This window comes from Gordonia sp. LMA167 (assembly GCF_058130025.1).
The window spans coordinates 2116653-2231995 of sequence record NZ_CM176708.1; the positions used below are offsets into that span (position 1 = coordinate 2116653).

The 115343-nt window shown below is 66.3% G+C and carries 103 protein-coding genes and 1 pseudogene (1 of these 104 only partly in view); 47 read left to right on the plus strand and 57 right to left on the minus strand.

Translation table 11 applies throughout. The features are described from left to right. The 9 genes from ACVT6V_RS09520 to ACVT6V_RS09560 form a co-directional block, all read right to left on the minus strand. Window positions 1-701 carry the 5' portion of an NAD(P)-dependent oxidoreductase gene (locus ACVT6V_RS09520; protein WP_489899562.1) on the minus strand. Its footprint begins 100 nt before the window's first position, so the window shows 701 of its 801 coding nt (coding positions 1-701); it begins with the start codon at window positions 699-701; the stop codon falls past the left edge of the window. Beyond that, on the minus strand, window positions 698-1510 hold the full coding sequence (locus ACVT6V_RS09525; protein WP_489899563.1) for an NAD(P)-dependent oxidoreductase: 813 nt from the start codon (window positions 1508-1510) through the stop codon (window positions 698-700). Before ACVT6V_RS09525 ends, ACVT6V_RS09520 begins: the two co-directional genes overlap by 4 nt. Before the next feature lie 5 nt (window positions 1511-1515). Further along, on the minus strand, window positions 1516-2457 hold the full coding sequence (locus ACVT6V_RS09530; RefSeq protein ID WP_489899564.1) for an alpha/beta fold hydrolase: 942 nt from the start codon (window positions 2455-2457) through the stop codon (window positions 1516-1518). Continuing rightward, a complete protein-coding gene (locus ACVT6V_RS09535; protein WP_489899565.1) occupies window positions 2454-4115 on the minus strand; it encodes a thiolase C-terminal domain-containing protein in 1662 nt (553 codons plus the stop codon). The genes ACVT6V_RS09530 and ACVT6V_RS09535 overlap by 4 nt, the downstream gene beginning before the upstream one ends. Before the next feature lie 53 nt (window positions 4116-4168). Further along, window positions 4169-5533 carry a cytochrome P450 gene (locus tag ACVT6V_RS09540; protein ID WP_489899566.1) on the minus strand — a complete coding sequence of 455 codons (1365 nt, stop codon included), beginning with the start codon at window positions 5531-5533 and terminating at the stop codon, window positions 4169-4171. 25 nt (window positions 5534-5558) lie between these two features. Next, the gene (locus tag ACVT6V_RS09545; RefSeq protein ID WP_489899567.1) at window positions 5559-5774 is read right to left on the minus strand and encodes a ferredoxin; all 216 of its coding nucleotides are present in this window, start codon (window positions 5772-5774) and stop codon (window positions 5559-5561) included. 64 nt (window positions 5775-5838) lie between these two features. Next, a complete protein-coding gene (locus ACVT6V_RS09550) occupies window positions 5839-6699 on the minus strand; it encodes a mycofactocin-coupled SDR family oxidoreductase (RefSeq protein ID WP_489899568.1) in 861 nt (286 codons plus the stop codon). A gap of 73 nt (window positions 6700-6772) precedes the next feature. Further along, entirely contained in the window at window positions 6773-7480 is a 708-nt protein-coding gene (locus tag ACVT6V_RS09555; protein WP_489900765.1) for an SDR family NAD(P)-dependent oxidoreductase, read from the minus strand. Beyond that, window positions 7477-8283 (minus strand): TauD/TfdA dioxygenase family protein, encoded by an 807-nt coding sequence (locus ACVT6V_RS09560; RefSeq protein WP_489899569.1) that lies wholly within the window; start codon window positions 8281-8283, stop codon window positions 7477-7479. Before ACVT6V_RS09560 ends, ACVT6V_RS09555 begins: the two co-directional genes overlap by 4 nt. Window positions 8284-8465: 182 nt before the next feature. On the opposite strand from ACVT6V_RS09560, the gene ACVT6V_RS09565 reads away from it, so the two are divergent. From ACVT6V_RS09565 to ACVT6V_RS09585, 5 genes are all read left to right on the plus strand, one after another. Then, entirely contained in the window at window positions 8466-10007 is a 1542-nt protein-coding gene (locus ACVT6V_RS09565) for an aldehyde dehydrogenase family protein (RefSeq protein ID WP_489899570.1), read from the plus strand. Next, complete coding sequence (locus ACVT6V_RS09570; protein ID WP_489899571.1) at window positions 10004-11209, plus strand: CaiB/BaiF CoA transferase family protein; 1206 nt, start codon at window positions 10004-10006, stop codon at window positions 11207-11209. The genes ACVT6V_RS09565 and ACVT6V_RS09570 overlap by 4 nt, the downstream gene beginning before the upstream one ends. 503 nt (window positions 11210-11712) lie before the next feature. Beyond that, window positions 11713-12885, plus strand: a complete 1173-nt coding sequence (locus tag ACVT6V_RS09575) for a Zn-ribbon domain-containing OB-fold protein (protein ID WP_489899572.1) — start codon at window positions 11713-11715, stop codon at window positions 12883-12885. Continuing rightward, entirely contained in the window at window positions 12882-14036 is a 1155-nt protein-coding gene (locus ACVT6V_RS09580; protein WP_489899573.1) for a thiolase C-terminal domain-containing protein, read from the plus strand. The genes ACVT6V_RS09575 and ACVT6V_RS09580 overlap by 4 nt, the downstream gene beginning before the upstream one ends. Before the next feature lie 74 nt (window positions 14037-14110). After that, on the plus strand, window positions 14111-14968 hold the full coding sequence (locus ACVT6V_RS09585; RefSeq protein ID WP_489899574.1) for an SDR family oxidoreductase: 858 nt from the start codon (window positions 14111-14113) through the stop codon (window positions 14966-14968). A gap of 61 nt (window positions 14969-15029) precedes the next feature. On the opposite strand, the gene ACVT6V_RS09590 is transcribed toward ACVT6V_RS09585, so the two are convergent. The 6 genes from ACVT6V_RS09590 to ACVT6V_RS09615 all read right to left on the minus strand — a co-directional run bounded on the left by ACVT6V_RS09590 (window position 15030) and on the right by ACVT6V_RS09615 (window position 21491). Continuing rightward, on the minus strand, window positions 15030-15644 hold the full coding sequence (locus ACVT6V_RS09590; RefSeq protein WP_489899575.1) for a hypothetical protein: 615 nt from the start codon (window positions 15642-15644) through the stop codon (window positions 15030-15032). A gap of 15 nt (window positions 15645-15659) precedes the next feature. Continuing rightward, on the minus strand, window positions 15660-17120 hold the full coding sequence (locus ACVT6V_RS09595; RefSeq protein ID WP_489899576.1) for an aldehyde dehydrogenase family protein: 1461 nt from the start codon (window positions 17118-17120) through the stop codon (window positions 15660-15662). Window positions 17121-17122: 2 nt separating this feature from the next. Then, complete coding sequence (locus ACVT6V_RS09600) at window positions 17123-18403, minus strand: cytochrome P450 (RefSeq protein ID WP_489899577.1); 1281 nt, start codon at window positions 18401-18403, stop codon at window positions 17123-17125. An 82-nt stretch (window positions 18404-18485) separates the two neighbouring features. Further along, a complete protein-coding gene (locus tag ACVT6V_RS09605) occupies window positions 18486-19958 on the minus strand; it encodes an aldehyde dehydrogenase family protein (protein WP_489899578.1) in 1473 nt (490 codons plus the stop codon). A gap of 34 nt (window positions 19959-19992) precedes the next feature. Continuing rightward, window positions 19993-20826, minus strand: coding sequence for a mycofactocin-coupled SDR family oxidoreductase (locus tag ACVT6V_RS09610; RefSeq protein WP_489899579.1), 834 nt, complete (start codon window positions 20824-20826; stop codon window positions 19993-19995). A 68-nt stretch (window positions 20827-20894) separates the two neighbouring features. Beyond that, on the minus strand, window positions 20895-21491 hold the full coding sequence (locus ACVT6V_RS09615; RefSeq protein WP_489899580.1) for a carboxymuconolactone decarboxylase family protein: 597 nt from the start codon (window positions 21489-21491) through the stop codon (window positions 20895-20897). A 271-nt stretch (window positions 21492-21762) separates the two neighbouring features. Here ACVT6V_RS09615 and ACVT6V_RS09620 point away from each other — a divergent pair, with 271 nt between their 5' ends. The 3 genes from ACVT6V_RS09620 to ACVT6V_RS09630 all read left to right on the plus strand — a co-directional run bounded on the left by ACVT6V_RS09620 (window position 21763) and on the right by ACVT6V_RS09630 (window position 23725). Continuing rightward, window positions 21763-22371: a TetR/AcrR family transcriptional regulator gene (locus ACVT6V_RS09620; RefSeq protein ID WP_489899581.1), complete on the plus strand. Its 609-nt coding sequence runs from the start codon at window positions 21763-21765 to the stop codon at window positions 22369-22371. Between the two features lie 242 nt (window positions 22372-22613). Continuing rightward, a complete protein-coding gene (locus ACVT6V_RS09625) occupies window positions 22614-23450 on the plus strand; it encodes a mycofactocin-coupled SDR family oxidoreductase (protein WP_489899582.1) in 837 nt (278 codons plus the stop codon). A gap of 20 nt (window positions 23451-23470) precedes the next feature. Then, window positions 23471-23725, plus strand: a complete 255-nt coding sequence (locus tag ACVT6V_RS09630) for a ferredoxin (protein WP_489899583.1) — start codon at window positions 23471-23473, stop codon at window positions 23723-23725. Window positions 23726-24054: 329 nt separating this feature from the next. Here ACVT6V_RS09630 and ACVT6V_RS09635 read toward each other — a convergent pair whose 3' ends face one another. The 3 genes from ACVT6V_RS09635 to ACVT6V_RS09645 are packed head-to-tail and all read right to left on the minus strand — an operon-like array spanning window position 24055 to window position 28242. Next, complete coding sequence (locus ACVT6V_RS09635; RefSeq protein WP_489899584.1) at window positions 24055-25485, minus strand: FadD3 family acyl-CoA ligase; 1431 nt, start codon at window positions 25483-25485, stop codon at window positions 24055-24057. Further along, complete coding sequence (locus tag ACVT6V_RS09640) at window positions 25482-26663, minus strand: amidohydrolase family protein (RefSeq protein WP_489899585.1); 1182 nt, start codon at window positions 26661-26663, stop codon at window positions 25482-25484. The genes ACVT6V_RS09635 and ACVT6V_RS09640 overlap by 4 nt, the downstream gene beginning before the upstream one ends. Window positions 26664-26703: 40 nt before the next feature. After that, a complete protein-coding gene (locus ACVT6V_RS09645; protein ID WP_489899586.1) occupies window positions 26704-28242 on the minus strand; it encodes an AMP-binding protein in 1539 nt (512 codons plus the stop codon). A gap of 124 nt (window positions 28243-28366) precedes the next feature. Here ACVT6V_RS09645 and ACVT6V_RS09650 point away from each other — a divergent pair, with 124 nt between their 5' ends. The 3 genes from ACVT6V_RS09650 to ACVT6V_RS09660 are packed head-to-tail and all read left to right on the plus strand — an operon-like array spanning window position 28367 to window position 30602. Beyond that, complete coding sequence (locus ACVT6V_RS09650) at window positions 28367-29083, plus strand: enoyl-CoA hydratase/isomerase family protein (protein ID WP_489899587.1); 717 nt, start codon at window positions 28367-28369, stop codon at window positions 29081-29083. Window positions 29084-29087: 4 nt separating this feature from the next. Then, window positions 29088-30029: an NAD(P)-dependent oxidoreductase gene (locus ACVT6V_RS09655; protein WP_489899588.1), complete on the plus strand. Its 942-nt coding sequence runs from the start codon at window positions 29088-29090 to the stop codon at window positions 30027-30029. A gap of 51 nt (window positions 30030-30080) precedes the next feature. Further along, window positions 30081-30602, plus strand: a complete 522-nt coding sequence (locus tag ACVT6V_RS09660) for a DoxX family protein (RefSeq protein WP_489899589.1) — start codon at window positions 30081-30083, stop codon at window positions 30600-30602. A 145-nt stretch (window positions 30603-30747) separates the two neighbouring features. Here the strand turns inward: ACVT6V_RS09660 and ACVT6V_RS09665 are convergent, their stop codons facing one another. Beyond that, on the minus strand, window positions 30748-32256 hold the full coding sequence (locus ACVT6V_RS09665) for a glutamate-cysteine ligase family protein (protein WP_489899590.1): 1509 nt from the start codon (window positions 32254-32256) through the stop codon (window positions 30748-30750). Between the two features lie 16 nt (window positions 32257-32272). On the opposite strand from ACVT6V_RS09665, the gene ACVT6V_RS09670 reads away from it, so the two are divergent. The 4 genes from ACVT6V_RS09670 (at window position 32273) to ACVT6V_RS09685 (ending at window position 36427) form a co-directional block, all read left to right on the plus strand. Further along, complete coding sequence (locus ACVT6V_RS09670) at window positions 32273-32686, plus strand: sterol carrier family protein (protein WP_489900766.1); 414 nt, start codon at window positions 32273-32275, stop codon at window positions 32684-32686. 172 nt (window positions 32687-32858) lie between these two features. Then, on the plus strand, window positions 32859-34436 hold the full coding sequence (gene purF, locus ACVT6V_RS09675; protein ID WP_489899591.1) for an amidophosphoribosyltransferase: 1578 nt from the start codon (window positions 32859-32861) through the stop codon (window positions 34434-34436). 179 nt (window positions 34437-34615) lie between these two features. Beyond that, window positions 34616-35737, plus strand: coding sequence for a phosphoribosylformylglycinamidine cyclo-ligase (gene purM, locus ACVT6V_RS09680; protein ID WP_489899592.1), 1122 nt, complete (start codon window positions 34616-34618; stop codon window positions 35735-35737). Window positions 35738-35830: 93 nt separating this feature from the next. Next, complete coding sequence (locus ACVT6V_RS09685; RefSeq protein WP_489899593.1) at window positions 35831-36427, plus strand: hypothetical protein; 597 nt, start codon at window positions 35831-35833, stop codon at window positions 36425-36427. 211 nt (window positions 36428-36638) lie between these two features. Here ACVT6V_RS09685 and ACVT6V_RS09690 read toward each other — a convergent pair whose 3' ends face one another. From ACVT6V_RS09690 to ygfZ, 3 genes are all read right to left on the minus strand, one after another. Next, complete coding sequence (locus tag ACVT6V_RS09690; RefSeq protein ID WP_489899594.1) at window positions 36639-36815, minus strand: DUF3073 domain-containing protein; 177 nt, start codon at window positions 36813-36815, stop codon at window positions 36639-36641. A 167-nt stretch (window positions 36816-36982) separates the two neighbouring features. Then, window positions 36983-37633: an MOSC domain-containing protein gene (locus tag ACVT6V_RS09695; RefSeq protein WP_489899596.1), complete on the minus strand. Its 651-nt coding sequence runs from the start codon at window positions 37631-37633 to the stop codon at window positions 36983-36985. 207 nt (window positions 37634-37840) lie between these two features. Next, on the minus strand, window positions 37841-39025 hold the full coding sequence (gene ygfZ, locus ACVT6V_RS09700) for a CAF17-like 4Fe-4S cluster assembly/insertion protein YgfZ (protein WP_489899597.1): 1185 nt from the start codon (window positions 39023-39025) through the stop codon (window positions 37841-37843). Between the two features lie 229 nt (window positions 39026-39254). On the opposite strand from ygfZ, the gene ACVT6V_RS09705 reads away from it, so the two are divergent. The 5 genes from ACVT6V_RS09705 to cydC all read left to right on the plus strand — a co-directional run bounded on the left by ACVT6V_RS09705 (window position 39255) and on the right by cydC (window position 46519). Continuing rightward, window positions 39255-40121 (plus strand): aminodeoxychorismate lyase, encoded by an 867-nt coding sequence (locus ACVT6V_RS09705; RefSeq protein WP_489899598.1) that lies wholly within the window; start codon window positions 39255-39257, stop codon window positions 40119-40121. 255 nt (window positions 40122-40376) lie between these two features. After that, entirely contained in the window at window positions 40377-41933 is a 1557-nt protein-coding gene (locus ACVT6V_RS09710; RefSeq protein WP_489899599.1) for a cytochrome ubiquinol oxidase subunit I, read from the plus strand. Window positions 41934-41944: 11 nt separating this feature from the next. Further along, on the plus strand, window positions 41945-43027 hold the full coding sequence (gene cydB / locus ACVT6V_RS09715; protein ID WP_489899600.1) for a cytochrome d ubiquinol oxidase subunit II: 1083 nt from the start codon (window positions 41945-41947) through the stop codon (window positions 43025-43027). Then, window positions 43024-44766 (plus strand): thiol reductant ABC exporter subunit CydD, encoded by a 1743-nt coding sequence (gene cydD / locus ACVT6V_RS09720; RefSeq protein ID WP_489899601.1) that lies wholly within the window; start codon window positions 43024-43026, stop codon window positions 44764-44766. Before cydB ends, cydD begins: the two co-directional genes overlap by 4 nt. A 7-nt stretch (window positions 44767-44773) precedes the next feature. Then, a complete protein-coding gene (gene cydC / locus ACVT6V_RS09725) occupies window positions 44774-46519 on the plus strand; it encodes a thiol reductant ABC exporter subunit CydC (RefSeq protein ID WP_489899602.1) in 1746 nt (581 codons plus the stop codon). A gap of 602 nt (window positions 46520-47121) precedes the next feature. Here cydC and ACVT6V_RS09730 read toward each other — a convergent pair. After that, window positions 47122-47271 (minus strand): annotated as a pseudogene (locus ACVT6V_RS09730) (ATP-binding protein); the annotation flags it as partial. 142 nt (window positions 47272-47413) lie between these two features. On the opposite strand from ACVT6V_RS09730, the gene ACVT6V_RS09735 reads away from it, so the two are divergent. The 4 genes from ACVT6V_RS09735 to ACVT6V_RS09750 all read left to right on the plus strand — a co-directional run bounded on the left by ACVT6V_RS09735 (window position 47414) and on the right by ACVT6V_RS09750 (window position 50436). Then, window positions 47414-48481, plus strand: a complete 1068-nt coding sequence (locus tag ACVT6V_RS09735; protein ID WP_489899603.1) for a tyrosine-type recombinase/integrase — start codon at window positions 47414-47416, stop codon at window positions 48479-48481. Next, entirely contained in the window at window positions 48478-48789 is a 312-nt protein-coding gene (locus tag ACVT6V_RS09740; protein ID WP_489895640.1) for a helix-turn-helix domain-containing protein, read from the plus strand. The genes ACVT6V_RS09735 and ACVT6V_RS09740 overlap by 4 nt, the downstream gene beginning before the upstream one ends. Window positions 48790-48811: 22 nt before the next feature. Then, window positions 48812-49933 (plus strand): double zinc ribbon domain-containing protein, encoded by a 1122-nt coding sequence (locus ACVT6V_RS09745; RefSeq protein WP_489899604.1) that lies wholly within the window; start codon window positions 48812-48814, stop codon window positions 49931-49933. A 71-nt stretch (window positions 49934-50004) separates the two neighbouring features. Beyond that, window positions 50005-50436, plus strand: a complete 432-nt coding sequence (locus ACVT6V_RS09750) for a hypothetical protein (protein WP_489899605.1) — start codon at window positions 50005-50007, stop codon at window positions 50434-50436. Here the strand turns inward: ACVT6V_RS09750 and ACVT6V_RS09755 are convergent. Both ACVT6V_RS09755 and istA read right to left on the minus strand, forming a co-directional pair. Continuing rightward, on the minus strand, window positions 50388-51143 hold the full coding sequence (locus ACVT6V_RS09755; protein ID WP_489899606.1) for an ATP-binding protein: 756 nt from the start codon (window positions 51141-51143) through the stop codon (window positions 50388-50390). The two genes, ACVT6V_RS09750 and ACVT6V_RS09755, sit on opposite strands and share 49 nt — an antisense overlap. After that, complete coding sequence (gene istA, locus ACVT6V_RS09760) at window positions 51140-52666, minus strand: IS21 family transposase (RefSeq protein ID WP_489899607.1); 1527 nt, start codon at window positions 52664-52666, stop codon at window positions 51140-51142. The genes ACVT6V_RS09755 and istA overlap by 4 nt, the downstream gene beginning before the upstream one ends. Window positions 52667-53315: 649 nt before the next feature. Between istA and ACVT6V_RS09765 the strand changes: the two genes are divergently transcribed. Continuing rightward, window positions 53316-54635: a hypothetical protein gene (locus ACVT6V_RS09765; RefSeq protein ID WP_489899608.1), complete on the plus strand. Its 1320-nt coding sequence runs from the start codon at window positions 53316-53318 to the stop codon at window positions 54633-54635. A gap of 32 nt (window positions 54636-54667) precedes the next feature. Here the strand turns inward: ACVT6V_RS09765 and ACVT6V_RS09770 are convergent, their stop codons facing one another. Then, on the minus strand, window positions 54668-55261 hold the full coding sequence (locus ACVT6V_RS09770) for a heme-binding beta-barrel domain-containing protein (protein ID WP_489900768.1): 594 nt from the start codon (window positions 55259-55261) through the stop codon (window positions 54668-54670). A gap of 255 nt (window positions 55262-55516) precedes the next feature. On the opposite strand from ACVT6V_RS09770, the gene ACVT6V_RS09775 reads away from it, so the two are divergent. Continuing rightward, the gene (locus ACVT6V_RS09775; RefSeq protein ID WP_489899609.1) at window positions 55517-55966 is read left to right on the plus strand and encodes an SRPBCC family protein; all 450 of its coding nucleotides are present in this window, start codon (window positions 55517-55519) and stop codon (window positions 55964-55966) included. Between the two features lie 77 nt (window positions 55967-56043). Here the strand turns inward: ACVT6V_RS09775 and ACVT6V_RS09780 are convergent, their stop codons facing one another. The 3 genes from ACVT6V_RS09780 to ACVT6V_RS09790 form a co-directional block, all read right to left on the minus strand. Next, complete coding sequence (locus ACVT6V_RS09780) at window positions 56044-56349, minus strand: DUF1416 domain-containing protein (RefSeq protein WP_489899610.1); 306 nt, start codon at window positions 56347-56349, stop codon at window positions 56044-56046. A 2-nt stretch (window positions 56350-56351) separates the two neighbouring features. Continuing rightward, window positions 56352-57191 (minus strand): sulfurtransferase, encoded by an 840-nt coding sequence (locus ACVT6V_RS09785; protein ID WP_489899611.1) that lies wholly within the window; start codon window positions 57189-57191, stop codon window positions 56352-56354. A 514-nt stretch (window positions 57192-57705) separates the two neighbouring features. Next, window positions 57706-58626, minus strand: coding sequence for an LmeA family phospholipid-binding protein (locus ACVT6V_RS09790; RefSeq protein WP_489899612.1), 921 nt, complete (start codon window positions 58624-58626; stop codon window positions 57706-57708). A gap of 147 nt (window positions 58627-58773) precedes the next feature. On the opposite strand from ACVT6V_RS09790, the gene ACVT6V_RS09795 reads away from it, so the two are divergent. From ACVT6V_RS09795 to pstB, 6 genes are all read left to right on the plus strand, one after another. Then, entirely contained in the window at window positions 58774-59562 is a 789-nt protein-coding gene (locus ACVT6V_RS09795) for a winged helix-turn-helix transcriptional regulator (protein ID WP_489899613.1), read from the plus strand. Next, window positions 59543-60463 (plus strand): mycothiol synthase, encoded by a 921-nt coding sequence (gene mshD / locus ACVT6V_RS09800; protein ID WP_489899614.1) that lies wholly within the window; start codon window positions 59543-59545, stop codon window positions 60461-60463. The genes ACVT6V_RS09795 and mshD overlap by 20 nt, the downstream gene beginning before the upstream one ends. Window positions 60464-60696: 233 nt before the next feature. Next, complete coding sequence (pstS, locus tag ACVT6V_RS09805; protein ID WP_489899615.1) at window positions 60697-61818, plus strand: phosphate ABC transporter substrate-binding protein PstS; 1122 nt, start codon at window positions 60697-60699, stop codon at window positions 61816-61818. 41 nt (window positions 61819-61859) lie between these two features. Next, window positions 61860-62951, plus strand: coding sequence for a phosphate ABC transporter permease subunit PstC (pstC, locus tag ACVT6V_RS09810; RefSeq protein WP_489899616.1), 1092 nt, complete (start codon window positions 61860-61862; stop codon window positions 62949-62951). Continuing rightward, window positions 62948-63874, plus strand: coding sequence for a phosphate ABC transporter permease PstA (gene pstA, locus ACVT6V_RS09815; protein ID WP_489899617.1), 927 nt, complete (start codon window positions 62948-62950; stop codon window positions 63872-63874). Before pstC ends, pstA begins: the two co-directional genes overlap by 4 nt. Window positions 63875-63915: 41 nt before the next feature. Further along, entirely contained in the window at window positions 63916-64692 is a 777-nt protein-coding gene (pstB, locus tag ACVT6V_RS09820; RefSeq protein ID WP_489899618.1) for a phosphate ABC transporter ATP-binding protein PstB, read from the plus strand. 65 nt (window positions 64693-64757) lie between these two features. Here pstB and ACVT6V_RS09825 read toward each other — a convergent pair whose 3' ends face one another. The 7 genes from ACVT6V_RS09825 to gad form a co-directional block, all read right to left on the minus strand. Beyond that, on the minus strand, window positions 64758-64907 hold the full coding sequence (locus ACVT6V_RS09825; protein ID WP_489899619.1) for a hypothetical protein: 150 nt from the start codon (window positions 64905-64907) through the stop codon (window positions 64758-64760). 217 nt (window positions 64908-65124) lie between these two features. Continuing rightward, on the minus strand, window positions 65125-65787 hold the full coding sequence (phoU, locus tag ACVT6V_RS09830; protein ID WP_489899620.1) for a phosphate signaling complex protein PhoU: 663 nt from the start codon (window positions 65785-65787) through the stop codon (window positions 65125-65127). A gap of 100 nt (window positions 65788-65887) precedes the next feature. After that, window positions 65888-68020 carry an LCP family protein gene (locus ACVT6V_RS09835; protein ID WP_489899621.1) on the minus strand — a complete coding sequence of 711 codons (2133 nt, stop codon included), beginning with the start codon at window positions 68018-68020 and terminating at the stop codon, window positions 65888-65890. Window positions 68021-68176: 156 nt separating this feature from the next. Then, a complete protein-coding gene (gene dusB / locus ACVT6V_RS09840; protein WP_489899622.1) occupies window positions 68177-69262 on the minus strand; it encodes a tRNA dihydrouridine synthase DusB in 1086 nt (361 codons plus the stop codon). Between the two features lie 128 nt (window positions 69263-69390). Continuing rightward, a complete protein-coding gene (locus ACVT6V_RS09845) occupies window positions 69391-70383 on the minus strand; it encodes an acyl-ACP desaturase (RefSeq protein WP_489899623.1) in 993 nt (330 codons plus the stop codon). Window positions 70384-70689: 306 nt separating this feature from the next. Then, window positions 70690-71202, minus strand: a complete 513-nt coding sequence (locus ACVT6V_RS09850; protein ID WP_489899624.1) for a nuclear transport factor 2 family protein — start codon at window positions 71200-71202, stop codon at window positions 70690-70692. Between the two features lie 43 nt (window positions 71203-71245). Further along, a complete protein-coding gene (gad, locus tag ACVT6V_RS09855; protein WP_489899625.1) occupies window positions 71246-72649 on the minus strand; it encodes a glutamate decarboxylase in 1404 nt (467 codons plus the stop codon). A 144-nt stretch (window positions 72650-72793) separates the two neighbouring features. On the opposite strand from gad, the gene ACVT6V_RS09860 reads away from it, so the two are divergent. Continuing rightward, on the plus strand, window positions 72794-74194 hold the full coding sequence (locus ACVT6V_RS09860; protein WP_489899626.1) for a WS/DGAT/MGAT family O-acyltransferase: 1401 nt from the start codon (window positions 72794-72796) through the stop codon (window positions 74192-74194). Window positions 74195-74703: 509 nt separating this feature from the next. Here ACVT6V_RS09860 and ACVT6V_RS09865 read toward each other — a convergent pair. The 3 genes from ACVT6V_RS09865 to ACVT6V_RS09875 form a co-directional block, all read right to left on the minus strand. Further along, window positions 74704-76719, minus strand: a complete 2016-nt coding sequence (locus tag ACVT6V_RS09865) for an NAD(+) synthase (protein WP_489899627.1) — start codon at window positions 76717-76719, stop codon at window positions 74704-74706. 18 nt (window positions 76720-76737) lie between these two features. Continuing rightward, window positions 76738-77895, minus strand: coding sequence for an acyl-CoA dehydrogenase family protein (locus tag ACVT6V_RS09870; RefSeq protein WP_489899628.1), 1158 nt, complete (start codon window positions 77893-77895; stop codon window positions 76738-76740). 63 nt (window positions 77896-77958) lie between these two features. Next, window positions 77959-79155, minus strand: a complete 1197-nt coding sequence (locus ACVT6V_RS09875) for an acyl-CoA dehydrogenase family protein (protein WP_489899629.1) — start codon at window positions 79153-79155, stop codon at window positions 77959-77961. A 363-nt stretch (window positions 79156-79518) separates the two neighbouring features. Here ACVT6V_RS09875 and ACVT6V_RS09880 point away from each other — a divergent pair, with 363 nt between their 5' ends. The 4 genes from ACVT6V_RS09880 (at window position 79519) to ACVT6V_RS09895 (ending at window position 84977) form a co-directional block, all read left to right on the plus strand. Further along, window positions 79519-80889 (plus strand): MFS transporter, encoded by a 1371-nt coding sequence (locus tag ACVT6V_RS09880; protein ID WP_489899630.1) that lies wholly within the window; start codon window positions 79519-79521, stop codon window positions 80887-80889. A gap of 125 nt (window positions 80890-81014) precedes the next feature. Continuing rightward, on the plus strand, window positions 81015-82148 hold the full coding sequence (locus ACVT6V_RS09885) for a thiolase family protein (protein ID WP_489899631.1): 1134 nt from the start codon (window positions 81015-81017) through the stop codon (window positions 82146-82148). A gap of 421 nt (window positions 82149-82569) precedes the next feature. Continuing rightward, the gene (locus ACVT6V_RS09890) at window positions 82570-83334 is read left to right on the plus strand and encodes an SDR family NAD(P)-dependent oxidoreductase (RefSeq protein WP_489899632.1); all 765 of its coding nucleotides are present in this window, start codon (window positions 82570-82572) and stop codon (window positions 83332-83334) included. Window positions 83335-83342: 8 nt separating this feature from the next. After that, on the plus strand, window positions 83343-84977 hold the full coding sequence (locus ACVT6V_RS09895; protein ID WP_489899633.1) for a class I adenylate-forming enzyme family protein: 1635 nt from the start codon (window positions 83343-83345) through the stop codon (window positions 84975-84977). Between the two features lie 118 nt (window positions 84978-85095). Here ACVT6V_RS09895 and ACVT6V_RS09900 read toward each other — a convergent pair whose 3' ends face one another. Both ACVT6V_RS09900 and ACVT6V_RS09905 read right to left on the minus strand, forming a co-directional pair. Continuing rightward, window positions 85096-86280, minus strand: a complete 1185-nt coding sequence (locus ACVT6V_RS09900) for an acyl-CoA dehydrogenase family protein (protein ID WP_489899634.1) — start codon at window positions 86278-86280, stop codon at window positions 85096-85098. A gap of 93 nt (window positions 86281-86373) precedes the next feature. Beyond that, complete coding sequence (locus tag ACVT6V_RS09905; RefSeq protein ID WP_489899635.1) at window positions 86374-87540, minus strand: copper resistance D family protein; 1167 nt, start codon at window positions 87538-87540, stop codon at window positions 86374-86376. Window positions 87541-87728: 188 nt separating this feature from the next. Between ACVT6V_RS09905 and fabG the strand changes: the two genes are divergently transcribed. After that, window positions 87729-88487, plus strand: a complete 759-nt coding sequence (gene fabG, locus ACVT6V_RS09910; protein WP_489899636.1) for a 3-oxoacyl-ACP reductase FabG — start codon at window positions 87729-87731, stop codon at window positions 88485-88487. A gap of 43 nt (window positions 88488-88530) precedes the next feature. Then, window positions 88531-89754 (plus strand): acetyl-CoA C-acetyltransferase, encoded by a 1224-nt coding sequence (locus tag ACVT6V_RS09915; RefSeq protein WP_489899637.1) that lies wholly within the window; start codon window positions 88531-88533, stop codon window positions 89752-89754. A gap of 235 nt (window positions 89755-89989) precedes the next feature. Here ACVT6V_RS09915 and ACVT6V_RS09920 read toward each other — a convergent pair whose 3' ends face one another. From ACVT6V_RS09920 to ACVT6V_RS09935, 4 genes are read right to left on the minus strand one after another with little or no spacing between them, the layout of a single operon-like run. Further along, a complete protein-coding gene (locus ACVT6V_RS09920) occupies window positions 89990-90865 on the minus strand; it encodes a LysR family transcriptional regulator (protein ID WP_489899638.1) in 876 nt (291 codons plus the stop codon). A gap of 5 nt (window positions 90866-90870) precedes the next feature. Continuing rightward, window positions 90871-91788 (minus strand): LysR family transcriptional regulator, encoded by a 918-nt coding sequence (locus ACVT6V_RS09925; protein ID WP_489899639.1) that lies wholly within the window; start codon window positions 91786-91788, stop codon window positions 90871-90873. A 33-nt stretch (window positions 91789-91821) separates the two neighbouring features. Continuing rightward, window positions 91822-92583, minus strand: a complete 762-nt coding sequence (locus tag ACVT6V_RS09930) for a crotonase/enoyl-CoA hydratase family protein (RefSeq protein WP_489899640.1) — start codon at window positions 92581-92583, stop codon at window positions 91822-91824. After that, entirely contained in the window at window positions 92580-93689 is a 1110-nt protein-coding gene (locus tag ACVT6V_RS09935) for an MBL fold metallo-hydrolase (RefSeq protein ID WP_489899641.1), read from the minus strand. The genes ACVT6V_RS09930 and ACVT6V_RS09935 overlap by 4 nt, the downstream gene beginning before the upstream one ends. 188 nt (window positions 93690-93877) lie before the next feature. Here ACVT6V_RS09935 and ACVT6V_RS09940 point away from each other — a divergent pair, with 188 nt between their 5' ends. Continuing rightward, window positions 93878-95035: a CaiB/BaiF CoA transferase family protein gene (locus ACVT6V_RS09940; RefSeq protein ID WP_489899642.1), complete on the plus strand. Its 1158-nt coding sequence runs from the start codon at window positions 93878-93880 to the stop codon at window positions 95033-95035. 254 nt (window positions 95036-95289) lie between these two features. Here the strand turns inward: ACVT6V_RS09940 and ACVT6V_RS09945 are convergent, their stop codons facing one another. The 3 genes from ACVT6V_RS09945 to ACVT6V_RS09955 form a co-directional block, all read right to left on the minus strand. Beyond that, window positions 95290-96435, minus strand: a complete 1146-nt coding sequence (locus ACVT6V_RS09945; RefSeq protein WP_489899643.1) for a CoA transferase — start codon at window positions 96433-96435, stop codon at window positions 95290-95292. Window positions 96436-96496: 61 nt separating this feature from the next. After that, complete coding sequence (locus tag ACVT6V_RS09950; RefSeq protein WP_489899644.1) at window positions 96497-97501, minus strand: MaoC family dehydratase; 1005 nt, start codon at window positions 97499-97501, stop codon at window positions 96497-96499. After that, the gene (locus tag ACVT6V_RS09955; protein WP_489899645.1) at window positions 97498-98340 is read right to left on the minus strand and encodes an HpcH/HpaI aldolase/citrate lyase family protein; all 843 of its coding nucleotides are present in this window, start codon (window positions 98338-98340) and stop codon (window positions 97498-97500) included. Before ACVT6V_RS09955 ends, ACVT6V_RS09950 begins: the two co-directional genes overlap by 4 nt. Before the next feature lie 172 nt (window positions 98341-98512). Here ACVT6V_RS09955 and ACVT6V_RS09960 point away from each other — a divergent pair, with 172 nt between their 5' ends. Together ACVT6V_RS09960 and ACVT6V_RS09965 are read left to right on the plus strand one after the other, a co-directional pair. Next, complete coding sequence (locus ACVT6V_RS09960; RefSeq protein WP_489899646.1) at window positions 98513-99664, plus strand: acyl-CoA dehydrogenase family protein; 1152 nt, start codon at window positions 98513-98515, stop codon at window positions 99662-99664. Between the two features lie 21 nt (window positions 99665-99685). Beyond that, a complete protein-coding gene (locus tag ACVT6V_RS09965) occupies window positions 99686-100426 on the plus strand; it encodes a GntR family transcriptional regulator (protein ID WP_489899647.1) in 741 nt (246 codons plus the stop codon). Between the two features lie 37 nt (window positions 100427-100463). On the opposite strand, the gene menC is transcribed toward ACVT6V_RS09965, so the two are convergent. Further along, on the minus strand, window positions 100464-101564 hold the full coding sequence (gene menC, locus ACVT6V_RS09970) for an o-succinylbenzoate synthase (protein WP_489899648.1): 1101 nt from the start codon (window positions 101562-101564) through the stop codon (window positions 100464-100466). A gap of 28 nt (window positions 101565-101592) precedes the next feature. Further along, window positions 101593-102408 (minus strand): GNAT family N-acetyltransferase, encoded by an 816-nt coding sequence (locus tag ACVT6V_RS09975; protein WP_489899649.1) that lies wholly within the window; start codon window positions 102406-102408, stop codon window positions 101593-101595. Window positions 102409-102475: 67 nt separating this feature from the next. Between ACVT6V_RS09975 and ACVT6V_RS09980 the strand changes: the two genes are divergently transcribed. From ACVT6V_RS09980 to ACVT6V_RS09995, 4 genes are all read left to right on the plus strand, one after another. Next, complete coding sequence (locus ACVT6V_RS09980) at window positions 102476-103003, plus strand: YtxH domain-containing protein (protein ID WP_489899650.1); 528 nt, start codon at window positions 102476-102478, stop codon at window positions 103001-103003. Between the two features lie 132 nt (window positions 103004-103135). Then, complete coding sequence (locus ACVT6V_RS09985; protein ID WP_489899651.1) at window positions 103136-103882, plus strand: YcnI family protein; 747 nt, start codon at window positions 103136-103138, stop codon at window positions 103880-103882. Then, complete coding sequence (locus tag ACVT6V_RS09990) at window positions 103875-104420, plus strand: copper resistance CopC family protein (protein WP_489899652.1); 546 nt, start codon at window positions 103875-103877, stop codon at window positions 104418-104420. The genes ACVT6V_RS09985 and ACVT6V_RS09990 overlap by 8 nt, the downstream gene beginning before the upstream one ends. Before the next feature lie 15 nt (window positions 104421-104435). Then, window positions 104436-105374, plus strand: a complete 939-nt coding sequence (locus ACVT6V_RS09995) for a copper resistance D family protein (RefSeq protein WP_489899653.1) — start codon at window positions 104436-104438, stop codon at window positions 105372-105374. Between the two features lie 26 nt (window positions 105375-105400). On the opposite strand, the gene ACVT6V_RS10000 is transcribed toward ACVT6V_RS09995, so the two are convergent. The 5 genes from ACVT6V_RS10000 to ACVT6V_RS10020 form a co-directional block, all read right to left on the minus strand. Beyond that, window positions 105401-106897, minus strand: a complete 1497-nt coding sequence (locus ACVT6V_RS10000) for a wax ester/triacylglycerol synthase family O-acyltransferase (RefSeq protein ID WP_489899654.1) — start codon at window positions 106895-106897, stop codon at window positions 105401-105403. Next, window positions 106894-108363 (minus strand): WS/DGAT/MGAT family O-acyltransferase, encoded by a 1470-nt coding sequence (locus ACVT6V_RS10005; RefSeq protein WP_489899655.1) that lies wholly within the window; start codon window positions 108361-108363, stop codon window positions 106894-106896. The genes ACVT6V_RS10000 and ACVT6V_RS10005 overlap by 4 nt, the downstream gene beginning before the upstream one ends. Before the next feature lie 132 nt (window positions 108364-108495). After that, entirely contained in the window at window positions 108496-109578 is a 1083-nt protein-coding gene (locus tag ACVT6V_RS10010) for a zinc-binding dehydrogenase (protein WP_489899656.1), read from the minus strand. Continuing rightward, window positions 109578-110138: a 2,4'-dihydroxyacetophenone dioxygenase family protein gene (locus tag ACVT6V_RS10015; RefSeq protein ID WP_489899657.1), complete on the minus strand. Its 561-nt coding sequence runs from the start codon at window positions 110136-110138 to the stop codon at window positions 109578-109580. The genes ACVT6V_RS10010 and ACVT6V_RS10015 overlap by 1 nt, the downstream gene beginning before the upstream one ends. 175 nt (window positions 110139-110313) lie before the next feature. Further along, entirely contained in the window at window positions 110314-111333 is a 1020-nt protein-coding gene (locus tag ACVT6V_RS10020) for an AraC family transcriptional regulator (protein ID WP_489899658.1), read from the minus strand. A 98-nt stretch (window positions 111334-111431) separates the two neighbouring features. Between ACVT6V_RS10020 and ACVT6V_RS10025 the strand changes: the two genes are divergently transcribed. After that, window positions 111432-112451, plus strand: coding sequence for an NAD-dependent epimerase/dehydratase family protein (locus tag ACVT6V_RS10025; protein WP_489899659.1), 1020 nt, complete (start codon window positions 111432-111434; stop codon window positions 112449-112451). A 320-nt stretch (window positions 112452-112771) separates the two neighbouring features. Here the strand turns inward: ACVT6V_RS10025 and ACVT6V_RS10030 are convergent, their stop codons facing one another. Both ACVT6V_RS10030 and ACVT6V_RS10035 read right to left on the minus strand, forming a co-directional pair. Continuing rightward, window positions 112772-113842, minus strand: a complete 1071-nt coding sequence (locus ACVT6V_RS10030) for an IS110 family RNA-guided transposase (RefSeq protein ID WP_489899660.1) — start codon at window positions 113840-113842, stop codon at window positions 112772-112774. 495 nt (window positions 113843-114337) lie between these two features. Then, entirely contained in the window at window positions 114338-115246 is a 909-nt protein-coding gene (locus ACVT6V_RS10035; RefSeq protein ID WP_489899661.1) for an alpha/beta fold hydrolase, read from the minus strand. Window positions 115247-115343 lie beyond the last annotated feature (97 nt).

Below are 115343 nucleotides of genomic sequence, written 5' to 3' on the forward strand. Positions count from 1 at the left end.
TGCCGCACGCCCTCGGTGAATGCGTCGACCGAGCCATATCTCGCGATACTGCCCAATGCCCGGCTGTTCGCGCTGCCATTCGGCAACGCCGAGAGCAACTCTTTTTCGTCGAGTCCGAGGCGGGTGGCGAGTTCGACTCCCGCACTGACGAGTCCGATCTGCGCCGCGAACATCGCGTTGTTGACGAGCTTGACGCGCTGGCCCGAACCGAGGCCGCCGACGTGGAGGACCGGATCCGAATAGGCGCTCAGAACCGGGCGGACTCCGTCGACGGTGTCCTCGTCGCCTCCGGCGAATATGGTCAACGTACCCGCGGCGATATCGTGGGGGCCGCCGCTCACAGCGGCGTCGATCACCGAGATGCCCTGTGGTGCGCCCATCTTGGCAATACTTTCGGTCGTGCTGGGACTGCCGGTTGTATGGACGACAACTGTGCTGCCGGACTTCATCTGGTCGAGGAGGCCGCCGGTAAGGCAGACGTCGCGGACCTGTTGGTCGGTGAGGACGACGATGAGCACCACGTCGGTGTCGGCGGTGACGACCTCGGAGATGTCGGCGAATGCACGGGCACCTGCGGCGGTGAGTTGTTCATGCACCTCGGGACGCCGGGCGAGGGCAGACACCTTGTGCCCGGCCTCGATGAGGCGGGACACCATCGGCATACCCATGCGTCCGACACCGACGACGGCGACCTCGCTCATGAACTCAGCGCTCCGATCTTCTCGAGAGTTGCCTGGGCGGCTGTGAAAGTGGCGTTACCGGAAATCTTCTCGAGCCCCGCGATGTCTGCGACGAGGCCCACATCCTTGCGCAACAGGTTGCCGGCGTGTGCCGCGATCCGCTCGATCGTCCCGCCAGACGCCGCGATGGATTCCAGTGCAAAGCTGCGAGCGGTGCCCTTGAGGATCACATCGGCCAACCGGCCCGGCTCGACACCGAGGGATTTCCCGAGTTCGAGGGTGTCCACCACTGTGGCCATGTTGGCCGTGAACAGCAGGTTGTTCAACAACTTCGTGGTCTGACCCGCTCCGAGATCGCCGAGATGCACGACCGGTTCGCCGTAGATTCCGAACACCGGCAGGCACCGCGCCACATCGTCATCGGCACCGCCGACCATCACCAGTAATGTCCCGGCTTCGGCGCCGCGTCCGCCCCCGCTCACCGGTGCGTCGACGATCCGCACCCCGGTTTCCCGAGCTCGCTCGGCCAGCTCTCGGCAGGTGTCCGGGTGAACGGTGCTGTGCACGACGATGATCCCGCCCTCGGCCAGACCCTCCAGTACACCGCCGGCGACCTCGAGGACGTCATCGTCGGCGACGACGCACAGGCACACGATGTCGCTGGCCGCCCCGACCTCGGCCGGGCTGCCGACGATCTTTGCCCCGGATTGCGCGAAGGGCTCGAGGCTCTCGGGTCGCCGAGCCCAGAGCGTCACCTCTTCACCGGCGTCGATGATCCGCTGTGCCATGGGGCCACCTTGGCTGCCCAGGCCGATGAATCCGATGCGCATGGGTACTACTCCGTTCGATTGGGTCCGCTCGATGTGCGGTCCAGGGTGGGCAGGTCGGGGCGTGTGCGACGCACAAGGCAGTATTCGACGAACGAGAGGATGCCGAGATGATAAGAGCGGGCGGTATGTCCGAGACTCAGGTTGTGGCCGCCCCCGACGAACTGGTCGACCACCACCCGCGGCGATCCGGAGAACAGCGCCGCGATCTCGCCGAGCGCCTCGGGGTCTCGCCGCCAGACCCGCTCGTGTTCGGCGGCGGTGAAATGGACCGGCACGCGGACACCCGGAGCGAGCTCCGGAAACGTCTGCCGTGGCCAGGCCCGGACCGCAGAGCCTTCGAACGGCGGTGTCCGGGAGGCGATCATCGCGCCACCGATGACGTCTGCCGGGTACAGTGCGGCCGGCTCCCACAACAACTTCCGCACACCGGCTGCGGGAGCGTTGCGTTCATGATCGCCCAGGACCTCGTGCGCCCTCGCCTGATGCTCGAGTCCGGTACCAGACAACTCGAGACCCAGCAGATCAGGTCCGCGGTCGACGTCGGCGGCCATGCGAACCGCGAGTTCACATCCCACCGAATGAGCCCAGAGGAAGACGCCCGCTCCGTGCGCTCGGCCTGCCAGGAAAGCGTCGATCGCACCGTAGGCGAGGTCCACGCGACGCGACGCGTCCATCTCCTCGGCATGGGGCCTGGATGTGCCATAGCCGGGACGATCAATCGCCACCGCGGTATAGCCTGCCGAAGCAGCGATGCGCAGCAGTGAGTTCGCCGGGTGGCCCGGACAGTCGAAGTAGCCGGCTCGCGTTGCGCCGCCGTGGATGGCGACGATAACTCCGCGGGGATCAGGTGCCTCGGCGATGAGGCCGGACATGGGCACGCCGTCGACCTCGACGACGCGAGCGGTCACCGGATCGGGCCGTTCCTCGAGCCATGGATCGGCCGTCACGACGCGCTCCGGAGCAGCAACACACCGCTCGGGGTGAGGCCCCCGCTGCTCACGACGCCGACGCGGGCGTCGGCGACCTGTCGGTCGCCGGCATCTCCACGCAACTGCACGATCGCCTCGTGCAGGAGCCCCATGCCGTGCGTTCGACCGTGCGAGAGCTGCCCGCCGTGGGTGTTCAGCGGGATCTGGCCCTGCAGTGAGATGTTCTTGCCGCCATCGAGGAATTCCTTCGACTCGCCGATCCCGCAGAATCCGAGCCCCTCGATCCAGGAGAGGCAGTTCACCGTGAAGCCGTCGTAGAGTTCGGCAACGTCGACATCGTCCGGCCGCATCGAGGTGCGTGACCACAGATGCGCGGACTGACCGAGGACCTGCGGCTCGTGGGTCAACGTGCTCTGGTCCCAATCCATCCGTTCGATGATCTGCGTGCCGACCGCCTCCACCAGGACCGGTGGGTGTGCCAAATCGTCGGCGGTCTCGACCGCCGACACGATCATGGCGACCGCACCGTCACAGGGCACGTCGCAGTCGTAGAGCCCGAATGGGGTGGTGATCGGTCGGGCCGCGAGGTAGTCGTCCATCGTCATCGGCTCTCGATAGACCGCCGTCGGGTTGAGTCCGGCGTTGGCGCGCTGGTTCAGCGCGATCCAGCCCAGCGTCTCTTTGGTCGTGCCGTATCGGGCGAAGTGGCGCTGTGCGTTCTGCGCCAACGTATGTGCTGCCGACGTGGCACCGAACGGAACCATCCAGCTCGCCGTTCGTCCGGATGGCTGTACGATCGTACCGTTCTTGAGTAACTCGCCATACGTGGATTCCCACACGGTGCGGTAGCACAGTACATGGCGGGCCAAACCGCTCGCGACCGCCAGCATGGCCGCGATGACCGATCCGCCGGGCCCGAAGGTCTCGATGCCGCCGTTGTGCCACGTCGGCCGAATGCCGAGTGCTGCCTCCACCGGCGTGACGCCGCCCTCGCCGAACCCGCCGACGTTGCCGCCGCCCGGATAGGTGGCGATGCCGTCGATGTCGGCCATCGTCAGTCCTGCGTCGGCGACGGCGGCCTTGCAGGCCTCGACGGTCAGCGACAATGGCGGCCGCATCAGGCGCCGGCCGATCTGCGACATGCCGATGCCGGTGAGAGCGACGCGGTCCTCGAACTTGTGCGTCGTCACCATCGGCCGGACATGCTGGGCGAAGTCCGCCGGATCGATCTCGTCGGCGGGCAGTGCGGCGGGTTCGTCGGGTTGGTCGGCGATCGGACGGAAAAGCGGTAGCCAGACGTCTTCGACGGGCAGGAAACTGACCTCCACCGTCATGCCGAGAAAGACGTCCTCGGGATCACAGTCGATGATGTTGGTGGTCAGCCGGATTCGAGGATCCTCAGCGAGCGCCACCTGGGCCACCACATAGGGAGGTGTCAGGCCCGGGAGCGCGAAGCGGTGGTTGACGGTGAATCCTGCGACGACCCCGCGGCCCGACACGATCCGGTGTCCCATCTCGGTCCCGAGGCAGTACCGGCATGCCGGTTGCGGTGGGTGGATGAGTTCGGCGCAGTGGGTGCACTCCTGGATGCGTAGCTGATCATCTGCGCCCGAGGTCCAGTAGAACTCATTGGCCGCGGTCAGCTGCGGCAGCGGGCGTACCGGCCCTTCGGGCACGATGTCTCCTCACGTGGGTACGGGTGGCTTCCATCGGGTGGCGGGACCCGTTATCACCCTTGTTGTTTCGCCTTCGCCAGGGCAAGCGGTTCGGCCAGCTCCTCCTCGTCGACCATCCTCTGCACCTCCACCAGCGTGTCGGCCAGGCTCGCGTGCGTCCGAGGGCCGGGAGTGAAGGTCGCGGGCAGGTGCCGCATGCCCTGGATGACGCCGATCGAGTCGTAGTGCACCGTGCCCGCAGGGTCGCACCGGTAGTCCGGCATGCGGTCGAGCACCGCGACCAACATGCGCTTGAAGACGGTGCGGGCGACGTTAGAGCCGATGCACCGGTGCACACCGAGTCCGAAGCTGAAGTGTCGGTTGCCGGTTCGATCGAGGTGGATCGAGTTGGCGTCCTCGAAAAGCTCGGTGTCACGGTTGGCCATCGCCCAGGACAACCACAGCCGGTCGCCCTCGCGGAAGTCGGTTCCGTCCTCGGCCTCGAAGTCCTTGGCGATGGTGCGTCCGTCGCCGGCGGCCGGGGTGAAATACCGCAGGAACTCCTCGGTGGCTGCGTCGAGCAGGGTGTCGCGGTCCTCGCTGAGCCGTTCACGTTCGCTCGGATTCTCCGACAGCCATTCCAGGGCGTGCGCGGTGAGAGCGGTGGTCGTGTCGAAGCCGCCGCCGATCACCAGGCTGAGGATGCCGAGCAACTCCATGTCGTCGGGCGCGCCACCGTCGAAGCTCGCGTTGGCGACGGCGTTGATGATTCCCGGTCGCGGATTCTCCCGGATCTCGAAGAGATTCGTGATCAGGTCGATGCCGAGTTGGCGATGGAGCTCGGCGACGCGAGGTGCGTCGGGTGAGTCCGGTGGGGTGTACACCGCGGCATGCACGGGTTCGTTGTAGATCTCCCACTTCTCCACCGGGATGCCGAGCATCGCCAGCGTCAGGACGGCCGGTACGACGTTGGCGAGCTCGTCGACGAAATCGATGCGCCCGCTCTCGATCTTCTCGTCGATGCAGGCGTGGACGATCTTGTCGATGACCGGAATCCATCGCTTGACCGCTGCGGGCGACAGATACGGATTGAGGATCGAGCGGAAGAACTTGTGCTCGGACCCATCCATCTCCAGGATTCCGCCGCGCACGCCCGCCGCGCGCTCGGCGGTGGGGATGCTGATGCCCTTGTATCCGGTGCGCTGGTTGCGCACATCGTGATCGTTGGAAACGTATGGGCAGCGGGCTAGTTCGAAGACCGCCTCGCTGCTCGCGGCAACCCAGTGACCACCATAGGTGTCGCTCCACGCCACCGGACACTGCTCATGCATCTCCTGGGTGGTCTCGAGGAACTTCTCACGGTACTCGGTCGCGTGTCGTTCGAACTGGAATCGCTTCCGCTTCCGGGCGTCGTCGTCGGTCATGCTGTCAGGACTCATCGTCTCGTCTCCTGATGTCGTTCGATCACTCGGCGGCCGAATTGACGCGCTCGGACACCGAGATCGCCTGTTCCGGGCAAGAGCGAATGGCCTCGCGGACTTTGTCCTCGAATCCCTCCGGCACGTCCTCGGAGACCGGTGTGGCATGGCCGTCGATGTCGCTGAGCTCGAAGATCTCGGGCGCGATCATCGCGCACAGGGTGTGTCCCTGGCAGCGGTCGGGATCGATGTGAACCTTCACGATCGTCCTCCTTGGATTGTGTGAAAGATGTTGCTGGGCAGTCGATTGCGGTTTCGTTTGTCGGTCAGATGTGCCAGTCGTACCACTTGAGGTAGCCGCCGGCGTCCACGCGCATCTGCATGCCGGTGACATAGCGGGCTTCGTCGGACGCGAGGAACAGCACGGTGTTACTGATATCACCCGGCTCGACCCACGGGGTGGGCATGGCCTGTTGCACGTAGAACGCGGGAGTCGCATCTTCCTTCGTCGGCTTCTCCAGATCGGGCCGGAAGGAGCGGTACATCGGCTCACTTTGCAACATGTCGGTGTTGCAGTTGGTCGGATGGATCACGTTGGCGCGGATGCCGCGCGGTGCGAGATGCGTGGCCAGCTCGTGGATGAACTGGGACAGAGCGCGTTTGGAGAAGACATAGGCAACGCCGCCGAGATCCTTGCCGGGGACGTCGACCTTGGCGATGTCCATCAGTGCGGCGGTCGAGCCGGTGGCGATGATCGAGGCGCCCTCGCCGAGATGCGGCAGCGCGGCATTGACCGCATTCATGGTGCCGATCAGGTTGGTGTCGACGACCTCGCACCAGGCCTGGGTCTGTGGTTCACCTTTCATCCCGGCGACACCGGCCTGGGCGACCACGATGTCGAGTTTGCCGAACTCGTTGATGCCGCGCTCGAGTGCGCTGCGCATCTGCGACGCCTCGCGCACGTCGGCTTGGGCGGTGATGATCCGACGTCCGTGCTTCTCGACGAGCCGTGCGGTCTCCTCGAGGTCTTCGGGTGTGGCCATCGGGTAGCCGATGGTGTCGAGGTCCTTGCAGATGTCGACAGCGATGATGTCGGCACCTTCTTCGGCGAGCCGGACCGCGTGGCTACGGCCCTGTCCACGTGCCGCTCCGGTCACGAAAGCCACTTTTCCCTCTACGCGCCCCATGTCGGCGTCCTCCTTCTTGCGAACGTGCTCTGAATGATGGATGTGATTACTTGCGGTACAGCGGGTGTGGTGGTCAGGTGTTGCGTCCGCCGTTGACGCCCAGGATCTGTCCGGTGATGTAGCCCGCGTCCTCGGAGATGAGGAAGGCGCAGGCGGCGGCGATGTCCTCGGGGCGGCCGACCCGACGGACCGGGGTGCGTTGGATGTGTTCGTCGACGGTGCCTCCGAGTCGCTTGAGTCCCTCGGCGTTCCGCAACATCGGGGTGTCGACGAACCCAGGGGGCACCGCGTTCACGGTGATGCCTTCGGGGCCGAGCTCGAGCGCCAGCGACTTGGTCAGTCCGTTGACCGCGGACTTGGCCGACACGTAGTGCGCCATATAGGGCTGCCCAGAATGAGCGCTAGACGATGAGATGTTGACGATGCGGCCCCACTGCGCGTCGAGCATGTCCGGCAGGGCGGCCTGGATCGTGTGGAAGACTCCGTTGAGGTTGACGTCGATGACCTTGCGCCATTCGTCGAAGCTGAGCCTGGTGAACTTCTGGAATCCGTCGATGCCGGCGGCGTTGACCAGAATGGTGATGGGACCCAGGGCTTCTCGAATCGCCGAGAATGCTGACCCCACCTGCTCCGGGTCGGTCACATCGGCCGGCTGGGCGAGGGGATCGTCGGAGTTGGACGTCAGGTCGATGGTGCCGACGTGGTAGCCCTGACTGCGCAGGCGCTCGGCGACGGCGAGACCGATGCCGGAGGCTCCGCCGGTGACGATCGCGTTCTTCACATCCACGCCTCGTCTCCGGCGATCGTCGTGCGGTGCATCAGTCGTTCGGACTTCGGGTCGTAAGGCAGAGCCCGGTGCAGCATCCCGGTGTTGTCCCAGATGACGACGTCGTCCTTCTCCCACTCGTGGACATAGCTGAATCGTTCCTGGGTCGACCACGCGAGGAGTTCGTCGAGGAGTTCGCGGCTTTCCTCCGCGCGCATACCGACGATGTGGTCGGCGGTCGCGCCGATCACCAGTGACCTGCGGCCGTCACGACGCTGCCATACCAGCGAGGTCTCGTGAGTCGGCAGTTGACGCCATCCCGCCACCTGCTCCTCTGTCGGGTCGGGATTCACGAGACGTTGTGAGGCCTCGAAACTGTGGACCACACGCAACCCCTCGTAGCGCTTGCGGTCCTGCTCGGGAAGGTTCTCGTAGGCTGCATAGGTGCTCGCGAACTCGGTGCCGCCACCGACCATCGCGACGTGCCGCGCGGTGAGCATGGTGGCCTTCGCCGGAATGTCATTGGTGGTGTCGTCGATGTGCCAGTTGAACGTTCCCCGCAGATAGTCGGCCGACCGGGACTTGGCCGGGTCGAGCGAAACGACGAACACCTCCTTGCCGGCGGGGGCAAGCACCGGGCCGAGTTGCTTGCTGAACGCCACCTGGGCGTCGTCGTCGAGGTGCAGTCCGCGGATCAGCAGGACCCCGCGCCATTTCAGGGCTTCGAGGCAATGGCCGATAACCGCGGGATCACGCAGATCGTCGACGCCGGTGACCTTGACACCCATCGCGGGGGTGAGGGCTGAGGTTTCGATCACAAGAATCTCCCTTCCATGTGTGAGAACGGTACTCTCGTAAACCAGTAATCGGCAAGGGTTGCGGTGTAATACCTGGCTGCGGAAGCGGGATTTGCGCTCCGCTGCCACTGGAGTGGGGCGGCGGCTCGCAACCTTGCGTACTCGGCGATTCTATGCGAATGTGACGTTAGTCATATACGAGAATGACATTTCCAACAAGGACTGGAGGGCATGTGGTGGCCCAGGACACGATGACGAGCGGCACGTCGGCTGCGGTCGATGGGATCGGTGCTTCCGGCGTGAGTGGGAAGCGACTGCTGATCGACGGACACCTTCGCGATTCGGCAGCAACCTTCGAGTCGATCAACCCGGCGACCGGGGCGGTGCTGGGCTCGGCACCCGATGCCGGTGTGGATGAGGCGAACGCGGCGATCGCCGCGGCCCGCACGGCATTCGAGAAGTCCGGCTGGGCCACCGACGTCGAACTCCGAGCACGGTGCCTCGACCAGTTGCACAAGGCGCTCCTCGACAATGTCGAGGAACTTCGTGAGCTGACGATTGCCGAGGTCGGCGCCACCAGGATGTTGACCAAGGGCAATCAGCTCGAGGTCCCGATCGGAATCGTTCGCTACTACGCCGACCTGCTCGAGAACTACTCGCCCACCGAGGAACTCGGTTCGATCGAGATCCGCGGCCAGCAGCATCGACGCTGGACCGAACGGGAACCGGCCGGCGTGGTCGCGGCGATCGTCGCCTACAACTACCCGAATCAACTGGCGCTGGCGAAGATCGCGCCGGCTCTGGCCGCGGGTTGCACGGTGGTGTTGAAGGGAGCACCCGACACACCGTTGGTCACCCTGGCGCTCGGCGAGATCATCGCCGAGCACACCGACATTCCGGCTGGAGTCGTCAACGTGCTCGCGTCCTCGCAGGTCGAGGTCGGGCAAGCGATGGTCGCCCATCCCGACGTCGATGTCGTCACGTTCACCGGGTCCACGCCCGTCGGTAAGCAGATCATGGCCGACGCCGCGGGATCACTCAAGCGGGTGTTCCTCGAACTCGGAGGGAAGTCGGCACTGATCGTGCTCGACGACGCGGATCTGATGAAGGCCGCGCAGTTCGCGGCATTCACGATCTGTACCCATGCGGGTCAGGGTTGCGCGTTGACCACGCGGGTGATCGTGCCCCGGGACAAGCACGACCAACTCGCGCAGATGATCGGCGGAATGCTCGAGCACGTGACGGTCGGCGACCCATCCGATGACAAGACCTACATGGGTCCCCTCATCAGCGAGAAGCAGCGCGACAAGGTCGACGGCATGGTGCAGCGTGCCATCGAGGCGGGTGCCCGGCTGGTGCGCGGTGGAGAGCGGATCGATCCCGGGTTCTTCTATGCGGCAACGCTGCTCGCCGACGTCGACCCCGACAGCGAGATCGCCCAAGAGGAGGTCTTCGGTCCGGTTCTGGCGCTGATCCCACACGATGGCGACGAGCATGCCATCGAGATCGCCAACAACTCGAAGTACGGGCTCTCCGGGGGTGTCCTGACCGCCGACCGCGATCGTGGAATCGCCGTGGGTCGTGCCATCCGGACCGGCACGTTCAGCATCAACGGCGGCAATTACTTCAGCGCAGACGTGCCGTTCGGTGGCTACAAGGAATCCGGGATCGGTCGTGAGATGGGGATGGCCGGCCTGCACGAGTTCACCGAGATCAAGGCGTTCGCCGAGGCGGTGGAGTCGTGAAGCCGTTGGAGGGTATGACGATCCTCGAGGTTGCGATGTACGGGTTCGTCCCGTCGGCCGGCGCCGTGCTGCGTGAGTGGGGCGCCGAGGTCATCAAGGTCGAACACGCGGTGACCGGTGACCCGCAGCGTGGCCTGCGTCAGACCGGCCAGTTCCGCATCGAAGGCGATCTGAATCCCAATGTGGAACACGCCAACAGGGGCAAACGCAGCATCGGGCTGGACATGTCGCGACCCGAAGGTCGCGAGGTTCTCTACGAGTTGGTGCGCAAGGCCGACGTCTTCCTCACCAGCTTCCTGCCCGGACCGCGGGCGCGGTTCGGGATCGATGTCGACGACATCCGTGCGGTGAATCCATCGATCATCTACGCGCGGGGGAGTGCCCTGGGTCCGCGTGGCGCGGAGTCCGACAAAGGCGGCTACGACATGACGGCCTTCTGGTCCCGCGGTGGTATCGCGGCCACCCTCACCCCGCCGGACACCGAAGGTCTCATCAGCCCACCGGGACCCGCGTTCGGCGACACGATCTCGGGCACCAACCTGGCCGGTGGTATCGCCGCAGCATTGCTGAAGCGGGAACGCACGGGGGAGTCCTCGGTGGTCGACGTGTCGCTGTTGGGTAGCGGTCTGTGGTCGATGGGCCACACGGTTGCGTTGTCGCTGCACCTCGACAAGCCGATGGAGGCGCCACAGCAGGGCGGCCATGGTTCGCCGACCAATCCCCTGTCGGGCCTGTACAAGACCGCCGACGACCGCTACATCTCGTTCGTCATGCTGCAGGCCGGCAAGTTCTGGCCGGATGTGTGCAAGCACGTGGAGCGGCCTGAACTCGCCGAGGATCCGCGATTCTCCAGCGGGGAACTGTTGGCGGAGAACACCGCTGAGGCCGTCGCGGTCCTCCGCGAGATCATCGCCGAGCGCACTCTCGCCGAGTGGACCGAGCGGTTCGCCACCCTCGCCGGGCCCTGGGCGCCGGTGCAGGATTCGCGTCAGGTCGGCGACGATCCGCAGATCCGTGCCAACGACTACATCGTCCAGGCCGGCGACCTCGAATTGGTCGGCAACCCGGTGCAGTTCGATGTGGAGTCCGCAGCAGTCGGCGCGGCTCCGGGGTTCGCCGAACACACCGACGAGATCCTGCAGGAACTCGGGATGGACTGGGACCGCATCATTGAGCTGAAGACTGCGGGCGCGGTGACGTGACGAACTTCCGCGATCCGTGAGGAGGTGGAGGTGGCGGTCTTCCGCTACCACTCCGGGTGACGATCGGGAGGCGACAGTGGTCCGCTACAACTCCGGGTTTCGATCGGGAGGCGACGGTGGTCAGCTACTTACCCGGTCCCTGAGGAGCCTCGCGAGGAACGAGCGAAGCGTCACGAAGGGCCGCCCTTCGTGACGGTCCTCCGCTAGCGCTCCGGACCTCCTCAGGGATCGGGAGGTGACGGTCCTGCGCTCCGGACCTCCTCAGGGATCGGGAGGTGACGGTCCTCCGCTAGCGCTCCGGACCTCCTCAGGGATCGGGAGGTGACGGTCCTGCGCTCCGGACCTCCTCAGGGATCGGGAGGTGACGGTCCTCCGCTAGCGCTCCGGACCTCCTCAGGGATCGGGAGGTGACGGTCCTCCGCTAGCGCTCCGGACCTCCTCAGGGGTGGGTGACCGCTCCGCCCCACGACAACCGCCGAAGGCGGACAGGAAGGGAAAGTGCGATGCCGAACATCACCTCGATCGGAACATATCTCCCGTGCTGGGGCGCCGCCGACCGTCGCGTCACCGGCGAGGACGAGGATGCCATCACGCTCGCGGTGGAGGCCGGCCGAGCGGCGCTGAGCGGAGGCGGCGTGGCCGAGTCGGTGGTGTTGGTGAGTCGTGACCTTCCGTTGTGGGAGAGCAGCAACGCGGCGGTGCTACTGGCCGGTCTGGACCTCGACCCAGAACTCGAGGTCACCGAGCGAGTCGGCGGCGCACCCGCAGCTCTGGACGCCCTGAGCTCGGCACGGTCGCGCACGTTGATCATCGGCGTCGACCTCGAACCTGCCGGGGCCGCAGCGGTGTTGACCGCCGAGCGAGGTCTCGGCGTGCGAACCAATGCGCGGATCTCACGCAGTCTTCCGGTGCGCACCCGCAACATCGCGGGTGCCGTCCACGACTACGGGGACCCGCGGCTGCTGCACGACCGCGGGCTGGTGGCATCGCTGGCCGCATCGTGGCTTGAGAAACCGACGATCGTGGCCGGCGTCGACCGTAAGGAGGCGACTCGGCTCGCCGAGGTGGACGCGGCCCTCCCGACAACCGGTGCGAGTGCGGCCCTGTTCGCGCTGGCCGTCATGGCTGACCGGGAATTGACCGGGACCCTCGTGGCCGTGGAGCAGGGAAGCCTATCCGGGACCGCGGTCGCTGCCGGTGCTGCGATGGTGTACCGGCGGGAACCGTCGGCCCGGCCGAAGTCGGAGGAGCCGGTTGCGTCCGACGACGAGCTCCGGATCTCTCTGGCCGCCTACGAGCGGGCTTTCGAGGCCAAGGTGCGTTGGGAGGCAGGCAAGTTCGCCGGAAGTGACGTCCTCGACTTCCCACCGCGCTATCACGTGGACACCGACGGTGCGTTGCACACCGACTACGAACTCGTGCCGTTGCCGCGCGTGGGGGTGGTGTACTCCGAGGCCACCGTCCACGTCCCGGTACCCGGGCTGCCGTCGCCGTACTCTCTCGTACTGGTCGAACTGGACGAGGTGGGTGTACGTGCCCTGGTCAAGGTGGCTGGACCACACGTCGGATTGGTGGGGATCGGCGACCGTGGTCGCCTCGTTCTCCGGCGGCTGGCGCTGCGGTCGGGAGTACCCGACTACGGATACGCCTTCGAACCGGAAGGGGTGGCGGCATGAGGAGGGTTGCCGTCGTCGGTGCGGGAATGACGCCGTTCGCGGAGCATTTCGCGCTGGGCGTGCGGGATCTGGTGCCGATGGCATTCGCCGACTGCGCGGCATCGGTGGACAAGGGGATCGACAAGCACGACATCGAGGCCGCCTGGTTCGGGGCGGTCGGTCCGACCGACGGCTTCGCATCGGGTATCGTGGCCGACTCGCTCGGCATCGACGGAATCCCGGTCACACGCGTGGAGAACTCGTGCGCCACCGGCAATGACGCCGTCCGCAATGCGGTCTACGCGATCGCCTCGGGCGCCGTGGATGTGGCGTTGGTCGTCGGCGCCGACAAGTTGCGCGAAACGGCGTCGAAGAACGTCGTGTGGGAGTGGGAGGCCATCTCCCGGGACATGACGTGGGAGTATCCGTTGGGGTTGGTGGCCCCGGCAGGTGTCGCGCTCCACGTGAACCGCTATCTTCACGAATCCCCGGCCACTCGTGAGCATCTGGCCATGATCGCGGTCAAGAACCATCGCTACGGCGCCACCAACCCGAAGGCCAGGCTGCAATTCGAGATCACCGCCAAGCAGGCGCTGTCGGCGCCGACGGTGGTCGAACCGTTCAGCGTGTTCGACTGCGCGCCACTCAGCGATGGTGCCGCCGCGCTGATCCTGACGTCCGAGCACGTCGCCGACCGGTACACCAGTCGGCCGGTATGGGTCGCCGGGGTGGGTCTCGGGCTGGACTCGATGATGCACCAGCACAAGGCCGACCTCACAACTTTTCCGGCGTCGGTCCGGGCCGCGCAACGCGCGTTCGCGATGGCCGGCATATCGCCGGCCGATGTCGATGTCGCCGAGGTACACGACTTCTTCACCGGGATCGAGCTCATCAGCTATGAGGATCTGGGATTCGCCAACAGGTTCGAGGGGTACAAGTTGCTCGAGGCCGGCGAGACGACGATCGGGGGTTCGATCCCGGTGAACACCAGCGGCGGGCTCAAGTCAAAAGGTCACCCGCCCGGCGCAACCGGCGTCGGCCAGTGCGTCGAGCTGTTCGAGCAACTGCGCGGCACAGCGGCCAACCAGGTCGACGGCGCGCGAATCGGATTGGCGCACAACGTCGGGGGACCGACATCGGTTGCGGCCGTCACAATCCTGCGTGGCCCGTAAGCGTATCGGTACCGGTTCTTGTCAGCCAACGTCCCCGCGTGGACGGCCCAGTTCGCATGATCGAAGGAGTCCAGATGACCGGCAATGTGGTGGTGACAGTGGGTGTCGGCGGTATGGGCCAGGCGATCACCCGCCGCGTCGGTTCGGGCGCGAAGATTGTTCTCGCAGATCATGACCCGGAGCTGTTGGCCCGAACCCAGGACGCGTTGGCCGAAGATGGCTATGACGTCACACCGATGACGGTCGATGTGTCGTCGCATGATTCAGTCACCGAGCTCGCCCGCGCGGCGGCCGAGCTCGGTCCGATCATGCAGGTGATCCACACGGCGGGCGTGTCCGCGGCAAAGTCGGGCACCGCCGCGATTCTGGGCGTCGACCTCGCCGGTGTGGCCTTCAGCGTCGACGAGTTCGGTGAGGTCATCGCGCCAGGTGGGTCCGGTGTCGTGATCGCAAGTATGGCAGGTACGTTCGCTGCGCCGGGACTCACCGCAGACATGGAGCGGGCACTTCGCCTCACGCCCGCAGATGATCTGCTGTCACTCTCATTTCTCGATGTCGGGACATTCCCGTCGGCGGCTCATGCCTATGCCATCGCCAAGCGCGCCAACCAACTGCGCATGGCGGCGGCGGCCGTCCACTGGGGACGCCGAGGCGCTCGCATCAACTCCATCAGTCCCGGCATCATCTCCACGCGCCAGGGTCGGGACGAGCTCGCCGGTGACTCCGGTGCGTCGATGCGATCCATGCTCGAGGCCTCACCGTGCCGGCGAGCGGGGACGGCGGGCGATATCGCTGCGGCGGCCGCCTTCCTGCTCGGCCCGGACGCCGCTTTCATCACGGGTACCGATCTACTCGTCGACGGCGGCGTGGTTGCTGCGCGCGCTGTTCTCGATGTGGCATCCGCCGGCAGTGGACAGGTCGAGAGTCGATGACTTGTTCGGAGGGGTGGGTGATCTCGATACGCCGACTCGCTGTCGCTCGCGGGCTACTCGATCAGCGGGTGGGGTGAGTGATGGTCGATCGCGGCGGCGTATCGAGGTCGATCGAAGCAGGGCCGACACGACACAACTCCTCCACTGACTGTGCCAGGTCACCTGGCATGCCGGCGGCCTCGAGAGCGCGACGTTTGAATGCGCGCGCGGCATTACTGAGGTGATGTCGTGCCGGCACCGTCTGATGCTCGAGGTCGTCGGTGAATCCGTGGCCCCAGAGTCGAATATCTGCCTGGTTGCGGCCCATGGCCGCCGTGACCGTAGCCCGAATCCGTTGATCGGTGCGGAATAGGTTGGCCGATAGCACCCACGAGCGGGGTGGTCGTAGGTGATCGGACGGATCATCGCGCGACGAACGTGCGCTGATCACGCTTGCCCCCAGTATCGACAGCGGCAAGGTCGGTCCGTCCTCGAGCACGTGGACGCTGACGTCCCACCCGGCCATCGACTGGTCGAAAAGCCAACCACCGGAGTACACAACGGCCTCCAACTGGTCGGTCGCGATGACCGCCATCCGATATCGCAGAGGATGACGTCGCATGGAACGGGCTACGCGGGTGCCCTTGCTGGAGAGCAGCGCATCGGGACGCGCGAATTCTTCGCTCAGGATGCTCATATCGCCTCCGGATCCTCAGAGTTGGGTGTAAACAGTCTTTGTCTGGAGGTAGCTCTCGACGCCATCTCGGCCCCATTCATGGCCCCATCCGGATTGCTTGTAGCCGCCAAACGGCATGGATGGGTCGAACACCATCTGACAATTGACGGTGACGGTCCCGGCCTGCAGGCGCTTTGCCAATCGATGCGCCCGCCCGACGTCAGTGGTCCATGCTGTCGCGGCCAACCCGTAGTCGGAGTCGTTGGCCAGTTCGACGACCTGCTCGTCATCGTCGAAAGGCATGACGGCTACGACGGGTCCGAAGATTTCCTGTTGGTAGAGCGGCATCGCGGGTGCCACGTCGGTGACGACGGTGGGGTGAACGAAATAGCCGCGGCGGTCGAGGCGATGGCCTCCGGTCACCACTTCGACGCCATCGCCCTTACCGCCGTCGATGAATCCCATCACCCGATTCAGTTGCTTTTCACTGATCAGCGGACCGATGAGCGTGTCATCTTCCTCGGGGCCTCCGAGTTTGACCCCGTTGGCCACCATCGACAAGCCTTCGGCCACCTGGTCGTACACTCCCCGTTGGACAAAGATCCGTGATCCGCAGATGCAGCCCTGCCCGGAGTGGATGAAGATGCCCATCGCCGCCATCATGACGGCCTTCTCCAGATCGGCGTCATCGTAGATGAGAACTGGGGACTTCCCACCCAGTTCCAGCGTCACGCGCTTGAGGTTGCCGGACGATGCCGCGACGATCTGCTTGCCGACCTCGGTCGAACCGGTGAACGCGATCTTGTCGACGTCGGGGTGCTCGGTCAGTGCTTTACCGGCAGTGTGGCCGTATCCGGTGACAAGGTTCACGACGCCATCGGGCACACCGGCCTCGGCTAGGATGCGCTCCAGGAGCATCGCCGAAAGGGGAGTCTCTTCAGCGGGTTTGACGACCGAGTTGCAGCCGGCGGCGAGTGCCGGTGCAAGCTTGGCCGCGGCATTGAAGACAGGTCCGTTCCACGGGAAGATGAGACCCACGACCCCGTAAGGCTCTTTGAGGGTGTACGCGTGCATGTTCGAGTATGCGCCGGTGATACCACCGGTCATCTGAACGTCGTGCGCGATGCCGTTCAGCTTGGTGCACCAGCCTCCGTAGTACCGGAAGACCTCAGCACTCGTACCCATGATCGATTTGGCCTGTTCGAAGTTCATCCCGGTGTTCAGTGAGTCGAGCGCGGCGAGGTCACCGGCGTGCTGCTCCATCAGATCGGCGATCCGCCACATGATCTTGGCTCGCTCGTTTCCGGGCAGCCCATGCCAGACCGCGGATTCATACGAAGCGCGGGCGCGTGCAACCGCTTCGTCCACTGCTTTTGCGCCGCCGTCTATGAACTCGGCGATCGGCTCCTCGGTGACGGGGTTGATGATCGTGATGACATCGCCGTCACCGGGACGGCCGCGGAGCTCATCCAGAATGTTGTCCACGATGTTCGTCATGGTCAGTCCTTCTCGTCGAACTCGATGTGCAATTCGGTCAGGCCGCGCAACAGGAACGTGGGCTCATAGGTGAAGTTGCGTTGCCCGGCCGGGCCGTGCGCCGTCCCGTCGATCCTGATATCGGTCATGCGGTCGAGGAGCCGATTGATCGTCACCCGTCCCTCGACACGGGCGAGTGGGGCGCCGGCACAGGTGTGGATACCGCGACCGAACGTGATGTGTTCGCGCACGTTCTTCCGATCGAGTCGGAACTCGTTGGGATTGTCGAACTTTCGTGGGTCACGATTGGCAGCACCCAAGCAGAGCATGATCACGCTGCCTGCAGGGATGTCGACGTCGCCGAGTGTTGTCGACTTCCGCGCCAGCCGAAAATCGACCTTTGTGGGGCTTTCCATCCGGAGCGATTCCTCGATGAAAGGGACGATCAGACTTCGGTCGGCACGCAATTGCTCCTGCAGGTCTGGACGTTCACAGAGAACCAGCAGGGCCGAACTCAGGAGCTTGGTGACCGTCTCCTGACCTGCGGCGAACAAGAAGGTCGCCGGGTGCACAACCTCAATGACCGGGGGGATCGATCCGTCCGGGTAGGTGGCCGTGGCCAGACCGCCGAGGACGTCGTCGCGGGGCTCCTCACGCCGAGCATTGACGTACCCGGCGAAGAGATCGTCGAGGTACTGCAGAGGGTTGCTACCGACAGGTTCGTGATCAAGTGCCCCTACCCTGCTTCCGGGTGCGTTGCCCGCCCCCAGATTGCGGCGGACCTCGTCTCGGTCGCTCTCGGGCACTCCCAGGAGGTCGGCGATGGCGAGGGTCGCGAAGGGCTTGCCGTACTCGCCGAGGAACTCGCACCGGTGGTTCTCGATGAACTCGTCGATCTGACGGTCGGCAAGATCCCAGACGAATTGCTCATTCTCCTGGAGCCGCCGCGGAGTCAGCAGCCGAAGCAGCAGGGATCGGGCCTTCTGATGGTCGGGTGGGTCCATCGTGACCATGTGCTCGAAAATCGGGAACTCGTGGCGATGCGCTTCAATCTGGTCGGTGATGTCATCGCCCACGGGTTCAAAGGGCAACGGTGGGAACGGACCACCGATGGCGTTGACGGCGGAGAAGGAGTCGGTGTCCTTGAACGCCTCGCTCGCCTCCTGATAGCCCGTCACGGCAATGACGTTCTGGTAGGGCTCGCGGGTCACCGGCCCCTGACTACGCAAGCGGTCCCAGTAGTCGTACGGGTTCTGTGACACGTCGCTGTCCGAAAAATAGTCGACGGTGGCGGGATTTGTCATCGTTTGCTGGACCTTTCAGAATGCTGAGCAGGGCTGAGTTTGTGAATAGCGCTGATTACCAATACCCGCGTGGACTCGACCGTTAGAGGCCGATGCGAGTGTTCTTCACCTGCTGGAACTCGTGCAGGCCCTCGATACCGCCGGACCGTGCGGTCCCGCTCTTTTTGAAACCGCCGTACGGGCCTTGCGGAGAGATGTCGCTGTTTCTGTTGATCCAGACGGATCCCGATTGCAGCGCGCGTGACATGGCGTGTGCCCGACTGAGATCTGCCGTCTGGACATAGGCATTGAGGCCGTAGTCGGTGTCGTTGGCGATCGAGATCGCTTCGTCATCATCGCGGAACCGCATGACGGACACCACCGGTCCGAAGGTTTCGGTGCCCGCGAGAGATGACCGGTTGTCGACATCGGAAAAGACCGTGGGTTCAATGTAGTAGCCATCGCGCAGCTCTCCGCCGATGCGACGACCACCGGTGACGAGAGTGCCGTCCCCGTCGCGAACCGCGCCATCGATGACACCCAGGATGCGACGCATTGCCGGCTCGCTGACGACTGGGCCCACCATGACGTCGGGATCGAACGGATCCCCGATCGGTGCAGAATCCAACACCGCCAGGAAGCGTTGCATGAACTCGTCGTGGACATCGTTGTGCACCAGGATGCGGCTGCCACACGCACAGCTTTGTCCCGATTGTCCGAGGGGGCCCTGCCACGCCGCGAGAATCGCCGCCTGGTCGAGGTCGGCATCAGCGAAGATGATGTTTGCCGACTTCCCGCCGAGTTCGGTGGCGACAGGCGTGAGGTTGGCCGCAGCGGCGATCAATACTTCGCGTGCGGTGGTGCCGCCGCCGGTGAAGTGAATCTTGCTGATCCCCGGATGTGTAACCAGCGCGCGTCCACCATCAGGATCCGACGGCAATACGTTGACCAATCCGCGCGGTAATCCTGCCTCGAGGCAGATCTCGCCGAACCGCAATGCGCTGAAGGGCGACAGCTCGGATGGCTTGAGTATCACCGCGTTTCCCGCGGCGAGCGCTGGTGCAACACTCAGGCCGACGACCACCATGGGCCCGTTCCACGGTGCGATGACGCCGACCACGCCGTAGGGCTCACGCTCGATGAGGTTGAGGTCGAACTTGGCGGAGACCTGCGATGCTGCGCCGTGCGCTTTGTCGACGTGGCCCGCGTAGTACCGGATGAAGCTCTCCGCGAGCATGGCGTGCCCCGGAGCGGTACGCAGGGGCACCGCGAAATCATGGATGCTCAGTCGGCCAAGTGTGTCGATGTTGTCGTGCACCGCGTCGGCCAGATCGAACAAGACATCGCGGCGCCGTCCGATCGGCATCGACATCCATTCGCGTTGCGCCTCCCGCCCGGACGCGACAGCGCGATCGACTTCATCCTGCCCGGCGAGGGCGATGGTGGCGTTGGGCTTACCGGTGGCCGGGTAGATGTGGTCGTGGGTGCCTGCCGATGTCGCACTGACACTTTCGCCACCGATCAGTAGGCCGGTGGGCAGCACGTCGGAGTCACGTTGCTCGAGTGCGACACTCATGATTGCCCTCTGTTCTGGGGAGCCGTACCGAGCGTCATCGGACAGTGAATCCCGCGTCGAGCGCCCACTGTGTCCCGGTGATGAACTTTGCCTCGTCGGATACCAGATATGCGACTGCGCCGGCGACATCTTCGGGTTCGAGCATCTGAATCGGCAGTGCATTCTGCATTCCGGAGATGGTGTTCGCTCCACCGGCGGCTGCCTGCGCCATCAGTTGCTGCATCGCGTCGTTGAGCGTCATCCCGCTGGCCACGCCCGTCGGGTGGATCGTATTGACTCGAATCCATTCCGGTGCCAAGTAATTGGCAAGTCCTTGCATCAGCGCGACCACACCTCGCTTGGCGGAGGCGTAGGCGTTCCCGCTCGCGTTGATGGAGGCGGATGCCTTGATGCCGGCCGAGGAGCTTGTGATGACGATTGACCCACCGCGGCCGCCCTCGCGCAACGCCGGTAAGGCCGCTCGAATGGTGTAGAAGACGCCGGTGAGGTTGGTGTCGATGACATCGTTCCATTCCGCGAGGAAGTTCTCCGGATCCTCGGGTCCCATCTTGATGATGCCGGCGTTGGCGATGATGATGTCGACTCGGCCGAACTCGCGGTAACCCTCCTGGAACGCGGCCGACAGCGCATCGAAGTCGCGGACGTCTGCCATTCGCGTTACGATCCGACGTCCCTCCTTCTCGACCAGGCGAGCGGTCTCGTCGAGATCGTCGGCCGAAGAGTTCGGATAGGTCATCGAGGGGATGTTCTCGCAGATATCCACAGCGATGATGTCCGCGCCTTCTTGTGCGAGGCGTACGGCGTGCGCGCGCCCCTGGCCGCGTGCTGCTCCCGTGATGAACGCAACGCGTCCGTCCAGTCCTGACATGGTGTTGTCCTCTTTCGTACAGGCGGCCGAGGGCCGTGGCGATGTGATGAGACGATCAGGTAGTTCGCTCAGGGATGGATGCGCGCCCAGGCGTCTTCGCTGGCACCGTGCAGGGCTTCGGCTTTGGCGAACCCCGAATACGCGGCGAGTTGCAGGACGACCTCGTCCATCTCAGACTTGGTGATGTCACCGGACTCCAGGGCCGAGCCGGTGTGTGAATGCAGGGGTGTCAGCGCGTCGCAGACGGCGACAGATGCGACAGTGATGAATCGACGGTCGCGGCGACTGAGCTCCGGTCGTTGCCAGACGTGGCCGAATACGAAGTTGAGGATTCCGGCATGGATGTAGGGCGTATCCGCTCCGGGTGCATCGATCAGATTAACTGAGGCGAATTCTTTTGCACCATCAGCGATTCGGGCATCCCAGTCGGTGATCCCGAGGCTCGAGTTCTCGGGTTTGCGTAGTTGTCCGGTTCCGCCGGCCTCGCGATCGATCGCCGCCCAGGCGCGCCGGATCACTCCCTCCATGTGCGAAGCCTTTGGCCAACCGTTGTATACAGCGAAGTGGAGAACGAACTCGAGCATCTCGTCGATGGTCATGTCGCCGCTGCGCAGCGCCTGGTCGACCTGATCTTCTATCGGTCGTGGGGCGTCTGCGGCACCCACGCATGTCAGCGTCACCCAGCGACGTTCACGCCGCCCCAATCCAGGCCGGGTCCAGACCTGGCCGTCAAGCCAGTCGTGTCGTGCCTGTTCAAACGGTGTTAGGACTGCTGGGGTGTTGGTGCTCTGGACGTCGCAGGAGTCTAGGGAACCGCGGGTCATGTGATCCACCTCTCAGTTCAGGTGTCTGAATATTAAGTCGACAGACCTAATTTGTCTATGGTTTGATTGATTTATGCCGACAGATGGCCGATCCGCCAAGGAGCGACTGATAGTGACCGCGGAGCGGCTCTACGCGCGCCATGGACTCGACGGAGTTCCGTTGCGGCAGATATCAGTTGAGGCGGGTACGTCGAACAAGTCGGCTGTTCAATACCACTTCGGTTCCAAGGAGGCGTTGGTCACGGCGGTTCTGGCAAACCGGGTCGATGACCTTGACCGCCGGCGGGCTCTGCTGTTCGCGCGAGCCAACCTGGAGGACCTGCGCGCTGTTGTCGAGGCGCATCATCTGCCGCTTATCGAGCTCGGCGAGGATGAAAACTGCTACTACCTGCAGTTCATCGAACAGCTCGGAAATAGCCTGCATCCGTTGCATCAGTTGCCCGCTGCAAACCGGCAGACCGAGCAGGCGTACTACGACCGCGTCGGAGCGCTGCTGGATGGTGTGCCCGACGAGCTACGCGAGATCCGGATCAAACAGGCCAGTGCGATGTGCGTGCACGCATGCGTCGACCGGCATCGTACGAAGGCGCTCGGCGAGCCAGTGCCCAGCTACGCGGTGCATGTGAGTCAATTGCTCGACAGTCTTGTTGCGCTGCTGTCGGTTCAGCCGTCACCTGAAACCCTGCAGGCCCTGGAGGTAGTTGCGGCACAGGGTCTTTAACGCGTGCTGTAGTAACGAGTTCGAATCGTGTGCTGGTGTATCCGGGCTAAGCCTGGATTGCGAGGCGATCGTGGTTTATGAAAACAGTTTATTGCCAATGGGTTTCAGGGCACTCGGCTGTTGACACCGGATGTGACCCGTGTAACACTTCTGAACAGGCGTTCGGTATCTGTGCCGACGCGGTGCGAACCCGGCTGGGGCGCAACTCAATCAAATCACGAATTTAGAAAGTTGGTAGATCAATGGCTGGTCGTATGGAGGGTAAGGTCGCGTTTGTGACCGGCGCTGCGCGTGGGCAGGGGCGAAGCCACGCGGTGCGGCTGGCGGAAGAGGGAGCCGACATCATTGCGGTGGACATCTGTGGTGCGGTCACGAATGACACCTCGATCGCCCCGTCGACTCCCGAGGACCTCGCTGAGACGGTGGAGTTGGTCAAGCAGCAGAATCGGCGGATCATCGCATCCGAGGTAGACGTCCGCAACTACGACGCTGTGAAGGCGGCGCTCGACAACGGTGTTGAGCAGCTCGGCCATCTCGATGTCATCGTGGCCAATGCCGGGATCGGAAACGGGGGTGAGACGCTCGACAAGACCAGCGAGACCGACTGGCAGGATATGATCGACGTCAATCTCTCGGGTGTCTGGAAGACCGTGAAAGCGGGTGTTCCCCATCTTCTTTCAGCTGGCGGCGGATCGATTGTCCTGACCAGCTCGGTTGGTGGGATGAAAGCCTATCCGAATACCGGCCACTACATCGCAGCCAAGCACGGTGTCATCGGACTGATGCGCAGCTTCGCGGTCGAGCTTGGAGCCCAGTCGATTCGAGTCAACTCGGTCCTCCCCACGAATGTAAATACGCCGATGTTCATGAACGAGGGGACCATGCAGATGTTCCGTCCGGACCTCGAGGCTCCGGGGCCGGAGGATCTCAAGGTTGTCGCACAAATGATGCATGTGCTGCCGACCGGCTGGGTGGAACCTCGCGACATCAGTAACGCGGTGTTGTTCCTCGCATCCGATGAGTCCCGATTCGTCACGGGACTCCCCCTGGCCGTGGACGCCGGCAGCTTGCTGAAGTAGACGGCGTCGGCGGCTGCTCTATGAGCACGCCCGATACGAGTGTCCATGAAGATCCGGAGGAGACCGTTGTGACCGAGGATGAACTGCGCGTTGACGTGGACAGGGGATTGTGTGAGGGTCATGGCCTGTGCGCGCTGCTCGCACCCGATGTGTTCGAAGTCGGCGACGATGATGTCGCGGTGTGGGAAGAGCGTCCACCGGAGCGGACGCACGACTCGGTTCGAGCGGCGGTGAGCGCGTGTCCGCGACAAGCGATCTCTCTGAGTTCGGAGTAGTGATAAGCGTCAACCGGGCGGTCTCGGTAAATGCCTTGGGCGGCAAGGGAGTCCAGTAGGACATCGCTGCCGCGGCACCGTGCTGTGCTGAGGTCGAGCCGCTGGGAAGCGCGTGGTTGGTGAGCGGGTTGCGTTGGTGGGCGGGCGATCTCGATACGCCGACTCGCTGCCGCTCGCTGGCTCCTCGATCAGCGGGTGGGATGCGCTGGCTACTCGATCGGCGGGTGGGGGTAGGTGATCTCGATACGCCGACTCGCTGCCGCTCGCCGGCTACTCGATCAGCGGGTGGTGTTCGCTGGCTACTCGATCGGCGGGTGGGGTGGATGGGGTCAGCGCAGAAGATCCTTCATCACCTTGCCGGTGGCGTTCGTCGGGAGGTGATCGAGGAAGGCGATCGACCTCGGGGCCTTGAACCCGGCCATCCGTGTTCGGCTCCACGAGATCAACTCGTCCTCCGAGATCACCGATCGCGCAACGACGAATGCCTTCCCGACCTGTCCGAGACGCTCGTCCGGCACCCCGATCACCGCTACCTGCTCGACCGCGGGGTGCTCGAGCAGGTAGCTCTCGATCTCCGCGGGATAGGCATTGAAGCCGCCGACGATGAACATGTCCTTCTTGCGCCCGACGATGCGGAGTCGGCCGCCGTCGGTCATCTCGCCGAGATCGCCGGTCCGTAGCCAGCCATCCGTGTCCATGACGGCGGCGGTCGCCTCCGGGTCGTCGAGATACCCCTGCATGACGTTGTACCCACGGATGAGTACCTCGCCGTCATCGGCGATGCGGATCTCGATGTCGTCGCACGGCTTTCCGACGGTCGTCGCGATCTGTTCAAAGGTGTCGCCGGGTCGGGACGCGGTCACCGTGCCGGCTTCCGTGAGTCCGTAGCCCGTCATGATGGTCTCGAAGGGGAGGTCGCGCTTGATGCGACGGATGAGATCGACGGGGATGTCGGCAGACCCGGTGACCGCCGCACGCAACGACGAGAGGTCCCGTGATCCGTCGGTCGCGGACAGCAGCGATTGGTACAGGGTCGGTGGCCCCGGCAGCATGGTGATCTTCTCGGTCTCGACCATCTCGAGCACGCCCTCCACATCGAGGGTGGCCATGGGGTAGATCGTCGCACCGCGTAGGAAGGATGCGATGACACCGGCCTTGTACCCGAACATGTGGAAGAACGGGTTGACGATCAGGTAGCGGTCGCCTTGACGCAGGTCGGCGAGGTCGCACCATTCGGCGAAGAGGCGTAGAACCTGCTGGTGATTCATCATGACACCTTTCGGGCGCCCTGTGGTGCCCGAGGTGTACATGATGTCGGCGATGTCCGAGCCGGACACCTTTGACTCGAAAGGTGTTCCGCTCGAGAGGAAATCGCTCTTGATGTCGATGACGCGGATTCCTGCGGGCGCGTCGAAGTCGAGCCCCAGAAAGTCCTTCTGGACCAACACGGCCCTGGCGCCGCTGCGGATGAGGATGTCCGCGGCCTCATCGTGCTTGTAGCGTGTGTTGACCGGAACGAGTATGGCGCCGGCGGTCAACAGCCCGAAGGCGGCGATGATCCATTCGGCTGAGTTCGGTGCCCAGATCGCGACACGATCGCCCTTGTCGATCCCGATGTCAGCGAATGCGCCTGCTGCACAGCGGATGCGCTGGACTGCCTCGCGAAAGGTCAAGCGCACAGAGCCGTCGACGACCGCTTCGGCATCACCGAAGCGGTCGTCGGACGAGAGGACCATCTCGGGGATGGTCTGCCAGCTCATACCTTGAGCAGCCGCGCCAAGTTGCCGCCCATCACGAGCTTCTGGTCCTCGAGCGGCAGATGCTCGATGTGGCTGATGTAGGTGGTGGGCTCGGCCAGCCCTTCGGGATGCGGATAGTCCGAACCGAACAGCACCCGCTCGGCACCGATGAGTGCGGTGAGCTTGCTGAAGTCCTCTTCCCAGAAAGGACTGACGTGGATGCTCTTCTTGATCGCGGCCACCGGGTCCTGCATGCCGAACCCCTCCGGCGCCTTCTTGTAGACGTCGGTCAGGGTCTGTAGGACGTGCGGTAGCCAGCTGGCGCCGTTCTCGATCACGGCGATCCGCAGCTCCGGGAAGCGGAAGAGGGCACCGTGGCACACCCACGAGGCCACCGCGTCCTGGATCGGCCGCCACTCACTGACCATCCGGAACGCGTTGGTCACGAACGGCAGCATCTCGGTGCCGGTGCCGTCCCAATCCTGGTTGTAGCGGGCATAACCACTGTCGGAGGAGTGCTGCGTGACGAGCACGTCGAGTTCCACGACACGCTTCCAGAACGGGTCGAATTCCGGCAGGGCAAAAGAGCGCGGTCCCTTGAAACCGGGGACCGGTGCCGGACGCACCAGGATCGCCTTGGCGCCGCGCTCGACACACCACTCGAGTTCCTCGATCGCCTTGTCCACGATCGGCAGGCTGATGACCGGAACGGTGAAGATCCGCTCCTTGTAGTTGAACGACCAGTTCTCGTACAGCCATTGGTTGAGCGAGTGGACCACGGCGTGGATGAGCTCGGGATCGTGTCGCATCCGCTCCTCGACCAGGCTGGCGAGCGTCGGGAACATCAGGGTCCGGTCGATCTTGAGCTCGTCCATCAACTCCAGACGCGGAGCCGGCTCACGGAACGCGGGCGGCGACTTGATCGGCTTGCCGAAGATCTCGCGCTTGCTCTTGCCCTCGGGGTTGCCGTTCTTGAAGTAGTCCTCCATGGCGCCCGGGCGGGCGACGACGTCGAACGTCGGGTTGGGGATGTACTCGCTGATCTGACCCTGGATGGCGATCTTGGTGCGGCCCTCCACCTCGACGTACTGGATGGCCTTCTTGTACTTGTCGGGCAGGAACTTGGTGAGCGCCTCCTTCGTCTCGTACAGATGGTTGTCCGCGTCGAACAGCGGGTAAGGCAGCTGGCTTGGTGACATATGAAACTCTCCTTTGCTACTTGTGAGAATACTATTCTCTTCACCGGTTACTAGCAATGTCCTCGCGGATGCGAAACTTCTGGATCTTGCCACTAGCGGTCCGCGGGAAGTCGTCGACCACATGGATCTTCTCCGGCCACTTCTGCTTCGCCAGCCCCACGTCGGCGAAGTGTCGGCGGAGGTCATCCAGCGTCGGTGCGGTGTGTCCGGCGGTGATGCGTACGACGGCGGCGGCGCGCTCGCCGAGGCGGTCGTCGGGCACTGCGACGACGACCGCATCGGCCACCTCGTCCATGCCGAGGAGAACCTCCTCGACCTCCAGCGCGCTGATGTTCTCGCCGCCGCGGATGATGATGTCGGACTTGCGATCCGTGATCTTGAGATAGCCGTCCTCGTCGATCACCCCGATGTCGCCGGTGTGGTACCAGCCGGCGTCGTCGAACATCCGGTTGGTGAGGTCGGAATCGGTGTAGCCGATGCAGAGATCTGGTCCGCGACTGAGGATTTCGCCGTCATCGGCCAGCTTGACCTCGACTCCGGGCAGCGGACGGCCATCGGTGTGCAGTCGCTTGTCCTCGGGTGCGTCATACAGCGATCCGGTGATCGACGGATGTTCGGTGCTTCCGTACGAGCGGAAGACGGTGATTCCGAGGGCGGCGAGCCGTGTGGTCACCGCGCTCGGGACCGACGAGCCACCGAGGCCGGCGTATTTCATCGACGGAAGATGTTCGGGCGTGAAGTCGGGGTGCTCGAGGAGGCTGGTCATGTAGTAGGTGGCGCCGCCCCCGACGGTCAGATCCGCCGACAGCATGAGGTCGAGGGCCTGTCCGGGATCCCAGACGTCGGTGAGGTTGATGTCGGTGCCGTCGAGCACCGGGATCAGGAATGCATTGATCATGCCGATGAAATGACCGACGGGTGCCGCGGTGAGTTGATGACCTCGATCGGGCGGATACCACTGGGCGAGCTGGCGTGTCTCATGGACCAGTGAATAGTGATTGTGCAGAACGCCTTTCGGGTTTCTCGTGGTGCCGGAGGTGAATGCGACCAGTGCAGGTGCGGCCGGGTCCACGGGCAGGGTGTCGGGCATCGGTTCGTCGGCGAGCAGCTCGTCGAAGTCGCGGTCGATGACGCCGACGATGGGGACGTCGGCGCAGACCGAGAGGTCGTACTCGAGTCGTCCGAAGCGCTCCGCGGTGATGAACACCGTCGGCGAGACCTCCTCGAGGATGTAGGAGACCTCCTTGCGGCCGTAGAAGTGCACGATCGGCACGACCGCTGCACCAAGGAAGGCCGGCGCCCAGAACGTGGCGGCGGCCTCCATCCAGTTCGGCAACTGGAAGGCGACGACGTCTCCCGGTCCGACTCCGCGGGCACGCAAACCGGCGGCGAGACGCCGGGCGACGTGTTCCACCTCGGCGAATGTGCCTGCCCACGGGCGCACAGACGAGTGGATGCGGAATGCGGTGTCGGGCGACTCCCGCAGTCCCTGTGAGAGGAGGTCGCCGACCGTGTCGGTGGTCCACCAGCCGTTGGCGATGTACTTCTCGGCCAGTTCGACCGGTACCTGCCTGGTCATGAATCCCCCATGGGTCTGACCGGGGCGGCGCTCCGATGCATCGACGTCGACCCCGGATTGGATGATGATATTGTTCTCTTGAAACGAGAATAGCAATCTCACTAGTGGAGAGCGAGCGATTTTCATGGTGAAGTTGGAGACGGTCGATGGGCTGGCCGTGATCACGATCGACCGCCCGGAGGCGCGCAACGCCATCGCGCCGTCGACGATGGACGAGCTCGACGAGGCCATCGATGCGGCGGCCGGCGCCCGGGCGCTCGCTATCACCGGTGGGGGCGACCGCGTGTTCGTGTCCGGGGGTGATCTGAAGGAGCTCGCGAAGCTGCGGACGCTCGACGATGCCCGCGCGATGGCCTGGCGTATGCGCACGATCTGTCAACGTCTCGTCGACTTCCCGGCGCCGGTCATCGCGGCGCTCAACGGTCACGCCCTCGGTGGCGGTGCGGAGTTCGCCACGGCTGCCGACATCCGACTCGCCGCCGATGACATCAAGATCGGCTTCAACCAGTCGACGCTGGCCATCATGCCCGCGTGGGGTGGCGCCGAGCGGCTGGCCGCGCTCGTGGGCCGACCGCGGGCACTGCTTCTCGCGGGGAGCGGGCAGTTGCTGTCGGCGACCGACGCGCGGGGGTGCGGCTTGATCGACGAGGTCTTCCCGCGCGACACCTTCGACCATGACTGGCGTGCGGTCGCCGAGTCACTCGCCTCGGCCCCGGCGGCCGGGATCAAGAAGGTGATCAATGGTGCGACGGCTGACGAGGCGGTGCACGAGTTCGCCGAACTCTGGGTGGCCGAGGAGCATTGGGCGGCTGCCGATCGGGTCATGAAGCGATCCAGGTGATCCCGTGGAGAACAAGCAAGACCGCGGAGGGATGATGACCGACCGCCCGCCGCTCCCGGGGCGTCGAGTGGCGATGGTCGGCCTCGGCGCGATGGGCTCGCCGATCGCCGCGAACTTCGCGGCCGCCGGCCAGCCCCTTGTCATCGCAGATGCCGATCCCGTTGCGACCCAACGCTTTGTCGGCGAGCATTCGACGGCGATCACGGGGGAGCCGGGCGACTGCGACATCGTCGTGCTCTCGTTGCCGACCAGTGATGTTGTCGAGGACGTCGTCCTCGGTGCGAAAGGGTTGCTCCGTTCTCTCGCGCCGGGATCGATCATCGTCGACATGAGTTCGAGCGTCCCCTCACGCACTCGAGCACTCGCCGAGACAGCGTCAGAGTCGGGGGTGGCGCTTCTCGATGCCCCGGTCAGCGGCGGGGTGTCCCGGGCGGTCGCCGCCGATCTGGCGGTGATGGTCGGTGGGGAGAAGGGCTCCATCGAGACCGTGCGACCACTCCTGTCAACGACCGCGCGGGAGATCATTCACGTGGGTCCGGCCGGAAGCGCCCATGCCGCAAAGGCGTTGAACAATCTGCTCTCCGCGACGGGGCTGTTCGCGGCGGCCGAAGTCCTTGTCGCCGGCGCGAAGTTCGGGATCGACCCGGAGACACTGCTGGCCGTGCTGAATGCGAGTAGCGGCCGCAATCAGGCGACGGAGACGAAGTTCGGTGCCTTCGTGCTGAGTCGGCGATTTGATTCCGGATTCACGGCGTCACTGATGAACAAGGACGTCGGTATCGCGCTCGACTTCGCGCGCGAGTGCGGGGTGGACCTCGAGGTGGGGTCGGCGCTCGGTCGGGCGTGGGCGTCGGCCCTTGCTGAGCTCGGACCTCGTGCGGATCAAACCGAGGTGGTCCGGGTGCTCGAGCGGGCCGCGGGGGTGGAACTCCGTTCCGAGACCTGATCTCATGGCCAGACATGCCCGATGACGTTCAACGCTGAGAGGTACACAACGATGAAGAGCCCGTTCACCCGACCGTCGACCGACAACACAGCAGTTCAACTGCTGCTGCGCGCGGCCATAGGCGGAACGATGATCGCCCATGGTGTCAAGCACGGGCGCAGCCTCGACGGCACGGCGGGCTGGTTCGGTTCGCTCGGTTTCAAACAGCCCAAACTGCAGGCGCAGGCATCAGCCGTGGTCGAGGTCGGCGCCGGTAGCGCCATCCTCGCCGGGGCGGGCACACCCGTGGCGGCCTCCGCCGTCGTCGGGACGATGGCCGTGGCCGCTCGTTCGGTGCACCTGCCGAACGGTTTCTTCATCACGTCCGAGGGCTGGGAGTACGTCGCGAACCTATCGGTGGCGGCCATAGCACTGGCTGCCCTCGGACCGGGACGTTTCAGCGTGGACCGGAAGCTCGGACTCGACTCCAAACTGACCGGCAACAAGGCCGCGGCTGTGGCCGCCGGTCTCGGACTCGCCGCCGCGGGCGCACAACTCGCGGCGTTTCATCGGCCGCAGGGCAACACCGCATAGGCCCGTTCGGTGTCCGCGCGGGGCTTGTGTCGGCCCTTCGTGACGCATCGCTCGTTCCTAGCGAGGCTCCTCAGGGACCGGGTGGGGACGCATCGCTCGTTCCTCGCGAGGTTTCCTCAGAGACCGGGTGGTGACGCTTCGTTGCTCAGATCGGCCAGGTGTGGACCGGCTCGCCCTCGTGCATGAGGTCGACGTAATCGCCGAGCATCCCGCGCAGAGCGGTGGACCGGTCGTCGCCAGCGTCCTCACGTGCCAGAACGGCCTTGCGCTGCCACACCGAGCCGGTCTGCCGGGTGATGCACCGGCCCTCGATGACGGAGAGATAGCGGGAGCGTGCCTTGCCCGACACTCCGTAGGCCTGCAGGCCGGTGTCGGCCACGGTGAGCAACCGGCGCAACGTCAGTTCGTCGGGACGCACCCAGCCGACGTTCGGCCAGTAGAGCTGCGCTTCGAGTCCGGCCCGCGCCCCGGAGTGCAGGTTCTCGGCGGCGGCGTTGAACGACATCTGCGACCAGAGCGGTCGGTCGGAGTCGACGAGCCCACGGACCACGCCGTAGTAGAACGCGGCGTTGGCCATCGTGTCGACCACCGTGGGACCTGCCGGCAGGACGCGGTTCTCCACCCGCAGGTGTGCGTGTCCGTCCACGACGTCGTACACCGGACGATTCCAGCGGTAGACGGTGCCGTTGTGGAGTCGCAACTCGTCGAGCGCCGGGGTGCGGCCCTCATCGAGTTCGTCGATCGGATCGATGTCGGTCGACACCGGCAACAGGGCAGGGAAGTAGCGGGTGTTCTCCTCGAACAGATCGAAGATGGTGTTGATCCAGCGCTCACCGAACCACACCCGGGGCCGGACACCCTGATTCTTCAGTTCGAGCGGGCGGGTGTCGGTGGCCTGCTCGAAGACCGGGATGCGACTCTCGTGCCACAGCGCCGTCCCGGCGAGGAACGGTGAGTTGCCGGCCAGCGCCACCTGTATGCCGGCGATGCTCTGCGCGGCATTCCAATGGGCGGCGAAGTCTTCCGGCGCCACGCGCAGATGCAGCTGGAGCGAGGTGCAGGCGGCCTCGGGGAGGATCGAGTCGGTGGTGGTGTGCAGTCGCTCGGTGGGGTGGTCGTCACCCAGCGGGACGCCGCTGATGTCGATCTCGATGTCCTCGCCGCGGGCGGCGAAGATCTGCTGGTTCAACAGGTCGTAGCGTGGATTGGCCGAGATCCAGTGGTGGGCGAAGTGCTCAGCGCTCAGGGTGGGCAGCATGCCGATCATCACGAGGTGGTTGTCGGTGCTCGCGGCGCGTTGCTCGGCGCGGTTGAGTGACGTACGCAGCGCCTGTTCGAGGGAGATGGTGTCGTCGGTCACGAACGGGCGCGGCGACACGTTGATCTCGATGTTGAACTGCCCGAGTTCGGTCTGATAGTCGGGGTCCGCGATCGCGTCGAGGACGGTGGCGTTGGCCATCGCCGGATTCATGTCGTCGTCGACGAGATTGAGTTCGACTTCCATCCCCAACAGCGGCTCCGGCGGCTTCCCCTGATCGGTGAACAAGCCGTCGGACAGCATCCGCGCGATCGCCTCGGTGCCACGGCTTACCTGCCTGCGGAACCGCACCCGGTCATCACCGGTGAACTCCCGTTTTGCCACGTCGGTTCCCATGAACCAATGGTGCATGATGGTCGACGTGGCAGCGCGCAAACCGATCGATCCGGCCCAGGTGCGTGATGCGGTGATCGCGGTCGCGCCGTGGCTCCGGGACGACAGCGTGCCGCAGCCGTCGCGGACCGATCTGGCCGCCGCCGTCAGGCTCACCGCGCGAACGCTGGCGCAGCTCGCACCGGGCAACTCGGTGGAGGTCCGCGTGCCTCCGTTCGTGGCCGTGCAGTGCATCCCGGGTCCGCGGCACACCCGGGGCACACCACCGAATGTGCTCGAGATGAATCCGCGGGAGTGGCTGTTGCTCGCGACCGGGCTGGAGAGTTTCGCCGACGCTGTCGCGAACGGGCGGCTCAGCGCGTCGGGCCACCGTGCGCCCGCCGTCGCGGAGCTGTTGCCGATCGTCCCGGTCGGTCCGCAAGCCCAGGAATGACGGGGGTGTCCCTGCGTGCCGCCCGGGTGGGATTGCTCACACGCCGGAATAGCTCGGGCCGCCGCGCCGCTACATGATTCGCACTGAATGGCTACCGGCCGGTACGCTGGGGTTATCTCCCCATCCACCAACGTGTTGTCATGTTTTCTCGCAGCCCCAGGGAGCGCACCGGATGACCGACTTGTCGATCAACAGCAAAAACCTACTCGCTCCCTCGCCGGCCTGCGGTACGGCACACATCTCCGATGAACCCGAGAATGAACCGCGCGAAGAATGCGGTGTATTCGGTGTCTGGGCGCCCGGTGAGGACGTCGCCAAGCTCTCGTACTACGGGCTCTACGCGCTGCAGCATCGGGGACAGGAAGCCGCGGGTATCGCTGTCGGCGACGGGTCGCAGGTGCTGGTCTTCAAGGATCTCGGCCTGGTGAGTCAGGTTTTCGACGAGCAGACGCTCGGCGCGATGTCCGGTCACGTCGCGATCGGGCACTGCCGTTACTCCACCACGGGTTCGACGACGTGGGAGAACTCTCAGCCGATCTTCCGGAACACCGACGCAGGCACCGGTGTCGCTCTCGGTCACAACGGCAACCTGGTCAACACCGCCGATCTCGCCAGTCGGGCCCGCGCCCTCGGGGTGATGAGCACGGCCGCGACGTCGGACTCGGATCTCGTCGGCGCTCTGCTGGCCCACGGCGCCGCCGACAGCACCATCGAGCAGGCAGCGATGGAACTGCTGCCGCTGCTGCGCGGCGCGTTCTGCCTGACCTTCATGGACGAGCACACGCTGTACGCGGCTCGCGACCCCCACGGGGTGCGGCCGCTCTCCCTGGGCCGACTCGACCGTGGCTGGGTGGTGGCGTCCGAGACCGCCGCCCTCGACATCGTCGGCGCGTCGTTCGTCCGCGACATCGAACCCGGCGAACTCCTCGCCATCGACGCCGACGGCGTGCGCAGCTCGCGGTTCGCCGAGCCCCAGCCCAAGGGCTGTGTCTTCGAATACGTCTATCTCGCCCGGCCCGACAGCGTCATCCACGGCCGCTCGGTGCACTCGACCCGCGTGGAGATCGGGCGTCGGCTCGCCCGGGAGCACCCGGCCGACGGCGACCTCGTGATCCCGGTGCCCGAGTCCGGCACCCCGGCCGCGGTCGGTTTCGCCCAGGAATCGGGCATTCCGTACGGACAAGGCCTGATGAAGAACGCCTACGTCGGGCGGACCTTCATCCAGCCGTCGCAGACCATTCGCCAGCTGGGCATCCGACTCAAACTCAATCCGCTCCGTGAAGTGATCCGGGGCAAGCGCCTGGTCGTCGTCGACGACTCGATCGTCCGCGGCAACACCCAGCGCGCATTGATCCGGATGCTGCGCGAGGCCGGTGCGGCCGAGGTGCACGTCCGTATCGCGTCCAGTCCGGTTCGCTGGCCCTGCTTCTACGGAATCGACTTCGCGTCGCCGGCCGAGCTGATCGCCAATGGCATGGAGTCCGAAGAGGGCATGGTCGACGGTGTTCGGCAGGCCATCGGGGCGGACTCACTCGGCTACATCAGCATCGATGAGATGATCGCGGCCACCGACCAGCAGGCGGAGAACCTCTGCGCGGCGTGTTTCGACGGCCAATACCCGATCGAACTGCCGAGGGAGACCTCGATGGGTAAGGCGGTCCTCGAACAGATGCTCGCCAGCGCCGCCGCGGACGGGCGCGATCCGCTCGCCGCGCCCAACGACAACGTCAGCGCCGTGATGCGGCCCTGATCGTCCGCGTGCCGACCCACACCGGACAGTACAGCCGCACCGCGGTCGGGTAGCGTATTCGCCGTCGGGACTCGTGCGCGAACGTCAGAACGCGAGTTGCTGACGGCATGCGACGACGGAGCCTCCGATCACCCGGAGATCCGACTACCTGGACTTTTCGACAAGGGGTGCTCAGCTAGATGACCGATCGGGATTCGGCTGCCGACAGTCAGGCCGACCTTCACGAAGGCGCCGACGGCGGTATCTCCTACGCGGCGGCCGGCGTCGACATCGATGCCGGTGAGCGCGCGGTCGAACTCTTTGCCCCACACGCCAAGCGGGCCTCACGCCCCGAGGTGATGGGTGGCCTGGGCGGTTTCTCCGGTCTGTTCGCCCTCAAGGGCAACTACCGCGAGCCGGTGCTCGCCGCGGCCAGCGACGGTGTCGGCACCAAGCTCGCCATCGCGCAGGCGATGAACAAGCACGACACGGTGGGCCGCGATCTGGTCGCGATGTGCGTGGACGATCTCGTCGTCTGCGGGGCCGAGCCGCTCTTTCTGCAGGACTACGTCGCCGTCGGCAAGGTGGTGCCCGAGACCGTCGCCCAGATCGTTGCCGGTATCGCCGACGGCTGCGTCGACGCGGGCTGCGCATTGCTCGGCGGTGAGACCGCCGAACACCCGGGTCTGATGGACGAGGACCACTACGACCTGTCGGCCACCGCCGTCGGTGTGGTGGAGGCCGACCAGTTGCTGTCGCCGGAAAAGGTACGGCCCGGCGACGTGGTGATCGCCATGGGGTCGTCGGGTCTGCATTCCAACGGCTATTCGCTGGCCCGCAAGGTTCTCCTCGAATGGGGTCATATGGACCTGAACGGCCACGTCGAGGAATTCGGTCGTTCCCTCGGCGAGGAACTACTCGAACCGACCCGGATCTACGCCCGCGACTGTCTCGCCCTGGCCGCGGAGACCGACGTACGCACCTTCGCCCACATCACCGGGGGCGGCCTGGCCGAGAATCTCGCGCGGGTGATCCCGGCGGGGCTGGTCGCCGAGATCGAACGTGAGACCTGGACGCCCGCACCTGTCTTCGCGCTGATCGCGCAACGGGGCCGAGTCGCACGCGAAGAGATGGAACGCACCTTCAACATGGGCGTCGGGATGGTGGCCGTCGTCGCCCCGGAGGACACCGAGCGTGCCCAGGCGGTGCTGACCGCCCGCCATGTCGACAACTGGGTGTTGGGCTCGATCAAACGGTCCTCCGAGCCCAAGAGCCACGAACTTCCGCGCGTCGTGCTGTCGGGGGAGCATCCCCGCTTCTGACGGTCCACATCGGGCCTTTTGCCTCTCGCCGACCTGCCGCGGTCGAGGTTCACTGAGTGAGGGAGATCCTCGCCCGGAGAGAGAGGCATCGTCATGGGCGCATCGACAGGCCAGATCGACAGGGTGCAGCACCTTCCTGCGCGCCGAGGACTCGGTGATGTCGCGCGGTGCATCGCGGCGACCATCCGCCTGCTGGGGGCCCGGCGGGTACATCTCCCGGACGACAACGTCGACCGGACCATCCGGTTCGCGGACGGCACGTCTGGCCGCGTCTATCGCGAGACCGTCCTGGACACCGACGATGTCGCCGATCCGGTCACCCTGATCGTCGGTTTCCGGCTGCGCTGGATCGGGTCGAACCGGTTCGCCCACGCGGTGTTCCGCGTCGAGAGCATGCTCAACACACCGCTCTTCGTCGGGTTTCCCGGGTTCGGGTCGAAGCTGTGGATCGCAGACGACGGCCACAACCTGTATCGCGGCATCTACACGTGGGACGGCGAAGAGCTCGCACGCGCGTACGTTCGCGCCTTGTGGTGGCCGCTGGCCCTGGTGAGTGAACGCAGCAGCATCTGCTTCCACGTCGTACCCGGTGCAGGTCGCGATCAGACGTTGTCGGATCTCGATCCCGGCTTCGGCGCCCAGGAATGGTGGCGACCGACTTCTGCAGGGTCCGAGCGCAATCCGGGGTAGGTGTGGGGCATCCTCGACCGAAAGCGCGCCGACGACAGACGGACAGCGCCTTGCGGCGAGGCCACACCGGTCTTCACCGGGGTAGCGCACAACCACACCTGAGCACCCACCGTAGGGCGATGCCCGTGGTCTGGCTCAGGTGTGGTTTGCGTAGATGCGCGCCGATGATCGGCGCGGGAGGAACGAGGGTGTTGCCGACGTCGCTAGGGCGTCAGGCTCGACGCCACTCGTCCTCGTCGGCCCACTCGTCGACCGGATCCCGGCGATCCGGCGAGTCATCCGACCCGGACAGCTCGCGCTGCAAGCTGTCGAAGTCGGTGTTCGGAGTGGAGTACTTCAGCTGACGAGCAACCTTCGTCTGCTTTGCTTTCGCCCGGCCGCGGCCCATATGGGACCCCCTCGCACAATGACGGGGCGGCCAAACACTTGGCGGCCCCGTTCTCTAGTTAGTCAATCTGTCGTGGCACCAGTTTAGCGCGCTCGTTCAGATAATGCGGATCGCCCTGCCGAGCGTGGCGCGACCAGCGGAAAAACATCCCACCGGAGCGCGCCAGGTCACATCCGCGCCAGTTTTCGCGACGCCTCGCGGCGAACCTTCGGCGCCAGGCCGTCGGCGCCCAGCAGCACCGACAAAGCGTTCGCATCCGCGTCCGTACCGGGGAGGAGATGCCGCACCTTCACACCATGCGCGGGGCGGTGTACTACCTGGACCCTATCGCCGGGTGCGACCGTTCCGGGTGTGAGAACGCGCAGGTAGGAGCCGGTATCGGCGCGGTCCATGAACCGTTTGACCCACTGCGGCTCGCCCGCCCACGAGGCGAAGGTGCGGCAGGGCGTGCGTGGAATCGTCGTCTCCACCTGCAGGCCGTCGTCGCCGATCGTCCAGCGTTCGCCGACCACGGCATCGGTGATCGGCATGCCGTCGACGCGGAGGTTCTCGCCGAACCAGCCGAACGGCAGGTCACGGCCGAGTTCGTCCGCCCAGCGCCGTGCCTCGGCTTCGCTGTAGGCGTAAACCGCCTGGTCGATGCCGCCGTGATGCTTGGTGTCGACCACGTGATCGGGCTTCAGTCCCAGTTCACCCACCGCCACGCGGCCCGGTTGAGGACGTTTGTCGATGCCACTGGCGCCGATGTTGTCGAGGATCACATCATCGGTCGCCGCGCAGACGGCCAACACGACGCCGTGACTTGATGAGTTGGTCACCATTCCGCGAAATCCTTCAATCGCTCCCTGAGGAATCTCGCGAGGTATGAGCGCTGCATCACGAAGGGCGGCCCTTCGTGACGCTCGCAAGCTCGCTCCTCAGGGACCGGGTGGTGGGGCTGGCGGGCTTGCTGCTCAGGGACCGCGTGGTGGGGCTGGCGGGCTTGCTGCTCAGGGACCGGGAGGTGTGGCTTGCGAGCTCGCTCCTCACGAACCGGCCACCCCGCCGTGACGGAGCCGCTCGACGGCGGCCCGGCCGGCCTGTACATGGTCTTCGGTGTGGACCGAGTCGGGATCGATACGTGCGCTCACCGGCTCGTCGCCGTCGACGAGCAGATCGATATCCGGCCCCACCGACCGTTTCACCAGCGCCAGCGCAATCGGTCCGAGTTCGAAGTGATCGACCACGGTCCCGACCCGGCCGACCGTGCGGCCGCCGGCGGTCACCGGGTCCCCGGGAGCCGGCCGATGGTCAGTGCTGCCGTCGAGTTGCAACAACACGAGACGACGGGGCGATTTGCCGAGATTGTGCACCCGCGCGACGGTTTCCTGTCCGCGGTAGCACCCCTTGTCGAGGTGGACCGCACCCTGGGCCTCCGGCCCGCCGATCCAGTTCACCTCGTGGGGGATGGTCCGTTCGTCGGTGTCGACACCCAGTCGCGGGCGCAGGGCCGCGACCCGCAGGGCGTCGTAGGCCCAGGTCCCGGCCATCCGCGCGCCCGCCTCGGTCAGCTGGGTCCACCAGGCATCCACCGTGTAGTCGGGCACGACGAGATCGACCACGGGCAGACGTGCACCGTCGCCGATCCCGGGCATGATGCGCCAGAAACCGAGCGGTTCGTCCTCGTGATGCAGTTCGGGGAGGCTGCCGGCCGCGTAGACCGGCGCGTCGGGATCGAGCTCCAACAGCTCGGCGATCCGGCCATGCCGGACGTCGGGTCCGACGAGTGTCAGCACCGTCATGTCAGGGCGCGCGGCCGGCTCGACCTTGGCCCAGAACACCATCTTGGTGAGGAAGTCGAGCAGTGGCTTGCCACGGCCTCCCTCACAGTCGATCCAGGTGATGCCGTCGATGTCGGTCATGACGAAGTGTTCTTCGACACGGCCGTTGGCATCCAGGGACAGGTTCTCGGCGCTGGTGCGGTCGGCCAGCGATGCGACATGCTGGCTGGAGATCGTGTGCAGCCAGGTCAGGCGCTCGGCGCCGGGCAGTTCCATCACTGCACGGTCGGAGCGGTCGATGATCGCGACCGAACGCTCGGCGGTGCGTTGTTCACCGAGCGGGTCGCCGTAATGCCATGCCACGCCGACGAGCTGATCGTCGTCGGCGGCAAGGGGTCCGGGGACGGCGCCCTGAGTGGAATACCTGGTCAGAATGGGCGACGCGGTCACAGGTTGATTCTACGGGTCGGGAGGAGAGTTGCGTTCGCCCACGCCCGGGGCATCGGGTTGTGGTTTGCTCGGCGGGGCTGGGTGTCCGTCGACGGCGGCTACCTGTAGATGCACTGCGGCGGCGGGCTGGAGCTCCGCTGATCTGCCCGGATCTGACGTCGCCACCGTTCGTTGGGCCGACGTCTGTCGGTCCCGGGTGCGCGGGTGTCGCTGCTCTAGCCTGGAAACCATGGCAGCCCAGATCTTGGTGTCCCTCGACGGCACGGTGCACGACCCCGACGTCCCGTTCCTGCACGCCGACGACCTGGCGGCGTTGCGCGGAGACGGGGTGTTCGAAACCCTTCTCATCCGGTCCGGACGAACCCGGAAGATCGCCGCGCACGTCGACCGGCTCGGGCGTAGCGCCGAGATGATGGAACTGCCCGAACCCGATCGTGATGCGTGGCTCGCGGCGATCGCGATCGCCGAGAAACAGTGGACGGCCGACCACCAGGACGCCGAGGCATGGCTGCGTCTGATCTACAGCCGGGGCCGCGAGAGCGCGCCGGATTCCGGTCCGACCGCCTACGTCATGGTCGGCCCCGTCGCCGAGCGCGTCGCCTCCGCGCGCGCTGACGGTGTGTCCGTGGTGACGCTGGAACGCGGGTACTCCACCGATCTCGCCGCCACGGCTCCGTGGCAGCTCCTCGGCGCCAAGACGCTCAGTTACGCGACCAACATGGCGGCCTTGCGGCACGCGGCGGCCAACGGCTACGACGACGTCATCTACCTCAGCAGCGAGGGCTCGGTCCTCGAAGGGCCACGCTCGACCGTTGTTGCGGTCACGGGGAAGACGCTGGTCACGCCGCCGGCCGAGGCGGGCATCCTGCCGGGTACCACCCAGCGGGCCGTGTTCGAGACCGCAGCGGCAGAAGGGTGGACGACCAAGATCGAGCCGATCCGGCGAGCGGATCTGATTGCGGCGGACTCGGTGTGGCTGATCAGCAGCGTTGCGCTGGCCGCCCGGGTGACCTCGCTGAACCGCTATGTCATGCCAGTCGCGTCGGGTCACGACGAATTCGCGGATTTGGTGGACCGCGCCATTTGCGTTGACTGACAATTGGCTCGGCGGACGGCACGCTCCGAGTGCTCCGGTGACTCGGACGCCGACCCCGCCGCCGTCGAGATCCACCCCACAATTACATACCGAGTGCGATGATGACTTTGGTTGGTTGTACCGAACCGTTGATGCAGCGTAGCGTGGTCCACAATCGACTACTACCGTCAGTAGTAGTCGGGGTTCGGCAAGAAGTTCCCCAGATCGGTCCGGCCGTGTATCGCAGCCCGATACACCGACTCTGACAGAGGCGACATGGACGCTCTTGATGTGTCCCGATGGCAATTCGGGATCACCACCGTCTATCACTTCGTGCTGGTGCCGTTGACCATCGGCCTCGCGCCGATGATCGCGGTGATGCAGACGGTCTGGCACGTGACCGGCAACGAGCAATGGCTGCGTGCCACGAAGTTCTTCGGCAAGCTGTTCCTGATCAACTTCGCGCTCGGCGTGGCCACGGGCATCGTCCAGGAGTTCCAGTTCGGCATGAACTGGAGCGAGTACAGCCGATATGTCGCCGACGTCTTCGGTGCCCCACTGGCTCTCGAAGCGCTGGTCGCCTTCTTCCTCGAGTCCACCTTCATCGGTCTGTGGATCTTCGGTTGGGGGCGCCTGCCGCGTCGAGTCCATCTCGCATGCATCTGGCTGGCGGCGATCGGCGTGAACGCGTCGGCGTACTTCATCATCGCGGCGAACTCGTGGATGCAGCACCCGGTCGGCGTCGTCTGGGATGAGGAGCGCGGCAGGCCGAGGATGAACGATGTCGTCGCGGTGCTCACCAACAACACCACGCTCGCGGCCTTCCCCCACGTCATCGCGGGTGCATTCCTCACCGCGGGAACCTGTGTCGCCGCGGTCGGTTGCTGGTGGATGGCCCGGAACATGTGGCGCGCCAAGCAGCTTCGCGAGGCGATCGAGACCGGCGACACGTCGGGCATGCCGAAGACCACGTCGCCCAGCCAGATCGACGCCACACCGGAGGACCTCGAGCGCGACGCCCGCCAATTGTGGCGTCCGGTGACCAGATTCGCGCTGTGGGTCACGCTGGTGTCCGGCGTCGCGCTGTTCATCACGGGTGACATCCAGGCCGAGATCATGTTCAAGCAGCAACCGATGAAGATGGCCTCCGCCGAGTCTCTGTGTGAAACCACCACCGGCGCTCCCTTCTCGGTACTCGCCATCGGGCGGCAGAACAACTGCGACAACATCACCGAGGTCATCGAGATACCGAACATGTTGTCGTTCCTGGCGAACCGTGACATCCACAGCACCGTGCAGGGCGTCAACGAATTGCAGGCGCAGTATCAGGAGCAGTTCGACATGCCGGGGCAGAACTTCGCCCCGAACCTCTTCGTCACCTACTGGGGCTTCCGCGCGATGATCACCTGGGCACTCGGCTCGGCCGTCGTCGCGTTGGGCGGCTTGTGGCTGACCCGTAAGAAGCGGGTGGTCGAGTCCCGACGGTTCGGGTTGCTGGCGTTGTGGATGATCCCGACCCCGTTCCTCGCCAACAGTTCCGGCTGGATCTTCACCGAGATGGGCCGTCAGCCGTGGGTCGTGGTGCCGAACTGGGCCGACGACCTCGATCCGCTGCGCATCCACATGCTGGTCCAGGACGGGGTGTCGAATCACGTCGCGGCGACGGTCTGGGTGACGCTGATCGGTTTCACCCTGCTCTATGGTGCGCTCGGCGTGGTCTGGTTCCTGCTCCAGCGTCGCTACGTCATCGAGGGCCCGGCCACCTACGACGCGATACCACCGGACGAGCCGTCGGACACCGATGAGCCCAAACAACTCTCGTTCGCGTACTGAGGAGGCCTCCGATGGGACTGCCTGAATTCTGGTTTCTGCTCATCGCGGTGCTGTTCGTCGGCTACTTCGTCCTGGAGGGATTCGACTTCGGCGTCGGCATGCTGATGCCGTTCCTCGGCCGCAGCCACACGGGCGGTGACGACACGGTGGCACCGACCGATGAGATCGCCGATCCCGACAAGCGGCGCAGGGCGATCCTGAACACCATCGGGCCGGTCTGGGACGGCAACGAGGTGTGGTTGCTGACCGCGGGCGGAGCGATGTTCGCGGCCTTCGGTGGTTGGTATGCAACGATGTTCACGGCGTTCTATCTGCCGCTGTTCCTGATCCTGGTCGGGCTCATCACCCGCGTCTGTGCGATCGAGTGGCGCGGAAAGATCAACGACCCCAAGTGGCGTAAATGGGCCGACATCGGGATCGGGCTCGGGTCGTGGATCCCGGCGATCCTGTGGGGTGTGGCGTTCGCCAACGTGATCCGCGGGCTACCGATCGATGGCGATGCCCAATACACGGGCGGATTCTTCAATCTGCTCAATCCGTATGCCCTGCTGGGTGGGCTGACCACATTGCTGGTCTTCCTCACGCACGGCGCGGTGTTCCTCGCGCTCAAGACCTCGGGTGTGCTGAAACGCGACGCCATGACGTACGCCGCACGGTTGGCGATCCCGACGCTGGTGGTGGCAGCCGCGTTCCTGCTCTGGACACAGTTCGCCCACGGCAACGGGTGGACATGGATTCCGGTGCTCATCGCCGCGGTCGCCGCTGTGGTGATGGCCCTCGCCACGCAGATGCAGCGCGAGGGCATCGCGTTCGCCGCGACATCGGTCGCCATCGCGGGCACGGTGGCGACCCTGTTCTCGGTGCTGTACCCGAATGTGCTTCCGTCGACGACGGATCCGGCGTACACCTTGACCATCGACAACACTTCGTCGAGCCACTACACGCTGACCATCATGACGTGGGCGGCGCTCATCATCACGCCTGTGGTGATCGGGTACCAGGCGTGGAGCTACTGGGTGTTCCGGAAGCGGATCTCGGTCGAGCAGATCCCCGAACCGAGCGGGCTGCCGTCGCTGCGCGCGTCGGCGGAATGACCCAGGTCCGGCCCGAGGACTCCGTCGGCGTCACCGACGCGGCGCCGGGACGTGAGGCAGCGTCGTCCCGGACCGGACCGATCGATCCCCGGCTGCTCCGCTATTCGTCGGTCGCTCGCGGCTATGTGCTTGCCACCGCGGCGTTCTCGTTCGCGATGCTCGTCGCCGTGCTGATCACGGCGGCGATGGTGGCGTCGATCGCGTCCGAGCTCATCGTCGATCCCGCCACCCGCACGGTCGCAGCGCAGCAGACACATCTGGTCGTACTCGCCTGCGCGGTGGCGATGCGGGTGGTGTTCACCTACCTGCACGACCGCTATGCGCATCGGGCGTCGGCACGCGTGATCGCGCAGCTGCGGGCCCGCGCACTCGATGCGCTGACCGATTCCGCGCGTACATCGCCGCGCGAACTGTCGGCACGTCGGGACCACGCGGCGACGGTCCTGCTGCGCGGGCTCGACAGTCTCGGTCCGTATCTGTCGGGTTACCTTCCGGCGCTGATCGTCTCGATCACCGTCACGCCGACGGTCGTTGTCGTCATCGCACTGACCGACTGGCCGTCGGCGCTGATCATTCTGATCACCCTTCCGCTGATACCGCTGTTCATGGTGCTGATCGGACTCATGACCCGCGAGCGCACCGCACGCAAGCTGGCGGCGATGAGCAGGTTGAGCGCCCAACTGCTCGACCTCATCGCCGGGCTCCCCACCCTCCGCGCGCTGAACCGATCCCGAGGTGCTGCAACCCAGGTCGCGTCGCTGTCCCGCGCGCACACCCGCAGCACGATGTCGGCGCTGCGGGTGGCGTTCCTCTCGGGTGCGGTCCTCGAACTGCTCGCGACGCTCTGTGTGGCGTTGGTGGCGGTCGGGATCGGGCTGCGTCTGGTCTACGGCGACATGAGCCTCTATGCGGGCGTCCTCGCTCTGGTCCTCGCGCCCGAGGCGTATCACCCGCTGCGGCAGGTGGGTGCACAGTTCCACAACTCCGCCGACGGCGTGGCCGCCGCCCGGGAGGTCGCCGATCTCATCGACGCCGGTGAGGATCATCCCGCGGCCCCGACCGGCCATCGCACGTGTTCGATCGCCGGAGCGACGATCGCCCTCACCGACCTGGGCGTGCACGGCCGCGACGGCTGGGCACCCCGACGGTTGGACGGCGAGATCGCCGCCGGTGCATTGACGGTGGTCACCGGTCCCAACGGCACGGGGAAGTCGACGACTCTGCTGGCCATGATGGGCCTGATCCGGCCCGACACCGGCTCCGTCCGGATCGGCACGATCCCGGTGCTCGAGCTGGAACCCGAGGCGCTGCACGCGCAGATCGCCTGGCTGCCGCAGCAACCGGTCGTCGTGCCGGGCACGGTCGCCGAGAATCTCGATCTGTTCGGCCGTCTCGACGACGTCACGCTGGAGCAGGCATCGTCCGCGGCAGGATTCGACGAGGTGCTGAACTCGCTACCGCAGGGGGTGCACACGGTGGTCGGTGCCGGTGGCGTCGGACTCTCGGCCGGGCAGCGTCAACGTCTGGCCCTCACCCGAATGCTCGCTTCGGATGCGCCGCTGATGCTCCTCGACGAACCCACCGCGCATCTGGATCAACAGTCCGCGGTGGCGGTGCTCGACATGCTCGCGACGCGTGCACGGGCCGGGGCCACCGTGGTGGTGGTGGCCCACCATCCGATCGCACGGTCGTTCGCCGACCACATCATCGACCTCGACGGGGTGAACCGTGCACACTGAGCCGCGGGTGTCCGCCCCGGTCGCGAGCGTCGATCCACTGCGTCGCGCATTCGTGTTTCTCGGACTGCACCGTCGTCCATTGGTGATCTCCGTGCTCCTCGGCGTCGGTGGCTCGCTGTCGGCACTCGGCCTGGCGGCGCTGTCGGCGTGGCTGATCACCCGCGCGTGGCAGATGCCACCGGTGCTCTTTCTCTCGGTGGCGATCACCGCGGTGCGGGCCCTCGGCATCTCCCGGGGCGTGTTCCGGTACCTGGAGCGCCTGGCCACCCACGACCTCGCGCTCGGCGCCATGGCCACCGCACGCGAACGCGTGTACCGCACGCTGGCGGCCGGCGCGCCGGCCTACTCGGTGACCCTGCGTCGCGGCGACCTCCTCGGCCGGACCGGCGATGACATCGACGAGATCGGCAACGCCCTGATCCGCGGCGTGATCCCGATCGCGGTGGGAGCGGTGACCAGTGTGGCGGCGGTGTTGATCATGGCCATCGTGTCCGTCTGGGCGGCCGCGGTGCTCGCCGTCGCACTCGTCGTCAGCGGAGTCGTGGCGCCGTGGCTGGCCGCCCGCGGGTCGGCCCGGTCGATCACCGACGCGGCGTCATCGGCCGCCGAGGCGTCCGAGGCCACGGTGGCGGCCCTCTGGCACGCGCCCGAACTCACCGTGGCGCGACGTCGCGAGCGTGTCCTCGCCGTGGCGGCGGACGCCGACGCGGCGGCACTGGCTGCCTCGGACCGCGGGTTGCGTCACGAAGCCGCCGCGAGCGCCGCCACCCCGCTGTCGATGGGGGTGTCGTTGCTGGCCGCATGCATCATCGGCATCCACCTGGCGTCCGCTGTTCCCGGGTCGATCGCCGCAGTCGCGTCCGGCGACGGTCTGACACCGATGATCCTCGGGGTGTTGATCCTGCTGCCGCTGTCCGCGTTCGAATCCACCGGACCGCTCACGGAGGCGGGCATCCAGCTCGAGCGGAGTCGACAATGCGCCGCGCGGGTGATGGCGCTGGTCGACGAAGCAGGTACACCCGCGGTGGACCGGGAAGGCGGCGACGTCGGCGACCGGGTCATCCACCCCGGACCGGTCGGACTGTCGGCCGACGGTCTGCGCTGGGGATGGCCGTCGGGCCCGGAACTCGGTCCCGCGGGCGGGCTCGATCTCCGACTGCCGCCAGGCGCCCGGATGGTGGTGATCGGACCCAGCGGCTCGGGGAAGTCGACGTTGGCACTGACGCTGACCGGTCTGCTCGCGCCGCGCGCCGGCTCCATCGACTGCCGCGACAGCGTCGGTGAGCCGGTCGATCCACGCGCGGCCACCTGCTATTTCGCGGAGGAAGGTCACATCTTCTCGACAACGGTCCGGCAGAACCTCTTGGTGGCCCGTGGCGATGCCACCGACGACGACGTGATCGCGGCGCTCGACGCGGTCGGCCTGGGTCAGTGGCTGCGCTCGCTGCCGGACGGTATCGACACCGATCTCACAGCCGGTCCGGACGCCGTCAGCGGCGGTCAGCGCCGCCGCATCCTTCTGGCCCGCGCGCTGCTGCATCCGGCGCCGGTGGTGGTGCTCGACGAACCGACCGAACACCTCGACGCCGCCGATGGCGCCGCCTTGCTGCGCCGCATCATCGCATCCGGCCCAGGCCTCTTCGGCGAACAAAGAACCGTTGTCATCGTGACGCATCACATTGCGGCACAAGATGTTCTGGCCGTGAATTCGGACTGTTCGGTGGTCGAGACGGCGGCCGCGCAGACAGCCTGAAAAAAGCGTTGCGACCGCTGCGGGGGCGGGCGTATCTTCGGCTGTACACGAGGAAGGAGGTGGTTCGAAGTTGTATGACTATTGGACACGTGAGGTGACCATCCGCTGACGCGGACCGTGGCTTCACTGCCACGGCGTGCGCGGCGGGTCCCACCCGCGACGATGCACCGTCCGTGCCGGCGAATCCCAGATGGTCACCCGGCCCCCGTACCCCGATCCTGTCTGATCGGCCCAGACCCGTTCGCGGGTGGTACGGGGGCCGCTTGCGTCTCGAGTACCTGCGCCTCGCCGACGGAACCCCGGTTTTGCGCCGACGGAACCCGTTTTTGCGCCGAGGGAACCCGGTTTTGCATCGACAGAACCCGGTTTTGCATCGACAGAACCCGTTTTCGCGCCGACGGAACCCGAGTTGGCGCCGACGGAACCCGGTTTTGCGCCGAGGGAACCCGTTTTTGCATCGACAGAACCCGTTGTCGCGTCGACGGATGTCAAGGGACATCGGGAAGTGCCCATAGGTGGACATGGAAACTGCCCGTAGGCGGTCATGAAGGGGTGCCCGGTGGCGGACATGAATCTGCCCACAGATCCGCCACCGGGGATGGTCAGTTCAGGGCGGTGACCCCCTTCCCGGCGAGTGCTTGGGCCAGGCGCACGGAGTCGCCGCTGGTCTGGCACAAGTGGGCATGGTGCAGCAGCCGGTCCACTGTTGCGGTGGCCAGTGTTTTGGGCATCAGCTCGTCGAAACCATATGGGGCTGGCACTTGTTCGTCTCGGGGGAAATGTGCTGCTAGCTGGGCTTTAGGGCGCTCTGCGTGTCCTCCCTGTTTTCAAGGTGGGATCGAGATATGTTAGGTGCTACCTGAACCAGTTAAGTGGGAAGAAGGTGTGCCGGCGATGGAGGGTCTGCGGGTGATTTCCGGTGGCGCCGTCCCGGTCGAGCCGGTCGTGGCCGATCCTGCTGTGTTTCAACAACAATGCGTGGATGCGTTTGTGGCGTCGTGGCGGGCGCGGGGGTTCAGTCCGGTGACGATCGACAATGATGTCGGGTTGTTGGAGCGGACGTTGTCGGCGTTGGGGTGTCCGGCGTGGGAGGTCACCAGCGAGGACGTCGATCGTGTGGTTGGGGAGTTGGCGGTGGCGGGTCTCTCGGCGGCGACGCGGCGTGAGTACGTGCAGATCTTCAAGGGGTTCCATCGGTTCTTGCAGACCCGGAAGGCGGCCGAGATCGAGGCGGCGTTCGGGGTGCGGTTGGTGTGTCCGATCGACGAGTTCAACGCGTCGCGGCATGTGGGGGACGATTCGCCGGCGGTCGCGCCGCCGCCGAGTCCGGAACGGGTGGGTGAGTTCTTCGAGTTCTTGAAGTCCAGGATCGCCACGGCCCGCAAGTATGTGCCGGCGGCGCGGGACTACGCGATGTTCCGGACGCTGTATCACGCGGGTCTACGGTCGGAGGAGGCGTCGTTACTGGAGGTCGCCGATGTCCATTTCGGGCGGGGACCGTTCGGCAAGCTGCATGTGCGGTTCGGGAAGGGGGCGCATATGTCGGGTCCGCGGCCGCGGTGGGTACCGATGCTCGATGGGTTGGACGTGTTGTTGGGCTGGTTTCTGGCCGAGGTGCGGCCCAAGTTTCCCGACTCGGTGGTGCTGTTCGCTGACGAGTCGGGTGGTGCGTTGCATCGTGGCACGATCCGCAACCGGCTGCGGTATCTGATGGAGTTGGAGGGTCGGCCGGCGGTGGAACGGTTCAGCCCGCACGCGCTGCGCCGGGCGTGCGCCACGCACAATTACGAGCGTGGCGTGGATTTGGTTGCAATACAACAGCTTCTGGGTCACTGGACGGTCGGCTCGACGATGCGGTATGTGCGTCCGTCGGCGACGTTCATCGAGGACGCCTACCGGCGTGCGGTCACCTCGACGTTGGCCGAGCTCGGCGCGGAGGACGCGGAGGACGCAACGGTATGAGGATCCGGTGGCGGTTGCGGATGGCGGCGGCCCAGCGTGAGGTGTGGACCGCGACCGAGTTGCGGCGGTTGCTTGCGGAGCGAGCGGGGATGCAGATGTCGGCGGCGTCGGTGTCGGCGCTGTTCACCAAGGAACCCAGCCAGGTCAAGTTGTCGACGCTGATCGCGCTGTGCACCGCACTGCAGTGCACCCCCGATGACCTGTTCGAGATCGACACCGCGCCGGTCGAGCAGCCCGCTGAGGCGGCCCGACCGGTCAGCTCCGAGCCGGCGGCCACCGTGCGGGGCCGGTCGATGCCGCCGATGTGAGCACACGACCTGGAGCGCGGGAATGGGTAAGCGGCAACGTGATTGCGTCGAGTGTGGCGCCCCGGTCGGATACCGCGACCGCGAGCACTGCTGCCGCTGTATCCGCCGGATACGCGCGCAGCAGGCGAAGGAGCGATGCCCGGGCTGCGCCCGTGACCGGGTGCTGTTCGCGGCGACCGGCCGCTGCGCGGTGTGCTCGCGCCGCTGCGCTGCCTGCGGCAACCCGACCCGATTTCGTGACGAGCCGTTGTGTCGAGGGTGCCGCAGACGCGCCGAGCGCGCCGCCGCGAAGTCGCTGTGCCCGCGTTGCGGCAAGCCCGGCTATCTGCGGGATTCGACCGGGTGGTGCGGGCTGTGCTCACGTCCGGGCCCGGCCAAGGACCCGCCCCGGATCTGTGTGTCCTGCGGCCAGCTCCGTCGCCACGTCGGACATGGCCTGTGTTCTCGTTGCTGGCAGCGCAACCCGGACCGGCCGTTCGTGCGGGGCGAGACCCTCGCCGCCCGGCTCGCCGAGCCGCCGGACTGGCTCGAGGACTTCGTCGCGTATCTGGCCGCCCGGCATTGCCCGGCTCGCGCAAGCGGACTGATCACCACGCTGGCTCGGCTACTCGACGACGACCACCCCAACCATCCGCAGCGTGTGCTCGAGCGGGCCCGCCGGCCCGGCCGGTCGATGGGAACGCTGGCCCGCGCGCTGGAGACGTTCTTCACTGACCGCGGCCTGGCGATGGCCACCGACCAGCCCGAGCGACTCGCCGCCGACCGCCGGCAGAAACGGATCGATGCCGTACCACCCGGGATGCGTTGTGCAGCTGCAGATTTTGCCGAGTCGATGCTCCGTGCCCGCGAACGTGCGCGGCGGGCACATACCCGGCCCCGCGCCGACCGCACCATCGAGACGGCGTTGGCGATCGTCCGAGATCTCGCGGTCTTCCTCGATTCCCAACGCGGCAAACAGGATTGGGCTCTCGTCGAGGTTGCCGACATCGAAGCGTTTCTCGCCGCCTCACCGAACAACCAAGCACGCCGGCTGACGGTTCTACGCCAATTCTTCCGCTTCGCCCACACCAGCCACGTGCTACTCATCGACCCCACCAGCGGCCTATCCGCGAAACGCTACCGAGCGTTTCGCGGCCCACCCTGACGATCGACCACCAGCGGGACCTGTTTCGGCGCTGGAGCACCGATACCGACACCCACCCCCATGAGGCCCTGATGGGGCTACTGGCCCTGTTGCACGGCGCATCCAACCGCGAAGTACGCACACTGCAGATCGATCACATCGACGACGGTGCTCGATCGATCCGGCTCGGGCAGCGACCACACCCGGTACCACTGGACCCGGTCAGCTGGGCCGCTCTGCAACGCTGCCTGGCCCACCGCGACCGACTGCACACCGACAACCCGCACTTGCTCGTCACCCGCGGCACCAAGGCCGACCGACGACCCGCCTCCGAGGCCTACCTGACCCATTTGCTCGACCCGTGCGACGTGTCGCCCAAGCTGCTGCGCACCACCCGCCTGGCCGATCTGGTCAACACCCTCGACCCGAAACTCGTCGCCGCGGCCTTCGGCATGCGACCCGAAGGCGCGCTGATCTACCTCAACGACCACGTCGACCCAGACCGACTACCGCAGCACACCTGACGATCCACACCCGAACCCGTGCAGTTTCGGTGCCAGTGCGCACACGTTCGCGCGAACAAGTGCGCTTTCGACGGGTGCAGGTTGGAGGACACCGCCACGGATTTACGTTCGTAGGCGGCTTCTACGACCCGATACAGGCCCTCGGCAGCATCGCTACCCACGGGGAGCAGGCCAACGTCATCAATTACGACGAGCTCGGCACGCACGATCTTGGCGATGGCCTTGCCCAGGGTGTCGTCGGCGCGGTGCGCGCGCACCAGGGTGCCGAGTTGCTCGAGGCTGAACCAGGCCACGGGCATGCCGGCTTCGATCACTTTCTGCCCGAGCGCTTCGAGGAAGAATGTTTTGCCGGTGCCGGCGGGCCCGCAGACGACGAGGTTCTCCCGTCGCTGGACCCATTCGAGGGTTTGCAGGGCGTGCTGGGTGGGTACCGGGATCGATGAGGCGGTCTCGTCCCACACGTCGAAGGTCTTGCCGGTGGGGAAGTTCGCCGATTTGCGCCGTGAGGCGAGCATGGAGCGGGCCCGGCCGGCCGATTCCTCGGCGAGCAATGCTTTGACGACTTCGGCGGGGTCCCAGCGCTGAGAGCGGGCGGTGGCGAGCACATCGCCGGCGATGGCGCGGGCGTGCGGGAGCCGCAGTTGCCGCATCAATGCCTCGACCTCCGGGGGCAGCACGGTGTGGGGTGCGGTTGTGGCGGCGGTCATCGTGTTTCCTCCTCGGTGGCCTCATTCTCATCGATAGTGTTGGTGCCCAACATGTTCCATCCCTTCGTTCCCTGGGCCAGGGACGTGGTTTCTGAGGCGTGATGCCGCGTCTGGTCGAGCCCTTTGGCGGCGAGGACCGAGTCGAGGTCACCGGTGGCGAAGCGGCCATGCACCGCGGCATTGCCCAGTGCCCAGTCCACATCTGCCGCCCCGTGCAGCGCGGCCAGGGAGACGGCGTGGCGCATCTTCTCCCGCATCCGTTCGGTACCGACGGAGGCGGCTTCTTTCAGCCACAACCCGGCGCCCTCGCCGATCGCCAGGAATGCCTGTTCTTCGGCGGTGCGGGCCCGAATCCGATAGTCGCCTGGTGTTTTCGGCTGATGTCCGGGGAAATGTGCGTCGTCGATCGCGGGGGTCCCGCGAGTGGCGCGGGCATGCCGGGCGACCTCGACCGGGCCGCCGGCATCGAGAGCACACACGATCACCTCGTCGGTGGTCGGATGATGACGCACCCACACCGATTGACCCAACAGTGTTGCCGGAACAGAGTATTGGCAATGTTCGAAGGCGATTATCGGCGTGTTCTTGGGAACCTGACGGGTCACCCCCAACCCGGCGGTATGCGGCAGTTGCGGAATCGGATGCAACCGCATCCGTTCGGCGGCGAGCATCTCCACCGGCCGCCGACCGGTGGTGCGGTGCTCGCGGTCGTTGACCTCGACCATGAACTGCTCACACGCCGCCACGACCTGGGCGAACGAGTCGTAGGCCTCGAGCAGATTGGTGTCGGTCGGCACGATATCGGCCTTGGCCAGCTTGACCGCGTTTTCCACCCCGCCCTTGGTCGCCGGGTCCGCCGGCTCGCAGGTGAGCACGGTGGTGCCGTAGTAGCGGCTGAACGACACCGCGTCGCGGTTGCGGACCGGGACCCCGGCGATATGGCCGGTGGTGACGGTCTTCTCGTTGTCGGTCAACACATAGGTCGGTGCGCCACCGATGATGCGGAACGCCCGGTCCAGGCCGGCGAACACACTCGGCGCGGTGCGGTCTCGCAGCGCGATGACCACCCGGTAGCGGCACCACGCCAGCCACGCCACCAACAACACGACCTTGCGGCCATCAACAACCGGCCCGTCACCGAAGTCGTACTGCAGCCACAACCCGGGTTCGGTGAACCACGGACGGTGTACCCGCGTATTACCCAGTCGCCATGAAGCTTTCACTTCTGCCACCGCACGACGTGTGGTACGTTCAGTGCCGCTATAGCCCAGAGTGACAAGCTTTTCGTGCGCCTTGTCGGCGCGGATCTTTCCGTTCGTGTCCTGCACCCACCCCTCGATATGCGGCAGGAAATCGTCGATCAACCGGGCGCGACGCACCGCCGGCGCCAGCCCAGCAGCACGATCGTCCACCGCCCGCTTGACCGTGTGATGGCTGCACCCGCACAACTGCGCAGCAGCCCGATACGACCCCGTCAGGTCGTAGGCATTGAGTATGTCCATGAGTTCTCCGTCAGACTTCAAGAAGGGTCTCTCCCGTGCGTGAGTTCGATACGACTAGGCATCGCCATCGAAACCACGGGAGAGGCCCGCACAGCGCAGACGCGCCGTCGGATGAGACAGGTGCAGGCAAAATCGTGTCCGCCAACGGGCAGTTTCGTGACCGCCAGTGGGCAGTCCTTATTGGCCGTCAGCGGGCACTTTCGTGACCGCCCATGGGCAGTTTTTCATGTCCGCTGACAGACGGAATCCAGAAGCGGGACCGGAAGCGACTATGCGGACCGGTCCGGCCTGCAGCGGCCAGCCTCCGGCGCATCGTCAGGGCTTCGGTCGGTGACAAGGGGACCTGTCCAGATGCGCCGATAGGGTTCTGTCGGCGAGATCTGGGGTTCTGTCGGCGGGGTTTTGGGTTCCGTCGGCGTGATGTGGGGTTCTGTCGGCGCTCGGCGCAGTCGGGACGGGCACTGCGCCCATATGTCGGTCGACCCGACCCGATGTAACGCACGTCACAGGGGCTGCGATCGGTAATTCAAGTAGTTGACTACTCGTGCCCCTCACGTGCACGTGGCGTGAACTGTTCACAGGCGTCGATCGGAGTTGATCACCGACCCAATCCGCGCCGGGCCGGGACGCGAATCACACATGGACGAAGAACTCGCCAAGGGAGACCGACATGACCACGACGCACGCACACGTGGTGCCAGACCTGGACGGACCGATCACCGGCCGGCTGACGGAACTGCAGGAGGGTGACCTGCACGTCGATGAGGATGTGCGCACCCGTTTCCTGACTCCCGACGACGCCGACTGGACCAACGACGGCGCTGCCACCTGGATCTCCGGACATGTCTCCGGGCTCACCTATTCGCGGCCCGCGGGCGCCGACCACCTCGTGTTGCACAACCAGGGCGTCGCCGACCTCGGGGTGCTGTCCACCCCGCAGCTCTCCGCCACCGACGACACCGTGTTCAGTCACCTGCCGGCCGGAGCATCGGTTGCGTTGCCCATCGCCGGGTTCCACATCGTGCAGACCGAACGGCTCGGAGGCCGGCCGGTGCTCGTGGGCCAGATCGTCGAGGGCCTCGACCCGCAGAGCGACGAACCACAGTTCATCCTCGACGGTCCGTGCCCCGGCGAGGTGCACTGGTCCGACCGTGATCCCGACGGGCGGTACTGGAAGCCCGGCGACGTGGACTTCGGTACCTCGAGAACCCCGTCGTTCGTCTTCGCCGACCCGCTGTCGCGCGGCGTGTACTACACGCGGATCGACGGCGAAGTGGCCATCCACAATAGCGGCGATGCCGAGGTGGCGGTGCTGACCGTGGGTACCGACGGCCCGCTCGACCTGGTCGTCGCCTCACCCGGAGAATCGGTGCCGGTGCCGCCGGGGGATCAGGTCTGCTACGTGCAGGCGTCCCGAACCGATTCCTGCCCAACGCTTCTGGGGGTGATGTGGTTCTCCGCCGGGGAACTGATGCCCAGCGACCTGCCGATCCCGACGCGGCGCGATCACCTCGATCACCACTATCTGACCCCGTGGAGTGCCGACTGGGACAGCGGCTATCCCGATCAGGTACACCTCGATGCGGAGGCTTCGGGCGTCACCTATCAGTATCGGAACAGTGCGGAGACCATGACCATCCGGAACACCGGCGACGAATCGATCGCGGTGATCTACAACCGCGATCAGGAGCGGGCGGTCGCCGAGATCGCACCGCGCAGCCGGAGGACCTTCCCGGTCCGCGCCGACGCCGACACCGGACAGGTGTTCTCCGTCGTCGGCGAGCGGGTGGACAGCCACCCCGGCCGCCCCGCAGGGCTGTCGTCGTCCGGCGCCCTGATCCCCGGGTCGCCCGGAAGGCCTGGTACCGCAACCAATTACGGATCGGTCGTGATCATGCTCGGTGCGGTGGTCTACAGCGCCATCCCCAAGAAGAACCTGTATCTGGCGTGGTCGGATCGCCGACGCTGGCTGCGACGCGCTGACCACTGACCGGCCGCGACATCGCGACCGGGCGCGGTACGTCAGCCGGCGTAGCGACGCAGCTTGGCCGACAGACGGGGGATGAGGTCGCCGTCGGCGTCGACGCGTTCCTCGACGTAGGCGAGGTCGCCGTCCTCGACCAGACCGTACAGCCGCTTGGCCCCGCCGGTGCGTTTCCCGGAGTCGGATTTGATCACGACGTCGGTGGCCAGTTCCCACGACGTCTGGGTCAGTGGCTGACCGTAGAACAGCTCGACGGAACCTTCGGCGTGGGCGAGGAGCAGCTCGATGGAGTCGTCGGGGCCGATGCGCCAGTAGCCGGTCTCGCGGAGATCAGGCCGAACGAAACGCGCATCCTCGTCGATCACCCATGAACGGGCCTGCCAGTTGAGGAAGTTCTGCCCGTCGTGGCTGACGATGATCTGTTGAGCGAAGTGATAGTCCTCGCCGGTCTCCGGGTCGTTGGCCTCGCCCTCGCCCTGCCAGACCCCGACCATGGGCAGCAGGGCCAGCAGGCCCGAATGCAGATCGGCGCCGTGGCGCAGATTGGCCGTGTCGTGCGGGAGGGGGAGTTCGCCCCACTGCGGGAGGTTGCGTTCCGCGGTCTCCTTGGCACGCTCGGCCGCCAGGTTGATCGCTTCGTCGCCAGACCTGCGTCCGACCGGACGAGAATCGCCCGAATCGGCACCGCCCGACTCGGTGTTGTCCGCGTCGGCGGAACTCACGACTCGTCGGTGATCAGACGGTAGAGGACGTAGACACCGAACCAGGCGATCAGAATCGATGCCAGAATCAGCAGAATCTCGAAGAAAAGGACCACGCGCCGAGTCTAGCGCCTGGCCGCATCGTCATCGACCCGAGGTCCCCCGCGCGAGTGGTTGGATGGGTACATGACCGAAGAAGAGCGGATCTCACAGGCTTCTCTCCGAATGTCGGCGCCCGCGGCGCGCATCTTCGAGTTGATCGCCGACCCGGCCCGACAACCGGAGTGGGACGGAAACGACAACCTGGCCGACGCGCCCGGCGGCCACCGGGTGACCCGTGTCGGCGACATCTTCACGATGACCCTCACCAACGGTTTGGTCCGGGAGAACCATGTCGTCGAGTTCGACGAGGGCCGCGTGATCGCGTGGTGTCCGGCGGAGCCGGGAGGCGAACCCCGCGGACATGTGTGGCGCTGGGAGCTCAGTCCGGAGGGGGAGAACGCGACAGTGGTCACCCACACCTATGACTGGACGAACCTGCACGACGAGCAACGTCTGCCCCGCGCCCGATGGACCACCCCGGACCGTCTGCGTGCCTCGCTCGATCGACTCGCCGCCGTCGTCGAGGGCGCGTAGCGACAGGGCTGTCAGAGAAGTCGAGGGCCCGGCCACCTGTGTGGTGGCCGGGCCCTCGTGATGTCCGGGAGGACGAATTACTTCGAGACGACGATGTCCTTCTCGTGAACGCCGGGTCCCTCGGGTGCGATGGTCACATCGCCGTTGCCGACCGAGGAAAGTGCGCGCAGCGTCCAGTTGCCGGGTGCGGCGAAGAACCGGAAGTCGCCGGTCGGGCTCGCCACGACCTCGGCGGTGAACTCACCGGTCGAGTCGAGCAGCCGCACGAAGGCACCGGCCACGGCCGCTCCCGACGAGTCGGTGACCTGCCCGGTCAACACGGTTTCCTTCTCGACGTCGACGCCGGCGGGCAGCTTCTGTCCCTGCTTGGGTGCAGCACACATATTTACTTTCCTTCTCCCAGCTCGACCGGGACGCCGACCAGCGACCCGTATTCCGTCCAGCTGCCGTCGTAGTTCTTCACATTCTGATGGCCGAGGAGCTCCTTGAGCACGAACCAGGTGTGGCTCGAGCGCTCGCCGATACGGCAGTAGGCGATGGTCTCCTTCTGGCCGTCGAGGCCGGCTTCCTTGTAGAGCTCGGCGAGGTCGTCGTCGCTCTTGAAGGTGCCGTCCTCGTTCGCCGCCTTGCTCCACGGCACGTTGATGGCGCCGGGGATGTGGCCCGGGCGCTGGCTCTGCTCCTGCGGGAGGTGGGCCGGCGCCAGGATCTTGCCGGTGAACTCGTCCGGGCTGCGCACGTCGACGAGGTTCTTGTTGCCGATGGCCTCGACGACCTCGTCGCGGAACGCGCGGATGCTCACATCCGGCTCGGCGGCCTTGTAGTCGGTGGTCGAACGGGAAACGGCGTCGGTGGACAGCGGCCGTCCGTCGAGCTCCCACTTCTTGCGTCCGCCGTCGAGCAGTTTGACGTCGATGTGGCCGTACAGCTTGAAGTACCAGTACGCGTAGGCCGCGAACCAGTTGTTGTTGCCGCCGTAGAGCACGACGGTGTCCTCATTGGAGATGCCGCGCTCGGAGAGCAGCTTGGAGAACTGCTCGGCATTCACGAAGTCACGACGGACCGGATCCTGCAGATCGGTCTTCCAGTCGAGCTTCACGGCGCCCGCGATGTGGCCACCGTCGTAGGCGCTGGTGTCCTCGTCGACCTCGACGAGGACGACGTTGTCGGTGTTGAGGTTCTGCTCAGCCCAATCGGCGCTGACCAGGACGTCGGAACGTGCCATGGTTGATCCTTCCCGGATACCTGAACGAAATGTGTTGTGCGTGTGATGCGGGATGATGTCGGCGCGGTGGTTCGTCGCGGATGAGTGGCCACCGAGAATGGTGTCCGGACTCGGACGAGTGATGCCAGATGTGCAAGAACTGCCGCGGCCGCCATCGTGAATGTGAACGCGCCGAGCAGGCGCCGCGCTCACCGTTCTAACGACAGCAACAGTCGGCGACGCGACAGAAGTCGATCGCACGACGGCGAGTGAGCATGAACTCACGGCGGCGTTGCATGCCGACCAGGGTACACAGAGGTGACCTACGCCTCCAAACCCGCCCGATGGCGGCCGACAGAACCCGAAATTTCGTCGAGAGAACCCGTCGCCAGGGCGAATTCCGCCGGTTACTGCGCAGGTCGAGGGTTCTCTCGACGAAATTTCGGGTTCTGTCGGCGTGATGCGGGGTTCTGTCGGCGTGATGCGGGGTTCTGTCGGCGTGATGCGGGGTTCTGTCGGCGCAGCCGCACCGTGGTCAGAAGTCTCGCGGCACGAGGTCCGACTCGCCTTGTGTGCCAGCGAGCACCACGTCACTTCCTTCGCTGTGAGCGCGAGTGGGCGTCACATTCCATGGCATCGGCAGGCGGGGGAGGGTCGTGGTGAAGCGGGACAGCACATAGGAGCGGAGGTCCGGCGCGACATCGGAGTCGATGTGGCGTTCGGGGCCGGTATAGAAGCCGGTTGCTTCGATGTGCAGGCGCCCGTCGACGACAGACAGATCGACCTCGACGCTGACCTTCACCGTGGGGCCGGGGTAGGCCGACGCGGATGGCGGGATCGGGCTGTCGGCGTCCACGGGTGGCAGGGGCACGGTCCCGGACAGGAGGACACCGCTGGAACGCTCGAGTAGGCCATCGGAGGGGCCGCCCCCGCCGGCGCGGTCGGTCGGTGCGGGCGTGTTGACCGTAAGGTCGAGGATGCCCATCATGCGACCGAGGTTCACCGAATCGAGCCGTGTGTAGGCGTCGATCGACGAAGTGTGCACTATGTCACTCGATTCGATCTGAAACCCGTTGACAACCGACATACCGTCGAGTACGGCGCCCAGTTCGGCGTGACATCCGCCGGGCGGCGGACACCCGATCGGCACCCCGCGCGCGGTGATCACCGCCCCGGCGAAGTCGCCTTCAAGTGAATGGCTGATGAACGGGAAACCGCTGATGGTGACCTCGGGATCGTAGATCACGTGCGGTGACGAGAGCAGCGCGCGAGAGAAACTGTGTTCGCTACGCATGGCGACCGCCGTATCGGCCAGGAACGCACCGATTGTGACCAGGGTCACGAGAATGATGCCGATGCCCAGAACTCGACGTCCGGGGTGGCGTCGGCGTGGTCGGGGCTCAGGCGTGCGCTGCCGACCGCGCTCGGTCGCCTTGTTAACAGCGAAACGCGACATTGGCGCTATTCTGTCATCTATCGCGCACACGTTGGTAAGGCGGCGTAAACAATCGACCGTCGCGCGAAAGACGCCGAACCGGGCTCGACGGTGCGTTCCGGGGCGGCGCGACCTTGGGTTTGGGGAACGACGAGATCGGAGTGGTTCATGGATCTCTTGCTGTTGACGGCCGACCCTAATCCGGAATCCGTACTGCCATCGCTTTCACTGCTCGCGCACACGGTTCGAGTCGCACCAACCGAGGTGTCCTCGTTGATGGAGGCCGGTAACGCCGACGTCGCCATCGTCGACGCCCGCACCGATCTCGCCGCTGCCCGCGGCCTCTGTCGGCTGTTGGGCAGCACCGGTTCATCGGTTCCGGTCGCGGCGGTGCTGACCGAAGGCGGACTCGTCGCCGTCAATGCCGACTGGGGGCTCGACGAGTTCCTCTTGCCGGCCACCGGTCCGGCGGAACTCGATGCGCGACTTCGGTTGCTGGTGGTGCGGACCCGGGGCATGACGTCGGAGGAGGCCAGCGGCAAGGTGACGCTCGGTGAACTCGTCATCGACGAGGGCACCTACACCGCGCGTCTGCGTGGTCGTCCGCTCGACCTGACCTACAAGGAGTTCGAACTCCTCAAGTACCTCGCCCAGAATGCCGGCCGTGTGTTCACCAGAGCGCAACTGCTGCAAGAGGTCTGGGGCTACGACTTCTTCGGCGGCACCCGCACCGTCGATGTCCACGTGCGTCGTCTGCGCGCCAAGCTGGGTAGCGAGCACGAATCCCTGATCGGCACGGTCCGCAACGTGGGCTACAAAGCGGTGCGCCCCAATCGGGGTCGACCGGGTGCCGGTGACAGTTCGCTCGACGTGGTCGGCGACGAGGACGACGATCTCGGCGCGGACGATCTCGACGGCCCGTTCGATGAGGAGTTCAGTGCGAGCACCGGGAACTGAGTCCGGAGTCGAGCCGACGGTCCTCGATCGGCTGACCCCCGAGATGGCTGCTTTCGCACACGGATTGGTGGCGTCGGCGACCACCGCGGACGGCGTCTCCCCGCTCTCCGAGCAGGCGGTCCACGCGATCGACGCATCGGCCGACTCGGGTGTGCGCCATCTGATCTCCGGTGCCGGCTACGCCAACGTGCTGCCGGGTCGGCCCGGCGAGTCCGCGATGGTCGAGGCCGTCGTCGACCCGGCCGACCGGCGCAGCGGATTCGGTCGGGCGCTGGTGTCGTCGGCGTTCGCTGTGGCATCGGATCTGATCGCGGACCCGGGCCCGCAGGCGTGGGCGCACGGGGATCTGCCCGGCGCGGTTGCGCTGGCCGCGTCGATGGGTCTGGCACGGCGCCGCGAACTGCTGCAGCTCCGACGCCCGGTGGGTCCTGATGCCGAGTCGCTGCCTGCCCTCGAGGTCGCCGAAGACCTTGTGCTGCGCACCTATTCGGGGCCAGGTGACCACGCAGAGATCCTTCGCGTGAACAACGCCGCCTTCGACTGGCATCCCGAGCAGGGTGGATGGACCCTCGATCAGATCGATGAGCGTGTGCGCAGCGACTGGTTCGACGCCGACGGATTGTTCCTCGCGTTCGACAGCCGAGATCCTGCGCGACTGCTCGGATTCCACTGGACGAAGGTACATGACCAGTCCTTGGGCGAGGTCTACATCGTCGGTGTCGATCCCGCGGCGCAGGGTCGCGGACTCGGGCGGCTGCTGACTCTGGCCGGACTCCATCATCTCGCCGATCGCGGTGTCGCCGAGATCGAGCTCTACGTCGAAGGCGACAACACGGCGGCGCTGCGCACGTATGAACGACTCGGGTTCACCCAGTACGCGATCGACGTCGCGTACGGATGATTTGATCGCGCGGATGGCCCGGTTCGTGCGGCTGGAAAACCATACCTTCGCGTCGGCGAAGTGGGTCGCCTGACCGGCTATGTGATCGGTCACAACGACGCCAGTAAACGGACCGTAATTCATTCTCCGTTCACCTTCGGGGCGCGGAGTGTCCACCCTCCGAACCTAGGGTCAGTGCGACCGGGCGACGTCGCTACGGCGATGCGCCATGATCTGATGCTGGAGGAAAACCTGTGAAATTGAGTCGTTCCGGTGTTGCGCTCGCCTCGTTGGCGGCCACTTCCGCTCTCGTCCTCGGTGCATGTAGCAGCAACGCCGACAAGGGGGACACCAGCGCCGCACCGGCGTCGGCGGTCGCCGACATCCAGTGCCAGGGCAAGCAGGCGCTCAAGGCCAGCGGTTCGACCGCGCAGGCCAACGCCATGACGATCTTCTCGACGTCGCTCGCGAAGACCTGCCCCGGCTACGAACTCGCCTACGGTGGCGGTGGTTCGGGCCAGGGGGTCTCGGACTTCAACCAGAACCTGACCGACTTCGGCGGCTCCGACTCACCGCTGAAGGACGAGGACGTCGCGGCGGCGGCCCAGCGCTGTGGCTCCGAGGCATGGAACCTGCCGCTGGTCTTCGGCCCGATCGCGGTCGCCTACAACATCGACGGCGTCGACAACCTCGCGCTGTCCGGCCCGACCCTGGCCAAGATCTTCAGTGGTCAGATCACCAAGTGGAACGACCCGGCCATCGCCGCCGAGAACGAGGGCGTCGACCTGCCCGACGAGCAGATCAACGTCATCTATCGCGCCGACCAGTCGGGTACCACCGACAACTTCCAGAAGTATCTGACCGCGGCCGGCGGCTGGGACAAGGGCACCGGCAAGACCTTCAACGGTGGTGTCGGCGAGGGCAAGCAGGGCAACCCCGGTGTGGGCTCCGCGGTCAAACCGACCAACGGCTCGATCGCCTATGTCGAGTGGGCGTTCGCACAGTCGAACGATCTGTCGATGGCCAAGATCATCACCGACCAGGACCCCCAGGGCGTGGAGTTGACGTCGGAGACCGGCGGCAAGACCATTGAGTCGGCGACATTGCAGAACGGACCCGACAACCACAACATGGTGATCGACACCTCGTCGTTCTACAAGCCGGCTGAAGCGGGTGCCTATCCGATCATGCTCGCCACCTATGAAATCGTGTGCTCGAAGTACTCGGACACCCCGACCGCGGAGGGCGTCAAGACGTTCCTCAATGTGGCCTCGGCTCCGCAGAACCAGGGCGCAGACCTGCAGAACGCGGGCTACATCCCGCTTCCGCAGGAGTTCCAGACCAAGCTGCAGTCCTCGATCGACGCGATCCAGTAACTGCCGCTCCGGCTCCCTCACAGGAATAGACGATCAAGAAGATGTCCGTGGATGACACCACCGGAGTCGGCCCCGGCCCGGCGAGCAGCAGCTCGCCGGGCCAGGCGCCGCCCCCCACACCCGAGAACGATCCGAATCTCACACCCGAGCAACGCGAGCTGGAAGAGCAGATCCACCCGGGTCTGAGCAGCCCTCGCGGACAGTTGGGGGACCAGATCTTCGCCTACCTGGCGAAGGGCACCGGTTTCCTCGTCATCATCCTGATCGCCGCCATCGGCATCTCACTTCTCGTCGATGCGATTCCGGCAATCCTCGACAACAACGCCAACTTCCTCTTCTCGTCCGAGTGGAACGTCAGTGGCCAGGACTTCGCCAACGGCACCGCGGCATTCGGTGTGTGGGAACTCTTCCGCGCCACCGTGCTGTCATCCGGTTTCGCGCTGGTGATGGCCACGCCGATCGCGATCGGCATCGCGGTCTTCCTGGTGGAGTACGCGCCCACTCAGATCGCCCGCGCGCTCGGCGCGGTCATCGACCTGCTGGCCGCGGTGCCGTCGATCATCTTCGGCCTCTGGGGCATCTACATTCTCGCGCCGGTGATCGCACCATTCGCAGAGTGGCTGAACGACACCTTCGGCTGGTTCTTCCTCTTCTCCAGCGGCAAGACGTCGATCTCCGGTGGGGGCACGATCTTCACCGCCGGTATCGTGCTCGCGATCATGATGCTGCCGATCATCACCTCGATCACCCGCGAAGTGTTGCGGCAGACGCCGTCGGCCCACAAAGAGGCGGCACAGGCGCTCGGCGCCACGAAGTGGGAGGTCATCCGGATGACCTCGTTCCCGTACGGGCGTTCGGGCATGATCGCGGCATCGATGCTGGCGCTGGGTCGCGCGCTGGGCGAGACGATCGCACTGATGATCATCCTGAGCGCGGCCGTCGGTCGCCTCAAATGGTCGCTGTTCGAAGGCGGCGACACCTTCGCGTCGAAGATCGCACGCGACGTCGGCGAGTTCGTCGGCAGTGAGGCGTCCGCCGGCGCGTACATCGCGGCGGGTCTGGTCCTCTTCGTCCTCACGTTCGTGGTCAACGCGGTCGCCCGCGTGATCGCCGGTGGAAAGGTGAACGGATGACAATCACTGCGGAGGTCTCGCCCAGCGGGCCCGTCAAGTCATCGCCGAGCGCGTTCCGCGACGTGTCGGCGGGCCGCAAGTTCCGCAACAATGCGGCGCGAAGCGTGTTCGCAGCCTGCTTCGTCCTCGGGGTCATCCCGCTGGTGTGGCTGCTCTACACGGTCATCTCCAAGGGATTCCCGGCGATCACCGACCCGAACTGGTGGTTCGGCAACGCCTACGGCGTGGACACCACCAGCCAGTACGGGGCCGGCATCTCGCAGGCGATCATCGGCTCACTCATCCAGGCGCTCATCGCGACGGTGATCTCGGTGCCGATCGCGGTGATGACCGCCATCATGCTGGTCGAGTACCCGACGACCTGGCTGGTCAAGCCGGTGAGCTTCATGGTCGACATCCTGGCCGGCGTGCCATCGATCGTGGCCACCCTCTTCATCTTCACCGTGTTCGTGATCGGGCTGTCCATGGGGCAGAGCGCGTTCATGGTCAGCCTCGCGTTGATCCTGCTGATGATCCCGATCGTGGTGCGCTCCACCGAAGAGATGCTCAAGCTGGTGCCGGACGAACTGCGTGAAGCGTCGTATGCGCTGGGTATCCCCAAGTGGAAGACCATCATGCGGATCGTGATCCCGACCGCGCTGTCGGGCATGCTGTCCGGCATCTTCCTCGCGATCGCCCGCATCATGGGTGAGACGGCGCCGGTGCTGATCCTGGCCGGCCCGGCCAGTTCGCAGGTGCAGACCAACCCGTTCGAGGGCGGGATGACATCGCTGCCGCTGTTCATCAAGGACATGTGGTCCTCGGCCCAGTCGGCGTCGAGCTTCTACTACTGGGGAGCGGCCCTCACCCTGATCATCATCATCGCGATCCTCAATCTGATCGCGGCGATGTTGGCCAAGCTCCTCGCCCCCAAGACCCGCTGACGGCTCACCGCAATCACGCACGACACCAAGAAGGCATCGACATGGCCAAGCGCCTCGACATCAAAGATCTGAACGTCTATTACAGCAAGTTCCATGCGGTCAAGGACGTCACCCTCTCGGTCCCGCCCCGCAGCATCACCGCCTTCATCGGCCCGTCGGGCTGCGGCAAATCGACGGTGCTGCGCACCCTGAACCGGATGCACGAGGAGATCCCCGGCGCCTACGCGGTCGGCAGTGTGCTGCTCGACGGTGAGGACATCTACGCCAAGGGCATCAACCCGACCGCGGTGCGGACCACCATCGGCATGGTGTTCCAGCGCCCGAATCCGTTCCCCACCATGTCGATCCGCGACAACGTGGTGGCCGGCCTCAAACTGCAGGGTATCCGCAACAAGGCGCAGCTCAACGAGGTCTGCGAACGCAGCCTCCGGGGCGCGAACCTGTGGGAAGAGGTCAAGGACCGTCTCGACAAGCCCGGTGGCGGCCTGTCCGGCGGCCAACAGCAGCGGCTGTGCATCGCCCGCGCCATCGCGGTGTCCCCGGACGTACTGCTGATGGACGAGCCCTGCTCGGCACTCGACCCGATCTCGACGCTGGCGATCGAGGACCTGATGGGCGAGCTGAAGAAGGACTACACCATCGTCATCGTCACCCACAACATGCAGCAGGCCGCGCGCGTGAGCGATCAGACCGCGTTCTTCAACCTCGAGGGTGTCGGCCAACCCGGTCAGCTGGTGGAGATCAACGACACCGAGACGATCTTCTCCAACCCGACGAAGCGGGAGACCGAGGACTATATCTCGGGCCGCTTCGGCTGAGCACGAGACCACGCAGCCGCGCCATCACCGACACGTTCGGTGGTGGCGCGGAGTCGTTTTCGGGGTCAGATACTGCTCAGCAGGAGAACGATCAGCAACGCGATGAGCGACAGCGTGATGCCCGCGTAGAGAAGGATCTGGCGCCGGTGGGCGGCGGCCTGCTCGTCGTCGGTGACCATGCGGAAGTCGGATTCCGCCGGAGGGTGCTGAGCCATGTCAGAACCCTAACGGGCCCGCACGTGCCCGGAGAAATCGATCGGGGCCTCAGGTGAGGACCATCTCACACCGTCCGCTGACGCGGCCTGGGTCGCAGCCATACCACGGCGTACGGACGATCACACGCGCAGCCCCAGCAAGAAACCGCGCCCGGAGCGTGTGACATCGGGCTGGGATGTCGCACGCTCCGGGCGCGGGATCGCGTCGAACGAGGTGTCAGGACACCTCGAGGTACTGCTCCGGGGTCTTACCGGTTGCCTGGAACACCACCCGGCGCCCGATGAGGACGGCGTGATCGGCGAATCGCTCGTAGTAGCGGCCGAGCAGGGTGATGTCGACCGCGGCGGCGACGCCATGACTCCACTCGCGATCCATCAGGACCGTGAACAGGTGCCGGTGCAGGTCGTCCATGGCATCGTCATCCTCTTGTAGCCGGATGGCGTCCCGGGGGTTCTGCGTCGTCAGCACCTCGCGCGCGGTGTCGGCGAGCTTGACGGCCAGCCGGCCCATCTCGGCGAAGTAGCCGTTGACCTCTTCGGGCAACGCCTTCGCGGGATGGCGACGGCGCGCGACCTTCGCCACATGCAGGGCCAGCGCACCCATGCGGTCCACATCGGCCACGATCTGGAATCCACTGACGATGCTGCGCAGGTCGCCGGCGACGGGTGCCTGCAGGGCGAGCAGCGCGAACGCCTGCTCCTCCGCGCGTGCGGACAGCTCGTTCATCCGGTCGGCGTCGGTGATGACTTCTTCGGCGACGGACAGATCGGCCTGCAGGAGTGCCTGCGTGGCACGTGCCATCGCGGCACCGGCGAGATCGCACATCTCACCGAGGGTCGAATTGAGCGCCTCGAGCTGCTCATGGTAGGCGGTACGCATGGTCTCCAGCCTAATCGGTCCGCTGATGTTCCCCGGGTTCGGCACGGTGAACTCCCCGTGAACGCGCGGTGCATCGCTGTGTTCGGCGGGAATGCGCAGGTCAGCGGCAGGTGGTGTCGCCCGCGTTGGTCACCGCGAGGTCGTTCGGCAGGCTCGACGAGTTGGACGCCGGGGGCAGCTGCTGGACGGAGATCGTGCGTCCGGTCGCTGGCGGCTGACCCACAGATCCGTCGTAGTCGGACCCGAGGATGACCTCGACTCCCGACTTCACCGTTCGGTCGAGCTGAATCGACGCGCCGGGGAACATCGTGGCCAGTGTGGCCGCCGAATCCTCCTCGCCACCGCCGTAGCGGATGACGGTGTCCGTACGGTTCTCCGACGCATCGGCGACACCGCGCACATCGAAGCCCATCGACACCAGCTGATCGGACGTGTCGCCGGCCGCTCCCGTCCGTCCGGTGCCGTTGAGGACGCGAACCCCGACGTTTTCGGGACTCTGCGCGGTGGCGGACAGGCGGGTCGGGGCGGGGTCGCTGGTCGTCGTGGTCGACGTGCTCGATGCCTTTGTGCTGCTCGACGTCGACGGCTTCTTCTTGGCCTGCTCACCGGGCAGCGGCTGGTCATCGATGATCGCGTTGAAGATCGCATTGATGTCGTCGGTGCGCGGGATCTCGTTGTTGAGCCCGTCGGTGGTCGTCCCCGACGTCGGGATCGTGAGGAACGTGACACGTCCCGCCTCGATTCCCTGCATCGATTCGGCAAGCTTCAGCAGCGACTGCGTGTCGACACCGTCGACATAGCTGTACTGGATGAAGGTGTTGACGATGCTGTTGAGTTTGTTCGGGCTGGACAGCACGTTGCCCGACAACGTCGACCGCAGCAGCGACGACATGAACAACTGCTGCCGTTTGATGCGCCCGTAGTCCCCGTTGCCCTCCGACGCGATGTTGCGAGCACGGACGTAGTTCAGTGCGCGACGGCCGGTGAGCTTCTGAGTGCCGGGTTTACGCAGGATCTGGCCGAGTTCGTAGTCATAGAGCGGTGCCGTCGAACAGACCTGGACTCCGCCGACAGCGCGGACCACCTTCTCGAAACCGTAGAAGTCCATCGCGATGAAGTGGTTGATGTTCAGGCCGCTCATCTGGGTGATCACGCTGACCAGACACTTGGGTCCGCCGTCGGCGTAGACGCTGTTCAGCTTGATGCCGGTGGCCGGCTCCAGATCCGCACCATAGGTACCGGCACTGTTGTCCCACTCCTGGCACTGCGGCCTGTCGACCTGCAGGTCGCGGGGAAACGAGACGGCGACGACGCGACTGCGATTGGCCGGGATGTTCACCAGGATCACCGTGTCCGAGCGGGCGCCGGCGGCGTCGTCGGTGGTACCTGCACCGACATTGGCGTTCTGGCCGCTTCGCGTGTCGGTGCCGACGATGAGGTAGTTCTCGTCGCCGTACTGCGCATCCTTCTTGCGGATGTTGGAGTCTTCCGGATTGACCGCGTTGATGGTCTTCCAGTTGCCGTTCACCGACTGCAGGTAACCCCACACGAAGCCGGTGCCCACCAGCGCCATCACACATGCGACCGCGACCAGGATTCGTCCGGTGACGGTGACGTTGCGGCCGAGGTTGCGGCGACGCTCTGCGGGGCCGGGATGGCGGAGCGGACGCGATCGGGGCGGGATGGTGTCAGAGAGATCGGGGGTGGGCTGGAGCGGCCGGATTCGGCTGCCCTGCCCGCGTGACTCCTCGGTGACCCGTTGGCGCGTCGCGTCGTCGGACAGGTCGACGTCGGGATCGGTGGGACGGTCGTCGGCTCGGACCGTGGGGATCTTCTGGGTGACGTCGTTCCCACCGGGGTACTGGCCCAGATCGCCGAACCGGTGGACCGTCGTGGGGTCGTCGTCGGCCGGAGGCTGGGGCGCGGGACGGTCGGACTCCGCCGGAGTGGCGGGGGATTGCGATGCCGCGGGGTCGGCGGGGGACGGCGACGCCGGGCCGGCGTTCATCTGCTCCATGAGCTCGCGCACCGTGAGCCGGGTGCGGCCGCGCACATAACGGTCGGTGGCCCGCGGTTCGTGCAGTGCGCCATGCGCCGGCACCTCGTTCGTGGGTGCCTGCCCGTACAACTCCTTGAAGTCGTTGGTGCCGCCGGATCGCCCAGCGCGCCGACTGCGACGAGGCTTGTTGCCTTCGTCGGCCGGCTCGTCCGGTTCCGATCTCCTACGACTCAACTGGAATTCCCCTTGACCCCGACTACTTCAACGCCGCGTCGAGCTGCTGCGGCGCACCATGACATCGCCTCCGCCCATGCGGAAGCCTCGGGTCATAGTACTGATTGCACCTGAGAACATGTCTCAGCCACCACGGCCAGACCCGAATTGTCCAGGTCAACCGCCAGAATGCATGACCTCGGCGCCCTCGGGGACGATGTCCTCGTCCGGGTCGTCGAGCCACCCCTCGGGCAGCGCGACCTTGGCCGGTGATCCCTGGCGCCCTCGCGGGCCGTGGCCGTCGGCGGGGAACTCGGCGTCGGCGGGCAACGTCGCGACGAGTTCGCGCAGTTCATCGACGGTCTTGACCAGCGCCATCCGACTGCGCAGGTCGGATCCTGCGGGGAAGCCCCGCAGGTACCAGGCGACGTGCTTGCGGATCTCCCGGCAGCCCTTGTCCTCGCCGTGATGTGCGGAGAGCAGCTCCGCGTGCCGAATGATGATCTTCGACACCTCACCGAGGTTGGGCGCGGGCGGTGCGTCGAGGCCGTTGAGTTCGGCGGCGAGTTCGGCGAACAGCCATGGCCGTCCCAGGCAGCCGCGACCGATGACCACGCCGTCGCAGGCCGTGTGGCGCATCATCGCGATCGCGTCGGACGGTTCGAAGATGTCCCCGTTGCCCAGCACCGGGACGTCGGTCACATGCTCCTTGAGCCGGGCGATCTCATCCCAGTCGGCCGTCCCGGAGTAGCGCTGGGAGGCGGTGCGCGCGTGCAGGGCGACCGCCTGAGCGCCTTCCGCGGCGGCGATGCGTCCCGCGTCGAGATGCGTGTGGTGCTCGTCGTCGATGCCGATCCGGAACTTGACCGTGACCGGGATCGACGTGCCCTCCGTCGCGCGGACCGCGGCGGCCACGATGCGCTGGAACAACTTGCGCTTGTACGGAATCGCCGATCCGCCCCCCTTGCGGGTCACCTTGGGTACCGGGCAGCCGAAGTTCATGTCGATGTGGTCGGCGAGATCTTCGTCGACGATCATCTTGGCCGCCGCGTAGGTGTTCTCCGGATCGACCGTGTACAGCTGCATCGACCGCGGGTTCTCGTCCGGCCCGAAGGTGGTCATGTGCATGGTCACCGGATGGCGCTCGACGAGAGCGCGGGCGGTGACCATCTCGCAGACGTACAGTCCGGACACCGTGCCGGTCCGCTCGAGCTCGAGCTCGCGGCACAACGTGCGGAACGCGACGTTGGTGACCCCGGCCATCGGCGCGAGCACCACCGGGCTGGCGAGGTCGATGGATCCGATGCGCAGTGCGGGTTGTGCGGACAGCAGCGAACCGGCGCCCTCGGTTGAAGCTGAGGGCGCCGGTCGCGTCGAGTCCAGTGTCGTGCTCAGGATGCCTGCCGCTCCCGTTTCTTGGCTTCGCGGGCGAGTGAGCGGTCGCGCATCTCTTCGAAGCGGATGGTGTCCTTCTCGAGCTGCTCGAGGAATGCGGCGAGCTCCTCGCGGGTCTTCTCGCCCTCGGCGCTGAAGTCGTCGCGTTCGAAGACGTTCCATTTCCGCAGCACGGGCATGACGACGTCCTCGAGATGCTGGCGCAGGTCGTAGATGCCGTGCTTGGCCATCAACACGCCGTTGCGGCGGAAGTTGGGCATGCCGGCACCGGGCATCTGGAAGTTGGTGACGATGTCGGTGACGGCGCGCAGCGTCTGGTCGGGGGAGATGTCCATGCCCGCACCGCAGATGTTGCGGTAGAAGATCATGTGCAGGTTCTCGTCGGCGGCGATGCGCTGCAGCATCCGGTCGGCGATCGGATCGTCGCAGGCCTTGCCGGTGTTGCGATGGCTGACCCGGGTCGCCAGCTCCTGGAACGTCACGTAGGCGACGGAGTGCAGCAGGCCCAACTCGTCGGCGTATTCCTCGAGTTCATCGGCGCGTCCGGCGGCGGCCAGCATCGGGTCGTAGCCGTTGGTCATGTGGATCATCCGGGCCTCTTCGAGGGCGACCGGGTCGACGCCACGGGTGACGACGAGGTAGTCGCGCATCACGATGCCGTGGCGGTTCTCCTCGGCGGTCCACCGGCCGACCCAGTGGCCCCACGCGGAGTCCATCGAGAAGTTGTCGGCGATGACCCGGTGGTATGACGGCAGGTTGTCCTCGGTGAGGAGGTTGGTGATCATCGCGGCCTTGGCGACCTCGCCGAGCTGCGACTGCTCGGGGTCGTAGTCCACGCCGCCGAGTGCTGCGTAATTGCGGCCCTCGTCCCACGGGACGTAGTCGTGCGGGTTCCAGTTCTTGGCGATCTTCAGGTGCCGATTGACGTTCTCCTCGGCGACCGGCGACAGCTCCTTGAGGAGCTCAAGCTGAGTCAGCTCGCGTGCCATTAATTTCCTCCGAACGGGTGGGGGTCCGCATCTGATGTATGTCTTGTCTCGGCGCCGACCGACACAATGATCAGTCGTCCAGGGTACGTCACCAGGCCAGGTCGACCAAGTCCATACCTACGCAATCGTAACCACGCGTACGTGGCGTTACGTCCGCCTCGCATGACGTCGGTCACGATCGGCCGTCATCGGCCGATTCGACGCCGCGCCGTTCGATCATCGCCGATCGGCGCCGTTTGTCGCATTCTCCGACGCGGATTCACAGCCGATTCGCAGCCGTTGTCACCGCCGAATCACCCGCGTATCTCAGCTGCGCCGGGCGAACATTGCACCGATGGTCTCCATCCACCGGGCCGCATCCGGGTCAAGGGTACCGAGTTCGGCGGCCTTCTCGCACCACTTCATCGCCGCCTGCCCGAACTCCAATGGGTTGTAGACGTCCTCTTCCCGACGCCAGAGGCCGTTGCCGGCATAGGTCAGGATCGTGATGTTGGTCGCGGTGACGTGGGTCCCGTCGCCGGGGTCGCGCATGGGGTTGTCGACCTCACAGATGACGCGGGCAGTCGCGGCGTCGACCACATGCCAGAGGGATGGAAACCCCGTCATATGGCTGCCGGGGAAGGCGGTCATCGTCTTCCAGATCCAGCTGCGGATCTCCTCTCGGCCGGACATGGTGCCCAGTGCATGCTCGATGTACTCGGCATCCTCGGTGAACAGATCGGCGAAACGGTCCCAGTCGCGGCTGAGGGCGACCTCGGCGACGGTGGTCTGGAACGCGCCGAAGGCATCGTCGAGCTCGGCGTGGGTGAAGGTGCTCATCGTGAGATGAGCCTACTAGAACCTGTTCTAGTGTGGGATGGGTTCAGTGGCGGAATCCGCTCGTCGCGTGGGGCGTGGGCATCGGCGTATCCAGACTGTCGAGGTACTCGACCGACGCCCGCAGATCGCGCAACAGGATCTCCGCGAGGTCGTGGGACAGCCCGTTGCGCACCACGATTCGCTGCACCCGCTGGTCGGAGAGGTTGTCGGGCAACGGGTAGGCGGGCACCAGCCAGCCGCGCTCGCGTAGCTGGGCCGACAGGTGATCGAGGTTCCAGTTCTCGGTGTGTCCGGGGGCGAGTTGCCATGCGAACACCGGGATGTCGGAGCCGTCGCTGCGCAGCACGAATTGGTCCATCGCGCCGATCGCCGACGACAGGTGCAATGCGACGTCCTGGCAATTCTGTTGCACCTCGCGATAGCCCTCGAATCCGAGACGCAGGAACTGGTAGTACTGCAGCAGCACCTGGGAACCCGGCCGGGAGAAGTTCAACGCCAGGGTGGGCATGTTGCCACCGAGATAGCTGACGCGGAACACCAGGCTCTCCGGAAGCAGCGACTCCTCGCGCCACACGACCCAGCCGATCCCCGGATAGACCAACCCGTACTTGTGTCCGGACATGTTGATCGACGCGACCCGTTCGAGCCGGAAGTCCCACACCAGGTCCGGTTGCAGGAAGGGGGCGACGGCGCCGCCGGACGCACCGTCGACGTGGATCGGGATGTCGAGTCCGGTGTTCTTCTCGATCTCGTCGAGCGCCGCCGCGATCTTCGCGACCGGTTCGTAGGCGCCGGTGTAGGTGACGCCCATGATCGGGACGACCCCGATCGTGTTCTCGTCCACATAGGACGCGAGATCGTGGCCGTCGAGGACGGGGTGTTCGTCGGTGATCGGCACGTAGCGGGCCTCGACCTCGAAATAGTTGCAGAACTTCTCCCAGCACACCTGAACCGCAGACGACATGATCAGGTTCGGCGTCCCGACGGGCTTGCCCTCGGCCTTACGCCGCTCGGCCCAGCGTCGTTTGAGGGCGAGACCGCCGAGCATGGCCGCTTCTGACGACCCGATGGTCGATGTACCGACGGTCCGGGTGGGGTCCGGTGCGTTCCAGAGATCGGCCAGGATTGTCCAGCAACGTGTTTCGATCGCAGCCGTCTGTGGGTACTCGTCCTTGTCGATCATGTTCTTGTCGGCGGACTCGACGTAGAGCCGATTGGCATGCTCGTCCATCCAGGTGCCCACGAACGTGGCCAGGTTCTGCCGGGCATTGCCGTCGAGCATCGACTCGTCGTGCACGATCTGGTAGGCGGTCTCGGGCAGGGATGGATGCTGCGGAAGCGCGAACCGAGGGAACTCGGTTGCTTCACCGGGGCGCGTGAAGAGCGGATTCGCACTGACCGGGATGTCGGCGACATCCTTGCGGTCAACCTTCTCATGGTGATCCATGGCATTAACCTACAGCGAAACTTCGCCCAGATGGCCTGATCTTCCGGCATCATTGGCCGGGGTGGTCGTCGCGTCATCTGGAGGGACGACGCCGGTGCGCCGGTCGTGGTCGCGCCGTCGGTCGAGTGAGGGTGGTTGGGTGCAATGCAACGTCTGAGTGGGCTCGACGCCTCGTTTCTCTATCTCGAGACGAGGTCGCAGCTCATGCACGTGATCGGTCTCATCGAGATCGATCCGACCACGATGCCGGGCGGATACAGCTTCACCAAGATGCGCGACGAACTCGAGCGCCGGATCGCCGGAATGCCGAATTTCCGTCGCAAATTGGACAATTCGCTGTTGAACATCGACCATCCGGTGTGGATCGAGGACGAGGACTTCGACATCGAGCGGCACGTGCACCGCGTCGCGGTACCGGCGCCGGGCGGGCAGACCGAGCTGGCCGAACTGTGTGGCCACCTGGCCGGGCAGACGCTCGACCGCGGGAAGCCGTTGTGGGAGCTGTGGGTCCTCGAAGGGCTCGCGGACGGCAAGGTTGCGGCCATGCTGCGCATGCACCACGCCGGTGTGGACGGCGTCACCAGTGCGGAGATGCTGGCGCAACTGTGCACTCTCACGCCGGAATCGCCCGATCTCGATCGCGACAAGGTGACCGAGACCGCGGGCCCGGCGTCGCGGACCGCCATGGCGGTCACCGGTGCGGTCAACTATTTCGTCCAGCGGCCGATCGCGATGGCGAAACTCATCCCCGGCACTGTCGGCGTGCCGATCGGCTGGTTCCGTCGCAGCCGGTCGAAAACTGCGATGCCCCTGCCGTTCCAGGCCCCGCGCACCCGGTTCAATGCGCCCATCACACCGCATCGATCGCTGGCGATGACCCAGCTGTCCATCGACGACGTCAAGCGGGTGAAGAACAAATTCGGCGTCAAGATCAACGACGTCGTGCTGGCCATCACCGGTGGCGCCCTGCGTGCCTACTTCGAGAAGCACGGTGAACTGCCGGAGCAACCGCTGGTCGCGATGGTGCCGGTGTCGGTGCACGGCGCCGACGAGAGCTCGTTGGTCACCGGCGGTACCAACAAGGTCACCGGCATGTTCACCCTGCTCCCATCAGATCTCGACGACCCGGTCGAACGGCTCGAGCAGGCGGCGGCACAGGCACGCACCTCGAAGGACCATCACGGCGACATCGACGCGAACATCCTGCGGGCGTGGGCGCAGTTCGCGCCTGGCACCACCATGTCGACGCTGATGAAGCTCTACGGCAGTCGCAAACTGGCACTGGCACATCCGCCGGTGTTCAACGTGCTGGTGTCCAACGTCGCCGGACCCGACTTCCCGCTCTACTTCCTCGGATCACGCGTCACCGGTGTGTATCCGCTGGGTCCGATCTTCCACGGCCTCGGCCTCAACATCACCGTGTTCTCCGCCGACGGCAATCTCAACGTCGGCGTCCTCGCCTGCACCGACCACGCCCCAGACGTGTGGTCGATCGCCCACGCCTTCGACGACCAGCTCAAGCAGTTGCTGGAGCGGTGCGACTGATCTCCAGGCCCCCTCGAATATAAACCGCACCGGCCTTGCCAACGCGCCCGGCACGGAGGGCGAGAGAACCCGGCGGGCTGGGGGTGAGTTGCATCGTGCCGAGTTGCGTCGCGCCGAGTTGGATCGTGCCGAGTTGGATCGTGCGAGTTGCATCGCGCCGAGAGAACCCGGAATTTCGCCGAGAGAACCCAGAGTTACAGCGAGAGAATCGGTTTGGTGGAGAGGCTGGGTTCTCTCGACGAAATTCCGGGTTCTCTCGGCCTCCGTGTTGCAGGTTGGTGAGGTTGGCTCGCCCGTTGTTGTCGGTTGGTGAGGTGGGCCGCCCGTTGTTGTCGGTTGGTGAGGTTGGCTCGCCCGTTGTTGTCGGTTGGTGAGGTGGGCCGCCCGTTGTTGTCGGTTGGTGAGGTGGGCCGCCCGTTGTTGTCGGTTGGTGAGGTGGGCCGCCCGTTGTTGCCGGTTGGTGAGGTTGGCTCGCCCCGTTGTTGCGGTTGCTGAGGTGGGCGCCAGCGTCACCAGTTCTCGAGCCAGGCTTGGCTGCTCGCGTCGCTCGGGCTGCGCCAGTCGCCTCGGGGGGACAGGGAGCCGCCGGAACCGATCTTGGGGCCGTTGGGCATTGCGGTGCGCTTGAACTGGTTGGCCATGAATCGTTTGAGGAAGACGCGTAGCCAGCGTTCGATGGTGTCCGGGTCGTATTCGTTGCGCCGCTGGGTCACGATCATGTCCGACCAGGGGCCGCGTTCCCGGTCGCCCCATGCCTGCGAGGCGAGGTAGGCGATCTTGGCGGGACGGTAGCCGTAGCGGGTGAGGTAGTAGAGGAAGAAGTCGTGCAACTCGTAGGGGCCGACGGTACCTTCCGTGCTCTGCACCTCGCCGTCGTCGCCGGCGGGCACCAGCTCGGGGGTGATCACATCGTCCAGGATCTCGGCCAGGGTGTCCGTCGTCTCCTGCGAGTACGCGCTGGTGGTGATCATCCACCGGATGAGGTGCTGGATCAGGGTTTTGGGCACCGACGAGTTCACGTTGTAGTGCGACATCTGATCGCCCACGCCGTAGGTGCACCAGCCCAATGCCAGCTCCGAGAGGTCACCGGTGCCGAGCACGATCGCGCCGTGGTGGTTGGCCAATCGGAACAGATGTGAGGTGCGTTCGCCGGCCTGCACGTTCTCGAAGGTGACGTCGTAGACCTTCTCGCCGCGGGCGTACGGATGATCCAGGTCGGCCAGCATCTGCTCACACGACGGCCGGATGTCGAGTTCGGTTCCCGAGACACCCAGCGAGTCCATCAGCACGTGGGCGCGACGCAGCGTCGCCGAACCGGTGGCGAATCCGGGCATCGTGTAGGCCAGGATGTTCTTCCGCGGCAGGCCGAGCCGGTCGAACGTGTCGACCGCGACCAGCAGTGCCAGCGTCGAATCCAGCCCGCCCGACACGCCGATGACGATCTTCTCGATACCGGTGGATCGCAACCGTGCGGCGAGACCCTGCACCTGGATGTTGCCGACCTCCCGGCACCGGAAGTCGCGGTCGGCGGCGTCGGCCGGGACGAACGGGAAGCGTGGTACCTCGCGATGCAGCGTGTCCTCGACGGCCGTGATCGATCCGAGTTCGAAACGGATGCGCCGCAACGGTTTCAGGTCGGCTGCGAAGTCGCCCACCTGATCGCGCAGGCTGATCATCCGCATCCGCTCCTGCCGGAGCCGATCCAGGTCGATGTCGGCGGTGATCATCTGCTCGGACATCGCGAACTGCTCCGAGCGGGCCAGCAGAGTCCCGTTCTCGGTGATCAGTGCGTCACCGTCCCACGAGAGGTCGGTGGTGGATTCGCCGAAGCCGGCCGCCACATACACATGCGCGGCCACGCACCGCGCGGAGTGGCTGGTGCACAGCGACTTCCGGTACGACTCCTTGCCGACGGTCACCGGGCTGCCGGACAGGTTGGCCAGCACGGTGGCCCCGGCGAGGGACGCCCATGTACTCGGTGGGATCGGAACCCAGCCGTCCTCGCAGATCTCCACATGGACGGCGAACCCGGGCAGGTCGACGGCCTCGAAAATGAGGTCGGCACCGAACGGGACCTCACGACCCAGCACCGTCGCCGTGCTCACCGCCGCGTCTCGGGCGGCGGCGAAGTACCGCTGCTCGTAGAACTCCCGGTAGTTGGGCAGATACGACTTCGGGACCACGCCCAGGATCTCACCGTCGTGGACCACCGCCGCGCAGTTGTACAAGCCGTCGCCCACGACCAGCGGCACACCCACGGCGACCAGCGGGCGCAGGCCCCGGCTCGCGTCGACGACCTCCGCCAGCCCGTTCAGACAGGCGTCGAGGACGGCGTCCTGCTGCACCAGGTCGTCGATGCTGTAGCCGCACAATCCCAACTCAGGGAATACGACCAGGGCCGCACCACCATCGGCCGCCGACCGCAACAGTTCGATCGTCCGCCGGGTGTTGACCGCCGGGTCGGCGATGGAGACGACAGGGACGGCTCCGGTGACTCGGGCGAATCCGTGCTCGTAGACAGACACGCCGTCGAGCCTAGTCGGTCACAGCCCGAGGTCCTTCGCGATGATCGTCTTCATCACCTCGTTGGTGCCGCCGTAGATGCGGGAGACCCGGGTGTCGGCGTAGAGCCGGGCGATCGGGTACTCGGTGATGTAGCCGTAGCCGCCGTGCAGTTGCAGACATTTGTCGATGACCCGCCCCGCGGTCTCGGTGGCGAACAGCTTGACGCGAGCGGCGTCCGGGACGCTGAGCTCACCAGCGTTGTGCAGTTCCAAGGCGCGGTCGACGAACTGCCGGATCGCCTCGACATCGGACGAGCATTCGGCGAGCACGAACTTGGTGTTCTGGAACGACGCCACCGGTTTGCCGAAGACGTCGCGCTCGCGGGTGTAATCCAGCGCATGCTGCACGGCGGCGGCCGCGGTGGCGGACGCGCCGATCGCGATGGTCAGGCGTTCCTGCGCGAGATTGTGGGTGAGGTAGCTGAAGCCCGCGCCTTCCTCACCGAGCCGGTCCTCGACGGGGACCTGCACCGAACTGAACGAGAGCTCCGCGGTGTCGGAGGCCTTGAGACCTATCTTCTCCAGCTTGCGCCCGACAGCAAATCCCTCGGATGCGGTGTCGACGACGAGGATCGACAGACCGGAACGGCGGTTGTCGGCATCGAACGGCGAGGTCCGGCACACCACGAGGACGCGATCGGCAAGCGCCCCGCCGGTGATGAACGTCTTCGCACCGTCGAGGACGTAATGGCTGCCGTCCTCGGACAGTTTCGCGGTGGTCGAGATGTTCGCGAGGTCCGACCCGGTGCCCGGTTCGGTCATCGCGATCGCGAACATGATGTCGCCGGAACAGAACCCGGGCAGCCAGCGCTGCTTCTGGTCGTCGGTTCCGTACTCGAGCAGGTAGGGGAGGATCAGATTGGAGTGCACCGAATAGCTGCCGAACGTCACGCCGGCCGCCGACGTCTCCTCGGCGATCACCATCGAATAGGTGAAGTCGTGCGCACCGCCGCCGCCGTACTCTTCGGGTGCCTCGATGCCGAGCACGCCCAGATCGCCCAACCGGTTGTAGAACTCGCGCGGCGGATGTCCCTGCTTCTCCCAGTCGTGGTACTGCGGCACGACCTCCTTGGCGATGAAATCACGGATGGTCTTGCGAAAGGCGTCGTGATCATCGGTGAACACGGTGCGCTGCATGGCTTTCCCCCTTGGGAGTGATGATGCGGTTCAGTCGGCTCGATGTCGTACCGGACTCGCCGGTCACTTCTCCCGATACTCCCGCAGGAGTCCTTTGCTGATGATCTGTTTCTGGATTTCGCTGGTGCCCTCGCCGATGAGAAGGAACGGCGCCTCGCGCATGAGTCGTTCGATCTCGAACTCCTTGGAGTAGCCGTAACCGCCGTGAATGCGGAAGCTGGCCTGGGTGACCTCGGCGCAGTATTCGCTGCATAGGTACTTCGACATTCCTGCGGCAACATCGTTGCGTTCGCCGGAGTCCTTGAGCCGCGCGGCATTCACCATCATCAGGTGTGCGGCCTCCACCTTGGTGGCCATCTCGGCGAGGCTGAAGGCGATGGCCTGGTGTTCGGCGATCGGCTTGCCGAAAGTGCTGCGCTGCTGGGCATAGCGCATGGCCAGCTCGAACGCGCGTTGTGCGACACCGCAGGCGCGTGCGGAGACGTTGACCCGTCCCACCTCGACACCGTCCATCATCTGGCCGAAGCCCCGACCGGGCGCGCCGCCCAGGATGTCGTCGGCGGCCGCACGGTAGCCGTCGAAGATCAGTTCGGTGGTGTCGATGCCCTTGTAACCCATCTTGTCGATCTTCCCGGGGATGGTGATGCCGTCGACGACCTCACCGAAGCCGGCCGGCTTCTCGATCAGGAACGTCGTCAGGTTCTTGTGGGGTTTGTCCTGGCCCTCCTCGGTACGGACGAGCGCGGCCACCAGTGTCGAGCTCGCACCGTTCGTCAGCCACATCTTGGCGCCGTTGATGGTGTAGTCGCCGTCGGCCGTCCGTTTGGCGGTCGTCTTGATCGCGGCGACGTCGGAGCCGAGTTCGGGCTCGCTCATGGAGAAGGCGCCGCGTACCTCGCCGGTGGCCATGCGCGGCAGGAAATGCTGTTTCTGCTCGTCGGTGCCGTGTTGGCGCAGCATGTAGGCGACGATGAAGTGGGTGTTGATGACCCCGGACACGCTCATCCAGCCGCGGGCGAGTTCCTCCACGCAGAGCGCATAGGTCAGCAGCGATTCGCCGAGGCCCCCGTACTCCTCGGGGATCATCAGACCGAACAACCCCATCTCCCGCATGCCGTCGACGATCTCGGTCGGGTAGGTGTCGGCGTGCTCGAGTTCCTGGGCGTTCGGGATGATCTGCTTGTCCACGAACTGTCGGACATTCGCCAGGATCTCGGTCTGGATCTCGGTGAGACCGAGGGTCTGCGCGAGGCGGGCCATCGTGACCTCTTCTCTTCGTATGGCATCGCGGCGGACGCGCCCGTGGGTGGGCGCGCCGGTGAACCCCCTCAGCATGCCCCGTCGACGGGTGTGGGTGGAACGACGCGATCGACTAACGCATCCTTAGCGGCAGCCAATGATGCGTGGTTGTGACGTGTTACATCGCCTGCTGCGCCGTCCCATAGGCAATCGCAGTCTCACGATTCACGGAACGGACATTGCTCGTGATCACGACGAGACGCTTCAATCGAGTCGGATGTGATGCACACCACGTCAGCCACTCGTGACGAGACGGTCCATCCCATGTCTCGTGTCACCGTCTCGTGTCACCGCTCATCCCCCGGTTATCCGAAGGAGCTGCCCATGCCGACCAGCAGAACAGATCAGGACACGACCAGCAGAGACCTGGCGGTGAGCCACGCTCCCGTTCCCGCAGTGGCCGGCCGAGGCCGCGCCTGGGGTCTGACCTCGCTGCTCGTGGCCCTCTACGTCGTCAACTACGCCGACAAGGCCGTCCTCGGCATCATCGCTCAACCGCTGGCCGACGAGCTCGGCCTGCGGTCATCGCAGATCGGCCTGGTCGGCAGCCTGTTCTTCCTGACCTTCACGATCGGCGGCTTCTTCGCCGGCGCCCTCAATCGCTGGCTCACGCTCCGGTGGGCGTTGGTCCTGCTCGCGTTGTGTTGGGCGGTGGCGATGCTGCCGCTGGTGGCGGTCGCCGCCTTTGCGGTGCTGATCGTCAGCCGGCTCTTCCTAGGCCTCGCCGAAGGTCCGAGCTCGGCGCTGCTGCACACAGCGGCCTACTCCTGGCATCCGCCGGCGAAGCGTGCGCTGCCCGGAGCACTGCTGGCCGGTGCGGCATCGATCGCGAAGATCGCCGTCGCACCCGTGCTCGCGGTGATCAGCGTCAGCCTCGGGTGGCGTGCCGCACTGGTGGCCCTGGCGGTCGCCGGCCTGCTGTGGTGCGTGGTCTGGCTCGCGACCTGGACCGATGGCCCGTACATCTCCGGAGCCAAGAAGGCGAAGCAGACCGCCCTGTCGGACGCCGACGAACCGGCGGTGCCGTGGGTCCGCATCTTCACCTCGCGGACGTTCATCAGCGGCGCTCTCCTCGTGATGAGCGTGTACGCGATGGTCACCGTCGTGCTCACCTGGCTGCCGTCGTACTTCGAGAAGGGACTGGGATACAGCCGACTGCAGGCCGGGTCGATGTTCGCCTTCCCGTCGATCGCCGGGCTGGCGTTGATGCTGCTGACCTCCATCGTCGGCGACCGACTCATCTCGCGTGGCGCCACCTCACGCAAGGTCCGTGTCATCGTGCCGGCCGTGGGCGTTCTGGTGTCGGGTGTGCTGCTGAGCTTCCTGCCGTCGATCGGCACACCGGGCCTGGCCGTGCTGGTGGTGTCGGTGGGTTACGGCTTCGCCACGACCGTATTCCCGCTGTTCAACGCGGCGATCTCGGAGATCTGTCCGCCACGCCAGACCGCCGGCACGCTCGGGGTGTTCCTGGCGATCATGGCGATCGGCGGGCTCGTCGCGCCGTATGCGACCGGCGTCATCGTCGACAATGCGTCGAGCCCGGCGGCGGGCTATGCGACGTCGTTCCAGATCCTCGGGATCGTCGCGTCTGTGTGCGCGGTCATCGCTCTGGTCTTCGCCAACCCGGAACGGGACAAGGTGCTGGTCCGACGTGGTCTGGCAGCACCGTCGGACACCCCGGCGCACGGATCATAGGCGCGGGCTATCCGACCGTGAGTGTGAATCTACTTGTGATCCAACCGGCTTCGTGGTCGATTCGAGTAAGGGCCCGATGACCCTGCCACAGCTGTCCGAACCACACGTCAGTAGAAGGAAGTCCCATGCGTGATGCAGTGATCGTCGATGCGGTCCGTACCCCGATCGGCCGCCGGCGTGGCGCCCTGTCGGGCATCCATCCCGCCGACCTGTCGGCGCACGTCCTCGAGGCCCTGGTCGAGCGGACCGGCCTCGACCCGGCGGCCGTCGACGACGTGGTCTGGGGATGTGTCAGTCAGGCGTCCGAGCAGGCCGGCAATGTCGCCCGTACGGCGATACTCGCGGCGGGATGGCCGGAGTCGGTACCGGGCACCACGGTGACCAGGGCGTGCGGATCGAGCCAGCAGGCGCTGTCGATGGCCGCGGCCGCAGTCGCCTCCGGCCAGCAGGACATCGTGGTCGCCGGCGGGGTGGAGTCGATGAGCCGGGTGCCGATGGGCAGCGCCGCCCCGAACGGCGAGAGCCAGCCGGCCACGGTCCTCGACCGCTACGGTGTCGATCGCTTCAGCCAGGGCGTCGGTGCGGAGATGATGGCCGAGAAGTGGTCGCTGAGCCGAACAGCTCTGGACGAGTTCTCCTTGCGCTCACACGAACTGGCCGCGGCCGCCGCCGACGCCGGCGCCTTCGACGGACAGCTCGCGCCGATCTCCGGCGTCCTCGAAGGCGATGAGGGTATCCGCCGCGGCGGCACCCTCGAGTCGATGGCGGCCCTGAAACCGGCCTTCAAGGAAGACGGTGTCATCCACGCGGGCAACGCCTCCCAGATCTCCGATGGCGCCGGCGCGTTGCTGGTCATGGGTGGCGACACCGCCCGGGAGCGTGGCCTGACCCCCATCGCCCGGGTGCACACAGCCGTGGTCGCCGGCGACGACCCGGTGATCATGCTCACCGCACCGATCGCGGCGACCGCCAAGGCCCTCAAGCGGTCCGGACTGTCGATCGGTGAGATCGGCGCGTTCGAGATCAACGAGGCCTTCGCGCCCGTGCCGCTCGCGTGGCAGATGGAAACCGGTGCCGATGCGGCGCGCCTCAACCCACTCGGCGGCGCCATAGCGGTCGGCCATCCCCTCGGCGGTTCGGGCGCGATCCTGATGACGCGCCTGCTTCACCACATGCGCGACAATGGTATTCGCTACGGCCTGCAGTCCATGTGCGAGGCCGGCGGCATGGCCAACGCCACCATCGTCGAACTGCTCTGACAGCAGCGTGGGGTCTCGATACGTCGTCTCGCCTAGCGGCTCGGCGTCTACTCGACCGGCGGGTGGGCGGGGTCTCGATACGTCGTCTCGCCTAGTGGCTCGGCGTCTACTCGACCGGCGGGTGGGCGGGGTCTCGATACGTCGTCTCGCCTAGTGGCTCGGCGTCTACTCGACCGGCGGGTGGGCGGGGTCTCGATACGTCGTCTCGCCTAGTGGCTCGGCGTCTACTCGACCGGCGGGTGGGCGGGGTCTCGATACGTCGTCTCGCCTAGCGGCTCGGCGACTACTCGACCAGCGGGGTCGCCGGCTCGGCGACTACTCGACCAGCGGGTGGGTGCCGGCTCGGCGACTACTTGACCAGCGGGGGCGCCGGCTCGACGACTACTCGACCAGCGGGTAGGCGGTAAACCAAAGGAGAACAGTGGAACTCAAAGGACAATCGTTCGCGATCACCGGCGGGGCGTCGGGTCTCGGACTCGCGACAGCGAGCCGCATCGTCGACGCCGGAGGCCTCGTCACCCTGATCGACCTACCCACGTCCGACGGTGCGGCCGTCGCCGACGAACTCGGGTCGTCGGCGAGCTTCGCCGCGGCCGACATCACCGATCGGGAGCAGTTCGCCACGGCACTCGACATCGCGGACGACCGGGGTGGACTCCGAGGGCTGGTCCACTGTGCGGGTGCCGGACGACGCATGCGAATCCTCGACAAGGACGGCAAGGCCGGATCGCTCGAGGATTTCGAGTTCGTCATCAGGCTCAACCTGATCGGTTCCTTCAATGCGCTGTCGCTGGGAGCCGAGCGGATGGCACGGCTCGACGACCTCGACGGCGAGCGGGGCTGCATCGTGCTGACCGCCTCGGTGGCGGCGTTCGAGGGGCAGATCGGCCAGATCAACTACAGCGCATCGAAAGCCGGCATCGTCGGGATGACGATCGTGGCCGCGCGTGATCTGGCGAGCAAGCTCATCCGGGTGAATACCATCGCACCCGGAACGATGGACACACCGCTGCTGTCCCGGCTGCGTGACGACGTTCGGCAGTCGCTGGCCGCGAGCATCCCCAACCCGTCCCGGCTCGGGAAGCCGTCGGAGTTCGGTCAACTCGCCGTGTCCATCCTGGAGAACAGCTACCTCAACGGTGAGACGATTCGCCTCGACGGCGCAATCCGGATGGCACCGCGGTGACCGCGGCGATGGCGACCACCGAACTGCACTATCCCGACGTCGCCATGCCGGCGCTGCCGCCGAGCATGGCACGCATGTACGGACCGCGTGCGGCGGTCGTCGACGGTGAGCGGGTGTTGAGCTACGACGAACTCGACGTCGAAACCGCCCGCGTGGCCGCGGCGTTGCGGTCTGCGGGCGTCGCCGACCGCGACGTGGTGCTGCTGCATCTGGCCAACAGCATCGAGTTCGTCATCGCCTACTACGGTTCGCTGCGTGCCGGGGCCACCGTGACCCTGGTCAATCCGCTACAGCCGGTGCCGGGTCTGCGGTCCCAACTGGTGGAGACCCGCGCGGTCGCCGCGTTCACCGGGTCCGAACAGCTCGGTCGGCTGCTCGAAGCGGCCGAGGACTCCCACCTGCTGGCGGTCGTCCTGGCCGAGGCCGATGTGGAGTCGGCGCCCCGGGGCGTCGTCTCGCTGGCCGATTTCACCGCGGGTCACTCCATCGCGCCGACCACGACGGTCAGCGCATCCGATATCGCCCATCTGGCGTTCACCGGTGGGACCACGGGTGTGTCCAAAGGTGTCTCGGTCCTGCATCGGAACGTGATCGGAAATGCCACCCAGATGATCGCGTGGCGCGCCGACCATGAGGTCATCGAGGGCGGTGACGGCTACGTGCAGCTCCGTCCCCGTGGCGGCGAGTCCCGGGGAGTGGATCCCGGTGATGCGGCCTCCGTGGTGGTGTCGCCGCTCTTTCATGCCCACGCCCTGATCAACATGTCGTTCCTGCTGCTGTGCGGTGCCACCCAGATCCTGGCCGGGCGGTTCGATCCGGCAAAGATGCTCGAGCTCATCGAGCGTCACCGGGCCACCTACATCACCGGCAGCCCGGCGATGTGGCATGCGCTGGCAACCCATCCCGACGTCGCCCGGCGTGACCTGTCGTCGGTGCGGGTGGTGTCGTCCGGTGCAGCTCCGATCGACCGGGTCACCCTGACCAACCTGCGGTCGGCCTTCTCGTCCGGCTCGGTCGTCGAGGGATACGGTCTCACCGAGGCCACCTGCCTGGTGTCGTCGGCGCCGCTGACCCGCGGCGGCGAATACCGACTCGGCAGTGTGGGGTTGCCGGTCTTCGACACCGAGGTGCAGATCCGGTCCGTCGACGACCCGGCGATCGTGCTCGGACGGGGTGAGCGGGGTGAGCTCTGGGTGCGGGGACCGCAGATCACGGCGGGCTACCTCGGACATCCGGAGATCACCGCCGCCCAGTATGTCGACGGCTGGCTCGATACCGGTGACATCGCCTACCTCGACTCCGACGGGTACCTCTACATCTGCGATCGCGCCAAGGACATGCTGATCTACAAGGGCTACAACGTGTATCCGCGTGAGCTCGAGGAGATCCTGGTCACCCACCCCGATGTGGCGTCGGCGGCCGTCGTCGGTCGGGAGGCGGGCAGCGTCGGCCAGGAGCCGGTCGCCTTCCTCGTTCCGAAGGATGGCCACGTCATCGACGAAGAGGTCGTCGCGGCCTTCGTCGCCGAGCAGGTGCTGCCGTACAAGAAGATCCGTGACGTGATCGTCGTGGATACGCTGCCGACGTCGGCGGCCGGCAAGATCCAGAAGGTCGCCCTGCGCGAGCGCCTCGACACCGCCTGATCGCAGTCACGCCTTGTTCTTCCGGCGGAAATGCGTTCGTCCCCTTGACATTTCAAGGGGACGAACGCATTTACGGCGGAAGAACCGAGCGGGGCAGCCGAGCGGGGCAGCTGAGCGGTCAGCCGCGCTGCGCCTGCTTGACCAGGTTCCGGCCGACGATGAGGCGCTGGATCTCGCTCGCGCCCTCATAGAGGCGTAGCAAGCGCACGTCGCGGTAGATGCGCTCGACCGGGACGTCGCGCATGTACCCGCTGCCGCCGTGGATCTGCACGGCCAGATCGGCCACCTTGCCCACCATCTCGGTGCAGAACAGCTTGGCCGCCGACGGTGCGATACGCCGGTCGGTCTCATCGACCCAGGCGCGCGCGGCGTCGCGAACCATCGCACGGCCGGCCATCACTCCGGTCTGCTGGTCGGCGAGCATGGCCTGGACGAGCTGGAACTCGCCGATCGGCGTGCCGCCCTGGGTGGCGGTCGCCGCCCAGGCGACCGACTCGTCGAGCGCGCGCTGCGCGGTACCGACCGACAACGCCGCGATGTGGACCCGTCCGCGGGCCAGCGACGTCATCGCCGCCCGATATCCGACGTCCTCGCTCCCGCCGACCAGCGCGGAGTCCGGCACCCGCACCTCGTCGAAGTGGACATCCGACGTCCAGGCGCCTTCCTGGCCCATCTTGCGGTCCTTGCTGCCGACGGTGATTCCCGCCGAGTCGGCAGGCACCAGGAACACCGCGATGCCCGTCCCGTTCTTGTCGGCCGGGCGGGTCCGTGCGAACACCACGAAGAGATCCGCGAGCGGGGCGTTGGTGATGAACCGCTTCTCCCCGGTGATCACCCAATCGGAGCCGTCGCGGACCGCCTTGGTCCGCAGACCCGCGGGGTCCGAGCCGGCGCCGGGCTCGGTCAGTGCGAAGGACGCGACCACCTCACCGGACGCGATTTTCTCCAGCCACGCCGACTTCTGTTCGTCGGTGCCGAAACCGACGAGGACCTGCCCGGCGATGCCGTTGTTGGTGCCGAACATCGACCGCAGTGACAGCGACGTGTAGCCGAGTTCCATCGCCAGTTCGACGTCCTGGGTGAGGTCGAGGCCGAGGCCGCCCCACTCCTGCGGAATCGCGTATCCGAACAGGCCCATGTCCTTCGCGGTCGCCCGGATGTCGTCGGGGATGGCGTCGGTGTCGAGGATCTCCTGTTCGCGCGGGACGACCTTCTCGCGGACGAATTCACGTGTCGCGGCAAGAATGTCGGCGAAGTCGTCGGCGCTGACCTGCGGCGCGACAGGGGTTTCGGTGGTCGTCATGGCTTCACTCTGCGCCGCCGGCCGGTGCGTGTCCAATACGAACTGGTGCAACAGACCGTTAGCCGATACGAATGGCCACGGCTGACCACAGTGTCATCGGGGAGCCGAGGGGGACACCGCAGCGGTTCGAGGACGCGGGTCGACCGCACGCGTCCGGGTGCCCAGCCACAGTGCCACGCCGACCAGCGCGACGAGCAGGACCCCGGTGCCGAAGACTGTCAGGTCAAAGGAGCGGGCGTCCGCCCAGCCGGCTTCCTGGCGCGCCGACCCGCGGAGGAAGGGCACCACCACGAGTACCCCCACCGCGAGCATCGATTCGATCGCGACCACCTTCGGAAAGTGATCGACCGCGAGACGTAACGCCGACGAGTCGTCGCCGGATGCGCGGGCGGTGCGGATGCGCGGCAGCAGGACCCGCACGTTGTAGGCGCCGGCGATCAGCAGGCCGAGCACCATCAGGAGCTTGATGCCCAGGTAGCGGCCGTAGGCGGTGGTCAGCAACTGAGCGGGCGTCCCGACGTGCGACCACGCCAGCCAGGCGCCGCTCACCAGGATCATGCCCACCGCCCACAGCGCGACGAGACTGAACCGGGTCCAGATCTGTGTCCAGTCGTCGGTCAGCCGGCGCGAGTCGCCGATGGACAGTTCCTGCCGTTGTGCTCGGCCCGTGAGCCCGATGACGAGCATCACCACCAGCCCGCCGATCCACAGTAGTGCGCCGAGCACATGCAGGGCGGTCAGGCCGCTGCGGGCCAGGCTGTCGGCAGACAGCGCACCGAACGGGAGGTAGGGCACCATCGCCGTCGCGACTCCGACCGCCACACTGAGCCAGCCGAACAGACGGCCGGGACGCAGGTACAGGCCCACGAGGAACAGCACCGATACGAGGTAGCCGCCCAGCTGGATCAGGGCCAAGGTCCCGGCGCCGATCGAGCTGCCGTGACCGGGCGCGGCGTGGACGAACGCATTCACCACGCTCGGGTCGAGGCCGTGGACGAGACCGACGTCGGCCGACGAGGCAGCCGCCACAGCGAACTGGATCAGCGCGGTGAGGACCACGAAGGCGCTCACCGGGACGATGATCCGTCGCGCGCGAGCCGCCACGATGCCGCCGTCTCTTTCGGGCCGCGCGAGGTAGGCAAAGGTGAGTCCCATTCCGACCACGGCGGACAGCCCCACGTAGTAGAGGACGTCGGTGATGATCTCGGTGGCCTCCGGATTCGGTGGGACCTGTGCGGCGAGGGTGGCGACGGAACTCATGCAGATCAGTGAAGTCGACGTGCCTGCAAGAACGCTGTGAGGACACTGCGGCGTCTCTGCGTGCCAGGTCAATGATTCGTCCGGTGAAACGCTCCGATAGCTGATGCGAATGGTCACGACGGGTTCGAAGCGCAGATCGAGCGGTAGATTCAACGGCGACATCAATCGGCAGAAAGACGGTGACGCAGGTGCGATCGAGCCACAACCCCGCCTCCCTCGACGGACAGACAGCAGTGATCACCGGGGGTGCGCAGGGCATCGGCTTCGAGATCGCCCGCTCCTTCGTCGACGTCGGTGCCCGCGTCGTCATCGGTGACCTGAACATCGATGCCGCCCAGGCCGCGGCGGACAAGCTCGGCGGCGCCGAGGTGGCGCGTGCGTTGCGCTGCAACGTCACCGAGGCCGATGACGTCGATGCTCTGCTCGCGGACGCGGTTGAGAACTTCGGGTCACTCGACGTGATGGTCAACAACGCCGGTATCACCCGTGACGCCACCATGCGCACCATGACCGAAGACGACTTCGACCTCGTCATCTCGGTGCACCTCAAGGGCACCTGGAACGGCACCCGTAAAGCGTCGGCGATCATGCGTGAGGCCAAACGTGGTGCGATCGTGAACATCTCGTCGTTGTCCGGCAAGGTCGGCATGGTCGGGCAGACGAACTATTCAGCCGCCAAGGCCGGCATCGTCGGTATGACCAAGGCCGCGGCCAAGGAGATGGCCCACCACGGCGTGCGGGTCAACGCGATTCAGCCCGGGCTCATCCGGTCCGCGATGACCGAGGCGATGCCGCAGAAGGCCTGGGACGCGAAAATGGCCGAGATCCCGATGCAGCGCGCCGGTGAGGTCGAGGAGGTCGCCTCGGTCGCCCTGTTCCTGGCGTCTGACATGTCCTCGTACATGACCGGCACCGTTCTCGAGGTGACCGGCGGACGGTTCATGTGAGTGGCCCGGTAGCCGGCTCACCATCGACATCGAAAGGCCTGCAATGAGAGACATCGTCATCTGTGAACCCGTCCGGACACCGATCGGACGGTACGGCGGCATGTTCAAGAACGTGACCGCCGTCGAACTCGGTGTCACGGCGCTGCGCGGCATGCTCGAGCGGTCCGGGCTTGCCCCGGAGTCGGTCGAGGACGTGATCCTCGGGCACTGCAACGGCAACAGCGAGGCGCCGGCGATCGGCCGGGTCGTCGCGCTCGACGCCGGTTTGCCGATCACGGTGGGCGGCATGCACATCGACCGCCGATGCGGGTCAGGTCTGCAGGCCGTCATCCAAGCAGGATTCCAGGTGGCCGGCGGCGACAACGACGTCGTCGTCGCGGGCGGAACCGAGTCGATGAGCAACGCCTCGTTCTACTCCACCGATATGCGGTGGGGTGGAGCCCGGTCGGGTATCACCATGCACGACAGTCTGGTTCGCGCGCGGTCCACGGCCGGCGGCAAGAACTATCCGGTGCCCGGTGGCATGATCGAGACCGCCGAGAACCTGCGTAAAGAGTACGAGATCTCCCGCGAGGAACAGGACGAACTCGCCGTCGAGTCCCATCTGCGGGCGGTCCGGGCGCAGAAGGACGGGGTCCTCGCCGAGGAGATCGTCCCGGTCACGGTGCCCGGTCGCGGCGGTGACCAGGTGATCGACACCGACGAACACCCGCGTCCCGACGTCTCCGTGGAATCGCTGGCAAAGCTCAAGCCGATCATGGGCAAGGAAGATCCCGACGCCACGGTCACTGCGGGGAATGCCAGCGGGCAGAACGACGCCGCGGCGATGTGTATCGTCACCACGCCGGAGATCGCCGAGAAGCACAGCCTGCGCCCCCTGGTCCGGCTGGTCTCCTGGGCGGTGGCCGGGGTGCCGCCGCGCACCATGGGAATCGGTCCGGTACCCGCCACCGAAAAGGCCTTGGCCAAGGCCGGTCTGACCCTCGCCGACATCGACGTCATCGAGCTCAACGAGGCCTTCGCGGCGCAGGCGCTGGCAGTCACCCGGGAGTGGGGATTCGGTCGGTTCGGCTCGGGCGGCGACTTCGACCGCACCAACGTCCACGGGTCCGGTATCTCACTGGGGCACCCGGTGGGCGCTACCGGTGTGCGCATGCTCGCGTCGCTGGCCCGCGAGATGGTGCGCCGGGAGGCGCGCTACGGCCTCGAGACGATGTGCATCGGCGGCGGCCAAGGCCTGGCCGCCATTTTCGAGCGAGTCGGATAGTAGACCAACCGCACCCGACCAACCGCGCCCGCCCAAACGCACCCGACCGCCCCTCGCCATCAGCACGGAGGTCGAGAGAACCCAAAATTCCACCGACAGCACCCTGCGATCCGGTGGTCAGCCGAACGAGCAGACCAGCCTTGGGTGCTGTCGGTGGAATATTGGGTTCTCTCGACGTGTAGCGAGTCCGGGCTAGTCGAGTGACCCCCGTGCGGGGCACGCTGGGACGCTCAGTTCATCGACGTCCGGCGTCGCCGATGAGTTCCACGAAGGCTTGGCCGACCGGCGACAGTGCGGCAGGGTCGTAGGCGATGGCGAAGGGCCGCACGAACCGTGGCTCCACCGTCCGGACCACGGCGCGGTCGGCGACTGACTCGGCCATGGTCTTCTCGAGAATGGAGCCGCCGATGCCGGCAAGGACCATCGGGAGGCGCTCCTCGCGATGTTCGGAGAGGACGGCCAGCGGCGGCCGCACCCCGGCGACCCGGATGGCTTCTTCGATCTCGTCGGCGACCGACTGGCCGCGCGGCACGAACACCATGGGGATCGACGGTAGTTCCTCCAACGGGATCGGGCCGTCGGGAACCTCGGTGCCGGGCGGATAGACGAGGAGGTATTCCTGTTCGCCGAGTACCACGACCTCCAGTTCGTCACCGGCGATCGGCAGGTGGGCGACCACGAACTCGCAATGTCCGTCCTCGATCACCGACGCCGCGCGCGTCTCGTCGCGGAGCTCGCCGAATCTCACCGTCACATGCGGGTATTCGTCCCGGAAATGTGCGATGAGGTCGATGATCGGCCCGCTCGCCACCGAGGGCGACGACATGATGTCCAGCCGCCCGGTGAGTTCGTCGGCCGACGCCGACAACATGTCCTCGACCGCGCCGACATCGCGGATGATCTGCCGCGCCGGGCCCACCATCGTGCGCCCGGCAGCGCTCAACACCATGCCACGCCCGATCCGATGGAACAACGGCACGCCCAGCTCCCGTTCGAGGGCCCGAAGTGCTTGCGACACAGTCGGTTGGGCGACACCGAGAGCGCCCGCGGCCCCGCCGATGCCCTCGTGCTCGACGACGGCGAGGAAGTATTCGATCTGTCGGAGTTCCATCGGCCCTACAGATCTGCGAACTCGGTCGGATCGCCGTCAGGTACCGCGGTGGCCGCTCCCACATGGCTTTTCGCAACCGCGATGAACGCCATCGCCGCCGGTGACGGGTGGCCGGAGCGCAACACCAGACCGAATGGGCGGGTCAGCGGCGGATCGAGTCGATAGCGTCGGGCGTGGGGCATCTGCTGCTCGGCCACCACGCGCGGGGAGATCGTGGCGCCGGTGCCGTGGGCGACGAGATCCCAGGTCGCGGTGGGATGAGCGCAATCCACCACGATGTTGCGTCCGTCGTCATCGATGACGTCGGCGAGCACATCGGCGCCCCCGGGGTCGCCGGTGTCGACGATGAGCGGGATCGACCGCACAGTGTGCCGCGGCACCGGATCGGTGAGCGACGAGTCCAGCCGGTGCGGCACGGCCAGCACGAGTTCCTGATCACCGAGCGGTATCACGGTGAAAGTCGCGTGTTCGGCCGCGGCGTCCATCAGACCGACCTCGGCGTCACCCCGCCGCAGCGCCGCCAGCACACCGCTGGGCCCGTCCGCGGCGACGACCCGCACGGCCAGGCGCGGGAATCGCTCGCGGAAGACGCGGACCATCTCGACCATCGGATCGAGACTGAACGCGGCATGGGTGACGACGTCGACCCGGCCGGCCCTCAGTTCGCGGACCGAATCGACCTTCGCCTTGGCGCGGTCGACGTCGGCGAGGATGCGGCGCGCCGCGACGTCGAGTTTGCGTCCCGCCTCGGTGAGTTCGAGGCGCCGACCCGACCGGTCGAACAAGGTCACCCCCAGTCGTCGCTCCAGCGTTCGGATGGCCTGCGACAGTGAGGGTTGCGAGATGTACAGGGACTGGGCCGCCTTGGTGATCCCGCCATGATCGACCACCGCAACGAAGTACGTGACGAGGTGCAGGTCCACAGGGCTATCGTACGGAGCGCGAACTCCCGTCGATCACTTTCCGGTCCAGTTCGGGGCGCGCTTCTCCGCGAACGCCAACGCACCCTCCTGGGCGTCCTGCGACGAGAACACCGGTGCCAGGTACTCCCACTGTGCCTTGACCAGATCGGGGTCGGTGTAGCGGATCGCCATCGACATCACCTGCTTGGTCGCCCGCACGGCGAGCGGGCCGTTGGCGGCGACCCTCGCCGCGAGCTCACGCGCGGCGGCGAGCGCCTCGCCCGGTTCGGCCAGCTGATTGACCAGACCGAACTCGTGGGCCCGGGCGGCGGTGAGGGGATCGCCGGTCAGGGCCATCTCCATGGCGAGCTGGTAGGGCAATGTCTTCGGCAGCCGCAGCAGGCCGCCCGCCGCGGCGGCGAGACCGCGTTTGACCTCGGGGATGCCGAACTTGGAGTCACGGGCGGCGACGATCAGATCGGCGCTGAGCGCGAGCTCGCAACCGCCGGCCAGCGCCCACCCCTCGACGGCGGCGATCAGCGGTTTGGTGGGCGGTGACTCGGACAGACCGCCGAACCCGCGGCCCGGCAGGGAGACGTTCTCGCCGCGGGTGAAGGCCTTGAGGTCCATGCCGGCACAGAACGTTCCGCCGGCGCCGGTGAGGATGCCGATCGTGAGGTCGTCGCGTGCCTCGAGTTCGTCGATGGCGGCCGCGATGCCCTCGGACACCTCGAGGTTGACCGCGTTCTTCGCCTCGGGCCGATTGATGGTGATGACGGCGACGCCGTCGGCGAACTCGGTTTCTACTGCGCTCATCGGCGGTTCTCCTCTGTGATCGCGCACGCGGTGGGGGTGGAGGGAGCGGTGACGGACCGGGCCGGGGCACTCAGCGACCAGCGGATCGGGATGCCCTCGGTGGGCGTCAGGATGCCGCGCTGCTGGAGCACGATGAGGTGTGCGTTGGTCTCACCCAGCGCCATCCGGCTCAGCGGCACCGACAGTTGTTCGAAGGGGCGTGACCAGGTCACCGAGCGGGTGATCTCCCAGGCCGTGCTCTGCGGTTCGGCGGCGACGGCCTCGGTGATCTCGGCGAGCCGTTCCTCGTGATGGCCGAGCAGATGGGTGACCCGGTCGGCGAGTCCGCGGAACCGGTATTCGTGGGACGGCAACGCTTCGAGGTCCGGCAGATGTTCGGTGTTCGCCAGCGAGATGAGGTACTCCGACAGCGGGTTGTGGGATTGGAATCTGTTCGTCGACACATTCGGACTGATGCGGGGCAGCAGATGATCGCCGGTGAAGATGACGCCGGCGTCCTCGTCGACGAAGCACAGGTGGCCGGCGGTGTGTCCGGGCGTCCACAGCGCGCGGACATTCCAGCCCGGCAGATTCAGCGCATCGCCGTCGTCGAGTTCGACATCCATGGTGCGACCGTCCGGGAGTCGGGCGATCTCGCGGAAACCGGTGTCGACGACGTCGGTCGGCGCGCCGTGGATCTCGAGGTCCCGCTGGGCGTTGTCGATCTGCCGCTCGATCTCCGCATCGGTGACATGGTGCAGGTGACGGGCGTCGTTGCGGTGCATCGCCAGGACCGGGTCGGCGTGCTCGAGCAGGCGGGGGACCAGTCCGAAATGATCCGGGTGCAGGTGGGTGATCGACACGTGCCGGACGTCGGAGATGTCGTGCCCGGTGGTGTGTAGACCTGCCACCAGGGTGTCCCACGACTCGTCGGTGTTCCATCCCGTGTCGATCAGCGCCACCCCGTCGGGCAGGGCGAGCGCGTAGATGAGGACGTAGCGCAGCGGGTTCGACGGCATCGGAACCGGGATCGACCAGAGTCCGGGCCGGACCTCCTCGACCGGGGGCATCACCTTCTCCGCCCAGGCCTCGCGCTGACGATGGCCGGTGACCTCGATCGTGGTCATTTCACCTCCAGATGACGCCGCTGACGATCCGGACGGTTGCGGCGATCAACTTCCATCGGATCATGAGGGGTCCTTCATGTTCAAAGTGGGTCCGACTCAGACCCCATGAGGAACTACCTATGTCCATACCGTGGACTGGCCGTGCGCGCTGGTTGACGTGGCACGCGTGCGCGGGTGATCGTTCTTCGGTGACTGCCGATCCTTCCTTGTTGCCCCTTGACGGGATCACCGTCGTCGCCCTCGAACAAGCTGTCGCGGCTCCGTTGGCGACCCGCCACCTCGCGGACATGGGCGCGCGGGTCATCAAGGTCGAACGGGTCGGTGAAGGGGACTTCGCCCGCAACTATGACGATGCCGTACACGGTCTGGCCTCGCATTTCGTGTGGCTGAACCGCGGCAAGGAGTCTCTGGAGCTGGATCTCAAGACCTCGGAGGGTCGCGACATCCTGCACCGGCTCATCGCCCGGTCCGACGTGTTCCTGCAGAACCTCGCGCCGGGCGCGGCGGCCCGGCTGGGCTTCGGAGCCGACGAGTTGCGTGCCGATCACCCCGAACTCATCGTCGTGGACATGTCCGGGTACGGCTCGGCGGGACCCTACCGAGATCGCAAGGCCTACGACATGCTGGTGCAGGCCGAGGCCGGGCTGATCTCGGTGACGGGCAGCCCCGACGAGGCGGCGAAGACGGGTATCCCGACGTCGGACATCGCCGCGGGGATGTACGCGCTCACGTCGATCCTGAGTGCCCTGGTACGTCGCGGGACGAGCGGTGCCGGAGCATCCGTCGCGGTGTCCATGTTCGATGCGACCGTCGAGTGGATGGGCCACCCGATGTACATGCGTCTGTACGGAGACCGCCAGATCCAGCGATCCGGTGTCGGGCACGCGGCCATCGTGCCCTACGACCGGTACCCGACAAGTGACGGCGAGATCCTCATCGGGGTGCAGAACGACCGTGGTTGGCGGGTGCTGATCGCCGACGTGCTGGCGCGTCCGGAACTCGCCGACGACCCGCGCTACGCCACCAACATCGAGAGGGTGCGGCGACGCGCGGAGGTGGATGCGCTCGTGGCGGCAGAGACCAAACGCTTCACGTCCGACGAGCTCGACGACAAGCTCGCGGCAGCAGGTATCCCGGCCGCCGAGCTCCGCGAGCTCGACGGCGTCGTCGCACATCCGCAACTGGCCGAACGCGACCGGTGGCGCGACGTCGACACCGAGGCCGGCCCGATCCGTGCGCTGCTGCCCCCGATGACCTTCGCCGACGTCGAGATGCGGATGGGTGCCGTGCCATCACTCGGTGAGCACACCGAGGCGATCCTTGCGGAGCTTCAAGACCCTTGGTGAGCTTGGTGACCTTGGTCTCCCAACCCGCCCGGCGGAGGCTGAGAGAACTCATGTTCACGTCGATGGAAGCCTTTCGCGCCGAGAGAACCCAGAATTTCGCCGAGAGAACCCCGGATTTGCAGCGAGAGAATCACTTTCGCGACAAGGCCGGGTTCTCTCGACGAAATTCTGGGTTCTCTCGGCCTCCGTCTGGCGGGTTGGGAGCCCAAGTCACCAGGTTCTGTCGGGCGCCGTGGAGGGGTTGGGAGCCAAAGTCACCACGGGTTTTGGGTGTCGGCACCGAGCTCTCGGGCCGGGGCGGTGAAGTAGTGCTCGCCGTCGAAGGCGGCGGGGAGGCCGGCGGCGAGGAAGCGGCCGATGCGGGGCTGATCGAGCTCGGCGAACATCGGGTTGGTGGCGAGTTCGCCACTGGCGACGACGTCGTCGAAGCTGCGATATTGCTGCGAGAGCACCGATGACTTCTCCAGGGCCGCAGCCACCTCGGTGCTGGTGTGGCGGGCGAACCAGGGTGCGAACAACGCGTTGAGTACGGCCCGGTGGGTGAATCGGTCGTCCTCGCGGCGGAAGTCGGCGCCGAGCGCCTTTTCCACCGCCTCGACCGCATCGCTCACCTCGGTGAGCTCGACGAGATCACGGAAATGGCGGGGTGTGAGTGCCACGAGCATGAAGCGACCGCCGTCGGATGCCTCGAAATCGGTTCCGTACGTGCCGTATACATCGTTCCCGGTACCCACCCGACCGGTGCCGTTCACCTGCGGCTCGGTCAGATAGCCGAGCGTGCTGGCGATCGAGAGTGCGGTGTCCTCCAGCGGAAGCGTGATGTGGGCGCCCACCCCGGAGGCCTCTCGTCGCCGGACCGCGGCCGAGATGGCCAGGGCCGCATAGAGTCCGCACACGACGTCCCACGCCGGCAGAACATGATTGACCGGCTCGGTGTGCTCGACCGGGCCGGTGACCATCGGGAACCCGAGTCCGGCGTTGACCGTGTAGTCGACGCCGGGGGTGCCGTCGGTGCGGCCGAGGATCTCGCACGTGATGACATCGGGGCGCAGTGTGCTCAGCGTCTCGTGGCTCATCCACGACCGGCCGGCCTGGTTGGTCAGCAGGATGCCGCCGCCGGCGCCGGATTCGGTCACCAGTCGTTGCACCAAGGCCTGCCCCGACTCGCTGCGCAGGTCGGCGGTGACCGACTGCTTGCCCTTGTTCAGCCCGGTCCAGTAGATCGACTCACCGTCGGCGGTGACCGGCCAGCGGTTGATGTCGGCCGCGCCGCCGATCGGGTCGACGCGGATCACCTCGGCACCGAGTTGCGAGAGGGTCAGGCCCGCCAACGGCGACGCCACGAAGCTCGACACCTCCACGACGCGCAGTCCGGCCAGCGGCTTGTCGGTAGTGGTCACGGAAGTGCTCCTTCGATCGAACGGAAGTCGGTCTGGGTGAAACAGGCTGTTCGGGAACGGGTTACGCCATGAGTGCGGAATAGCGCCAGTCGAGGACCGGGCGTGTGGTGCCGTCGCTCTCGTGCGCGACGACGATCGAGCGGAGGTCCAACACACCGCCGTCGCCGTCGAGTGGGTTCGCCGCCTCCACGTGCAGTTCGCTGGTCAGCGTGTCACCTTCGTGGACCGGTCCGGTGTGATCGCACGACTCCCAACCCAGCACCGTGACCAGGTTCGGGAGCGCGCGGGTCGCCTGTGCCATCGCCAGCCCGATGGTGTGGCCGCCGTAGACCAGCCGCCCGGCCTGTCCGACCCGCGCGTCGTGGTGGGTGGCCGCGACATTCAAAGTGAGGCGGGCCAGTTCAGGTGCGCTGGAGACGACATCGCCGCTCGAACAGTAGACGTTGCCGGCGAGATCGGGGGAGAAATGCTGCCCGCCCACGGCATCCCGGTATGCCGACAGATCCCATTCGGGCAGCACCGGTTGAGGCTGCGGGTCCGGCCCGACCCGGGACAGATCGTCGGCGGCGGGGATGCGTTCGGGGTCGGCGGACGGACTCAGCGGAAGCATGGCGCACCGGTAGAAATCCAACACCACGTCGTCGTCCTGATTCGTCGTGACGATGTGCAGGGCGGCCAATCCCGTTAAGGCCCGGCCGGGTTTCGACTTGTTCTCGCGCAGCCCGACGACCTCGGTCGCGGTCGTCAACGTATCGCCGATGTGGGGATAGCTCAGGAACCGCAGTCCCCGATAGAACAGGTTGGCCTTCACGTGATGAGTGGCCAGCGTCGACTGGCCGATCGCGAGATCGCAGACCAATCCGGGGTGCGCCACCGGCGCCGAGTGCCCGGTGACACGGCGGGTGAGCGCCGCGTCGAGCGACAGGCGCATCCGATCGCCGAGGATCGCCTGGTGCGTGGCGGCGATCCCGGAGGTGATCGTGACCGACGGTGCGTCGTCAAAATGTTGGCCGACTGTCAGTTCGTCGAAGTACGGCCCGCCGACCGCGATCATCCTGCCGGTCATGCCGGATCCGCTTTCGCCAGCACCCGACGCGCCGACACCGCCAGCGCCTCGTCGAGCATGCGGCCGTCGAGCTTTGCGGCGCCGTCACCGCGTGCCGCAGCCTCCTCGAGTGCCGCGAGCACCCGTCGCGCGTCCTCGACGGCGTCCGGGTCGGGCGTGAATATGGATGTTGCCGTGTCGATCTGGGCCGGGTGGATCACCCAGGTGCCATCGAATCCGAGATCGCGCACCCAGGTCTTGGCATTGCGGAACGCATCGTCGTCGGCGATGGTCAGGTGCGGGCCGTCCACCACGGCCACCCCTGCCGCCCGGGCGGCCACCAGGACGGACTCCTGGATCGGATGCCACACCGACTGGGGCGCCGACGACGAACGGCCCAGCGTCGCACCGAGATCGGCATAGCCGATGATCACGGCGTCGAGCCGATCGGTGGCCCCGCAGATGGCGGCGATGTCCCGGATTCCGGTCGGCGTCTCGACCAGGATCTGCAGGCGCACTGGTGCGTCACCGAGAAGCCGATCGGCCTCGACGAGCTGTGCCGGCGATTCCGCCTTGGGCAGCACGGCCGACGACAGTGTGCCCATTCCGGAGCAGGCGGCGAGATCATCGGCGAACCATTCGGTGTCGAACGCGTTGATCCTGATCGACACCGGCCGGTCCCCACCGAACTCCGCCACCAGTTCGGCGGCGGCCATCCGGGCGGACGCCTTGTTCTCGGGGGTGACGGCGTCCTCGAGGTCGAGAACCACCTCATCGGCGGCGGACGCCAGGGCCTTGCGCGCCTTGCGGTCGTCGGAGGCGGGTGCGACCAGCACCGCCCGTCGTTTGTCTGTGTGCACGCGATCCTCGATCCATGTACGGCCAAATGTGCGGCCAAATTGGTCACCAAGACTCTTACCAGACCTGCGATGACAAGGGAAGTGATCGATCGCCTCTTGACAGCATCGGGCGAGCCAGGAAATATGGCCGTACAAATACAGATAAATGTTGAGTTCCAGCCGAGGTGGGTCCATGAACAGCCTGAACGCCGAAGAATCTTTCCTGGTCGAGACCGTGCGTGCGTTCATCGACCGCGACGTCAAACCGACGGTGCAGGAGGTGGAACACGCCAACGAGTATCCGGAGAAGTGGATCGAGCAGATGAAGCAGATCGGCATCTACGGTCTCGCCGTCCCGGAGGAGTACGGCGGCTCGCCGGTGTCGATGCCGTGCTACGCGCAGGTCACCCAGGAACTCGCTCGCGGCTGGATGAGTCTGGCGGGGGCGATGGGCGGTCACACCGTCGTCGCGAAACTGCTGGTGTTGTTCGGCACCGAGGAGCAGAAACAGACGTACCTGCCGCGACTGGCGACAGGCGAGATGCGGGCGACGATGGCGCTCACCGAGCCCGGCGGCGGATCGGACCTGCAGAACATGGCCACCGCGGCCAAGGAGGACGGCGACGACCTGGTGATCTCCGGGTCCAAGACCTGGATTTCCAACGCCCGACGGTCCGGGCTGATCGCCCTGTTGTGCAAGACGGACCCGAAGGCGCAGCCGCGCCACCACGGCATCTCCATCGTGCTGTGCGAGCACGGGCCGGGTCTGACCGTCTCCCGGGACCTGCCCAAGCTGGGCTACAAGGGCGTGGAGAGCTGTGAGTTGTCCTTCGACGGCTACCGGGTGCCGAAGTCCTCCATTCTCGGGACGACACCGGGCAAGGGCTTCGGGCAGATGATGAAGGGGCTGGAGACCGGCCGCATCCAGGTCGCGTGTCGGGCGCTCGGGGTCGCGACCGCGGCACTCGAGGATTCGCTGGAGTATGCCCAGCAACGCGAGTCCTTCGGCCAGCCGATCTGGAAGCACCAGTCGATCGGCAACTACCTCGCGGACATGGCCACGAAGCTGACCGCGGCCCGCCAGCTCACCTGGCACGCCGCCGACCAGTACGACAGGGGCGAACGATGCGACATGGAGGCCGGGATGGCCAAGCTGTTCGCATCAGAGGTCGCGATGGAGATCGCGTTGAACGCGGTGCGCATCCACGGCGGCTACGGCTACTCCACCGAGTTCGATGTGGAGCGCTACTTCCGCGACGCCCCTCTGATGATCGTCGGTGAGGGCACCAACGAGATCCAGCGCAATGTCATCGCGGGTCAGCTCGTCGCCCGGGGTGGCATCTGACGAGCGGATAGGATGCTCGCGATGGCTCACCGTGACCTCGCCGAACCCGCGTACCGCGCACTCGCGGGCACGCTGCGTACCCGTATCGCCGAGGGCCGGTATCGGGGCGGGGTCCGCCTGCCGACGGAATCTGAACTGTCCGACGAGTTCGGATTGAGCCGGCAGACGGTGCGCCGCGCATTCCAGGATCTCGTCGCCGAGGGTGCGGTGTACCGCGTGCCCGGGCGTGGGACATTCGCGACCGAGGGTGGCCGATATCTCCGGCAGCTCGGGTCCATCGAGGACCTGATGAACCTGTCCGACGACACCACCATGGAGGTCGTGTCATCGCCGCGACGGCAGGTCGACCTCGATGCGGCCGGTCGTCTCCGTCAGGACACGGATCTGGTCTATCGCATGGCCTTTCGGCGGTTTCACGACGGGATACCGTTTGTCCTGACCACCGTGTGGTGGCCGGATCAGGTGGCCCGGCTGGTCCTCGACCGGTCCGAGCTGGCCGTCGGGGCCACCAGCACCCACACCATGATCGGGCTGCTCGAACCTCACCTGCACCGTCCGATCGCCGAAGCAGCACAGTCGATCACGGTCGCCGCCGCCGACGCGACGGTCGCCGAGCAGGTGAACTGTGAGGTGGGCCATCCGATGCTGCGGGTGGACCGCCTCTACAGCGACGCCGACGGTGTCCCGGTGGAGCTCGCGGTCAGCTACTTCCTGCCCGAGCACTACACCTATCGCGTCACCCTGCGGCGCAGCACCGGCTGAGGTCGACGGCGGCGCAAGGCGATCGCGCGCGAGAGCGTCATCCGACCCACTCACTCCACGTGGTGAATTCCGCCAGCGCGTCGTCGAGGGGGTCGACCCCGATACCCGGTCCGGAGGGGACCGCCATCCGCCCGTCGGTCACCGTGAACGGCGGTGTGATGTCACGGTGAAAGTAGCGTTGCGAGGCCGAGATGTCCCCTGGCAGGGTGAATCCCGGCATCGCGGCCAGTGCGAGATTGGCCGCGCGTCCGATCCCGGTCTCGAGCATGCCGCCGCACCAGACCGGAATCCCATGCGCGACACAGACATCGTGGATTCGCGCCGCTTCCAGGTATCCGCCCACCCGGCCCGGTTTGATGTTGACGATGTCGCACGCGCCGCGGCCGATGGCGTCGGCGGCCGACGCCGCGGACACGATGGATTCATCCAGGCACAGCGGCGTCGACATCATCTCCCGCAGCCGGACATGGGTGGTGAGATCCTCCTCGTCGAAGGGCTGCTCGACGAGAAGCAGATCGAACGCGTCCAGGCTCGCGAGATGTCGGAGGTCGTTGGGTCCGTAGGCGGTGTTCGCGTCCACCTGCAGCGCCACGTCGTCGCCGAACCGCTCCCGTACCGCGCGGGTCGGCGCGACGTCCCAACCCGGCTTGATCTTCAGCTTGATGCGCCGATAACCGGATTCGAGGTGTTCGGCGACCTCGTCGAGCATCTCTTCGATCGACGACGCGATGCCCACCGACACGCCGACCGGCACCGACGAGGCGACTCCGCCGAGGCGGTCCGCCAGCGGCATCCCCGCGGCGCGCAGCTCGACGTCGAGCACGGCCGCCTCGAGCGCGGCCTTGGCCATCCGGTGCCCTTTGATGTGGGCGAGCGCCGGACCGACATCGATCGCCCGGACGTCACCGGCGACGATCGGCGGGATCAGGAAGCGGCGCAGCACATCGATCGCCCCGTCGGTGTACTCCTCCGAGTAGAGCGGTTCGTCGATGGAGACGCATTCCCCCCAGCCCTCGCCCTGCGATGCGACGACCCGGACCACCAGCGCAGCGCGCACGGTCTCCGTCGCGAACGACGTCTGGAACGGCGCCACCAGCGGCAGCTCCACCCGTCGGAGTTCGACGCCGGTGATCTTCATGCGGTGATCGTCAGGAGGTGGCCGGCCTTCATGAGCCCGGAGGGACCACGACGTAGTGGCCGGACCGCAGGAAGCGGGTCGTCGGCGCGTGTGTGTGGTCGTCGGCGAAGCGCGGCGCCAGCGCCTCTCGCACCGCGCTGCGCCAGCGGGACGCGGTCACCGGGTGGGTGCGGCGCATCGCCTCGATGTCGCGCGGGACCGGGATCACGGTGATCGAGTCAGACGACAGATCGCCGACGGCCTGTGGCTCGTCGTCGGTGATCGCGACGGCGAGCTGGGCGCCGGAGGCGAGCAGGTCGTCGACCTGCTCACCGATCGGCACCGGCGGGGGCGAGGAATCCAGCGACCACGAGACGAGCAGCCGATCGCTCTCGTCGCCACCGGCCAGTTCGTCGCCGAGCTCGCCGTAGAAGTCGCGGTAGTAGCGGATCGGAACCGCGCCGAGCTTACTGATGTTGAAGTAGGCGTTGCGTGCGACCAAGGGATCAAAAGTCCAGGTGATCGTGGTCAAGCCGTGCGCCAACGCCCAGTCACGCTGATGCAGTTTCAGCGCGTGACCGACGTTGTGCCCGCGGCCGATCCGCGACACACCGGTGACGTGACTGTGCAAGGTGGTGCCGACGGGTGCCGCGAAGAACCCCACGCTGCCACCGGCCAGCCGATCGCCGACGTAGGCCCCCACCACATAGTTGCCGGCGTGCGACAACGCCCGCATCATGTCGACACTCACCGGCCGGTTGCCGGGGTCGGGGTGCCAGACGTCGTCGAACACCCGCGTCAGCTTCTCCAGATCCGCGGGGGAGCTGAGTTCACGGATCTCGACATCGGTCCCTGTGTGCGGCATGCCGTCATTCTTTCACCGTCGACCGTGCCGGAAGGTCGACTCGCGCCGACACCTACTATTGGCCTCGATGAACTCCGCGGCACATGACCGGTCGCCCGACGCGCTGGCCCGCGTCGCGGCCGGCATCGTCGTGCCGGCCGTGGCGGTGGCCGCTCACGGGGTGGGCGCCGGAACGGTGCCGAGCGCGGCGGGAGTGTTGCTCACCGCGTTCATCGGTGGTCTCGTAGCGCTTGCCGTCGGCGAACAACGCCGTCGATCCGCATGGGCCGCCACCGTGCGCATGGCCGTGGTGCTGGCCGCGGCGCAAGCAGCCGCCCACGTGGCGATGACGGTGGCGCACGGCCCGATGGCCATGCACCATGATGCGATCCTGCCGATGACGCTGACCCACGTCATCGCCATCCCGCTCAGCGCGGTACTCATCGTCGCCGCGACGGGTCTGCTCGCCGCCCTCACCTCGTCGATCCGGCGTTGGGTTCCGCCACGCCCGGTCATGGCTCTACCGGTCATCGCCGCTCGATGGGTGGCGCCTCATGTGAGGACCGGGGTCGTGGTCGGCGGCGGCGGAGTGCGCGGTCCGCCGGTATCCGACTGAGATGATCCACCGCTCGCGCAATCCCGGGCGGTGCATCGTCGCGCATTCTTCCTCCCACCGGAATCCCCGGGTCCGACGCGTCGTCGACCCGTGGAAAGTCCGTGTGGCCACACGAACCCGAAAGACACACGCATGAACAACAGAATGATCCGACGACTGGCCGTGCCCGCTGCGGCCCTGGCCATCGCCGCGACCGCCACCTTCACCGGTGTCGGTGCGGCATCGGCGCATGTGAGCGCCAACGCCCCGACCCTCACCCAGGGTGGCTACGGGGTCGTCACCCTGGTGGTGCCGAATGAATCCGACACCGCCGCGACCACCGCGCTGACCGTGACGCTGCCGAAGCTGAAGTCGGCGCGCCCCGAGGTCATGTCCGGGTGGAAGACGACGGTCGTCAAGGACCCATCGACCGAGGAGGTCACCTCGATCACCTGGACCGCCCTGCCCGGCACACCGGGGGTGCCGATCGGTGAGTTCGCGCAGTTCCGCTTCTCCGGCGGTCCATTCCCCGAGCAGGACAGCGTGACGCTTCCCGCCACCCAGACATACGCCGACGGCGAGAAGGTCGACTGGACCCAACCCATGGGCGAGGACGGCTCCGAGCCCGAGCATCCGGCACCCACCATCACTCTCCCGGCGGCCGAGGAAGGCACCGATCATCACGGCGGGTCGAGCGCGTCGACCGACGGTGGCTCGAGCGTCGGGCAGGCGGAGATGGGTGAGTCGGAATCGACCGACGGCGCCGCCCGGTGGCTCGGTGGTATCGGTCTCGTACTCGGCGCGCTCGGCGCCGTGATCGGTGTGGCCGCACTGGTCCGCAGCGGCCGACGTGGCGCGCCGACCACCTCGACGCCCGGCGAGAAAGACGGCGATGCCTAGTCATCGCCGCCTGCCCGCGGTCCTCACCGTGCTCGCCGGTGTGCTGCTCACCGGCATGATCGGTACCTGGGTGGCGCCGATCGCCTCCGCACACTCCCGGGTGGTGTCGTCGGTTCCGGATGACGGCGCCACCGTGCAGACCGGGCCGCAGCGGGTCACCATCACGTTCAACGAGGCGCTGCAGGAGACGTTCGCGGTGCTCACCGTGGTCGGCCCCGACGGCAACTACTGGCAGGACGGGGATGCGACGGTCGACGGCCCGCGACTGAGCGTCGCGCTGCGCGACCTCGGGCCGAAAGGGACCTACACCGTCAACTACCGCGTGACGTCGGCCGACGGCCATCCCGTGGACGGTCAACGCACCTTCGACCTGGCCGTCGCGGGAAACGGGACACCCGGCCCGGCGGCGGAGACCGCGTCCGGTGATGACGGCGGACCACCACTGTGGCCGTTCATCGCCGGCGCGATCGTGCTGTTGGTGGGCGGTCTCGGGGTGGTGCTGTGGATGACGCGCCGATCCCCGAGACGCTCGTCGTGACGGACGTGCGCTGACATGAGCATCGTCGGCGGACGCACGCCGGATCGGGATTCCGGGGTCCGTGAACTCGCCCTTCCGGGTGCGTTCGCCGCGATGTTCGTCGGTCTCGGACTGTGCTGGGTGCTGGCCGCGCCGGCCGGACCCGAGGCGGTGGCAGTGCCTGCGACCGCAGCCCTCGGGGCCACCGTTCTGCTGCTGGGCCTGGGGGCACTGCCCGCCCTCGGTCTCGACCCGTCGGCGCGGCTCATCGGCATCGCCGGCGCCGCGTGGTTCGCCTCGGCGCTGCTCGCGGCGTGGGTGCGTACCGCGGATCAGGTCGGCACGTCGCCGGTGCAGGTCAGCATCGGACAGTTCGCCGATACACTGCGCGCCGGGGCTCCCGAACTCATCGCACTGATCGTGTCCGCGCTGGTGGTTGCGCTGGCCGTCATCCATGTGGTGGGCCGAATCGATCCGCCGGTCGCCGTGTACGCGATCCTCGCCGCGATCGGCCTGCTCGCGACGTCGATCACCGGCCACGCAGGCCAACACGCCATCGGGCCGATCCTGGTCGGTGCACACGCCCTGGCCGCCGGCTGGTGGTGCGGAACGTTGGCAGCGATGGCCCTGACGATCCGAGGGCGAGCCGGGTGGGCATCAGCGCTCCCGGACTTCTCCACCCGCGCCCTGTGGGCCGTCGCCCTGATCGCAGTGACCGGCGTGATCACCGGGGTGACCGAGGTCGGCGGTGTCGACCAGCTCATCGAGACCGGCTACGGCCGAGTGTTGCTCGCCAAGGTGGTCGGCCTGGCCGTGCTGATCGCGCTGGGTGCCCGCCACCGCCGGCGGTGGGTGCCGGCTGTGGCAAGGCACCGGGTCACCGCCGTCGTCTCACTGCGCCTGGCGGTCGGGGAAGTGCTGATGATGGCTGTGGTCCTCGGACTCGCGACCGGCCTGTCGACGACCGCACCGTGACGGCGATCGTCGACATGCCGAGCCGGTCATGAGCCGGCTGCGACGACTCCGAACTCCTGCGCCAGCTCATCGAGCTCCGCGTCCATCTCGGTGACCAGCTGCCACACATCGGGCACCAGTTCGCGATCGGCGGTGAACGCGAAATCCAGCCGATCCTCGTAGCTGAGCAGCGTCAGACTCAACCCGACACCCTCGATGAGGACGTTCACCGGATGTTGGGACACCACGCGGGCGCCCGCACAGTACAGCGGTGCCGGCGATCCGGGGATGTTGGAGATGGTGACGTTGAACGGCGGTCGGATCCAGCCGGCGCCGGTGGTCGCCGAGATCATCCGGGCGGTGCGCCCGAACAGGGCAGGTGGCACCGTGTGATTGGCGTCGCGCAGTAGCTGGGCGGGGATCGCGCGGTGGCGTTCCTTCACCGAGCGCATCACATGACCCGCACGCTCGAGCCGACCGCGGGCATCGGGCTCGTCGGTGGGGATCGTGACGATCATCGACGAGATCTGATTACCGTAGGTGTTGCCCTGCGCCGGGTCCTTGGTGCGCACCGACACCGGGACCATCGCCACCAGAGCCGTGTTCGGGTCGTCGCCACGCGCGGCCATCCGCCGGCGTAGTGCGCCGGCGGCCAGTGCGACCACGACGTCGTTCACGGTCGCGCCGGGCATCGCGTCCTTGATGGCCCGCACGGTGGGCAGTGGCAGCGTGCCGTAGGCGAACCGACGATGCGCCGAGATCTTGCCGCCGAAGGAGACCTTGGGAGCACGGCTGACGCCGGGCCGCTCGAGGGTGCGGCCATCGCGATTGCGGGTGGCGATCCGGGCCGCACGGTCCGCCGCAGCGGAGAGCAACTCGGTGCCCGGCAGGTTCCGCATCGTCGGCAGCTGATCGATGTGGCGCAGAGTCGCCGGCAGCGCCCGCATCATCCGGATCGGTTGCATCGGCAGGGACGTGAAGGCCCGGGCAAGCAGTTCGAGATCGCCGGGATCGTGGCCGACCGGGTCCTGCGGATCAGCGACGACCGCGCGGGGAAACGACCGTGGGGTCGGTTCGAGCAGTGCGCTCAGAAGTTCGATGCCCGAGACACCGTCGATCGCGGCGTGATGCATCTTCGTCAGCATCGCCACATGACCGCCCTCGACACCGTGGATCACGTGGATCTCCCAGAGCGGTCGCGCGCGGTCGAGCGGACGGGAGGCGATGTGCCCGACGGCATCGGAGAGCTGGGCGGCGCTGCCGGGCGCGGGCAGCGCGGTCTCCCAGATGTGCGAATCCAGATCGAAGGAATGGTCCTCGACGAACACCGGGTAGTCGAGGCCGAACGGTACCTCGCGGACCCGCCACCGGAACGGCGAGAGCTCGTCGATGCGTCCGGCGATCTGATCGCGGATGAGGTCCGCGGTCACCGGGGTGCCGTCGATCGTCGTGCTCTCCAGGATGGTGAGCTGGCAGACATGTGAATGAATGCGGCCGTCTTCGATGGCGAGGAACTGGGCGTCGACGCTGCTGAGTCGTCTCATCGGGTGGCTCCTTCGGCGTGGATCTCGGCGGTGACCTTCTGCATCAGACGCAGTTCGTCGTGGAACGCGCAGGCCAGGCCATCCAGGTCTTCGACGATCTCGCGGTCACCGACCAGTCCGATCTGCAGTCGGTCGAAGTAACTGAACACGGTGACATTGAGTCCGAGGCTGTCGCTGATCGTCGAGATCGGGAAGTTCTCCCGCACTGCACGGCCGGCGAAGAAGAGCTGATTACGAGGGCCGGGCACATTGGAGATGACCAGGTTGGCGGCCGGCGCGAACGACTCGCTCGAGGCGATGCGCGTGACCGTGCGGGTGGCCTGGCCGAAGAGCACCGGGGGGACCAGATCGTTGACATCGCGCATCAGAGACGTGGGCACGGTGTTGTGCCGATGCTTGGCTTCCTGCATACCCTGGCGGCAACGGCGCAGGCGGACGAGGAGGTTCGGTTCGTCGGTGGGCAGAGCCGTGACCATGGACGCCACGCTGTTGCCGTAGTTACCGGCCTCGCTGTCGGTGCGCACCGACACCGGCACGACCGCCACCAGTGGCTGATCGGGGAGTGCTCCGAGTCTTTCCAGCCAGCGGCGTACGGCCCCCGTGGAGAGCGCGACGACGACGTCGTTGATGGTGCAGTCGAACGCTCGCTTGAGTTCCTTGATGTCCTCGATCGGGACGCTGGTCAGGGCGACCTGGCGGTGCGAGGAGATCTTGCCGTTCAGGCGCAGCCGCGGCGCGGTGATCGCGGGCGCGGCAGGCGGCGAGGATTCGATCCGGCCCAGCTGGGTGAGCCCACGGACCATCCGCCCGACCGGCCGGATCCCGGGGACCGATCGCAGGACCGCGACGTGGTCGAGGTTGGTCAGGGTGCGTCCGGCGGCGCCGACGGTGTTGAGCTGGCGTCGCGGTTCGGCGAGGATTCCGCGGGCGAGCATGCCGAGCTGGCTCGGTCCTTGTTCGGCACGATGTCGCGGGGCCGGTGCAATCGTCCGACCGGCGGGGGAGTCGTCGAGCAGCACGCTCATCACGTCGGCGGCGGAGATACCGTCGACGGCGGCGTGATGCAGCTTGGTGAGAACGGCCAGACCACCGTCGGCGAGCCCGTGGATCAGGTACATCTCCCAGAGCGGCCTCGAACGGTCCATCGGATGCGCGGAGAGCCGCGCGACCTGCGTTTCCAGGGCGGCTCGGTCGCCCGGCGAGACAAGTGCCAGCTCACGGATGTGGAAGTCGAGGTCGACGTCACCGTCGACCCAGTACGGGTGTCCGAGGCCGAACGGGACCTCCGCGAGGCGCCACCGCAGCGGTGGCAGTAGGTGTAGTCGTTCGGCGACGTGGTCGGCGAGGTCGTCGCGGGTCAGTGGCTTGGTGTGGTTGTCGAGGATGACGAGGCTCGACACGTTCGTCACGGTTCGGCCGTCCTCGGCGGCGAGGAAGAAGTTGTCGAGGCTGGTCAGGGCGCGCATGTGGGGGAGGCTTTCTCAGACGGGGAGAGGGATTCGCGCAGGGCGCAGCAGAATTCGGCCGGGACGGCCGGAAGCGGAACGGGTCCGCGGACACCACCGACCGGTGGGGCGGTCGGTGGTGTCCGCAGAGTCTCAGAGCGACGGGTCGACGATGATCTTCGCGTCGTGCGGGTTGTTCGCCAGACGCTCGAAGGCGTCCGCGATCCCGTCGAGGCCGACCGTGCCGGTGAGCAACGGCTCGGCGTCGATCTTTCCGGCGGCCAGGAGTGCGAAGGTCTCCGCGAACTCCTGCGGCGTGTAGTACGCCGAGAACTGCAGGTCGAGCTCCTTCATCATGCACTGGGCAGGCATGAAGGCGTCGGACTCCATGTTCACGCCGACGACCACGATCGTCGATCCGGCAGGTACGCCCGCGATGATCTCCTGGATCAGGTTGGGCACACCGACGCACTCGAAGGCGACGGTCCGACGGAACGGCATCTGACCGAGCATGCCGGTCGGCGGGGCCATCCGGGCGGGGTCGTCGGTGGCGGCCGCGGCGACGAGCGCTTCGTAGGGCGAGCTCTCAGCCGGATCGACGACCACGTCGGCGCCGAGACGCTTGGCCAGGTCACGGCGTTCCGGAGAGAAGTCCGCGGCGATGATCGGCCCGACGCCCTTCATCTTCAGGATCGCGATGATGGCGAGTCCGATCGGACCACAGCCGACGACCAGCGGAACGTCATCGGCGCCCAGCTCGGCGTGTCCGACCGCGCGGTACGCGACCGCCATCGGCTCGGTCAACGCCGCGAGCTCGGTGGACATCTCGTCCGGGACCTCGATCAGCAGAGGCTCGGAGAGCAGCATCTTCTCGGCGTATGCGCCCGGTGCTTCCGGGCCCTGGAAGCCGAGGAACACGGGTGCCTCGCGGACCAGGATCGGCATGGACACGACTCGCCGGCCGACCGGGATCTTCTGCTCGGTGTTCGGTCCGTACGACGCCACCCGTCCGACGAACTCGTGGCCGAACACCAGCGGCTTGGACAGGTCCATCATCTCGAAGCCGACCACGGCCTTCGTCGTGGCGTTCAGGTCCGCGCCATGATGCATGGCGTGCAGGTCCGAGCCACAGATGCCGCAGGCGAGCACGTCGACGAGGACCTCGCCGGGGCCCGGAGAGGGCTCCGGCACCTCGGCGACGCGAAGCTTCTCGTCCTGCATCAACACCGCGCGCATCAGACGGTCTCCACGGTGTTGCCGGCGAAACCACCCGTGATGAAGTTGATCGGCCCCAGGCCCTGGGCCTCGGACAGGGCGCCGGTGAGGTGGTGGATCAGCGCGGCGTCGAGGACCGAGTGGAAGGTGCCGTCCTCGTTGAAGTTGACGTTCGCGCCGGAGATGCTGAAGAGGACCACGGTGTCCTCAGTGTTGGATTCGGGGCAGGTCAGGCTGTGTGCCGACGCGCCCGGCTCGTAGAGGTACGAGCCCGCGGTCTGCGGCTGATCCGGGTATTCCGAGTAGAGCCAGCAGCCGCTCAGCGTGTAGGCGTCCACGGTGCCGGTGTGATAGTGCAGCGGGATCGACGCGCCGGGAGCGAAGGTGGCCAGCACGACCCATTCACCCTTCTCCAGGTCGAGGCGCAGCGGCTTGAAGTGCACGCCCGGGCCGAGGGAGTCGCGGATCAGCGGGCTCTGCTCGGCATTGACCGTCAGCAGCTCGCCCTGGGGGAGCGCCATGACGGGGAGAAGGGCGCCGGACATCGTGGTGGCTGGGCCGGGGACTGCGGGAGCGGACATGTGGTGTTCCTTTCACCTCTGTTTGGGCTGTGATGAACACCATGCCGGGTTGTGGGCGGAATCTCTTGACCGCAGAGGACACTTTCTTGATCTTTGGAGACAAGTTTGTGATCCAGGGCACGTTTCCTGAGTGGGGCGGTGACTACCGATGCGGATCGGCCCAGTCTGGGCAGCGTCAGGCGTGAGTTCCCACTGCGCTGCGGTGGGTTGCCCGGAACTCGGTCGGTCCGGTGCCGAACCATCGACGACACGATCGCGTCAGCACGCTCTGTTCGGAATAGCCCAACTCGTGGGCCAGGTGTGTCAGAGCCATGTCGGTGTCGCGTAGCCAGTGTTCGGCGAGTTCGCGTCGCACGCCGTCGACGATGTCGGCATATGTGGTTCCCTCGGCGGTGAGGCGGCGTTGCAGCGTCTTGGGATGAAGGTGGAACTGCCTCGCGGTGACGGAGAGGGTGGCGGCGCCGGTGGGCAGGAGCTGTCGGACGAGGTCTCGGACCGACCCGGCCAGATTCCGGTCCTGTCGGTCGATCACGCTGTCGAGGTAGCTCACCATCGCCAGGTGCGCCATCTCGTCGGAGACCAGGTGGCGGGTCAGATCACTCGCCTGCATGGTGAAGCCGGCGCGCGGCTCAGAAAATCGTGCAGTGCAGGAGAACTCGTGGACATAGTCGGCCGCCGGTCCCAGCGGGTCATGCGGGACGTGCACGGTGAGCGGTGAGTAGGTCGACCCCAGCAGGAATCGCAGGACGCGTAGCGCAACCCCCAGGGACATCTCCATGGCCTGGCGATGCGGGGGAGGATCGGAGATGAGCAGCCGGAACTCCATGAAGGCCGTGGTGGCGTCCGGGAGCGGGACGACCTCGATGGTGATCGCCGGACTGTAGGCGGCCAGATAGTTCTCGAACACGTGCAGCGCATCGGCCACCGTGCGGGTGGTGCGGGCTGCGACACCGACGGGTCCCAGGATCTCGATGCCCTGCCGGCGTGCCATCCGACGACCGAAGTCGGGGGTGCCGGTGGTCTGCGCAGCCGCCTCGAGCACCTGGATCATCGCGACGTAGGTGAAGAACGAATCGAAGTTCCCGACGTCTTCGGGTCGGATGCCGGCCGGGCGGAGGAGTGCCGCGGCATCCGCGCCGAGGGTCGCGGTCTCCTCCATGAACCCCGTCAGACATGTGCCGCGGATCACAGACATGTCCGCAAGTGTCAAGGAAGTGTCTCTTCGAGTCAAGTTCTTGGGGGGTCGGTTGAACATGATGGAGGTCACTCCCAACCGAATGTGAGAGGCAACACATGACCAAGGTGACCAACACCTCGACTCCCGCTCGCCCCGCCCCGTCGCTGGCCGGCCGCAGCATCTTCATCACCGGCGCCAACGGCTTCATCGGCCGGGCTCTGGCCCAGCGATTCCGTGACCTCGGAGCCCGGGTCGGCGGTGTCGATCTGATCGCCGACGCCGACACCAATGTCGTCGCAGGTAACACCGTCGAGCCCGGCACCTGGGATTCCGCCCTCGACGGTGTCGACACCGTGATCCACACCGCGGCCCTGCTGGGTGCCGCACACCCGCTGGATCGTTCCCGCGAGGTGAACGTGATGGGTACCAGCCGGGTGCTGCGGGCTGCGATCAAGGCAGACGTGACCCGCTTCGTGCACCTGTCCTCGGTGGCTGCCTACGGGTTCGACTATCCCGATGGTGTCGACGAGACCTACCCGGTGCAGGTGAACGGTGACGTCTACACCGACACGAAGGTCAACTCCGAGGCGGTGGTGCTCGCCGCACACGGCGCCGGCGAGATCGATGCAACGGTGATCCGGCCGGGCGACGTCTGGGGTCCGGGCTCGGTGTGGGTGCGCTCGCCCATCGCCGAGATGCTCAAACCGACCGGCTTCCCCCTGCCCGATGGCGGCAACGGCATCTTCTCGCCGGTCTACATCGATAACTTCGTCGACGGCATGGTCCTCGCCATCTCTTCCGACAAGGCCGCCGGCCAGGTGTTCACCATCACCGACGGCGTCGGTATCCGCTGTGCCGACTTCTTCGGCCACCTCGCCGAGATGAGCGGCGGCACCATTCGCACACTGCCGATGTCGGTGGCCGCGCCGCTCGCCGACGTCCTCGGCGGACTGCTTCGTCGCCTCGGCCAGCCCAGCGATCTGTGCGCCGGCACGATGGGGCTGCTGAACCGTCCGGGCACCTACTCGATCGGAAAGGCCCGTGAGGTGCTCGGCTACGAGCCCCTGGTCTCCATCGATGAGGGCATGAGTCGCGTCCGCGAGTGGGCTCGGGAAACAAAACTCATCACGCGCTGATCGCTGCGCAAACTCGGTCGCGAGGTACGAGCGATGGGTGACCACTCCGGTCCCTGAGGAGCCTCGCGAGGTACAAGCGATGGGTGACCAGCCCGGTCCCTGAGGAGCCTCGCGAGGTACGGGCGATGGGTGACCAGCCCGGTCCCTGAGGAGCCTCGCGAGGTACGAGCGATGGGTGACTACCCCGGTCCCTGAGGAGCCTCGCGAGGTACGAGCGATGGGTGACCAGCCCGGTCCCTGAGGAGCCTCGCGAGGTACGAGCGATGGGTGACCAGCCCGGTCCCTGAGGAGCCTCGCGAGGTACGAGCGATGCGACGGTCCTATAGTTTGTCAAGCCGTGCGAGGTCTTTTTTGAGGGCGTGGAACACTTCTCGGGCGATGTAGCGTTTCTGGCATCGGATGATGTCTTTGTGGGTGAGTTTTTCCTGTTCGCGGCGTTCGCGGTAGGCCTGTGAGGGCTGGTGGTGTTTGAGGCGTCCGACCGCGATCATGTGCAGGGCACTGTTGGCTTGGCGGTCACCGCCTTTGTTGATGCGGTGCCGGTTGGTTTTGCCTGAGGAGGCCGGTAGCGGGGCCACGCCACAGAGTTTGGCGAAGCTGGCTTCGCTGTGCATCCGGTCGACGTTTTCGCCCGCGGTGACCAGCAGTTGTGCCGTGCAGACCGTACCGATCTGGGGTGCAGCGATCAGCGTGGGCGCCGCGGTGGTCACCAGCCTGCGCAGGTGGCGGTCCAGCGCGGCGATCTCGGTGTCGAGCTCGCGGTGGCGACGTAGCAGCGACTGGGCGGCACAGACGAACGCGGTGCCCGGATCGGCCATCTGAGTCGCGTCGGGTTCGGGCAGCGACTCGATCAGCGCCATCCGGCGGGTTTTGCTCAGCCCGCGCAACCGATCAGCCATCACCGCCGGCGCGGTGGTGCACAGATCGCGCAGTTGGTTGGTGATGGTGGTACGTGAATGGACTGCGGACTTGCGGGTCAGGTGCAGCATGCGGATCGACTCGACGATGCCGGTGGTGTCTTTGGCCGCGGCGCTGGCCCGACCCGAGAGCACCGCGCGGGCCGCGTTGTAGGCATCGATCGCATCGGATTTGCCGTCGCGGTGGCGCACCGCCTCATCCGGGGCGTTGACCTCGATGACCTCGACACCGGCCGCACGCGCCGCCCGGGTCAACCCGGCCCCATAGGAGGCGCTGGACTCGATGCCGGCCGCCTCGATCCGGCCGAACCCACCAGCCCACCGCAGCAACTGCTGATAGCCCTGCGCGGTGGCCGCGAACGGCTGATCGGCCACCGCCTGGCCGGTAGCGGCGCCAACCACCGCAGCATGATGGGTGTGCTGATGAGTATCGACGCCGAGAACTATTTGCATGTCAGGCGTAATCACAGTCATGGTGGGAATGTCTCCTTCACTCAACGTGATGGATGACCTCGCCGGGGCGGGTGGACAGGACAGTGAAGAGCCACGACTCGCAGTGGTCGGGCAAGGTCCTTATCAGGTCACACCCGCCCCGGTTCCTAGCAAGGTCTCCAGTTGTTCACGAGCAGCCGAACAGACATCCCTGATGCCGACAAGTCGCGGTCAAAGACCAACCCATCCAACCGATGAGAAGTCAGTCACGAAGAAGGTCAGACCCCAACGACGCCTCCTCGACTACCCACCATCATCCTCACTGTCACGAAGGGCGCCCTTCGTGACGTCCTCCGCTAGCGCTCCGGACTCCTCAGGGGGCGGGTGGTGGGAACTCCGTTTCCGCGCGGAGCAAGGTGTGAGCGTTGCGTGACGAAGGCCCTTCGTGACGCATCCTCGCAGGCTCGGAGGCTCCTCAGGGACCGGTGGTTGGTTTGCGAGCGTCACGAAGGGCAGCCCCGAAGGCGAGGTGACCTGTCAGCGTGGCTGGTCCCACACGGTCATCAGTTCGCTGATGATGTCGACGGACATGCCCAGCGCGCCGAGATGGCTCTCACCGTGCATCGTGAACAGCTTGGCGTCGGGGAGCAGAGACACCATGTGCTCGCCGTGCTCGTGCGGGATGATGTGGTCGCGGTCGCCGTGCCACCAGCGGACCGGCACCGACACCTCGGGCACACGGAATCCCCAGTCCCGGGAGAACACCACGATGTCGGCGAACGGCGCCTCCATGCGCCGGGACCCGCCGTGCAGCAGATCGTCGAGGAACATCGCCCGGAATTCCGGGCGTGACAACAACTCTCGGTCACCCTGTGGGGAGAGTCGGCCGTAGATCTTGATCGCCGGTTCGGCGATGGGTCGGGCCACGCTGAGGACCGAACTCACCACTTTGCCCACCGGCGCGCCTGCTACGCCGAGGATCGGTGCCGCCGCCTGACCCATGCGCATCGCTCCGCCGCCGATGGCGTCGGGTCCGACCGTGGGCGCGACACCGCCCAGGATGCCCGCCGCGACCACACGGTCGGGAAATGCGTGCGCGACCCCGAGTGCGTACGGCCCGCCGCCGGACAATCCTATGACGGCGAACTCGTCGATACCCAGTGAGTCGGCGACGATCTCGAGGTCGGTGGCGAACTCGGACACGCTGCGATAGCGGTACGGCGTGGACGATCCGACCCCGGGTCGGTCCAGACCGATGATCCGGTACCCGTTCTCGGCGGCGAAGGCGCGGGCCTCGGTGGGTATCTGACGTCGCGCACCGGGGGTCCCGTGCAGCCAGAACAGGGCGCGGCCGGTGGCCGACCCGAACTCGGCGAAACCGATTCGCCGTCGTCCGTCGCCGACCGACACGGCCCCTTCGATCTTGGGACGGTCGATGTCCATCATGTCTTCGAGCATCCCACGCCTGGCTGTGTCGTGGGTCACGGCCCCTGGTCGCGACCACGCGACGATCCGATGAACTCATTGTGCTTCGCTCCCGAAA

What these genes read in the sequence shown, in the direction of transcription:
- ACVT6V_RS09525 (WP_489899563.1), bottom strand. Translation starts at nt 1,510, where the DNA reads ATGCGCATCGGATTCATCGGCCTGGGCAGCCAAGGTGGCCCCATGGCA.
- ACVT6V_RS09540 (WP_489899566.1), bottom strand. Translation starts at nt 5,533, where the DNA reads ATGAGTCCTGACAGCATGACCGACGACGACGCCCGGAAGCGGAAGCGA.
- ACVT6V_RS09550 (WP_489899568.1), bottom strand. Translation starts at nt 6,699, where the DNA reads ATGGGGCGCGTAGAGGGAAAAGTGGCTTTCGTGACCGGAGCGGCACGT.
- ACVT6V_RS09565 (WP_489899570.1), top strand. Translation starts at nt 8,466, where the DNA reads ATGACATTTCCAACAAGGACTGGAGGGCATGTGGTGGCCCAGGACACG.
- ACVT6V_RS09575 (WP_489899572.1), top strand. Translation starts at nt 11,713, where the DNA reads ATGCCGAACATCACCTCGATCGGAACATATCTCCCGTGCTGGGGCGCC.
- ACVT6V_RS09580 (WP_489899573.1), top strand. Translation starts at nt 12,882, where the DNA reads ATGAGGAGGGTTGCCGTCGTCGGTGCGGGAATGACGCCGTTCGCGGAG.
- ACVT6V_RS09585 (WP_489899574.1), top strand. Translation starts at nt 14,111, where the DNA reads ATGACCGGCAATGTGGTGGTGACAGTGGGTGTCGGCGGTATGGGCCAG.
- ACVT6V_RS09590 (WP_489899575.1), bottom strand. Translation starts at nt 15,644, where the DNA reads ATGAGCATCCTGAGCGAAGAATTCGCGCGTCCCGATGCGCTGCTCTCC.
- ACVT6V_RS09595 (WP_489899576.1), bottom strand. Translation starts at nt 17,120, where the DNA reads ATGACGAACATCGTGGACAACATTCTGGATGAGCTCCGCGGCCGTCCC.
- ACVT6V_RS09600 (WP_489899577.1), bottom strand. Translation starts at nt 18,403, where the DNA reads ATGACAAATCCCGCCACCGTCGACTATTTTTCGGACAGCGACGTGTCA.
- ACVT6V_RS09605 (WP_489899578.1), bottom strand. Translation starts at nt 19,958, where the DNA reads ATGAGTGTCGCACTCGAGCAACGTGACTCCGACGTGCTGCCCACCGGC.
- ACVT6V_RS09610 (WP_489899579.1), bottom strand. Translation starts at nt 20,826, where the DNA reads ATGTCAGGACTGGACGGACGCGTTGCGTTCATCACGGGAGCAGCACGC.
- ACVT6V_RS09625 (WP_489899582.1), top strand. Translation starts at nt 22,614, where the DNA reads ATGGCTGGTCGTATGGAGGGTAAGGTCGCGTTTGTGACCGGCGCTGCG.
- ACVT6V_RS09630 (WP_489899583.1), top strand. Translation starts at nt 23,471, where the DNA reads ATGAGCACGCCCGATACGAGTGTCCATGAAGATCCGGAGGAGACCGTT.
- ACVT6V_RS09635 (WP_489899584.1), bottom strand. Translation starts at nt 25,485, where the DNA reads ATGAGCTGGCAGACCATCCCCGAGATGGTCCTCTCGTCCGACGACCGC.
- ACVT6V_RS09640 (WP_489899585.1), bottom strand. Translation starts at nt 26,663, where the DNA reads ATGTCACCAAGCCAGCTGCCTTACCCGCTGTTCGACGCGGACAACCAT.
- ACVT6V_RS09645 (WP_489899586.1), bottom strand. Translation starts at nt 28,242, where the DNA reads ATGACCAGGCAGGTACCGGTCGAACTGGCCGAGAAGTACATCGCCAAC.
- ACVT6V_RS09650 (WP_489899587.1), top strand. Translation starts at nt 28,367, where the DNA reads ATGGTGAAGTTGGAGACGGTCGATGGGCTGGCCGTGATCACGATCGAC.
- ACVT6V_RS09660 (WP_489899589.1), top strand. Translation starts at nt 30,081, where the DNA reads ATGAAGAGCCCGTTCACCCGACCGTCGACCGACAACACAGCAGTTCAA.
- ACVT6V_RS09665 (WP_489899590.1), bottom strand. Translation starts at nt 32,256, where the DNA reads ATGGGAACCGACGTGGCAAAACGGGAGTTCACCGGTGATGACCGGGTG.
- ACVT6V_RS09670 (WP_489900766.1), top strand. Translation starts at nt 32,273, where the DNA reads ATGGTCGACGTGGCAGCGCGCAAACCGATCGATCCGGCCCAGGTGCGT.
- purF (WP_489899591.1), top strand. Translation starts at nt 32,859, where the DNA reads ATGACCGACTTGTCGATCAACAGCAAAAACCTACTCGCTCCCTCGCCG.
- purM (WP_489899592.1), top strand. Translation starts at nt 34,616, where the DNA reads ATGACCGATCGGGATTCGGCTGCCGACAGTCAGGCCGACCTTCACGAA.
- ACVT6V_RS09685 (WP_489899593.1), top strand. Translation starts at nt 35,831, where the DNA reads ATGGGCGCATCGACAGGCCAGATCGACAGGGTGCAGCACCTTCCTGCG.
- ACVT6V_RS09690 (WP_489899594.1), bottom strand. Translation starts at nt 36,815, where the DNA reads ATGGGCCGCGGCCGGGCGAAAGCAAAGCAGACGAAGGTTGCTCGTCAG.
- ACVT6V_RS09705 (WP_489899598.1), top strand. Translation starts at nt 39,255, where the DNA reads ATGGCAGCCCAGATCTTGGTGTCCCTCGACGGCACGGTGCACGACCCC.
- ACVT6V_RS09710 (WP_489899599.1), top strand. Translation starts at nt 40,377, where the DNA reads ATGGACGCTCTTGATGTGTCCCGATGGCAATTCGGGATCACCACCGTC.
- cydB (WP_489899600.1), top strand. Translation starts at nt 41,945, where the DNA reads ATGGGACTGCCTGAATTCTGGTTTCTGCTCATCGCGGTGCTGTTCGTC.
- cydD (WP_489899601.1), top strand. Translation starts at nt 43,024, where the DNA reads ATGACCCAGGTCCGGCCCGAGGACTCCGTCGGCGTCACCGACGCGGCG.
- ACVT6V_RS09735 (WP_489899603.1), top strand. Translation starts at nt 47,414, where the DNA reads ATGGAGGGTCTGCGGGTGATTTCCGGTGGCGCCGTCCCGGTCGAGCCG.
- ACVT6V_RS09740 (WP_489895640.1), top strand. Translation starts at nt 48,478, where the DNA reads ATGAGGATCCGGTGGCGGTTGCGGATGGCGGCGGCCCAGCGTGAGGTG.
- ACVT6V_RS09745 (WP_489899604.1), top strand. Translation starts at nt 48,812, where the DNA reads ATGGGTAAGCGGCAACGTGATTGCGTCGAGTGTGGCGCCCCGGTCGGA.
- ACVT6V_RS09750 (WP_489899605.1), top strand. Translation starts at nt 50,005, where the DNA reads ATGGGGCTACTGGCCCTGTTGCACGGCGCATCCAACCGCGAAGTACGC.
- ACVT6V_RS09755 (WP_489899606.1), bottom strand. Translation starts at nt 51,143, where the DNA reads ATGACCGCCGCCACAACCGCACCCCACACCGTGCTGCCCCCGGAGGTC.
- ACVT6V_RS09765 (WP_489899608.1), top strand. Translation starts at nt 53,316, where the DNA reads ATGACCACGACGCACGCACACGTGGTGCCAGACCTGGACGGACCGATC.
- ACVT6V_RS09775 (WP_489899609.1), top strand. Translation starts at nt 55,517, where the DNA reads ATGACCGAAGAAGAGCGGATCTCACAGGCTTCTCTCCGAATGTCGGCG.
- ACVT6V_RS09780 (WP_489899610.1), bottom strand. Translation starts at nt 56,349, where the DNA reads ATGTGTGCTGCACCCAAGCAGGGACAGAAGCTGCCCGCCGGCGTCGAC.
- ACVT6V_RS09785 (WP_489899611.1), bottom strand. Translation starts at nt 57,191, where the DNA reads ATGGCACGTTCCGACGTCCTGGTCAGCGCCGATTGGGCTGAGCAGAAC.
- ACVT6V_RS09790 (WP_489899612.1), bottom strand. Translation starts at nt 58,626, where the DNA reads ATGTCGCGTTTCGCTGTTAACAAGGCGACCGAGCGCGGTCGGCAGCGC.
- ACVT6V_RS09795 (WP_489899613.1), top strand. Translation starts at nt 58,774, where the DNA reads ATGGATCTCTTGCTGTTGACGGCCGACCCTAATCCGGAATCCGTACTG.
- pstC (WP_489899616.1), top strand. Translation starts at nt 61,860, where the DNA reads ATGTCCGTGGATGACACCACCGGAGTCGGCCCCGGCCCGGCGAGCAGC.
- pstA (WP_489899617.1), top strand. Translation starts at nt 62,948, where the DNA reads ATGACAATCACTGCGGAGGTCTCGCCCAGCGGGCCCGTCAAGTCATCG.
- pstB (WP_489899618.1), top strand. Translation starts at nt 63,916, where the DNA reads ATGGCCAAGCGCCTCGACATCAAAGATCTGAACGTCTATTACAGCAAG.
- ACVT6V_RS09825 (WP_489899619.1), bottom strand. Translation starts at nt 64,907, where the DNA reads ATGGCTCAGCACCCTCCGGCGGAATCCGACTTCCGCATGGTCACCGAC.
- phoU (WP_489899620.1), bottom strand. Translation starts at nt 65,787, where the DNA reads ATGCGTACCGCCTACCATGAGCAGCTCGAGGCGCTCAATTCGACCCTC.
- dusB (WP_489899622.1), bottom strand. Translation starts at nt 69,262, where the DNA reads ATGGCCGGGGTCACCAACGTCGCGTTCCGCACGTTGTGCCGCGAGCTC.
- ACVT6V_RS09845 (WP_489899623.1), bottom strand. Translation starts at nt 70,383, where the DNA reads ATGGCACGCGAGCTGACTCAGCTTGAGCTCCTCAAGGAGCTGTCGCCG.
- ACVT6V_RS09850 (WP_489899624.1), bottom strand. Translation starts at nt 71,202, where the DNA reads ATGAGCACCTTCACCCACGCCGAGCTCGACGATGCCTTCGGCGCGTTC.
- gad (WP_489899625.1), bottom strand. Translation starts at nt 72,649, where the DNA reads ATGGATCACCATGAGAAGGTTGACCGCAAGGATGTCGCCGACATCCCG.
- ACVT6V_RS09860 (WP_489899626.1), top strand. Translation starts at nt 72,794, where the DNA reads ATGCAACGTCTGAGTGGGCTCGACGCCTCGTTTCTCTATCTCGAGACG.
- ACVT6V_RS09870 (WP_489899628.1), bottom strand. Translation starts at nt 77,895, where the DNA reads ATGCAGCGCACCGTGTTCACCGATGATCACGACGCCTTTCGCAAGACC.
- ACVT6V_RS09875 (WP_489899629.1), bottom strand. Translation starts at nt 79,155, where the DNA reads ATGGCCCGCCTCGCGCAGACCCTCGGTCTCACCGAGATCCAGACCGAG.
- ACVT6V_RS09880 (WP_489899630.1), top strand. Translation starts at nt 79,519, where the DNA reads ATGCCGACCAGCAGAACAGATCAGGACACGACCAGCAGAGACCTGGCG.
- ACVT6V_RS09885 (WP_489899631.1), top strand. Translation starts at nt 81,015, where the DNA reads ATGCGTGATGCAGTGATCGTCGATGCGGTCCGTACCCCGATCGGCCGC.
- ACVT6V_RS09895 (WP_489899633.1), top strand. Translation starts at nt 83,343, where the DNA reads ATGGCGACCACCGAACTGCACTATCCCGACGTCGCCATGCCGGCGCTG.
- ACVT6V_RS09900 (WP_489899634.1), bottom strand. Translation starts at nt 86,280, where the DNA reads ATGACGACCACCGAAACCCCTGTCGCGCCGCAGGTCAGCGCCGACGAC.
- ACVT6V_RS09905 (WP_489899635.1), bottom strand. Translation starts at nt 87,540, where the DNA reads ATGAGTTCCGTCGCCACCCTCGCCGCACAGGTCCCACCGAATCCGGAG.
- ACVT6V_RS09915 (WP_489899637.1), top strand. Translation starts at nt 88,531, where the DNA reads ATGAGAGACATCGTCATCTGTGAACCCGTCCGGACACCGATCGGACGG.
- ACVT6V_RS09920 (WP_489899638.1), bottom strand. Translation starts at nt 90,865, where the DNA reads ATGGAACTCCGACAGATCGAATACTTCCTCGCCGTCGTCGAGCACGAG.
- ACVT6V_RS09930 (WP_489899640.1), bottom strand. Translation starts at nt 92,583, where the DNA reads ATGAGCGCAGTAGAAACCGAGTTCGCCGACGGCGTCGCCGTCATCACC.
- ACVT6V_RS09935 (WP_489899641.1), bottom strand. Translation starts at nt 93,689, where the DNA reads ATGACCACGATCGAGGTCACCGGCCATCGTCAGCGCGAGGCCTGGGCG.
- ACVT6V_RS09950 (WP_489899644.1), bottom strand. Translation starts at nt 97,501, where the DNA reads ATGACCGGCAGGATGATCGCGGTCGGCGGGCCGTACTTCGACGAACTG.
- ACVT6V_RS09960 (WP_489899646.1), top strand. Translation starts at nt 98,513, where the DNA reads ATGAACAGCCTGAACGCCGAAGAATCTTTCCTGGTCGAGACCGTGCGT.
- ACVT6V_RS09965 (WP_489899647.1), top strand. Translation starts at nt 99,686, where the DNA reads ATGGCTCACCGTGACCTCGCCGAACCCGCGTACCGCGCACTCGCGGGC.
- menC (WP_489899648.1), bottom strand. Translation starts at nt 101,564, where the DNA reads ATGAAGATCACCGGCGTCGAACTCCGACGGGTGGAGCTGCCGCTGGTG.
- ACVT6V_RS09975 (WP_489899649.1), bottom strand. Translation starts at nt 102,408, where the DNA reads ATGCCGCACACAGGGACCGATGTCGAGATCCGTGAACTCAGCTCCCCC.
- ACVT6V_RS09980 (WP_489899650.1), top strand. Translation starts at nt 102,476, where the DNA reads ATGAACTCCGCGGCACATGACCGGTCGCCCGACGCGCTGGCCCGCGTC.
- ACVT6V_RS09985 (WP_489899651.1), top strand. Translation starts at nt 103,136, where the DNA reads ATGAACAACAGAATGATCCGACGACTGGCCGTGCCCGCTGCGGCCCTG.
- ACVT6V_RS09990 (WP_489899652.1), top strand. Translation starts at nt 103,875, where the DNA reads ATGCCTAGTCATCGCCGCCTGCCCGCGGTCCTCACCGTGCTCGCCGGT.
- ACVT6V_RS09995 (WP_489899653.1), top strand. Translation starts at nt 104,436, where the DNA reads ATGAGCATCGTCGGCGGACGCACGCCGGATCGGGATTCCGGGGTCCGT.
- ACVT6V_RS10000 (WP_489899654.1), bottom strand. Translation starts at nt 106,897, where the DNA reads ATGAGACGACTCAGCAGCGTCGACGCCCAGTTCCTCGCCATCGAAGAC.
- ACVT6V_RS10005 (WP_489899655.1), bottom strand. Translation starts at nt 108,363, where the DNA reads ATGCGCGCCCTGACCAGCCTCGACAACTTCTTCCTCGCCGCCGAGGAC.
- ACVT6V_RS10010 (WP_489899656.1), bottom strand. Translation starts at nt 109,578, where the DNA reads ATGCGCGCGGTGTTGATGCAGGACGAGAAGCTTCGCGTCGCCGAGGTG.
- ACVT6V_RS10015 (WP_489899657.1), bottom strand. Translation starts at nt 110,138, where the DNA reads ATGTCCGCTCCCGCAGTCCCCGGCCCAGCCACCACGATGTCCGGCGCC.
- ACVT6V_RS10020 (WP_489899658.1), bottom strand. Translation starts at nt 111,333, where the DNA reads ATGTCTGTGATCCGCGGCACATGTCTGACGGGGTTCATGGAGGAGACC.
- ACVT6V_RS10025 (WP_489899659.1), top strand. Translation starts at nt 111,432, where the DNA reads ATGACCAAGGTGACCAACACCTCGACTCCCGCTCGCCCCGCCCCGTCG.
- ACVT6V_RS10030 (WP_489899660.1), bottom strand. Translation starts at nt 113,842, where the DNA reads ATGACTGTGATTACGCCTGACATGCAAATAGTTCTCGGCGTCGATACT.
- ACVT6V_RS10035 (WP_489899661.1), bottom strand. Translation starts at nt 115,246, where the DNA reads ATGATGGACATCGACCGTCCCAAGATCGAAGGGGCCGTGTCGGTCGGC.